We start from the raw sequence: 115,343 nt of genomic DNA, 5'->3' as shown, positions 1-115,343 counted from the left end.
GGAGATTTACCAAAGAGCTTAAAAGCTCTCTGGGAAGATTAATTAATAGAAGGAGGATTACTCTCCTCCTTCCTTACTTTCCTGATTTTTCAACTCTTCAACTGGATTTTTCGGAGTATACTTCTTGGCTCTTTCATCTTCCTGCTGATGTTTCTTAACGAACTTAAATACATAGATAAGTATAATTATAGCTATAGTCCATCCTATAAAATGTACTATCCCTTGCATTGCCGAGTAGTTATGTAAAAAGTTTAAAGACCCTGTGTACGGCTCCATATCATCTCCTTTCAAATTTAAGACTTAAAAATCTTTAATAATGACTGCTATCATAGTATAATAATGAAAAATCCTTATTCTATTATAACAAAATTAAGGAGGTTAAGATGGCATTACAAGGAGTAATTGATGCATTAAAAAGAACAACACTACAAGAAATAGGAGTAAGCTTTTCTATAGCTGACTTAATGAAGGATTTAAAGATAGATGGGAATAATGTTTACATCAAAGTTTTTTCTCCAAGTGAAAAATATCATGACTTTCTAAAAGAAAAGATAGAAAAAACGTTAAAGTCAATTGGAGCTGAAAAAGTAGAAGTTGAGTTTTCAAGTGAACCACCTTCCCAAAGACAGACACAGCCACCACCTCCTCCACCACAAGCTAATCCTTTTGAATCTAGAAGAAGAATTCCTAATGTAAAAAAGGTTATAGCTGTAGCTTCTGGTAAAGGTGGTGTAGGTAAATCAACTGTAGCTGTTAACCTTGCATCTGCTTTAAAAAAGTTAGGATATAACGTAGGGTATTTAGATGCTGATATGTATGGTCCAAGTGGTCCAACTATGTTTGGAGCAAAAGATAAAAAAGTTATGGCAAGACAGACACCAGAAGGGGATAAGATTATAGCTCCCGAAGCTCACGGCGTAAAAGTAATGTCAATAGGATTTTTATTACCATCTGAAGATACTCCGGTTATATGGAGAGGTCCTGTTTTATTCAAGGCTCTTACCCAGTTTTTATTTGATGTAGATTGGGGAGAAGAACCTTTAGACTTTTTAGTTATAGACTTACCACCTGGAACAGGAGACGTACAGATTACCCTTGGTCAAACAGCTGAAATAGATGGAGCTGTTATAGTTACAACACCTCAAGATGTTGCTCTTATAGACGTTAAAAAAGGAATACAGATGTTTAACGAAGTACAAATTCCAATCCTTGGAGTAGTTGAAAATATGAGTTACTTTGTATGTCCAGACAGTGGAAAAGTTTATGAAATATTTGGTAAAAGTAAAACAGAAGAAATTGCTAAAACCTATGAAGTAGAACTTTTAGGTAAAATACCTATAGAACCAAAAGTTGCAGAGTTTTCTGACCTTGGAATACCTATAGTATTTGCAAAAGAAGACTCTCAATCTGCAAAAGAGTTTATAAATATAGCAGAAAAAATTATTAGAAAACTCAGTTTAACGTAAGGAGGAGCTATTATGAGAAGAATATATGTAGACCATTTAGCTACAACACCTGTTTGTGATGAAGCCATAGAAGCCATGATGCCATACTTTAAAGAAAAGTTTGGTAATCCTACATCTCTACACGAGATGGGAATAGAGGCTAAAAAAGCAATAAACAAAGCTAGGGAGCAGGTAGCAGAGCTTTTAAATGTAAGTAATCCTGATGATATAGTTTTCACATCTGGAGCAATAGAAGCGAATAACCTTGCCATAAAAGGATTTGCAAAGGCACCAGGAAGAAGAGGAAAACATATAGTAGTATCAGCTATAGAGCATCACTCTATCTTACACTCTTGTAAAACCTTAGAAAAAGAAGGATTTGAAATAACAGAAGTTCAACCAGACGAGTACGGAATAATAGACCCACAAAAGTTAGCCGATGCTGTTAGAGAAGACACAATACTTGTATCAGTGGGATTTGCAAACAGAGAGATTGGTACAATTCAAGATATGCCAGCTTTAGTAGCAGCTGTTAAAGAAAAGAATCCAAGAGTAGTTTTCCACTCTGATATTGCAGCAGCAGTTGGACATATGCCAGTTGACGTAGAAGGCTGGGGACTTGATATGGCTTCATTTACAGGACATTACTTCTATGCACCAAAAGGAGTAGGTGGACTATACGTTAAAAAAGGTATAAGGTTAAAACCTCTTATAGAAGGTGGAATACAAGAAGGTGGTAGAAGAGCTGGAACAGAAAACGTACCTGGCATAGTAGGTATGGGAGCAGCAGCAGAACTTGCTATCAAAGAGATGGACGATAGGGTAAACAGGTTAAGATATCTAAGAGATAAACTAAAGAAAGGTATTGAGGAAAGAATACCTCACATAAAATTTACAGGACATCCAGAAAAAAGACTTCCAAACCATTTATCTTTAATTGTTATGTACATAGAAGGAGAAGCAATGCTTCTTATGTTAAACATCAAAAAAACTTATGCAGCTTCAGGTTCAGCTTGTGTTTCTTATGCACTAAAACAATCCCACGTTTTAGCTGCTATAGGAGTAGAAAAGGAAGCTTCTAACGGGTCAATAGTTTTCTCTCTTGGTAGAGATAATACAGAAGAAGATATAGATTACATCATTGAAGAGTATCCAAAAGTTATTGCAAGATTAAGGGAAATATCTCCATTCAACCCAGAAAACTGGGAAGACTTTACAAAGAAAGCTTCAAAATTCAAGTAAAAGTGATTTTTATCATTGGAAAGATGATAAAAAGGAAATATTATAACTTAAAATAAATCGGAGGTAAAGTAAGATGTTTGAATATACAGAAAAAGTGATGGATCACTTTATGAATCCAAGAAACTTGGGAGAAATACCAAATCCAGATGGATACGGTCAGTGTGGTAATCCATCTTGTGGTGATGCTATGTTGTTTACTATAAAGGTGGATAAAGACACAGATATAATTACAGACGTTAAGTTTAAAACGTTTGGTTGTGGATCTGCTATAGCTGTTTCTTCAGTTTTAACTGAAATGGTAAAAGGAAAGCCTATAGACTATGCACTAAACTTAACTTACAAAGAGATATTTGAAGAACTTGGTGGATTACCACCACAAAAAATACACTGTACAAACCTTGGACTTGAAACTCTCCATGTTGCTATAAAAGACTATCTCTTAAAACAAGGTAGAGTAGAAGAAGCAAGCAAAATACCAGACTGTATAGAAGAAGACCACGAAGAAGAAGCACCAGTATCTTTAGAACATATAGGATAATGAAAAGAAAAGCAGTAGCATTATACTCTGGTGGGCTTGATAGCACTCTCGCTATCAGGCTCATTCAAAATCAAGGTATAGATATATTAGCAGTTCACTTTTACACAGGTTTTTGTATAACAGAAACAAAAAGAAGAAGGGGAGAAAAGAAAGAAGATGGAACTCACTATATGAACCCTGCTTTAAAGTACGCTGCCAAGTATGGTTTTCCCCTTGAAATAGTAGATATTTCTGACGGATACATGGATGTTATCCTTAATCCTAAATATGGATACGGAGCAAACATAAACCCTTGTATAGACTGTAGAATATACATGTTTAAAAAAGCCAAACAGATAATGGAAGAAATCGGAGCTGATTTTATAATATCCGGAGAAGTTTTAGGACAAAGACCTAAAAGTCAAAAGTCCATACCTATGAAAATAATAGAGAGAGATTCTGGTTTAGAAGGATTGATACTTAGACCATTATCAGCTAAGAGACTGCCTCCAACAATCCCAGAGATAAAAGGTTGGGTAGATAGAGAAAAGTTAGAAGGTATAGTAGGAAGAAGTAGAAAAAGACAGTTGGAGCTTGCAAAAGAGTTAGGTATAGATGAGTTTGAATCTCCAGCGGGGGGTTGTTGCTATCTTACAGATGAAAATTATGCCCATAAATATAGAGAAACTATGGAAGTTGAAGGAAAGATAACCCAAGAAGATTTAATACTGTTTACAGTAGGAAGACACTTTAGATTAGATTCAGGGACTAAAGTAATAGTATCAAGGAATGAAGGAGAAAATAACTTTTTATCTGGATTTTTAAATAGATACCCTTACTTTGAACCAATTGGAAAAGGTCCAGTAGCAATAGCAAAACCCCTACATGATAACACCTTAGATGAAGATGATAAGCAGATAATAGCAAATATAATAGCTCGATACTCAAAAACTGTTGATGGAAAAATAGATGTTAAGTATAATAATGAAGAGATTTTAACTGGAATACCTTTTGACGATGAAACTTTAAACCAGTGGAGGATAAGTTTATGGAAATCAAACCAGACATAGTCCATGATGCAACTGGAACTTACTGTCCAATTCCTATAACAGAACTTGCGAAAGTTATGAAAAAAGCAGAAAAAGGACAGATTGTAGAACTTCTTGCAGACGATGAAGGAGCTATTCAAGATGTACCCGCTTGGTGTCAAACGACAGGTAATGAATACTTAGGCTATAAAGAAGAAGACGGCGTTTATCATTTTTACATTAGAAAGGTGTAAAAATGAAGTTAAACTTAGAAAGTAAAATTTCTGATATATTTAAACATTATCCCTATCTTGAAGAAAAGTTTAAGCCTTATTTAAGTTATTTTTATGAAGAAAAGTTAGATGGTATTTTATTTAGAAAATTAAGTTTGATGGGTGCTTTAAAGCTTTTAAACTTGCCCGAGGAAGATAGAGAAAAAATTATTCAAGAGTTTTATAAAACCGTTAATAAACATTGAGGTGGTATTATGGTTATTGAAGACAAAGAACAAGAAGTTAAAGAAGTTTTAGAAAAAATTAGACCAGCTCTTATGGCAGATGCAGGAAAGATAGATTTAGTAAAAATTGAAAACGACGAAGTGTTTTTAAAACTGTATGGAACTTGCCAAACTTGTCCTGTAGCAGATATGACTATGAAAGACCTTGTTGTTTACACTATAAAAGAGTCTCTACCTTGGGTTAAGGCTGTAAACATAGGTGAAGAGAAATACCAGATTATATGATTTTAGACGGACAGACAAAAGTTTACGGTATATTTGGTTATCCTGTTAAACATTCAAAATCTCCAACTTTTCAAACAGCTGCTTTTTTACATCTTGGAATAAACGCAGTTTATGTTCCCTTTGAAGTAAATCCCAACGATTTAGAAAAAGCTGTAGAATCTTTAAAAGTGTTAAAAATAGCTGGTGTAAATATCACAATTCCTCATAAAGAAAATGTAATTAATTACGTTAACGAACTTTCAGAAGAAGTCAAAATTATAAAAGCTGCAAACACAATAAAAAACATAGATGGCTATCTTATAGCTTACAACACTGATTGGATTGGATTTGTAGAAGGGTTAAAAGAGTTAGAACCCAATTTAGAAGATAAAAGAGTTTTAGTTATAGGTGCAGGTGGTTCATCAAGAGCTGTTGTTTATGGCTTATTGAGAGAAAATGTAGATAAAATTTACCTTGCAAACAGAACTCTCCCAAAGGTATACAACCTTATACAAGAGTATAAAAGCCATTTTAGGATAATTGATAAAATCATAACTCCTATATCTTTGCAAGATATTGAAGGTTTTTTAAACAATGTAGATATAATAGTTAATACAACCTCTGTAGGTTTAAACGATGAAGATTTTCCACTTTTTGATTACTCTTTATTAAAAGACTCCCATATAGTTGTTGATATAATCTATAAAGAAACAAAACTTTTAAAGGTTGCAAAAGAAAAAGGCTGCAAGCATCAAAACGGTTTCCCTATGCTTATCTATCAAGGTGCAAAATCATTTGAAATCTGGACTGGTCAAAAAGCCCCTGTAGAGATAATGAAAAAATCCCTTAATTTAGAGTAAAAAAGGGAACTTATTGGCTCCCAAATAAATGATACAATATAACGGAGGTGTGTCATGAGAGAAATAAAGTTAGTAAATACTTACTAACTTACAAAAATATAATAAATTAAAAGCGAAACAATCAAAATGATTATAATCATAAACTGAAGGTTGCTTTTTTTTATTATTACTGTATAATGTATAGTAAGAAAAGAGGAAAATAATCCTCCATTAGATATAAAGGCTCAGGGGAGCAATCAACAAAGATCTAATGTAAGTCGGAGATTCTTTTCCTCTTTAAAAAACATTTTTTAAGGAGGCATTTTTATGTCAAACAAAACATTCAAAGATTTAGGTATTTCTCAAGAGACTTTAAAGTCTTTGGAAGATCTTGGTTATTCAAAACCAACAGAGATTCAAGAGAAGGCAATTCCAGCAGTTTTAAGCGGTAAAGACTTAGTGGCTCAAGCCCAAACAGGAACAGGTAAAACAGCAGCTTTTGGTATTCCAATAGTTGAAAGTGTTAATACTAAACAGAAAAAAATCCAAGCTTTAGTTTTAGTTCCAACAAGAGAGCTGGCAATTCAAGTTGCAAAAGAGATTAAAGATTTAGGGAAAAACAAAAAAGTTTTTGTTTTATCAGTTTACGGTGGAAAATCTATGAAACATCAAATAGATTTCCTTAAAAAGGGTAATGATGTTGTAATAGTAGGAACACCAGGAAGAGTTAAAGATTTATTAGAAAGAGGATTTTTAAAGTTAGATAATGTAAAGATGTTTGTTTTAGATGAAGCAGATAGAATGCTTGAAATGGGGTTTATAGAGGATATAGAAGATATAATGTCTTACCTTCCAGAAGATAGACAAAATTTACTTTTCTCAGCGACTATGCCAAAAGAAATTTTAGAGTTGGCTCAAGAGTTTTTAAACGAAGATTATCAAACAATAAAAGTTAAACCAGATGAGATAACGGTAGAAAAGATAAAACAGATTATCTACAGAGTAGACCCTAAAAATAAGTTTAACAAACTTATAGAAGTTTTATCTCAAAACCAAGCAGAAAAAACTATAATATTTACTCAAACAAAGTTAGAAGCTGACCAGCTATCAGAAGACTTGTCCAAAGAAGGATTTAGCGTAAGCGCAATTCACGGAGATTTTTCTCAAAAGAAAAGAGAAACAGTCCTGCATAACTTTAGAACTGGAAAGTTAAAAATATTGGTTGCAACTGACGTTGCTGCAAGAGGGCTTGATATTAAAGGTGTTGAGCTAGTTATAAACTACGGTCTTCCAAAAAATGCAGAAAGTTATGTACATAGAATAGGTAGAACTGGAAGAGCCGGAAAAGAAGGAACAGCAATATCTATACCAACACCATCAGAAGATAAGTATTTACAACAAATATTACAGAAAACAAAAGCAAACATAGAAGTTATTAACGAAGCTTCTGAAAAAAAGTTTACAAAAAAAGAAACTAAAAAATCATCTTTCAACTCTAGAAGAATCTCATCAAGAAGATAATAAAACAAATCCCTTCCAAGTGGAAGGGATAAAATTTCCTTTAAAAACCTGCTAAAATATTACTCCTAAATCATCTAAGTGAGGTTTTTGTATGAATAAAACTATTAAAAATCTCAAAAACTATCCTATGGAAGAGCTTAACAGAATAAAAGCATCTTTAAAAGAAAAAGGTGTAAAGATATACGATTTTGGTACAGGAGACCCAAAAGAGCCAACACCAGACTTTATAAGAAAAGCCCTGATAGATGCCGTTCCAGAGGTAAGCCAGTACCCATCTGTACTTGGAAGAAAAGATTTAAGAGAAGCCATATCAAAATGGTTTGAAAAAAGATTTAACGTAAAGTTAAACCCAGATACTCAAATAATCCCTTCTGCAGGTTCAAAAGAAGCAATCTTTCATTTTCCTCTTGTTTTTATTGACCCAGAAGAAGATAAAAAGAGAGTTATATTTGGAACACCTGCTTACCCTGTTTACGAAAGAGGAACTCTTTACGCAGGAGGTATTCCTACTGCAGTTAAGTTAAAAAAAGAAGATGGATTTTTACTTAGATTAGATAAAGTTGAAAAATCTATTTTAGAGGAGACTAAGATAGTATGGATAAACTATCCACACAACCCTACTGGAGCTACAGCTCCTGCAAGTTATTTTAAGGAAACTATAGATATGTGTAGAGAGTATGGTATTATCCTTTGCTCTGATGAGTGTTATACTGAACTTTACTTTGAAGAAAAACCCCACTCTGCTTTAGAGTTTGGAATTGATAATGTGGTAGTTTTCCATTCTCTATCTAAAAGAAGTGGTATGACAGGTTATAGGTCAGGATTTGTTGCAGGTGATGAAAAAATAATCTCATTTTATAGAAAGGAAAGAGCTAATTTTGGAGTTGCAAGTCCTGATTTTATACAGCAAGCTGCAAAAGCTGCATGGGAAGATGAGAACCATGTTTTAGAAAGAAATAAAATTTTTAAACAAAAGAGAGATTTATTTATAGAGTTTTTAAATAAAGTTGGTCTTGAATACCTATATCCAAAAGCAACCTTTTATATCTGGATAAAAGCACCTTCTTGGATAGATGCAAAAGATTACGTTAAAGCATTACTGGAAAACGGTATAGTTGTATCGATAGGAGAAAACTTCTGTAGTAGTCTCGAAGTATCAGAAGAAAGTTGTGAAAGCCAATACTTTAGAGTAGCCCTTGTACCTACCTTAGAAGAGTGTAAGGAAGCTCTTACCCTTTGGGAGAGAGTTCATAACAGTTTACAGAGATGATTTGTAATTTTAACAGTTAAAACCATCTGAAATTAAAATCAATGATTTATCTCATATTAAATTTCCCTGTTTCGTACTATGTTAGTTAGTATTAACTAACATATCAGGAGGTTATGTGATGGACTTACTAACATTATCTCGGTTTCAATTTGGGATGACAGCATTTTACCACTTTTTATTTGTTCCTTTAACTCTTGGCCTTGCTCTCATTATTGCAATTTTAAAAACTATTTACCTTAAAACGAAGGACAAAAGGTATGATAACCTTGCTATGTTCCTAATGAAGCTTTTTGCTATTAACTTCGCTGTCGGTGTTGCAACAGGTCTTACAATGGAGTTTGAGTTTGGAACAAACTGGTTTAAATACTCTATACTAGTAGGAGATATATTTGGAGCTCCTTTGGCAATTGAAGGTTTAATGGCTTTCTTCCTTGAATCTACTTTTATAGGTCTTTTCTTATTTGGTAGAGATAGGGTGTCAGATGTAGTTCATACTTTTTCTGCATGGATGGTAGCTCTTGGAAGTACTTTATCAGCTCTATGGATACTGATAGCAAATTCATGGATGCAAACACCTGCAGGGTATAAAATAGTAGAATCACCTCACGGAGTAAAAGCAGTTTTAACTGCTTTCTTTGAAGCTGCTTTAAACCATTCTAGCATAATCAGATTTTTACATTGTGTAGATGCAGGATATATAGTTGGTGGTTTTTTTGTCATGGGTGTTATGGCATATTATCTACTTAAAGGAAAGCACGTTGAAATAGCTAAAGTTGGATTAAAATTTGCTCTTATATTTACAGCGGTTGTTTCAATATTTCAGATTATATTTGGAGATATTCACGGTTATCAAGTTTCTAATACACAACCTTTAAAAATGGCTATGATGGAAGGTAAGTGGGAAACAGAAAAAGGTGCTTCTCTTGACTTGTTAGGTGTGGTAGACCAAGAAAAGCAAGAAACAAGAGTTATTCTTAAAATACCTTATCTTTTAAGTATTTTATCTTACCATGACCCTAACGCAGAGTTTAAAGGTATAAAAGACCTTGTTAAAGAGTATCAGCAAAAAGCTCAAGAAGCATCTGCTAGAATACCTGTTTTAGAGCAAAAGTTAAAAGAGCTTGAAGCTACTAATGCTTCACAGGAAGAAATCCAAAAGGTAAAAGATGATCTTGCAATGGCTAAATCTCAAGCTAAAGCTTACAACATAACTTTTAACGACCTACCTTCTGTAGCTACAGTATTTACAACCTTTCACTTAATGGTATACCTTGGATTTTTCTTTGCATTTGTTGTTATATGGGGTCTTATACTCCTCAAGAAAGGAACACTCTATACAAACAAAGCATTTTTATGGACTGTTTTATTATCAATTCCATTGCCATTTATAGCAAGTAACTTAGGTTGGATATCTGCAGAAATTGGAAGACAGCCATGGCTTGTTCAAGGAGTCTTACTTACAAAAGATGGTGTATCTTTCCATCCTACAGTAAATGTTTTATTTTCAGTTATTTTCTTTATGGTTATTTACACTTTGATTTATATAGTGTTCTTCTATGCAATGGTTAAGGCAATAAAAAAGGGACCAGATACTTCTAAAAGTGAACCTATTCCACCTTATGAAAATCCAGCTACTGTAACAGCTTTCTCAAAAGTAAATAATATTTAAGGAGGTGTAAAGCTATGCCTATGGAAATGCTAACAACCTTAGAAGGTATATGGTTTTTACTTGCGGGGGTCTTTTTAGTTGGTTATGCCTTAACAGATGGTTTTGACCTTGGTACCGGAATATTAACTATCTTCACGAAGAAAGATGAAAATAGAAGAATACTTTACAATGCTATAGCCCCTGTTTGGGATGGTAATGAAGTATGGCTTATAGCTGGTGGTGGAATGCTCTTTGCAGCATTCCCCGTTGTTTATGCAGCCTCTTTTAGTGGCTTCTATTTAGCTATTTTACTTGTTTTATGGGCTTTAATTGGAAGAGCAGTGGCATTTGAATACAGAAATAAAAAAGAAACACCTTTATGGAGAAATACTTGGGACTGGATTTACTGGATTGGTAATTTTGTTCCTGCACTCCTTTTTGGTGTTGCAGTAGGAAATGCTGTAATAGGAGTTCCTATTGACCAAGAAGGTATTTACAGAGGAGATTTCTTTACCCTTTTAAGACCTATTCCACTTTTAATGGGTTTTGTAGCAGCGTTTATGTTCCTTATGCATGGGTCTGCTTACCTACTTAGAAAGACAGAAGGAGAGGTTTTTGAGCTTGCTAAAAAGGCAGCTTACATAGGATTCTTTGGATATGTAATTACTCTTGCAATAACAGATTTTTTAATGGTTATTGTAGCACCATTTCTTTATGATAATTACTTTAAATATCCTTTATTCTGGATAGCTCCTGCATTTATTATTATTGGTCTTATTCTTTACTTTAAAAACCTTGTTTCTAATAATTATGACAAAGTTATTTATGGCTCTACACTTACAACTGTTGGAACAGTTCTAACTATAGCCCTTGCTTCATACCCAGTTCTTATGAGGTCTTCATTAAATCCTGAATACAACTTAACAATATGGAATTCTGCTTCTTCTCATATTACCCTAACAGTTATGCTTGTAGTTACAATCTTAATAATGCCTATTGTTATCTTTTATACAACTTATGTATATAGAGTTTTCAAAGGAAAAGTTTCTTCAGAAGGCGGATATCACTAACATTTATCAAGGAAGGCAACTACTGCCTTCCTTTTAATTATATGACCTTTCTAAGTTTAGCTTTTTTATAAAGATTTTCTAAAGATAAGATTAATGCTGATTCTCTAAAGGGTAGACTTTTACTTTGGCTTATATTTTTAACCTTGTTGTATGCCTGTATTAACTTTTCTTTCATTATTTTATCTATTTCTTCATCTGTTAGATCTACTAAACCTAAACCTTTTAACCATTCGTAATAACTTACAAAAACTCCACCGGAATTAGATAATATATCTGGAATAATTAATTTTCCATTTTTATTTAAAATATCATCTGCTTCTGTAGTTATAGGCTTATTTGCACCTTCTATTATTATTTTTGCTTTAATTTTATCTGCATTATCCTTATTAATAACATCTTCTTTTGCAGCAAGTATAAGCACATCACAATCTATGTATAAAAATTCAGATGGATTTAATTTATCTACACTTTTGTTTAATTCAGCTAGTTCACAAACAGATCCATACTCTTTTTTTATTTCATTTATCTGATTAAAATCTAAGCCTTCTTTTGAATAAATACCACATTTTGAGTCTGATATAGCTACTACTTTATAACCCAACTCTTGAATCTTTTTGAATGTGTATTTTCCAACTTTTCCAAAACCTTGAATAGCTATTTTTACATTATCCTTGTTTAAAAAATCTTTTATAACTTTATCGGTTATATAAGCAACACCATATCCCGTAGAAAACTTCCTATATTCAATGCCTTTTAGTTCAGGAGATTTTCCAGTAACTATAGCATAAACTGGCTTTCCCTTTATTTTTGAATATTCATCAAAGAAAACGTTCATATCATACTCATCTGTGTTCATATCAGGAGCAGGAATATCAGTATACTCGTCAATATATTTACTTAACTTTCTTACATATTCTCTTATGATTAGTTCTTTTTCTTCCAATGTTAGAGATTTTGAACCAATTGAAATTCCGCCTTTTGAACCACCAAAAGGAATATCAAGTAAAGCATTTTTTAAAGTCATGAGCGTAGATAATTCTAAAAGTTCTTGGTAAGTTATATCTTGAGATATTCTTAATCCTCCTTTGTATGGTCCGTTCAAAGAGTTATGAAGTACTCTATAAGCCTTAATACTTTTTATTTGATTTTCTTTTTTTAAGTAGATTGAAAACTCAAAAGATATATCTGGATATTTAAGTATCTCAAGTAAAGAATTTTTTTCCTCAGTAGCAATTGAAAAATAATTAATAATACTTTTTATTTTTTCGAAAGTAGACGTTGTAAAATTCTCCATTTAACCCTCACATATACAAAATAATTTTAAATCTAAATATACTATCATTTTATTATTAAAATTTTTGATAAAAATCAATGATTAAGTTAAAACTTATCAATAAAATATAAATGTAAGTTCCACCACACCTCCTTTTACATTTGTTTTCTCCCATGGGAACCTCCTCCGGTTCCCAATTTTTTTATTCAATAAAAAAATGTCTTGATTTAAATCAATGACTTAAATTATATAACAAAAGTAATATAATTTCAGATATTTTTGTTTTAAATTTAGATATTGTTTTTAATTTTAATTACATTTATATTTAGTTAAAAACCCAACTATTAAATTAAACGGAGGTTAGTGAAATGGGTCTATCAAGAAGATGTATGAGTTCTATACATCGTGAACACCTTCACCTAAAAATTTTATCATACTCCATAAACAATGTCTGCTGGTCTTTTGTATCCTAAAGAATGATGTGGCCTTATAAAATTGTACTTCCTTACATACTTCCTTAACTTCTTATTCATCTCCTCTAATGTGTAATCTAATCCCTCTATCAACCATAACTCCTCTTCTATTGTCCTTATCAATCTTTCTACAACACCATTAGTCTTTGGACTCCTTGGATAGCTAAAGTAATGCTCCACTCCTATATCCGTTAAATACTTGTTAAACTCCCCTAAAAACTCACTCCCGTTATCTGTTTGTACCCTCTTTATCTCAAATTCAAAATACTCATTTAACTCAATATAAAATTCTTTTGTTTTCTTTGAATTTTTACTTTCATATACCCGTGCAAAACAAAATCTGCTATACTTATCTATAGCTGTGAATTGGTAATATGTTGCACCTGCGATGTTCAGGTGTTTTACGTCTATTTGTACTACATCCCCTGGGGCTTGTGCTTGCAAGCCTCTTTTTGTCCTTTTCTTCTTTATACTCTTTTTTCTTTTGTTTTGTATTTTAATTGATTTTGTTCTCTCTATTAATCCTTCTTCTTTTAATACTTTATACACTGTAGATGGTGATACTTTTATGTTTTTTTCTTCTTGTAGATATGCCGATATTTTTTCTTTGCTCCAAGTTGGGTTTTGTTTCCTGACTTTTATTATTTGTTCTCTGTACTGATTTCTTATAGTTGGTTTTCTTGTGTTTTTTGGTGTTTTAGGTCTATCAAGAAGTCCTTCAAGTCCGTCTTTTTTGTATCTTTCAAACCATTTATAGAAGGTAGTTCTTGATATTCCGAAGTATCTGCAGGTTTTGGATATATTTTTTGTATCTTGGTAGTGCTGTATCCATTTTAGTCTTTTTTTGGCTTCTTTTGTTAAAGGAATGTCTTTAATCTTGTTTGATAGTTTTTTAGGAAAGAGTGTTGTCATATACATAGGGGTTCCTATAATACCTTTCATATAACCTACCTCCTGTTTTTGTTGAAATTATTTTAAAGGGGTAGGTGTTCACTGTGTATTGAAACTTATACATGGGTTAAAGAAAGCTGTGATTATTGTCATACTGGCGGGAATACCAATAGTTTTAACAGTTGTTTTGCTAATAGGTCCTTGCATTATTTCAATTATAACTCTCTTACTAAAAAGCTTGATGTGAGGTTTGTATGGATATTGTTGGATTTATCTGGAAAATTTCATATATGGCTCATATGATAACAAATTCAGCCTTTTTTGGTTCTTCTGTTTTGATGCTTCTTGCTTGTGAATACACATGTGAAAGTAAAGTTTTGTCCATATATAAAAAATTCTCATCTATTTTTTTGATTGTTTCTTTTCTATCTGGAATAGGACTTCTATCTATACTCAGTATGGGGGGTATGGATGACCTAACAACAAACAATGTTGGAATAAGCATACTTTTTATGGTTGGCGGTTTTTCCATTCTGGTATTTATTTTTATATTTCTCCTTTTATATAAAGGAGATAGTTTAAAAACTAAAAAAATTCTAATACAGGTTATGGTTTTGATTTATTTTTTAGTTTATTTAAGTAGAGTTTATTTAGTTCATTAAAATTTTAATAGGAGGTTTTGTCATGGCTGAAGAAAGGTCTTACAAGAAGTGGTTTGTGACATTTCTGATAGGCCTGATTGTTGCTGTTTTACTTTTTACAGGCTTTACTGTCTATCAGATTAAAAATGTTCCACCTATTCCCAAGGAGGTGAAAGGAGCTACAGGAACACTTTACACTTATGACGATGTAGTTCAAGGGAAAGCTTACTTTCAAAAGTACGTTCTTATGGATCAAGGCTCTATCCTTGGTAATGGAGGATACATAGGACCTGATTACACTGCGATGATGTTGGACAAAAAAATAAGACATTTAGAAGAAATCTACTCGCAAAAAATGTTATCAAAAAATTTTGATTCTTTAAATCCAGCTGAAAAAGCTTATATCGACGCACTTGTTAAAAAAGATATGAGGGAAGTATCTGTACTAAAGCCAGATACAACCCAGATTACTCCTGAGCATGAACAAGCTTTTTTAAAAGCAAAACAAGAATTAGTTGAATTTCTAACAAAAGGAAACCCAAATTACTCCTTAATCGGAGGGATTATCAAACCAGAAGAGGCGGAAAAGATTGCTGCATTCGTTGACTGGTCTGCCTTGGTCGCTGCATCCCCCAGACCTGGTAGTAATTTAACTTATACAAACAACTGGCCGCCAGAACCAAGGATTGGATTAACTGCTTCTTTCTCATCATTAGCATGGTCATTGGTTGCAGTAATGGCCATATGGACATTAACAATAGTGGTTTTATGGGCATTTTATGATTACTTTATGAAATTTAATGGAGAAAAACCGGAACCTTCGTTGACTATAACATCTTTAACACCTATGCAACAAAAAGTTTTAAAGTTTGTTCCATTAGTTCCACTGTTCTTTTTCTTGCAGGTGGTTATGGGAGGATATTTAGCGCACCTATACGCAGATCCTGCCCATAGCTGGATAATTCCCCAATCATTATTACCATTTAACGCTGCAAGATCTTTCCATTTAAACTTAGCAGTTCTTTGGATTGCTATTGGTTGGTTGGCAGGTGGATTATTTATAGCACCGTTAGTTACAAAAGGAAAAGACTTTAAATTCCCAATAGCTGTAGATATACTTTGGATTGCACTTGTTATCGTCGGACTTGGAGGATTGGCAGGATTATGGTTAGGAGCTTTAGGAAAACTCCCTGATAATCTTTGGTTTTGGTTTGGTAATGAAGGAAGAGAGTACATTGAATTAGGTAGATTATGGGATATTGGAATAGTAGTTGGACTTGTCCTATGGTTTGCGATAGTATTCTTTACAATAAGAAAAGCTGAAAAGATCACTCCACCACTTCAGATGATTATATGGTCTTCTTTTGCAATAGCTGTTTTATATCTTGCTGGTATGGCACCCCTAACAAAAATAATGCCAAACTTTACTGTTGATGATTACTTTAGATGGTGGGTCGTTCATCTTTGGGTTGAAAATACTTTTGAACTTTTTGCAGCGGGAACTATGGCATTTTTAACTGTTGCTTTAGGTCTTGTCAGTGTTAGATTTGCAACAATAATGATGTTCTTTGAAGCATTCTTAATAGTTGCTACAGGTACGATTGGAACAGGACACCACTATTTCTGGATGGGAGAAAATGAGATGTGGATTGCTTGGGGTGGTGTACTTTCATCCCTTGAGCCTTTACCACTTGTTATACTGATGGTTGAAGCATACAAAGAGTATGCTCATGTATCTCATAAAGATTTTCCATTTAGAATGGCGTTTATCTGGCTTGCTGGTTCTGCATTCTTAAACTGGTTAGGAGCAGGATTTTATGGAATGATAGTAAATCTACCTATAGTTAACTATTACGAACACGGAACCTACTTTGGAATAGCTCATGGACACGTTGCACTACTTGGTGCATTTGGATATGTAGCAATAGCATTTCTTTACTTTATTGTCAGAGCAAATGCTTTAGCAAAAGGTCTTCACTGGGATGAAAAGCTTTCAAACCTTGCCTTTGGATTAACAACAGCGGGAATATTCTTATATGCAATTCCTACAATGGTTATTGGAACTAAACAATTTCAATGGGCATACGAAATAGGATATTGGGCTGCGAGAACAAGAGAAGTATTAGAAGGTTTAGGATTTTGGATGTGGATTAGAATAGTACCAGATGCGATGATATTAATAGGAAGTGCTTTAATTTTAGTGGATATTGTTTATAAGCTTTACCTTTCTCCAAAAGAATCTGTATCATATAAGACATCTCCATAATCAAAACTTCGAGGGAAGGTTTTACCTTCCCTCCTTATCATGAAGTTTAAAATTCAATAACTCTTATTGCAAATTTTTGATTTTTTATCAATATTTAATACTATGAAGGTTTTAATCTATGGTTCTACTGGATTTGTAGGAAGGTATGTTGTAAGGCAGCTGATTGGTAAAGTGGAGCTTTTTTTAGCTGCGAGAAATGAAAGTAAAGCAAAGAGCATTTTTGGAGATTCTGTAAAAGCTGTAAAATTCAATGATAAAATTGAGAATCCTATTTTTGAAGTTAATCCGGATGTTGTTATAAATCTTATAGGCATTTTAAAAGAGAGTGGAAATAACACTTTTGAGTATACTCACTATGAAATACCAAAAAGACTTATAGATGCTTCAAAAAATTTAAACGCTAAAAAGTTTATTCAGATGTCAGCCTTAGGAGCTGATATAAATTCAAAAAGTATGTATCAAAAAACCAAAGCAATGGCAGAGGAGTACTTAATATCCAGTGGTCTTAATTATGTAATATTTAGACCTTCAATAATACTTGGAAAAGAGCAGAAACTGTTTGAAGATTTTAAAAAGTACAGTAAAATAGCACCTTTTTTCTTAGCACCTTATGATGCAAAAGTCCAGCCTGTTAATGTTTACGATGTAGCAGAGTGTTTTGAAAAAGCAACTTTAACAGAAATAAAAAATGAGATTTTTGAGCTTTGCGGTAATAAAGTAATAAACTACAAAGAGTTATTTGAGTTTGCATTAAAATACTTAAACATAAAAAGACCTGTTATACCTGTTCCAAAGAAAGCATTTTTATTTATGATACCAGTATTTTCTTTAATGCCAGACCCTATAATGACTTTAGACCAGTATTATATGCTACAAGAGGATAACGTTTGTAGCGGAAAGTATAAAGGTGTAAAAGATTTACTTGGAAATGTAAGAGATGCCTTTGTTTTTTAGAGGGAGCATAAATCAGACAGTTCTATCTTTTCTGTTTTTACATCTCCTATTAGCATTTTTTTGAAATTATCAAATGCGTGGGACTCATCTGTAATAAATACTTTTCTAACTCCATTTCCGTTAAATGTTAAATTTAAATTTTTTATATGGTCAACTATCGCTATAGAAGAGTCAACTATATTAAGATGTGGATAGAGAGATTTAATAGTGTTTTTTAAAAGGGGATAGTGGGTACATCCAAGTATAAGGGTATCTATACCTTTCTCTATCAACTCTTGTAGATACTCTTTCACTGTTAACCTTGCTACTTCGTTATCAATCCAACCTTCTTCTACCAGTGGCACAAACAAAGGACAAGGCTTTTGATAGATTTCTAACGAGTTGTCTAAATTTTTCAGCTCATTTACATAGGATTGACTTTTAACAGTTGCAACTGTACCTATCACTCCAACTTTTTTGTTTTTTGTATACCTTATAGCAGCTTCAGCCCCGGGTTTTACAACGCCTATTATAGGAATAGGTAGGATTTTTTTTAATGTTTCTATTGCATAAGAAGAGGCTGTATTACAGGCTATTATTAAAAGGTCTACGTTAAAGTTGTGGTAAAGGTATGTAGCACATTCAATGGAGTATCTTATTATCGTTTCTTTGGATTTATTTCCGTAAGGGACTCTTGCAGTATCACCTAAGTAGTAGATATCTGCCTTTGGAAAGTTTTCTGCAACTTCTTTAAATACTGTTAAGCCACCTATTCCAGAATCAAATATTCCAATAGACATTAACTTTCCGCAGCTTTATAATCTAATTCAACCCTTGGGGCGTCTGACCACAACCATTCAAGTTTGTAGTAGTCTCTTATCTCTGGTAAAAATATATTTACCATAATATCTCCATAGTCTATAGCTATCCACCTTCCTTCGTTATAACCTTCTAAATGTTGTGGTATCACACCATACTCTTTTAATCCTGCTATAATGTTATCACATATAGCTCTGGTATGAACTGGAACACTTCCAGATAAAATAATCATATAATCTGCAATCGGAGATACTTTACCTATCTCTAAAGCAACTATATCTTCTCCTTTTTTCTCTTCTGCTTTTTCTACAATCTTTTTTAAAATTTCCAACGTTTCCATCTCACCTCTTAGAATTGAAGTTTTTTTAATAAATTTTGCAATTTGCTTTCATTTTCAAGATTTTTGACTTGTTGTTTGTAAGGAGATTCAGGGAATGCCTTATCAAATGATGCAATTAACTCCTTTGCTTTTTCTTTTGAGTTGTTTATTCTTTCTATAAGATTGTTAAGCTGTTCTTCTAAAAGCTTTTTTCTGTTTATTAAAACATTTTTAGCTTCTAAGTCTTTCTCTTGGTCTATCTTTTTTTCTAACTCTTTTATCTGCTTCTTATACTTTTCAATTTCTTGGGTGTACTGGTACTGAGAGTTTACTAAGTTGTAAGCAAGTTTGTATATTACGTAATCTTTCTGTATGTAATCTTTATACTTACTGTAAGCTTCCTCGTAGTATACGGCGGCTGAGTATGGTTTTCCGTACTTTTCATAAGTTTCTGCTATATAGAGTGTATGTTTTGCTTTTATTTCGTTTACTTTTTTGATTATCTCTTTTGCAGCTGCAACGTATTTACTGTCTGGATAATTATCTATTATCTCTTGAGCTTTTTCTTCTGCTTTGTTTACATAGGTTAAGTCTCTTTTGTAATCTGGAGAAACAAATAAGTAAGACATGGCTAGTTTGTAAAGAGCTTCTGGGATTTTAGGTGAAGTAGGGAAAAGGGCTATAAACTCTTCAAACTCAACGATAGCATCTACGTACTCTTCCCTGTTATAGTAAGAGTCTGCCAAAGCAAATCTTGCTTCCATAAGCTGTGCAGGTGTAAGACCTTCTGACTTAAATATTGCATTTTTTAACTCTTCTTTTGCTTTTTTGTAATCTCCTTTTTGGTATAGAGTTAAACCTTTTGATAACTTTTCTTGACCTACGTAAACTTCTGTTTTGCTACCGCAAGAAAACATAAAAGCCGATAAAATGCCTAAAAAAACAATTTTCTTCATAATACTTTTTCAACCTCAAATTTATCTATGTGCATTTTATTATTATACTCTATTTCTACAAACTCTTTAAGGTTTAAACTTTCTAAGAGTTGATTCACTCCACTTGATAACTTAGGGTTTATCATAAGTTTTAACTTTACAAATGGTTTGGCTTTAAGAAGTGTTTTTTCAAGTTCAAAAAGTAATATATCTTCAGATCTTATATAACCTTTTCCATAGCATGTTTGGCAGGATTGGGAGAGTTGTTTTACTATACTTTCTTCTAACTTTTTTCTTGATAGTTCTACTAAACCAAGTTGGGTTAATCCTTTTATTTTTACTGGTCTTTTGTCTTTTTTAAATTCTTCTTTTAACAATTCAAGTAGTTTTTCTTTGTGTTCTTTCTCTGTCATGTCTATAAAGTCTATTATTATTATTCCTGCCAAATCTCTCAGTCTTATCTGTCTTACTATCTCTTTTACAGCTTCTGTGTTTATTTTAAATGCTGTTTCTTCAAGGTTTTTTTGTTTATTACAGCTTCCGCTGTTTACGTCTATTACAACCAATGCTTCTGTCTCTTGTATAACAAGGTAAGACCCGCTTTTTAGGTATGCGTAAGGTGAAAGTATTTTATTTATCAACTTATCTATACCGTATGCAAAGTATAAAGACTCTTTTCTTTTTCTGTAGGGTGTGATTTTTATACTGTTGTTTGGGAAGTTGTTATTTAAAAACTCTTTTATCTGTTTTAAAAGTTTTATATCGTCAGATATTATCTCTGAGAAGTTTGCTGCGTAGTCTCTTATTATTGTAAAAGCTTTGAAGGGTTCTTCGTAAATAATGGCAGGAGCTTTCTTTTTTTCGGCTTCTTTTTGGATATTACTCCATAACTCCTTTAAAAATTTAAAATCTTCTATTATCTCTTGATCTGTGGCGTTTATTGCGGAAGTTCTTATTATTATTCCGTAGTTATCAGGGTTAATATCTTTTATAAGGTTAGTTATACGACTTTTTAAAGACTCTCTTACATCTTGGTCTTCGTATTTTGATGATATTGATACTTTCCCTTTATTTTGTGGGAGCAAAACTAAAAATTTTCCCGGTAAAGAGAGTTTACAGGACAGCTTTGCACCTTTGGTACTTACAGGAGACCTTTTTACTTGAACAAGTATTACAGAGCCTTTCTTTATGTTTTTACATTCTTCTTCACATATATCTTTACTGGGTAAAAAGGCTTCTTTATCCTCTCCTATATCTACAAAGTAAGCTTCCATTGCGGAGCTGTAGGACAAAACTTTTCCTTTGTATATGCTACCTGTTTGTTTTGATATTTCTATATCTTCAATTTTAAGTTCAACAGGAACGTTATCTTCTAATATAAGATAAAAAATTTTTTTTGTTCCTGTTGTAATGACTAACTTTCTATCCAAATGTTTTACTCCGTAAGCAATAATAACAAAAACGTTTATAATTTTAGCATAAACATACAAGATTTAGGTGATGTAGTTTTTATTAAACGGTGAGTTTACAGATAGACTCTCGATGATAGGAGTTTTTTAGTATAGTCTGATTTTGGGTTATCAAATATCTGGTAAACATCGCCCTCTTCCATAATCTCTCCTTTATACATTACAACAACTCTATCAGCTATCTGGGCAACCACTCCAAGGTCATGGGTTATAAACAGTATTCCGATATTGTAGGTTTGTTTTAAGTCTTGAAAAAGAGATAAAATTCCAGCTGCCGTTGTAACGTCCAGAGCCGTTGTTGGTTCATCTGCTAAAATATACTTAGGTTTGTTTACAACAGCTGCAGCTATTACAACCCTTTGTTTTAAACCACCTGATAACTCGTGGGGATACTGGTAGAATCTTCTTTCAGGGTCTGGAATTTTAACAGCTTCCATCGTTTCTAAAACTATATCTTTTGCTTCTTTGTAAGATACATCTTTATGGGCTAACACAGTTTCTAGTATCTGGTCTCCTACGGTTAGTAAAGGGTTTAAAACTGCCGATGGCTCTTGAAATACCATCGATACTGTACTACCTCTTAATCTTCTCATATCTTCCTTTGATAAATCTTTTATATTTTTCTCGTCTATAAATATATTTCCTTCTACTGTTGCATAAGAAGGCAGAAGACCCATTATAGCATTACAACTTACACTTTTTCCTGAGCCAGACTCTCCCACTATTGCTAAAATCTCACCTTGATTTAGATGAAAGGAGACTCCCTTTAGAGCCTCCACTGTTTGATTATCGAGAGAAAACTTTACTTTTAAATTTTCAACTTTTATCACTTTAAAATGTCTATAAGTTTGTTTAAAGTTTCGGCTGGTATTGCACCGGATACTGCGATACCTTTATTTGGGAAAACTATTGTAGGAGTTCCATTTATACTTACTGATTGAGCGTACTGAAGATTTTTATCTATTATTCCTCTACCAGCTGTACAAGGCTTATCTATAGAAGACAGTCCCGATTCATCTCCTTTTGCTACACTGTCAAAAGATTTGTTAAGTATGTTTTGTTTAGAGTTGTTGTCTTTTTGACACTCTATATTTTCTGATATACCTCTTGCATGTTTATGGAACGGTAGAGGGTACAGCACCATCTCAAATCTAACATCTTTTCTATCTTTTAGGATTTTTTCTATCTCTTTATGCAGCTTTGCACAGAAAGGACACTGTGGGTCTGTAAATACGTAGACTACAATATTACCATTACCGTAGGTAATGTTAGATTTAGGTAAATTTTTTGTGTCAACAAAGTTTATAAGGTCTATTAATCCTTCTTTTTTCAGCATTTCAACTTTGTCTTTACCTAAAAGCTTTGCTAATTTAACCTCTTTCTCAGAGTTGGCTTGAGATTGGAGCTGTTGGAATCTTTCTCTTGTAAGACTTACTTTTTTGTTTACATCTATAATTTCACCGTTTACTAAGTACTTTAAATTACAATCAACGTATATAGGTACTTTTTTATTTCCTGTTTCTATTATAACTTCGTAAAGTCCTGATATAGGCGAATCGGACACACTTACAACTTTTGCGTTTCCTAAAATTCCGGATAATGCTTTTTCTACTTGAGCAGCACTTACTTTACTACTTCCACCACCAAGACAACTTTCAGCTGCAAAAACAGTTGTTCCTGCAAACATCAATCCAGCTATAAACATTTTTAACTTCATTAATTTCTCTCCTTCTGGTTAAATTTTATCACTTTATATTATATATTTTCTTTTAATTTTTTTGTGTAAATATTTTGTAAATTTGTTAATTTTTTGACTTCAACTTTAAAAAAATAAGTCCGGTCATGATGGCATCGTTTAAGGCGTCGTGTTTTCCAAAAGATGGAATTTTTAGGCCTTTTAGGATAGAATCAAACCTTAAATCTACAAATCCCTGTGGTATTGTACCTATCTTGTAATCGTAGTACATTCCGGATACTTCTATTTTTTTGTTTGGAAGAGGTATTCCTATGATTTTTTTTGTATACTTGTTTATCATTGCTACATCAAAATCTATGTAATATCCAACAAGAGGTCTACTACCTATAAATCTTAAAAAGTCCTTTATAGCTTTTTCTATGGGAATGCCGTTTTCAAGGTCTTTTTTCCTAAGTCCGTGTATCTTTATCGTTTCTTCATTTATTTCTCTTTCTGGTTTTACTACTGTGTAAAATCTATCATTTAAAAGGATTCTGTTTTGTTTTATCTTTACAGCTCCGATGGAGAGAATGTCGTCTGTTTTTGGGTTTAAGCCTGTTGTTTCTGTGTCAAAGACTACGTACTCATCTTCTGGTGGGTCATCAAAAAGAAATAGGAACTCATTGTCTTTAAGTTTTTTCTTTAAAAATTCTTTTTTTAGGCGTTTTAATAAATTTATCATCTTAAGTAGTTTAGTTTATAGTGGTTTGTTATAAAATCTTTAAATTTGTTTACAACTTTAAAAGACTCTTTTAATAAATCTTTTTCATAGTTTGTTAGAGAGTTTACATTTATATAATCGTCGGGTTGTTTTTTCATCTCTATCTTTTTAAGTCTTTCTCTAAGTCTTAAAGTTAGCATAAATTCTAACGACTCTATTAATTCTCTGCCAAAATCTTTATTTATTACATTTAAATTAACCAGTTCTTTTATACGGTTAAATGTGTTTGTTTGAGTTATTCTATTCTCAACAGCTAAAGACCTAACACCATGAATGATAGGGAATATACCACCTTTTTTTATGTCTAACTCTCCTTTGTGTTCTCCTTTTTCTGTCTCAAATCCACCAAAAAAGTTTAAAGGTGTTTTAAAGTTTATAGTTGGTAATGCAAACCAAGATAGAAATGTTTTGTTGTCTGAGATGTTTTCAAAAATGTACTCTCTAAGTTTTTCTGCCAGTTCTATCTTTCCTTCAATAGGTCTTAAGTCTATGAGTATTGCAAGGTTTAGCATGTTTTCTGGGGTTATGTTGTTTATATACTCAAAAATAGATTCCTTAAACTCTTTTAAAGTTTTTCTCCATTGTGGATTTGTAAGCATTACGTTTCCTTTACACTCTGGATAACCTAACGTTTTGAGAGCTTCTATAAAGTTTTTTGAAAAGTTTTCTAAAACTTCTTTATCAAACTCAAAATTATCAGACAGAATTAAACCGTTATCTTGGTCTGTTTTGAGTATCTGCTCTTGTCTGCCTTCACTTCCCATAACTATTAAGCAAGTGTTTTCTCTTATACTCTCGTCTGCGAGAAGACTGAATAATTTTTTAAATATTTTTTCGTTTATCTCTGATACAAATTTCATTATATGACGGGTTCTTATTCCTTCTTTATGAAGAAGTTTTACTGTGTTTATCATTGAGTCTGATATGACTTTTAATTCTTCCACTGATTTTGCTCTTTCTACCTGTAGTGCTAAAAACTGAGGTTGGTTTGAGTACTGGGTTAGTATATCTACTTCGTTTAAAACTCCGATTATTTGGTTGTTTTCATCTTTAATTACAACTCTTTTTATGTTGTGTTTTATCATTGTTATTATTGCATCAAATAAGAAAGTATCTGGGTTTACACTTATAATGTTTTTGTTTGCTATATCTCCTATAGGGTCTTCTACATTTTTTTTGGAAAGAATAACTTTTTTTCTTAAGTCTGAGTCTGTTACTATGCCGTAGGTATCTGAGTATTTAACTATTATACTTAAAGCCTTTTCTTCGGTCATCTTTTTTACAGCTTCGTAGATAGAAGAGCTACTTTCAACTATCAAAGGTTTTTGATACTTTATATCTTTAACTTTTGAGAATAGATAAGGATTTTCTGAAGCTATGGAAGAAAGTTTCTCTTTTGTAGATTTTTTAAAGTACCTTGCAAAATCAGGATTTTCAGAGATTAGCTTTAGTAGTATGGTTGATGGAAATCTGTAGAGTATACACTCTTCTACAGTAATAAACTGGTTTTCGTTTTGACCTATTATTGATAGATAATCAAAACTGTCTTTCTCTCCAAAATAATTTAATTCATTTCCTGCTAAATCCTTTTCAACTACCGACCCTTTTAGAATGATATAGTAAAAATCCGGAAGGTTTAATACTGTTTGATTTGGCTTTAGATACACTATCTCTGTGTTATCTATAATCTCGTTTAGCTGTGAATCTGTCAGTAGCTCAAAAGGATAGCATGTTTTTAAAAAAAGCTTGATATCTGCTATACTCATCTCTAATCTCCTTGATTTTTAAAAAGGAGGCTTAAAAGCCCCCTTTACTTGGCATTAGTGATGGACAGCTCCTTCTGCACCTATTCCGGTTTGAGACCTGATATACTGAGGTTCAAAGCCTTCTCTGTCTTCTTTAGCTCTTTCGGAGTTGTCAAGTTTGGATATTAGTATTGTTAAAACAAATGTAGTGAGCATTGAGAATAATGCGGGGTTTTTAAGCTTTATTATTGGCTCTGGATTTTTAAATACATCAACCCATACAGTAGGAGATATAACGATTAATACTAAAGCAACAACTAATCCAGCTAAACCACCCCAGAATGCACCTCTTGTAGTAAGGTTTTTCCAGTATATAGATAAAAGAAGTATCGGGAAGTTTACTGATGCAGCAATAGCAAACGCCAGTCCAACCATAAACGCTACGTTTTGTTTTTCAAAGATTATACCTAAGATTATTGCTAGTATACCGATTACAAAAGTTGCTATTCTTGAAACTTTCATCTCTTTTTGTTCATCTTTTTCTTTTGCTATAACGTTTGCATACAGGTCGTGGGATAAAGTAGAAGCTCCAGCTAAAGTTAGTCCAGAAACAACTGCCAATATAGTAGCAAATGCAACTGCTGATATGAATCCCATGAATGCTGATCCACCTACAGCTTCTGCAAGATGGATAGCTGTCATGTTATCTCCACCGATTAACGCTTTTTTATCTCCTATCAAGTTTTTAGTTTCGTCTGTAGCACTAACTATTTTTGTTATTCCATCAACAACAATCTGTTTTGCGTTTTGGAAATACTCAGGATGGTTTACAAATAAAGCAATAGCTCCAAAACCTATGATGAAAGTAAGTATATAGAAGTAGCCTATAAATCCTGTTGCAAAGAATACTGACTTTCTTGCTTCTTTTGCGTTTGGTACTGTAAAGAATCTCATTAGTATGTGAGGTAGTCCTGCCGTTCCAAACATTAGAGCAAGTCCTAAAGATATAGCGTTTAACGGGTCTGATACGAGTCCACCCGGAGCCATAATAGCTTCACCTTTTGCATGAACCTTGGTAGCTGTTGAAAATAGTGATTCAAAACTAAATCCAAAGTGTAGAAGAACCATAAACGCCATAAAGGATGCACCACCAAGGAGTAAAACAGCTTTTACGATCTGAATCCAAGTAGTTGCAAGCATCCCACCAAACGCAACGTAAGTTATCATTAAAGCACCTACTACTATAACAGCTGTAGAGTAAGGTAGTCCAAATAAAAGCTGTATTAATTTACCTGCACCAACCATCTGAGCGATAAGGTAAAAAGTAACAACTGATAAAGAACCGATAGCAGCAAGGATTCTTATTCTTCTTTGTTCAAGTCTAAAGGAAGTGACATCGGCAAAAGTGTACTTTCCAAGGTTTCTAAGTGGCTCAGAAAGTAAGAACATAACTATAGGCCAGCCTACTAAGAAACCAATTGAGTATAAAAGTCCATCGTATCCTGACGTGTAAACAAGTCCTGCGATACCCAAGAAAGAAGCTGCTGACATGTAGTCTCCAGCTATTGCAAGACCATTTTGAAATCCAGTGATACCACCACCAGCTGTGTAAAAATCCTTTGCAGTTCTTGTTCTCTTAGCTGCCCAGTATGTAATACCTAAAGTAGCTACAACAAAAAGTATAAACATTGTAATGGCAGTCATATTAACAGCCTGTTTTTGAACGTTTCCATCAACACTACCAGCTGCAAATGCTATTGAAACTATAACAAAACTTAAAAACCAAAATAAAAGTCCCCTTTTTGTCATGTTAAACCTCCTTTAAGTATTTTTTCTTTATTTTTTCTGAGAGTTCATCGTAATCTTTGTTTGCAATGTAGACGTATACTCCAGTTAATAAGAAAGATAAGACGATAACACCAATACCAATAGGTATACCGATTGTTACAACACCTTCTCCAATTTTTTGAGCTAAAAATTCTTTGTTAAAGGCAACCAGTAGGATAAATCCAAAGTAGATTATCAGCTCTAACGCTGTAAGAATAACCATTACCCTGTTTCTTTCTGATACTAACTTTTGAAAGTCAGGGTCGTTTTTTATTTTTTCAATAAGACTTCTGTCCATAACGCTTACCTCCTATTAAAAGTTGTAGTTTGCTATTAATCTATACTCTGTAAAGTTTTGTCCTGGGACAAAGTTCCAAGTGTATATTCCCCTTGCTCTTACCTCTAAATTTTTGATTAATCTACACTTCCAAGTTAGATCCCAGTTTGTCTCGCTTGCATCGTGGGTTGTTAAAGCATATTTTGCCTTACTTCCAACATTAAAGTAAGAGTAAGCTAAGTGTAGGTTTAAGCCTTTTATTATGTCAAAGCTTGTCCCAACTTTCCAAGCAGTTGTGTCTGCTACGTATCCAAGTCTTGTAACTGTACCTTGTACAAATCCTGGTGTTCCACCCCAAGGAGTGATAAGTCCACCATTTAACACTTTATCTGTATCACTACCTGTTGTAGAGTATGCTGCATAAAGATTAAAGTTTTGAACTACAGAAGTTGGAATATTAAAGTTAATTTTTGCTCCAAAAAGGTTTGCTCCAACTTCTTTACCAAAAACTTTTTTAACATTATCTCCAACGTTTGTTTCGTTTATATACTGGGCTGATACTGTAGTTTTTATATTAGATAAATTTAAAGTGTAATCACCTTGGAGATATAAGATGTTCATCATATCCCAAGCGTAGTAGTCCCAAGCTTGAAGTTTTAAATTAGGTATTCCTTCGTAAATCGCAGCTAAGACTGTTACTCCAGCGTTAGACTTTCCTATAGCCTGTTTACCCATATTCATAAAGTTTCCTGTGTCGTATTTAGCTAATCCTTGATTTAGACTTGAGTATCCTCCGCAACCATAACCTGATTGTATTCCAAGGTAACTACATGCTGAATAGGCGTTTGCAAATGTTCCATAAGCCATATTCCAGAAGTGAGCACCTATTAAGGTTGTTTTAGGTAGGTCTTTATTTGTAATTACGATACCTTCAAAGAGGTTTGGAAGCATCCTTGCATCATCCATACCTGCCATAGGTGTGTTTATTTCCTGTCTTCCTATTTTTACATTGGTATTTTTGTAAGAGTAATTAAGATAAAGTTGACCTATGTAAGTAACACCTTTTCTATCTTTACCGAATAAAGATGGATCCATATGTAAGTTTGGAGTCCCGTTACCATTAGTTCTATTTGGGTTTATTGCGTTAGTTGTGTAAGCCATAATACCAAACTTTAAGCCGTTGACAGCTGCTGTCTCAAATCCAAACTTACCACCGATTGCAAAAGCTGAACGGTCATTTTTTGAGAACGCAGTGTTGTAATCCCTATCAATGTAGAAAGCTCTAAACTGACCCATAATCTTACTTTCTTTGAAAGCAGACTCAAGGTCGTTTGCTGCAAATACCTGAGTTGAGCCTACTGCCAAAATTGCCGACAGTGCCAAAATCTTTTTCATCGTTTAACCTCCTAATAAAGTAGTTTTATTAAAACATCGTTATATTCTTATATTTATAACACTGTTATATTTACTTTTTTCAAGCAATAAAAAAACCTCTCCAAAATGGAGAGGTTATCTATAAAAAAACTTACTCTTCTAAAGTAGAAGTGTCTCCAATTTCAAGGCCTAACTCTCTTGCTTTTAAAAGTCTTCTCATTATTTTTCCACTTCTTGTTTTTGGTAGTTTATCTACAAATTCTATCTCGTCCGGAACAGCTATAGGTCCAAGTACTTCTCTTACTGTGTCTTTTATTCTCTCTTTTAGCTCTTCTGATGGTTGGTATCCTTCTTTTAAGATTACGAACGCTTTTATAGATTCTCCTTTTATCTCGTTTGGTTTTCCTATTACAGCTGCTTCTGTAACGGCATGATTTTCAACTATTGCTGACTCTACTTCTGCAGTTCCTATTCTGTGTCCTGCAACGCTTAAAACGTCATCAGCTCTACCAACAACCATTATATAACCTTCTTCATCTATAGCTGCAAGGTCTCCAGCTGAGTAGTATCCTGGTATTTCATTCCAGTACTTTTCATATCTTTCGGGCTCTCCCCAGCAAGTTCTAAGCATAGAAGGCCAAGGATTTTTTATAACAAGGTGTCCTACTTGGTTTGGTGGCATAGGATTTCCTTGCTTATCAACAACTGCAACCTCTATTCCAAACATTGGCTTTCCTGCTTTTCCCGGTTTTGCTGGGTAAGATGGAACTGTTGTTATCATATGAGCTCCTGTCTCTGTTTGCCACCATGTATCAACTATTACAGCTTTTCCTCTTCCTATGTTTTTGTAGTACCAAAGCCAAGCTTCAGGGTTTATAGGCTCTCCTACAGACCCTAAAACTTTTAAAGATGATAAATCATACTTAGCAGGTATCTCGTCTCCAAATCTCATAAGCATTCTTATGGCTGTTGGAGCTGTGTAGAATACATTAACGCCGTACTTCTCAACGTACTCCCACCATATTCCAGGATGAGGGTATACAGGTACTCCTTCCATCATTATAGAAGTCACACCGTTTGCTAGTGGTCCGTACACTATGTAACTATGTCCTGTAATCCAGCCTACGTCTGCAGTACACCAGTAAATATCATTTTCTTTTAAGTCAAACACGTATTTAGAGGTCATATAAGTATTAACCATGTATCCACCAGTTGTGTGTAAAACACCTTTTGGTTTACCTGTTGTTCCTGATGTGTAAAGGATAAATAGGGGGTCTTCTGCGTCTTGGATTTCAGGAGGACAGTCTTTAGAAGAATTTTTAATTAATTTGTAAAAATCAACAACATTATGTTCCTCGTACTCTTCAGACAATTCGTTATCTCTATCCCAGAGTATTACTTTTTCAACAAAATCTAAATCTTTTATAGCTTCTTTTACAGTTGGGAATAAAGGTATTTTTTTACCTCTTCTTTTTGTGTAAGTTGCAGTTATAACAGCTTTTGCTTTTGCATCATCTATTCTTATCTTTAATGCTCCTTCACTAAATCCAGCAAAAACTACACTGTGTATAGCACCAATTCTTGCACATGCAAGCATGGCAATAGCAGCTTCTACAGTGTTTGGCATATATATAGAGACCCTATCACCTTTTTTAATACCTAAAGACTTTAAACCGTTGGCAAGTCTGCTTACTAAGTCTAAAAGTTCTCCATAGGTAACTTTTTTTTCGTTTCCTTCCTCATCTATAGATATAAAAGCTACCTTGTTTCTTTTTCCATTTTTTACATGTCTATCGATACAGTTGTAAGTGATGTTTGTTTTTCCATTTATAAACCATTTTGCGTAAGGGTAGTTCCACTCTAAAACTTTATCCCACTTTTGAAACCACTCTAACTCTTCTGCAATTTTACTGTAAAAACCTTCTCTATCCTCAATCGACTGTTTGTAGAGAGATTCGTAATCCTTAATCCAAGCTTGCTCCACTATTTCTTGTGGTGGATAGTACTTTTCATCTACCTTTAAAAGTAAATCAGCCTTTTCCATGTTAACCTCCTTTATAACGTGGTTTTATTATTAAAAATAAAACAGTATTTTACTGAAAATACTTTTAATGTCAAATTTTTAGTAAAAAATAAAACATTGTTTGATTAATAAAATTCTAATATTTTTATATTGGGTAGAATAGATGATGATAAATAAGCAATTTTTAATATAACATTGTTTTATTGCATATTTTTTATGCAGTATTTTTAGAATAGATTTAAATATGGAACTTTATTTTAATTATGTAAGTATATGAAAAATAATAATTTTTGTAAAAGGTTTGAAAAATACTTAGTTCTTGGATAAAATGTAAGTGATGGAAGAAATTCTAACATTTAAGGTAAATGAAGAGTATGCAGGTTTGAGATTAGACCAGTTCTTAGCAAAAGTCTACCCAGAGTACTCTCGCTCTTACTATCAAGACCTAATAGAAAAAGGCTTTATATTAAAAGAAGACAAACCAATTAAAAAGCCTTCTTTGAAAGTAAAGGTTGGAGAGAGTTATACAGTAATTATCCCTCCACCACAACCTTTAGAAGTAGTCCCAGAAAATATACCATTAAAAGTGTACTATGAAGATGAAGACCTTGCCGTTGTTTACAAACCACCGGGCATGGTAGTCCATCCTTCTGTGGGACATACAAGTGGAACTCTTGTAAATGCTCTGTTATACCATTTTAAAAATGTGTCTACATACCAAGGAAAAGAAAGGGCTGGAATAGTCCACAGACTTGATAAAGATACGGCAGGATTAATAATAGTTGCAAAATCAGAATTTACCCATAAAGAATTACAAAAAATGTTTCAAAATAGGGAGATAGATAAAAGGTATAAAGCAATAGTAGTAGGTATTGTAAAGAAAGACCACGGTATAATAGATTTACCTATTGGAAGGTCTATATACGATAGGCAAAAAATGGGAACAGTAGCAACAAATCTAAGAGATGCCCTAACGGAGTACTGGGTTGAAAAAAGATGGGAAAAACATAATCTTACAATGGTTGATATAAAACTTCATACAGGAAGAACGCACCAAATAAGAGTCCATTTCTCAGCCATAGGACATCCACTTTTAAACGACCAAGTTTACGGATTTAAAAAAAGTAAGTTAGGCTCAAGTTTAGCTGTAGAGTTATCAAACATTCTTAATTACCACGCACTGGTTGCTTACAGTTTAACCTTTAAACATCCACGAACCAATAAAGATTTACATATACAGTTAGAGAAACTTCCAGAACCAATTCCCTATATTATTGAGAAGTTAGATGGTTAAAAAATTAATTTTATCAATACTTTTTACGGTAGTTTTTGCTTTTGCAGACTACAACCAACTTTTAGACCTTTACAAATCAGATTTTGACAAAATAGACTTAAATAACGCATACTCAGTTATTACTGAGAACAAAAACTATGCTTTAAGTAGTTATGTAGCTGTAAAAATAGCTTCATTTTTGTATTACAGTGGAGATTTAGAAAAGGCAGAAAAGTTTATAGACCAAGTAAATAAAAGAGCTTTTTTAAAAGAGGACTATCCATTTTACCTTTACATCTACTCAAAATTAAAAAATGACAAACAAACTTTAAAAGAGCTTGCAACTGGTTTAACTCACACGTACTACGGCTACAAAGCATACTTAGAACTATACCCTTACCTTTCAGAAGAGGACAAAGAAAAAGCAGTGGAAACCTGTATAAAAAACAAACATTACGAAAAAGCCAAATACTTAGTTTATACTTTAGAAGACCAAAACGCAGTTAACTACTTTCTTTTAAGACTAACGAGAGATATATCCTACTTTTTAAACATAAGTCAAGATAGTCCTTACTTTGAAAAAGCCTTAAAGGTAGCTGCAAACTTAAGTAAAGAGTATGAAAATACTTACATAAACTACCTTCTTGAAAAAAAACAACTTGATAAATTAAGAGAGTTTTTAACTCAAAGGGCAAGTAAAGAATTTTACAGACAAAATTACAACTTGTTTTTGTTTTACGTAGAAACCTTAAAAACTTACTTTCAAACACTACCAGAAGACTTGATTTGGCTAATGTTTTTGTATCACTACACTCAAGGAGATTATACACAAGCAACCTATTACTTAAACCAGTATAAAAATTACTCAAAAGACCCTTACCAGATACTTTACTGGGAGTCTCTACTACAAGGGACTCAGTTAACTCCGCCTAAAGAGAAGCTGAAGGTAGAAGAGATTACACCTTACTTAGCACTTATTTACTACAAAAGTAAAATTAAACCAAATATTCTCAAAAACAGAAGATGCTCTTTAGAGCCAGACAGTACAGCTTTAATAATAAAACAATTAAAAGATAAAGATTATAAACTTGCCTACATTGAAGGAAATTACTATATTAAAACTAATCCCTGTGAAAAACTTTACAATGTAATGCCAGAGATTGCAGTAAAGTGTTTCGGTCAAAACTCTTTATGTAGTTATGTAAAACCTTTTTCAAGAATAGAAGATAAAAATATGGAGAATATAGTTTACGCTGTTATAAAACAGGAGAGTTTTTTTGACCCTTACGCTATATCTTGGTCTAACGCTGTTGGACTTACCCAGTTTATTCCAAAAACCGCTAAGTGGACTGCAGAAAATTTAAAGATTGAAAACTTTGATATTACAGACCTCTTTAATCCCGATTTAGGTGTAAAGTTTTCCATGTGGTATTTAAACAGGCTTATCAGTATGTTTGACGGAGAACTTGTTTACGTTTTTGCATCTTACAACTCTGGAGAAGGAGCTGTAAAAAGGTTTATAGAAAACAGAAGACCAAAAGACTTAGCAGAGTTTATAGAGCTGTACCCTTACGATGAGACAAGGGATTACGTTAAAAAAGTTTTAAGAAACTATGTTATATACGATGCTCTGGAGGAGTGAAAATGTTTACAGGATTGATTGAAGAAGTTGGAAAGGTAAAAAGTGTTATAAAAAATTCTGATGGTATGAGGTTGGTTGTAAGTTGCAGAAAAGTATTAGATGGGACTGTTTTAGGAGATAGTATATCAGTAAACGGCGTTTGTTTAACGGTTGTAGATATGGATAAAGAAAGTGCAAGTTTTGATGTGTCTCAAGAGACTATAAAAAGAAGTAATTTTTCCTTTTTAAAAACAGGAGACTATGTAAACCTTGAAAGGTCTTTAACTCCCCAGTCTAGACTGGGAGGACATATAGTCCAAGGACACGTTGATACAACTGGAAGTATAGTTTCTAAAACTTCCCTTGGAAGCCATACAAACTTTAAAATATCTTTTTCTCCTGAGTATAAAAATCTTGTAATAGAAAAAGGGTCTATTGCAATAGATGGGATAAGTTTGACTGTAAACTATATAAATGAAAATATCATAGACTTAAACATTATACCCCATACCCTTGAAAACACAAACCTTAAATACAGAAAAGTGGGAGATGTTGTAAACATAGAGTTTGATATTCTTGGAAAGTATGTTGCCAAAATGATAGGAAAGTGGTATGATAAAGATGAAAAGTTAAAAAATTTACTTGAAAATTGGTAAAAAGTTGAAAGATAAAAAAATCCCACACTACGGAAAAGTAAAGCCTATAAACTACAGGTACATCTACGAAGAGAAGTTTTACGATGTTTTAGGTCAGCTCAAACTTCCTTTAATGATAGTTATATTTGTGACTACAATCGGAACGTTGATGTTTATGATAGTGAACAATAAATCAGATGGGGAAAGTGTAGTAAACTTCTTTTTCCATACAGTAATATCAATCTCAACTATAGGGTATACTGAGCCTTACACTGAAAATGTTATACTAAACAGATTTTTATCTAGTATTTTTATAATGTTTGCCTTTCCTTTGGGTTATATGTACGGTCTGGTTAAAACAATTCAAGTTTTGACTACAAGCAATCTTGAAACTATATACAGATACTGGAGGATGTACAAGGAGATGGAAAAAATAAAAGACCACTTTATAATAACACCTTTTAATGAGATAACAAAAGAAATAATCAAAGACTTTAAAAAAAGAAAAATACCATTTATTTTGATTGAACCTGATAAGAGTAAAGAAGAGGAGATAAGAGCATACAATATTGACTATTTCGTTTTTGATGAGCCTCATAAAAGGGCTGTTTTACTTGGATGTTTTATAGAAAGGGCAAGGGGATTAATAACAGCTTTTGAAGAAAACACTCAAGATTTAGCAGTAATAGTGACAGCAAGACTTATAAAACCAGAAAAAGATAGTTTCTACATCTTTGCAACTGCAACAACAGAAGGGTCATCAGAAAAGATGAAGCTCCTTGGAGCCAACGAAGTCATTGTTCCACAACAAACAATAGGTAAAAGGATAGTATCGTTAGTACTACATCCACCTTCTCCTTTAGTTTCAAACTTTTTAAATAAAATAGCTTTTGGGGAGAGAACAGACATAGACATTACAGAAATTTATGTAGATGAAAACGCTTGGATAGTAGGAAAAGCTTTAAAAGATATACATTTGAGAAAAAATACTCAAACAACAGTTGTGGCAATAGTTAAACCGGATGGAACAATGGAGATAGCTCCAAGTGGAGATTCTGTTATCAAGGCAGGATATACTTTACTTTTACTTGGAAAACCTTCAAACGTAGAAAAAGCCAAGCAGTACATAAATAATCCACAGGAGGTTCAAAGTTGATAAATTGGGGTAAGGTTTGGTCAGATTTTTTTATATTTCTTGCACTAACTTCAAATGTTGGTTTTATCTTTAGTCATGACCCTTATCAGTTGGTTGTTGCTATTGGTGTAAATCTTATAGCAACCGTTTTAAAGTTTGGTGCCAAAAAAATCCTATCGGCAGAGTTACTTGCAACTGCTTTAGTTGCAGACCTTCATCTTATTCCTGCAGCAATTTTATACTTTTCAAACGTTCACGTAGATTTGGCAATAGGTCTTGCTATAGGAGCTGCTGTTGCAAACATAATCTCTATAATCTTGCTATTTATAGAGATGGTTATGGAGTATAGAAAACAAGAGGATAACTACTAAATTAAAACGAAGTCTTCTCCCAAGAAGACTTTTCTTACTTCTTCGTTTTCTACGATTTCTTGAGGTGTTCCTTCTGCTATTACTTTACCGTGGGCTATTATGTAAGCTCTGTCTGTTATTTTTAGTGTTTCTCTTACGTTGTGGTCTGTGATTATAACACCTATCTCTTTCTCCACCAAAGACTTTATAAGAGAGTTTATCTCCTTTACTGAAACAGGGTCAACTCCTGCAAACGGTTCATCTAAAAGTAAAAAAGAAGGGTTTGTTATGAGACTTCTGGCTATTTCTAACCTTCTTCTCTCTCCTCCGGAAAGAGTTGATGCCTTCTGGTCTTTTAGATGGAGGATATGAAACTCTTCTAAAAGGTCTTTTGCTTTTCTCTCCCTTTCAGATGGAGAGATATCTTGAAATTCTAAAAACATCATTAGATTTTCCCAAACAGTTAAATCTCTAAATATAGAAGACTCTTGAGGTAGAAAACTTATACCTTTTTTTGCCCTTTTATATACTGGTAGATTTGTTATATCTTCACCGTTTAATACTACATTTCCCCTGTCTGGTTTTAAGAAACCTAAAAGACACTTAAAGGTAGTAGTTTTTCCAGCTCCGTTTGGTCCAAGGAGTCCTACTATCTCTCCTTCCTCTGCGTAAAGAGATACTCCTGCTACTACAGTTCTACCTTTAAAACTTTTTTCAATGTTTTTAAGCTCAAGTTTTGATTTTTCCATAGTGATTATTTTACCAGATTTTTAACTACAAACTCTGTTAACTTCTCTATAGGGTCTTGAAAGAAAACTTTTTGCTGTATCTCTAATGTGTATAAACCTTTTATTAATTTTTCAAGGTCTTCTTCTTTTAATACTTTTAATATATTTAAAATGTTTGATTTCTGTATGGGAGCTGTTATCCCAACTGTTTTGAATGCTTCTTCTTGGTCTATACCTTTTTCAATCAAAGATTTAAAATAAAGAGTTTTTTCAAGTTGATATAAAATCAGACTTTGTATCTCAAAAGGGTGAGACCCATTTTCAATTAAGTTTAAAAGAGTTTTTAAAGCTGTTTTATCTTTCTTGAAAAATTGGGTTAAAAAGACAAACACGTTATCTTCAAACTTTGGTGTTATTACTGCATCTATATCTTCTTTTGTGATGGTGTCTTTGTCAGCTGTATATAGAAGTAGTTTTTCAATCTCGTTTTTGGCTAATGTAAGGTCATTGTTAAGTAGAGATACAAGATACTTTAAATCTTCTTCTGATATCTTTTTACTCTCTCTTGATAGTTTATTTTTTATAGATGTGTAAAATGCGGAAGGTGTAAGTTTAGTTGACACTAAAATATCGGCTAAAGTTGTTATAGTTTTGTAAGGTTCTGTAGAAGGTATTTTTTCAAAAGAGCATACCATTATAAATCTTGTAGGTAAGTTGACTTTTTTTAACGTTTCTAAAAATAGCTTTATCTCATCTTTCTTTAGATTACTTACAAACTCATCAAAATTTTTAACGATAATGGTCTTCTCTGTTTGGAATAATGACTTTGTTCCAAGTTCATTTAAAAGAGTTTTAAAGTCAAGACTGTCTCCCCAAAAGACTGTTGAGGCAGTTGTAGACTTAACTTTTTCTAAAAAAAGACTTTTTGTTAACTCTTCGTTGCCGTATATAAGTATTAGTGGTTTTAAGTTTGATAAGTTATACTCTTTTAAAAGTTGCTGTATCTTTATCTCGTTCATGGCTCTGACAGTATTGAAAGTACTCTTACTTTAATCAATTTTCCAAGTTCTTCAAATGCATACCTCTTTTCAAAGTCAGACCTTAACCCTGTTCCTACGTACTGGGTTTTTTCTCTAATAGTTTTATCTTTTAAGATGTTTCCTTTTAGGTCTTCTAACTTAACGTTTATATTCATCTCAACTGCGTAAACGTTAGCTCTTTGGGATGGTGAGTATCCTATAGTGTAAAATCTTACACTGTTTAACGTTATATAAAGGTTGTAGTTAGTTTTTTCTCCACATTCAAGTTTATTTCCTGATTGTAAAACTCCATCACTTATATTCTTATAGAGGATATCCTTTAATGTAGGTTCTGGAGTATTTACAACTAAGTCTTTAAAACAAATTACCTTTTTTTCTTTTGGTTTGTAAGTGTTGTAATCCTTAACTGTACAACCAGCTAAAACAAAGGTTAATAAAAGGGTTAAGAGTTTTTCCATAGTGTCTTTACCTTCTCTTCTAACATACTTTTTACAAAGGGAGTAACCATACTACTTATATCTCCACCATGTATTGCCACATCTTTTACTATCGAGGAACTTATGTGTATAAGTTCTTGTTGTGGCATCATAAAAAATGTCTCTACTTTGTCTAATTTGTAGTTTGTCATGGCTATCTGAAGTTCATACTCAAAATCTGTAAAAAGTCTCACACCTCTTATTATAATCTTTGTGTTGTATTTTCTTGCAAAGTCGACAAGTAAACCGGAGAATCCTTCTACTATAACTCTTCCTTTGTACTTACTTACGGCATCTTGGAACATCTTTATCCTTTCTTCAAGAGAAAAAAATGGCTCTTTCTTGGGGTTTTCTGCAATCGCTACCACAACCGTCTCAAATATGTTAAGTGCCCTGTCAACTATGTCAAGATGGCCAAAGTGAACAGGGTCAAATGTTCCTGGATATACACATACCTTTGTTGTCATTCCTTTCTCCAGAAAGATATTACAGTATCTCCGTACTTTCTACTTTCTAAAAAGTAATCAGGTAGAATACCACTTAAGTCGTTGTTTGACCTATGCTCTACTATCAAGATTCCACCTTCTTTTAAAGCTTCAAATGATAGCTGTATAAGTTTATCATAAAACTTGTAATCGTAAGGAGGATCAGCAAAGATTATATCAAAAGAGTTAGCTGTTTTTAAAAACTTTAAAGCATCTGAAACTACAAATTTGGCATTTTGGTAATTTTTTGCTTTTTTCTTTATATTCTCTACTCTTTTTCTCTCTATATCAACAAAAACAACAGACTTTCCACCTTTTTCCAGAGCCTTTAATCCTACCTGTCCTGTTCCAGCAAAAAGGTCTAAAAAATCCTTACCTTTAACAGAGTAAAGTATGTTAAAAATAGCCTGTAATACTAAGTTAGATGTTGGTCTTAAATCTCTCATATAAGATATGATAACATAAAAAAGGGGGCTTATAAGCTTTTCCAATTTGTGTTATCATATGAGTTATGAAAAAGTTTGTTGTCTGTATAACTGGAGCAAGTGGTTTTATATACGGTAAAAGGTTGGTGGAAGAGCTATCTAAAAATCACTTTGTCCACCTTGTTGTATCAAATGCAGCTTACATTGTAATGGAAAAAGAAGAAGGTATTACTAAATCTGATTTTTTAAAAAGTTTAAACCAAAATGTAGAAGTTATATCAAACCAAAACATAGGAGCTTCTGTATCAAGTGGGTCGTACTTAACTAAAACCCAAGGTGTGATAGTGGCTCCCTGCTCTATGGATACACTGGCAGCAGTAGCAAACGGAGTAAGTTCTAACCTTATCCAGAGAGTCTGTGATGTTGCACTAAAGGAAAGAAAAAAACTTTTACTTCTTGTTAGAGAGATGCCATTTTCTCTTATTCACATTGAGAATATGAGAAAAGTTATGCTCGCAGGTGGTATAGTAGCCTCTGCATCTCCGGGATTTTACAATAAACCAAAGACAGTAGATGATATGGTAAACTTTGTTATAGGAAAAGTTTTAGATATTTTTGAAGTAGAACATAACCTTTACAAAAGGTGGGAAGGTTAGAGATGAAGCTGTCTGAGTGCTGTGAGCTTTTTCTGTCTTACATAGCGGATAAATCTCCAAACACAATAAAAAATTACAGTGTAGACCTAAACCAGTTTATAAAAATAGTAGGAGATAAAGAAGTAGAACTTGTTTCAAAATCAGACATTGCAAAGTTTCGTATGGTTTTACAATCCCAAAAAAAGAAATCTTCTACAATAGCAAGGAAGTTAGCTACTTTAAACTCACTTTACCAATACCTTATAGACTTAGAGCTTGTAAAGGTATCACCTATCACAAAATCCCACAGACCTAAAATCTCCCAGCGGATACCCTCTTCTCTCTCAAACGAAGAGATTAAGACCCTTTTAAAAAACATAGATAACCTTCAGGACAAAGCTATCGTAGTACTTCTTTTAACAACAGGGCTTAGGTCTTCTGAACTTCTCAACATAAAAAAGTCAAACATTTTAATAGAAAGACAAAACCAGACATTTTCTGTTGATAAAGTTATAGAAGAAGGATTAAAAGAGGATGATATAGCCTACATAAGAGTTGTAGGAAAAGGAGATAAAGAGAGAGAAGTTCCAATTACAGGTAAGCCTTTACAAATACTTGTAGAATACCTAAAAGAAGTAAATCATTACATAGACAGTAAAACACCAATATTTCCTATCTCATACCACACACTTTGGAGAAAAATTAAAGATATTGGTAAAAAAATTGCCACATCCTTGCACCCACATAAACTACGACATACAGCTGCAACGGTAGCCTTGGCATCAGGTGCAGAATTGAGAGTAATACAGGAACTTTTAGGACATGCTTCACCTATTACAACGGCAAGGTACGCAAAAGTAGGTCAAAAACAACTTTTAAAAGCAACAAAAGCCTTATCTGAAAATATTGATTTATGAGGTGATAAAATGGATATTCTAAACCTTATTTTAAAGGTAGAAGAAAAAAATCCATTAGATATTTCAGACTTAAAACAGTGCGACCCTTACTCTTCATTTGGTGTTTTTTGCAATGCAAACTCATTTATTGAAGGTATCATTATCATAATAGGAGTAGCCTTGATGTTTGGAGCGAGTATGTGGTTTGTAAAGAAAAATCAAGAAAATGTCCAAAGAGGAAAGAAAAACGATGAAAGTAATGCACAGTAAAACAATTGAAGAAGCCTTAGAAGAACTTAAATCTTCAATAAACGGGATATCTACTCAAGAAGCAGAAAAAAGGTTAAAGATTTATGGTAAAAACAAAATAGAGTTAGAAGAAGAAAGTACATTAAAGATATTTATAAGACAGTTTACAAATCCTTTAATCCTCATACTTATACTTGCATCATTTATAGCTCTTTATCTGGGAGATTTAAAAGATTTTTACTTTATCGTAGGTATTGTTTTTGTCAATGGTCTTATAGGTTTCTATCAAGAGTACAAAGCAAAAACAAAAATAAAAGACCTTCTACAGTTATCAATACCCAAAGTAGAAGTTTTAAGAGATGGGAAGGTTGTTGAGCTGTCTTCTGAAGATATTACTGTAGGGGATATAATTATTCTTAGAGAAGGTGATGTTATCCCTGCAGATGTTAGATTTATAGAAACAAACAATCTTTTAGTAGATGAATCCCTTCTTACAGGAGAGTCTATACCAGTAGAAAAACATGCAGAAAAAGTTTTACCTGAAGATACACCTATATACGAGAGAGAAAATATAGGGTACGGTGGAACTTACGTTGTTAAAGGTGTAGCAAAGGCTGTTGTTTTTGCCGTTGGGCTAAACACAGAGATGGGTAGAATATACACCAAATTAAAGATTAAAGAGAGAGAAACGCCTCTAACAAGGTCAATAAGGTCATTCTCAAAAAGATTAATAATTACACTTGTACTTATTCTATCGTTTATCTTTGTTATAGGATTAATTCAAGGCAGAGAGTTAAAAACCCTTGTTATGCTTATAATAGCTCAACTTGTTTCTTCTGTCCCCGAAGGACTTCCTGTAGTGATTACTATAGCTTTAGTAGTTGGAGCTATAACACTCTATAAAAAGAAAACTCTTATTAGACAGCTTCCTGCAGTTGAATCCCTTGGAAGTGCAACCTTTATCTGTACCGATAAAACAGGGACGATAACAGAGAATAAGTTAAAAGTCGAAAAGGTATACTCCTTAGATAATGAGATTATTCCATTGGTTTTTGCTTTGTGTAATGATTCGGAGATAGAAAAGGGAGATCCTATAGAGACTGCAATGTTAAAGTGACTTAAAGATAACGGTTATGACTATGTAGATATAAGAGGAAAAAATCCAAGAGTTAAACTTTACCCATTTGACACAAAATTAAAACTTATGGCTTCTATTAACAAAGTTAGGAAATAAAAACATTTTATTTATAAAAGGAGCCTTTGAATCTTTAGAGAAGTTAGCAGCAAACAAAGAAGATTTAGAAAAACTAAGATTAGAGCATGACCAAATGGCAGAAAGTGGACTAAGGGTACTTGCCTTTGGTTATCAAATTGTAGATCAACCTATAGATGATATAACTAAAGTTAAGATTAAACTGGTAGGACTGGTAGGATTTTTAGACCCACCAAAGCAGACTGCAATAGATGCTGTAAAGGCAGCTAAAGGGGCCGGAATAAGGGTTATTATGATAACGGGAGACAACTTAAAGACAGCTGTAGCTGTTGCCAAAATGGTTGGTATACATGAAGAAGGGAAATTAGCCGTTGAAGGAAGAGAATTAGAAAAGTACACAGACGATGAGTTAAAGGATTTACTTTACAACATTTCTGTAGTTGCAAGGTCAACACCAGAGGATAAGTACAGAATAGTAAAAATACTACAATCAGCTGGTGAAGAGGTTGTAATGATGGGGGATGGAGTTAACGATATGCCGGCGGTAAAAGCTGCAGATTTAGGAATTGCTATGAATGAAGGGTCTCAAGCAACAAAATCTGTAGCGAAGATGATCCTTTTAGAGAGAGATTTATCGGTTATAGTAGATGCTATAAAAATAGGTAGAAGAATATCTCATAACCTTAGAAAAGTAATCAGCTATTTACTTTCAACAGGTATAAGTGAAATATTTCTTCTTTTCTTTGCTGTCGTTTTAGCACTTCCACAACCTCTTTATGCGACCTAGATTCTCTGGATAAACGTAGTAACAGATGGAATTCAGGATAAAACGTTAGTCTTTTCAAAAGAAGAAAGTTGGATATTTAAGTTAAAACCCAAGACTTTCTCAGTTTGGTTTATTGATAAAATCCAAATTTTTAGAATTTTATACTTTTCTATACTAATGGGATTGATGATAGTAGGAATGTTCTATCATCTCCTACAAACCACCTCTTTAGAAGTAGCTATAACGGTGACATTTTTGAGTACTATATTTGTTCAGTGGGCAAACGGTTGGCAGTCTGTAAGGGAATTTCCATTTTTCTACAATATTTTAGAAAACTTTAAAGCAAATCCTTACATATACATAGCTACGGCGTTTGTAGGACTACCTGTTCAAGTGGCTTTAATATACCTTTTACCTGACTTCCTCCACTGTGTTTCAATACCTGTTGAATACTGGTTGTATCCACTTTCAGCGTTTATGGCAGCTTTTATTATAATAGAGATTAGAAAATGGTTTGAGTTTTTCATCTTTAAAAGGTTGTATAATATTTAAAAAATTTTTTACAGGAGGTTTGGCTTGATTAAAGTTGCTTGGAGTACTACCCATCAAGAGTTTATCATTTCGGACCATTACTACTTTTCAAAACTTCAAAGGTACGCAAAGGAAAACGATATATCTGTAGAAGAAGTTGACGAGTTTGAAAAGTTTGCTAACTATGACGTTATTATCTTTAACTACCCAGAAATCCCATTTAAAAAAGAAGAAGTTGACTTTATAGAAGAATTAGTAAAGAAAGGAAAAAAAGTAGGAATCTTTGCATACTACAAAAACGAAGACAAAATAGCAGATACCTGTAATACAATGGCAGAAAGATTTGGAATAAAGTTTAATGGAGATATTATAACTGACGATGTTAACAACTACGACAATGACAACCTACTGATAACAACTACAAAAACAAGTCAAAAGATGAAAGAGAAAAACATAAATAAAGTAGTTCTTGCTTGTACAGACAGCCTTACAATTACAGGTAATAACGTGGAGCCTATCATTTATGCAGAAGACACTGCAAAATCTTTACTGGGAAAAGAAAAAATACTGTTTGCAAAGTATCAAGATCCTTCCGGAGGATGTTTTATAGCTGGTGGAACATGTGTATTTTGGGATAACTACTCAATAGACATTTACAACAACAAAGAGTTATCATTACAGCTTTTATCCCATAAAAAATGATAAAAGAAGGCGATACAGTCCATTTAAAAGGCAAAAAAGACTCGTTTTTTGTTATAGTAGAAAAAGATAAAGAGTTTTCTACCCATAAAGGAACTATAAAATTTAACGATATAATAGGTAAAAACTTTGGAGATACAGTCCTCACCCATAAAGGTGAGGAATTTTTTATACTAAAACCAACCCTTTATGAATTAATATTGTACGGAATAAAAAGGTACACTCAGATAATATACCCAAAAGATTCTGCCTATATTACCTTAAAACTTGGTCTTACCTCAGGAATGAAGGTTTTAGAATCTGGGATAGGAAGTGGAGCTCTTACAATAGTAATGGCTAACGCACTAAACCCAGATGGAAAAATATACGTTTATGAAAAAGAGGAAAAATTTTTAAAAAATGCACTAAATAACTTAAAGCTTGCAAAGTTAGACCACATAGTTATCCCCCATCTTCACGACTTATCCCAACCAATCCAAGAGAAAGATTTTGATGCTGCGTTTATAGATGTTAGGGAACCATGGTTGTATATTGAAAATGTTAAATCTGTGTTAAAAAAAGGAGCTGTGATAGGTTTTTTAGTTCCTACCACTAACCAAGTTATTGAGATTTTAAAAGAACTAAAAAGGTTAAACTTTCTGGATTTAGAAGTAGAAGAGATTCTACTTAGAAGTTATAAACCTGTACCTGATAGACTCCGTCCTGATGACAGAATGGTAGCTCATACAGGATACCTTATTTTTGCAAAAAATGGATAAACAAATGGAAAAAAATCAGCTCATAAAAAAAGCAAAAAGAATTGTCATCAAAATAGGTTCTCAAATACTTGAAAAAAACAACGATATAGATATAGATTTCATTACAGACATTGCAAACCAGATAAAAAAATACTCTGATAGAGAGTTTATTATAGTCTCTTCTGGAGCTGTTTTAGCTGGTGTAAAAAAGCTAAAATTACCAAGTAGACCTAAAACCATTACAGAAAAACAGGCTATAGCAAGTGTAGGACAGGCATACCTTATGCAAATTTACGACAAAGTATTTTCCGAAAAAGATTTAATTATAGGTCAGATGCTACTTACCATAGAAGGACTTCAAGAGAGGAAAAGATACCTATATGCAAAAGAAACGTTAAATAAATTACTTGAATATAAAGTTGTTCCTATCATAAATGAAAACGATGCAATAGCCGTAGAAGAGATAGTATTTGGAGATAATGACTACCTTTCTTCCCATGTTTCTGTATTGGCAGATGCAGACTTACTAATAATAATTTCAACAGCTGGAGGACTATACACAGACGACCCTTCAAATCCCGATGCACAGCTTATAAAAGAAGTAGTTGATGTAGATTCGGCACTAAACTATGCAAAATCTTCAAAGTCCACCTTTGGAACCGGTGGAATGAGAAGTAAGTTAGAAGCTGCAAAGATAGCAACATCTCACTCAATTCCTGTAATGATTGTACCTAAAAGTAGTGATATTATAGACAAAGTTTTAACAGGGCAAGAAGTAGGAACCTTTATCTACCCCTCTAAAAGAAAGAAGATGTCAGGTAAAAAAAGCTGGCTTGCCCTCTTATCTCACCCCAAAGGTAGGATAATAGTAGATAAAGGAGCTGAAAAAGCCTTAAAAGAAGGTAAAAGTTTACTTCCAAGTGGTATCAAAGAAGTAGAAGGAATTTTTAATCCAAAGGATACTGTAGCTATTGTAAGTCAAGATAATATCGTTATAGGGAAAGGAATAGTTAATTTAAGCTATAAAGATTTGAAAAAGATAAAAGGCTTAAATACAAAAGAAGCTTCTAAAATACTTGGAAAAGATGTTGAAGAAGTTGTTCATAGAGATAATTTAGTTATTTATTGATTTTGGAGGGACAAATTATGTTCAAGAAAGTTTTAATTGGTTTAGTAGCAATATTTATAGTATTTTACATTATATCTTCGCTAAAAGAAACATCAAAACCAAAAGTTGCCCTTATAAGGGTAAACGATACTATTATGGATCACATGGAAACTGTCTCTAATATAGCCCAAGCTGAAAAAGATGAATCTATTAAAGCTGTAGTTATAGCAGTTGACAGTCCTGGAGGAGCTGTAGGTGCTTCACAGGAAATATACAGAGCCATAGAAAAGTTAAGAGAGAAAAAACCTGTAGTTGTATCTATGGGAAATGTTGCAGCTTCTGGGGGATACTATATCTCAGCTCCTGCCAACGTTATATACGCAAACCCCGGAACTATAACCGGAAGTATAGGTGTTATTATACAGCAAGTAGATTTGAGTGAAGTTCTTAATAAGATAGGAGTAAAAGTAAACACTGTAAAAAGCGGAGAAAACAAAGATATCTTATATCCTACAAAACCTCTAACACCAGAACAAAAACAGATTTTAGAAAAAACTGTTATGGATGTGTACGACCAATTTTTAGATGCTATTGTAAAGTATAGACCAATAAAAAAAGAAGTTTTAAAAACTTATGCAGATGGTAGAGTATTCAGTGGAAGAGAAGCCCAAAAGATTGGCTTAATTGATAAACTTGGAAATATTCAAGATGCTGTAAAAGAAGCTAAGAAACTTGGAAAACTTCCAGAAGATGCTCCGGTTATTGAAATAAAACCTCCAAAACCACTTTTAGAAGAACTGCTAAAATCGAAATTTGGAATTTCTATAGAAAAACCTAAAACAGGTATATACTATTTAATGACTTTCTGATAGATATCATAACTAAATAGGATTAAATAGGATAACTTATTTGAAAATTTATTTAGGAGGTAAATAGTTATGCAAACACAAACAGTAAACTTTATCGTTACAGAAACTGCTGCTAAAGAAATCAAAAGAATAGCAGACGAAAACCAAATAGAAAACCCAATTTTAAGGGTTAGAGTTGTTCCTGGTGGATGTTCTGGTTTCCAATACGCTATGGGATTTGATGATGAAGTATCTGAAAACGACAGAGTAGTAGAAGCTGACCACGGCGTAAAAATAGTCATTGATGAGTTTAGTGCACCTTACATAAATGGAGCTGTGTTAGACTACGTAATGGACTTTATGGGTGGTGGATTTACTATTAAAAATCCTAACGCTGTAGGTTCTTGTGGTTGCGGAAACTCATTCTCTTGTGGTTAATATAAAAAATAGGGAGCTTTTAAGCTCCCTTTAAAATTTTACTCTGATTTTCAATGGTTAATATTACTTATTCGATTTACATTTTTTCCAAATCTTTAAGACATATTTTAGCATAGGATAACTATCTAACAAAGTTTTTTCTGATTACCATAGCATCAAATGAAATAAAAAAAACCCAGTGGCAGTTATGAGAAAAGTACCACTGGATCTACCTGTTAGTATTTATTCTTAGAACTTAACAGCTTTATTAAACCTTTCGTTTACTACTTCCCAGTTTAAATTCTTGAAAAATGCATCTATGTAAGGTGGTCTTTTATTCTTCTGGTCTACGTAGTAAGCATGTTCGTAAACATCAAGAACAATTAATGGAACAGAGTAAACAAAACCATACTGGTTATGAGCATCAAAACCATTAACAACTAAAATTTTGTTATACAAGTCATAAGATAAAGTAGCCCAACCTCTACAAGCTATTCCTGTTGCCTTTATCTCATTAATACAGTTATTTACAGAACCAAAATACTCTTCTATCATTTTTTTCAGCTCTGGAGAAGGTTCTCCCTTTCCACCTGCTACAAGGTTTTCAAAGTAAAGCTCATGGAGAACCACACCCATATAGTTAAAACTTTCTTCAACCTTTAAAGCTCTGTACTCCGAGTAATTTTGGTTAGCTTTAGACCTATCTGCAAAGTCCGAAGCAAGCTTTTCCTGGATTTCATTATACTTTGCAACGTATCCTTTATAGTGAGCTTCAAAGTGAACTTCAATTTGTTCATCTGAAATTCCAACAAGACCTTTTGGCTTTAAGTGATCCTTTGGCTGAAGTTTAACTACTTTCATCTTCTTACCTCCTGATTTAGATTTAATTTCTCTTTTTTCTTCTTTTTCTAAAATTTCCATAGCGAGTAAATTGTCTGTCAAAATTAATGAAGCTGATAAACCAGACAGCTTTAAAAATTCCCTTCTATCCATCTATTACCTCTCATTTTTAGTAAGTTTAGGTTATCAAAATATTTTTGCCTATGATAATGGTCATTATATCTAAGTGATTATAGTCATTACCTAAAATGTAGAGTATAAATTAAAATATATAGTCCTAAGAAAATACTTTAAACAGGAGGTGCATTAATGCCAAAGGTTAACAGTTATGTGGACATTTCAACAATCGACAAAGAAGCTAAGAGAGACTTTATTGACAGACACTCTCCATTTGTTTACGTAGAAGGAGAAGCGGTAAAAGGTCAAAAGCTCAAAGTTAAAGTAAGAGTTGGAAATGAGTACGTTCATCCAGATGACTTTGACCACTACATAGCTTACGTTCAGCTATGGGATGGAGATACTTTACTTGGACAAGCAACATTTACACCAGGTTCTCTTGGAAACAAGCCTAACCAAGCAGAAGTGGATTTTTACATCGTTCCAACTAAAGACAAATTAAAATTAAATGCTATGAGCTACTGTACAAAGCATGGTTTATGGCAAAGTGAAACTGTAGAAATAGAAGTTTTAGAAGGACAACCAGCTACTGCATAACCCATAGTTCCCCCTTTTATAAGGGGGATTTTCTCTTTTTTTCTCTATAAATTCATGTATAAGTTTCAATACACAGTGAACACCTACCCCTTTAAAATAATTTCAACAAAAACAGGAGGTAGGTTATATGAAAGGTATTATAGGAACCCCTATGTATATGACAACACTCTTTCCTAAAAAACTATCAAACAAGATTAAAGACATTCCTTTAACAAAAGAAGCCAAAAAAAGACTAAAATGGATACAGCACTACCAAGATACAAAAAATATATCCAAAACCTGCAGATACTTCGGAATATCAAGAACTACCTTCTATAAATGGTTTGAAAGATACAAAAAAGACGGACTTGAAGGACTTCTTGATAGACCTAAAACACCAAAAAACACAAGAAAACCAACTATAAGAAATCAGTACAGAGAACAAATAATAAAAGTCAGGAAACAAAACCCAACTTGGAGCAAAGAAAAAATATCGGCATATCTACAAGAAGAAAAAAACATAAAAGTATCACCATCTACAGTGTATAAAGTATTAAAAGAAGAAGGATTAATAGAGAGAACAAAATCAATTAAAATACAAAACAAAAGAAAAAAGAGTATAAAGAAGAAAAGGACAAAAAGAGGCTTGCAAGCACAAGCCCCAGGGGATGTAGTACAAATAGACGTAAAACACCTGAACATCGCAGGTGCAACATATTACCAATTCACAGCTATAGATAAGTATAGCAGATTTTGTTTTGCACGGGTATATGAAAGTAAAAATTCAAAGAAAACAAAAGAATTTTATATTGAGTTAAATGAGTATTTTGAATTTGAGATAAAGAGGGTACAAACAGATAACGGGAGTGAGTTTTTAGGGGAGTTTAACAAGTATTTAACGGATATAGGAGTGGAGCATTACTTTAGCTATCCAAGGAGTCCAAAGACTAATGGTGTTGTAGAAAGATTGATAAGGACAATAGAAGAGGAGTTATGGTTGATAGAGGGATTAGATTACACATTAGAGGAGATGAATAAGAAGTTAAGGAAGTATGTAAGGAAGTACAATTTTATAAGGCCACATCATTCTTTAGGATACAAAAGACCAGCAGACATTGTTTATGGAGTATGATAAAATTTTTAGGTGAAGGTGTTCACGATGTATAGAACTCATACAATTCATTGAAAATCTCTTCAAAAATCTTTATAATATCTCAAAAATTAATCTTAGAGGTGTAATCTATGAAAATAGAAGCTGTTTCAAAAAAGTTAGAGTCTGTAAAAACAGATGCTTTAGTATTTCCTTTGTTTGAAGAAGAAAAGAAGTTCTCTGGGAATCTTGAAAAGATTGATAACATTTTAGAGGGAGCTGTATCACATCTATTTAAATCTCAAAAGTTTAAAGCTAATGAAAATAGCTTTTTAGTAGTTCCAACCTTTGGAAAAATAAAAGCTGATTATGTTATTGTAGCAGGGATGGGTTCTAAAAAGAAGTTTGAGTTAGATGTTCTAAGAAGGTTATCTGCATACACAGTTAGAAGGTTAAAATCTATAAAAGCTTCCGATTGCGTTATTGATTTAGATATAGAGCTAGAGGACTTCGATATAAAAGAAGCAGTTCAAGCTCTTACTGAAGGTGCAATTTTAGGAGATTATAATTTTGATAAGTACTTTACTAAGAAGGAAGATTTTAAAGTAAACTCAATTCAGATAAATGTCTCTAAGAAAACGGATAAAGACTCATTGAAAAAATACATAGAGATAGGAAAAGTTTTAGCAGAAGCTCAAAACTTTACAAGAGACCTTGTAAACGAGCCAGCTAACGTTATAAACACAGTTCAGTTTGCGGAGATTGCAGAAAATCTAGCAAAACAGTATGGTTTTGAAATAAAGATATACGATGAAGAAGAGATAGAAAAGATGGGAATGGGTGCTTACCTTGCAGTTGCAAAAGGTAGTGATAATCCACCAAGATTTATACATTTGACGTATAAACCTAAAAAATCAGAAGGAGAAATTGCGATAGTTGGAAAAGGATTGATGTTTGACAGTGGTGGTCTTAATATAAAAACTGGAGACTTTATGAGATGGATGAAAACAGATAAATCTGGAGCTTGTGCAGTTCTTGGTATATTTAAAGCTATAGGAGAGTTAAAACCAAACATAACAGTCCACGGTATAGTTGCAGCTGCTGAGAACATGCCAAGTGGAAAAGCTTACAGACCTGATGATATCTTAAAAGCAAAAAACGGAGTTACAATAGAAGTAGGAAACACTGATGCTGAAGGAAGATTAACCCTTGCAGATGCTTTATCTTACGCATCAGAGTTAAAACCAGATGCGATTATCGATATGGCTACTTTAACAGGTGCATGTGTAGTAGCACTTGGAGAGTTTACAGCCGGAGTTATGGGAAACAACCAAAAACTTATAAATGAGCTTTTAAAAATAACTGAAAAAACTGGAGAATGGATGTGGCAGCTTCCTTTTAACGATAAACTTAGGGAACAGATAAAGGCACCCCACGCAGATGTATATAACGTAGGAACGACAAGGTATGGAGGAGCAATAACTGCAGGACTATTTTTGGAAAAATTTGTAGACCCTAAAATACCTTGGGTACATATAGACATAGCAGGTCCATCCCATCACACATCAGGATGGTACTACCATCCAAAGGGAGCTACAGGTATACCAGTAAGGACCATAACAACCTTGTTGCTAAAGAGAGCTAAGTACATATAATCTATAACAGGTTATTTTTGAGGTACTTATTATGAGCTTAACGTTAGATGAAAGAATTGAGCAAGAAATGAAAAAGTACGAGATTAAAACCTTTGCAGACATTGTTAAAGCATTAATAGAACATCCTGATTGGCTTGAAGAGTTGAGAAAGATAATACTGACTTCTGAGCTTTTAGAACTTCCCAAAAAAATGGAGGAACTTTTACAACACCTTAAAACTTTAGAAGAAAAACATGATAGACTAGAGAAGAAGGTTGACAAAATAGAAGCTGATGTAGAAGTCTTAAAACAAGATGTAGCAATACTGAAACAAGATGTAGCAGTATTAAAACAAGACGTAGCAGTATTAAAGCAGGATGTAGAAGGTCTTAAAAAGGATGTGGCAGTACTCAAAAAAGATGTAAACTACTTAAAAGGTGAGTTTGGAAAGTTTAAAGGTAGTGATTTTGAAAGAAAAGTTAGGGATAAGTTTGCTGCATATTTTGGTAGAATCTTAAAAAAGTCTAAGCTTGTAGACTTAAACCGTCTTATAGATGAGATAGATGAAGCAGAGGAAAAAGGTATAATAACCCAAAGCGAGAGATATTCTCTATTTGACTTAGATTTAGTGGTTAGTGGAGAGTTAAGAGAAAACAGAAAACCTGTGTACTTAGCTGTAGAAGTTAGCTACTCTCTATACAAAGATGACTTAGAAAGATCTTTAGATAGAGCAAACGCACTTTATAAGGTTTTAAAACAAGAGGTTATACCTACCGTTGTATACGTAGAAGGTAGTGATGATATAGAGGATATTGCAAAAGAAAAAGGAGTTTTATTAATAAAAGTTAACTATTAAATTTTAAAGGAAGGCAAAAGCCTTCCTAATTTTTTTATTGTTTATCTTTAGGTACATCGTGAACAACAACGTTTTTACCAGCCCATAAAGCTTGGATATTACAAGCTACTTGAACACCACTTCCGGCTGCACAAGCGTACATAGTACTAACTCCTGCTATCAATCCAGCTGCATAAAGACCCTCTCTTATTTTATTATCTTCATCAACTTTTAACTGAACTTTACCCGGTCTTGGAGACCTTTTATTTTCTATAACTTCTACACCTTCACACTCTATGTTAAACTCATGAAATCCTGTTGCAAATACTACTATATCACCTAAATACTCTTTATCTTCTTCAGTGATAACCTTAAAGTTTTTATACTCACCTTCTACTTTAACAACTCTTCCTTTAACAATTTCAACGTTTCCATAACTTTGTGCTTGTTTTCTTAGGTTTTCTAAAGCTTCTCTTCCAAGTATTCCTTGAGGAAGTCCTGGTACGTTATAAAGCTGTGCTTTCAGTAAGTCTGAAGAGTCATTATCAATTACTAAATACTTTCTGTTTTCTCCCCACTCAAAGTGTCCTTTAGCTGATGCTAACGTTAAAGCACAGGAAAGTCCAGCAGGTCCTCCACCTACTATTACCACATCATACCTTTCCATATTTTCACCTCCTGTCAAGATTTATTTTTAAAGCTTAAATACAACAAAGCGAGAGATATTCTCTATTTGACTTAGATTTAGTGGTTAGTGGAGAGTTAAGAGAAAACAGAAAACCTGTGTACTTAGCTGTAGAAGTTAGCTACTCTCTATACAAAGATGACTTAGAAAGATCTTTAGATAGAGCAAACGCACTTTATAAGGTTTTAAAACAAGAGGTTATACCTACCGTTGTATACGTAGAAGGTAGTGATGATATAGAGGATATTGCAAAAGAAAAAGGAGTTTTATTAATAAAAGTTAACTATTAAATTTTAAAGGAAGGCAAAAGCCTTCCTAATTTTTTTATTGTTTATCTTTAGGTACATCGTGAACAACAACGTTTTTACCAGCCCATAAAGCTTGGATATTACAAGCTACTTGAACACCACTTCCGGCTGCACAAGCGTACATAGTACTAACTCCTGCTATCAATCCAGCTGCATAAAGACCCTCTCTTATTTTATTATCTTCATCAACTTTTAACTGAACTTTACCCGGTCTTGGAGACCTTTTATTTTCTATAACTTCTACACCTTCACACTCTATGTTAAACTCATGAAATCCTGTTGCAAATACTACTATATCACCTAAATACTCTTTATCTTCTTCAGTGATAACCTTAAAGTTTTTATACTCACCTTCTACTTTAACAACTCTTCCTTTAACAATTTCAACGTTTCCATAACTTTGTGCTTGTTTTCTTAGGTTTTCTAAAGCTTCTCTTCCAAGTATTCCTTGAGGAAGTCCTGGTACGTTATAAAGCTGTGCTTTCAGTAAGTCTGAAGAGTCATTATCAATTACTAAATACTTTCTGTTTTCTCCCCACTCAAAGTGTCCTTTAGCTGATGCTAACGTTAAAGCACAGGAAAGTCCAGCAGGTCCTCCACCTACTATTACCACATCATACCTTTCCATATTTTCACCTCCTGTCAAGATTTATTTTTAAAGCTTAAATACAAGTTGTAAGCTGAAACGTAAACTATTACAGTCCCGGCTATCACAGGGAATAAAGAAACTAAAATCTTTCCCAACGCTAACATAGGGTCAGAAAAATCTACTTTAAAGATATAGGGTAAGTTATTGAAAATAGCATATAAACCTATAACTATGCCAAGAAGATAAAGAATCCTAACTATCATTTCCTATTTCCTGAAATTTCGGTAATTTTAGAACTTTTACTATACTGTCAGCTTCAAAGTTAAATTTATTTTCTCCAGTAGATGTTCTTTTTCCTATTGGTATTATAGATGGGTCTACTTTGATTTTTAATAGCTTTCCATGTTTTGTTTGAACTAAAACATCTTCACCTATATCTACAGGAATCATAGAGACCACATAATCATCTTTATTAAGTTTTACAGCCATTAGTCCTTTTTGTCCTCTTTTCTTTATAGGAAACTCAGACTTTTCAACTAACTTCATATAACCTTTTGAAGTAGCAATTAAAATATAGTTATGGCCATCTATTAAGAACGATCCTGCAACTTCATCGTTTGGATCTAAATCTATTCCTTCTACTCCTTTAGCTTTATCACCTGTTACTCTAACTTCGTTTCTTTCAAAAAGTAATAAATCTGCATTTTTTGTGTATATTCCTATATAAGATGGATTTTGGTCTGCTATAGCAACTGCTAACTCATCTCCTTCATTTAAAGGCATTACAGTATGTTTATGAGATTTGTAGAAGATGTCTTCATCAAACATTCTTTTTATAATACCTTTCTTAGTTATTAAAAATACTCTATTTTCCTCTCCTTCTCCTTGGTAAATTGTTCCTACAATCTCTGAATCTATCTTTAACTTACCTTCTCCTTTTGGAAGGTCTATAACAAGACTCCAGTCTGCCTTTCCTTCTTTTGTGAAGAATGCAACAGGTTTAGAGCTCTCTACTTCCTGAATAGATACTATCTTTTTACCTTCCACAGAGTTTAAAGATATATCGTTTATAATTTTCTGTAAAATCTCACTTTTATCTGTATTTTCATCTACTTTGTGATTGTATACTTTTCCTGAAGACATTATCGCAAACATAAAGTACTCTTTAAATGTAAGTTCTTTTTCTACTGCTATAGTTGTCTTTCTCTCGTCTGAATATTTTGAAAGCATCTCATCCATTTCTTGAATAAACACTTTTATCTTTTCTTCTTCAGTTGAGAGAATTTTTTTGTAGTTTTCTATCTGAGCTTCAAGTTCCTTTTTCTCTTCTTTTAATTTAGTTGTTTCTAATGCTGTAAACCTTGCAAGTCTCATATCAAGGATTGCATTTGCTTGTGTTTCTGTTAGATTGTACCTTGTTGTTAAAAGTTCTCTTGCTTGTGATGTGTCTTTTGATGACCTTACTATGTCTATCACTTTGTCTGCGTTCTCAAGGGCTACTATTAAACCTTCTACTATGTGAAGTCTGTTTTCTGCTTTTTCAAGGTCAAATAACGTTCTTCTTGTTATAACTTCTAATCTATGTTTTATAAATTCTTGGAGTATCTCTTTTAGACTTAAAACTTTTGGTTGTTTGTCTACTAAGACCGTAAAGTTAACAGGGAAGCTTTTTTCAAGGGGAGTGCTTTTGTAGAGTTTTTTTAAAACTTTTTCTGGGTCTGCGTCTCTTTTAAGCTCTATAACTATTCTTATTCCTGTTCTGTCTGATTCGTCTCTTAAGTCTGATATACCTTTTTCTTTTCCTGTTCTAACTAATTCTGCTATTCTTTTTATAAGCTCAACTTTATTTACTTGGTATGGTATCTCATATATAACTACTCTTTGTCTGTTTCCGGGTAGTTTTTCAATTCTAGCTTTACCTTTTATAGTTATAGAGCCTCTGGCTGTTTTGTATATATCTATTATCTCTTCGTGAGAGTTTGTTATTATTCCACCTGTTGGGAAATCAGGACCTTTTATAAACTGACATAGTTCTTCAACTGTTGCATCAGGAAATTGAGCAAGGTATTTGAGAGCCTCTGCGACTTCTGTAAAGTTGTGGGGAGGAATACTTGTAGCAAGCCCTACAGCTATTCCTGACGTTCCATTACATATAAGGTTTGGAAATTTTGAAGGCAAAACCGTTGGTTCTTCTAAAGATGAATCAAAGTTTGGTACCATATCAACGGTGTTTTTATCTATATCTTCAAGCATCTCTACTGCAAGTTTTGTAAGTCTTGCCTCTGTATAACGCATTGCAGCTTGAGGGTCTCCATCTATAGAACCAAAGTTTCCTTGGCCATCTATAAGAGGATATCTCATCGTAAAATCTTGAGCCATTCTAACAAGTGCATCGTAAACAGAAGTATCTCCGTGAGGATGGAATTTACCTAAAGTCTCACCTACAACTCTTGCAGATTTTTTGTAAGGTTTGTTAGGTAGCAATCCCAACTCATACATTGCAAATAAGATTCTTCTTTGAACTGGTTTTAAACCATCCCTAACATCTGGGATAGCCCTTCCGGCTATAACAGACATTGCGTAATCTATGTACGCACTTTTTATCTCTTCTTCTATAGGAACTTTCTTAATGTCTTCCATAGAAACTCCTTGTTAATTTGATGATTAATTATTATAGCATTTTCAAGATGATTTTTAGATATTTCAAAATGAAATAACTTTATTTCAATCTTTAATAAAAAAAATTTTGCTAATTTGTAATTAGTTAGTATATATTAACTTTTTAAGTTTTTATAAAATCAATAATATTAAAATTTCTTAACAATTGGCATTAAAATTGCTTATTAATCTGGTAATGGAATATGTTTTATAACCTTGTTTTAAATTAGGTTAGTGTTTGACAACTTGAAAATATTAGGTCATATTAATATTCAAATCTTTTTATAGGAGGTTTTAGATGAAAAAAGTTTTAACACTTGCAGCAGCAGGACTTTTAACAGTAGCAGCATCTTCAAAGGCTGCAGATTTACTAATCTCTGTAGACCAAGCAAAAGACTTACTTGGAAAGGCAGTGTTTGTATGTGGTGATGACCCAAAAGTATTTCAAGCAGGACACATTCCAAATGCTCAAAATGCATACGCTCACGACCTTCACTACCTCTCTGACATTAAAAAGTGTGGCGGACTTCCTATGTGTGAAAACAATGCACAAAAGTTAATATCTGGGCTTGGTATCAGCAACAACTCTCACGTAATAGCTTACGACGATGGTAAAGGACCTAACGCATCTGGTGTATGGTTTTTCCTTTACTTATACGGTGTTGACAACGTTCAAATGTTAGATGGTGGTTTTGCTACTTGGAAAGCAAAAGGATTACCTGTAGAAACAGGTCCTGCTAAAAAACCAGCTCCTGGTAAATTTACTGTAAAAGTAAGAAAAGATATCTTAGCTACAAAAGATGAAGTACTAAAAGCTTCAAAAGATCCTAACTATGTGATACTTGATGCAAGAAGATTTGAAGAATACACAGGTAAAACTCTATTGGAAGCATTGGAAGCTCCTGGAAAACACAAGCAAGTTGAAAGGGGTGGACACATTCCTGGAGCTAAATTCTTTGAATGGAAAAAACTGGCTGGTAACCCTAACGGTGAGCCTGATAAACCTCTATTTAAACCTGTAGATCAAATCAAAAAACAACTTGAAAGAGCTGGAATTACTCCTGATAAAACAGTTATCTCCTATTGTCACGTAGGACTTGGAAGAGGATCTTTTGTATTTGCAGCTTTAAAACTTGCAGGATATCCTAAAGCAAAAGTTTATGTAGGTTCTTGGGACGAATGGGGTAACGACGCATCTTTACCTATAGAGCAGTAATCAATCAAGGCCGGCTAAAAGCCGGCTTTCTTATTTTTAATATCAGGAGGTTAGTATCATGGAACACACAAATCATCTTATAATGGGTCTTATAACAGGTGCTCTATTTGGTTTTGTTCTCTTTAAGGTTGGAGCTGTAAGGTATTCCCGTGTTGAAGGTATGCTCCTTTTAAGGGACTTAAAAATTATGAAGTTTGCGTTTACTGGGATAGCTACAGCTTCAATAATCTATGGACTTGCTGATATTCTTGGATTTTCAGAATCTACAAACCTTATTCCAAGAATAATGCCTTATCTGGGAGTAGCTCACCTTATAGGTGGTGTAATGTTTGGAATTGCTATGGCTTCTGCAGGTTTTTGTCCGGGAACGTGTGTTGCAAGAGTAGGAGCAGGAAAGTTTATATCAGCTGCAGGTGTTGTTGGTTTAGTTTTGGGTGTGATTATTTATAACGCTATTCAACCCTCTTTAGTAGAGGCTGGTATTTTAGGTAATAAACAAGATTTAACCCTTTATGGTGTCTTAGGAGTTCCTTATGGTCCATTAGCTGTTGCATGGGGAGTTTTATTTTTAGTATTTGCTTTAATTGCTGATTGGTTAGACCCTGCTAAGAAACTTTATCAAGAGAAAACAAGTTTTAATCTTATAAAAGATGAGTGGCATTGGGCTATAGGTGGTGTAGCTGCTGGTTCTATAATCGCATGGGCTACAGCTCAGGGAGAATACTTGGGCTTTTCAGGAGCTCTACTTGCATTAGTAGGTTGGATTTCTCACTTAATAGGTTATCCTATATCAAACGTTGTTCCTCAAGTTAATGAAACCATACTATGGCATTCTGGATTAATATTAGGTGTTTTACCTGGTGCTTTCTTGGCTGCTATAATATCAGGTAGATTTAAGTTTGATCCTGTTCCTCCTGCGTTTGCAAGAGTTACACCAATCCCTTACGTAAGAATGGTTTTAGTTTTCTTCGCAGGAATATTTTTGGCTTTAGGAGCTTTAATAGGTGGTGGTTGCACAACTGGAGCATTCTTAGCTGCCTATCCTACACTTTCTATAGGTAGTATGGCAATGTCCGGAACTTACTTTATAGTAGGTGTACTAACTGCAAACTTAATATACTTTGGTAGATGGTCAAGATTTTTAGAAGCTAAAAAAGAATCTGAAGAAGTTTACGACTAAAGAGGTGGGTAAAATGAGTATGACAGAAAGATTACTATTTTGGATAGCTATAGTGGTTTTACTTGTTTCAGTGTTTAATGTATGAAAAAGACAGAATCCTCTATCCAATGAAGAGAGTAGGAGAAAGAGGAGAAGGTAAATGGAAGAGAATATCTTGGGATGAGGCTATTACAGAAGTGGCTACTAGAATATACGAAACTATGTTAACTGTTGGTCCTCAAGGAAACTACATACATGTTGGTGCAGGTATGCTTACAGAAGCAAGGGCAGCCTCTGGTAAAAGACTTGGAACGTTACTTGGTGCTGTAAGACCTTACATAGCTTCTTACGTTGGTGATATGTTCCCTGGTGTGTCTTTAGTTTACGGTGAAGGTAATATAGGATTCTCTTACGACTTTGTTTACACTGCAAACGTTCAAATTTGGTGGGGACAAGACCCTAATAAAACAAGAATTCCTGATGCTCACTGGGTTTGGGAAGGTAAATATAACGGTGGAAAAGTTATAGTTATCACTCCTGACTACAACGCAACAGCAAAGGGAGCTGACCTATGGGTGCCTGTAAGAGCTGGATATGACGGATTTTTAGCAATGTCTATAATAAATGAGATAATCCAGCAAAAACTCTACAAACCTAACTTTATTAAAGTATTTACAGACCTACCTTTCTTGGTTAGACTTGATAATAAGAAGCTATTAAGACTATCAGACATAGATAAAAATGATCCTATGTTTGATAAAGAGATATTCCACAATATGGAAGAAAAAGCCCACGGAAAAGAGTTTGAAGAGCATGAAGTATTTTTATCCTACAACCTTAAAAACGGTAAATTCACAATAATGCCTGGTTCTGAAGGAAACCCAGTTAAAACGTTGAGATTAAAAGACCTTGGATGGGACATAGACCCAGCTTTAGAAGGTGTTTATGAGGTTAGATTAAAAGATGGTTCAAAAGTTAAAGTTACACCTGTGTTTGAGCTGTTAAAAGCAGAAGCTGCAAAATTCCCAGCAGAAAAGACATTTAAACTAACAAATGTTCATCCAAAGATAGTCCAACAACTTGCAAGGGATATAGCCCTTCCAAAAGTTGCGTTTATATCTATGGGATTTACAATAGGTAAGTACTTTAACGGAATGTTAGCTCAAAGGGCTATAGCGTCTATTACGCCACTTTGTGGAAGACTTGGACCTTACGGTGGATTTAACACTGAGAATGAGTGGTCAATATCAGGGCTGGCAAAAATATCTGGATTTGCTGGTAAATATAAAGAAAGATTTGCATCTGGATTTGTAAGTGAGTTTGTCCTTGGTAATATGATGCAAGATTTTGATAAGCTCTATGAAGAAGAAACATTTAAACAAGTGATGGGAATGTCAAAAGAAGAGTATAAAAAGAAAGTGGAAGAGATGCTTTCAAAATCTGAAGGTGATAAAGGAATAGGGCATGGAAAGTCTTACTGGAAAGATGTTCAAACATTCTTACTCTTTGCAGATGCAAGATTTAGAAGAAATAAAGGATCTTCTTACAAAAAAGCATTCTTAGAGAAAGCTAAATTTATAGCCTATGTGGACTTTAGAATGTCAGATTTTGCAAATTATGCAGATATACTTCTACCAGCAAAATCTCACTACGAAGTTTGGGACCTAAGAACGAACCCAGGGTACCACAGGTTTGCAAACTTAGCACATCCACCTGCAAATCTAAAACCAGTTGGAGAAGCTAAATCTGAGTGGGAAATCTGTACAATGATCGTTGAAAAAATTCAAGAAATTGCAATGAAAAAGTACAAAGAAACAGGAGATAAAAAATACATTAAAATACCAGACCCGCAACTTTCAAAAACCGGGTACAGAGACCTTGATACATTAGTTGACGAGTACACGATAAACGGACAACTCAGAACTGACAAAGATGCGGTAGAGCTTGCTCTTGAAAACACAGACCAGTTTAAACCAAACACAATAGAATCTATGTTTAAAAGAGGTGGTTACTTAGTACTAAACGAAAAAGCTGGAAAATCCTCACCTCTATATCCAGATAAACCATATAATGTATTTGAAAATAATCTTTTCCTATATGAAAGATTTGAAACTCTATCAGGAAGAATAACTTACTATGTAGATGATGACTTATGGATACAGGAAGGTGCAAACGTACCAACTGCAAAAGAACCTATCAGACCAAGAAAATTCCCATTTGTACTTATGACACCACACGCAAGATGGTCTATCCACTCTACTTATAAGACATCAACACTTCTCCTTAGACTCCAAAGAGGAAAACCTTACGTAATGATAAACCCTGAGATTGCAAGGAAAAAAGGTATTAAAGATGGAGATGAAGTAAGAGTTTACAATACTTTAGGTGAGTTTTACGCAATGGCTAAGGTATACCCTTCTTGTCCTAAAGATGCAATACTTCTTGAACATGGTTGGGAACCATTCTTCTACAAAGGAAGAAAAGGACATAACGAAGTTGTTGCTTCACCTTTAAACCTGTTAGAGCTTTCCGACGGTTGGGGACATCTCAAGTTTGGTGGAAACTGGGATGGTAACCAACATGCTTACGAAACTTCCGTTGATATAGAAAAAGTTTAAGGAGGTATGTAAATGTCAAAAAGACAACTTGCAATGGTAATGGATTTAAATAAATGTATAGGTTGCCAAACTTGTACAGTTGCTTGTAAAACACAGTGGACGAACAGAAACGGAAGAGAATACATGTACTGGAACAATGTTGAGACACATCCTGGAGCTGGATACCCAAGAAACTGGATGGAAGCTGGTGGAGGATTTGATCAAGATGGTAATCTAAAGGACGGTATAATTCCAGACTTAGCATTAGACTATGGAGTACCATGGGATTACAACCACGATGAACTTTTCAATGGTTCACTTTTACAAACTAAGTCTGATTTACAGTGGGGACCAAACTGGGACGAAGATGTAGGAGGAGGAGAGTATCCAAACTCTTACTTCTTCTACATCCCAAGAATATGTAACCACTGTTCTAACCCAGGTTGTCTTGCAGCATGTCCAAGGGAAGCTATATTTAAAAGAGAGCAAGACGGTATAGTATTAGTTGACCTTGAAAGATGTCAAGGTTATAGATACTGTATAGCAGGTTGCCCTTACAAAAAGATATACTTTAACCCTAAAATATCTAAGTCTGAAAAGTGTATATTCTGCTTCCCAAGGGTAGAAAGAGGACTACCACCAGCTTGTGCTCACCAGTGTGTAGGTAGAATAAGATTTGTAGGATTTTTAGATGACGAAGAAGGACAAGTTTACAAATTAGTTCATAAATATAAAGTAGCTTTACCACTTAGACCTGACTTTGGAACTCAACCAAACGTTTACTATGTACCACCGTTGTTTGAACCACCAAAATTCGATGACAATATGGCTCCAATAGAAGGTTCAAGAAGAACTCCTATTGAATACTTAGAGCTTCTATTTGGAAAAGAAGTTCATCAAGCACTTGAAACTTTAAGAAAAGAAATGGAAAAAAGAGCAAGAGGAGAAGAATCAGAGTTAATGGATATTCTTATTGCATACTCCCACAGAGATATGTTCAGACTTGATAACAACTATTACCAACAAGAAGCTGCTAAAAAAGGACTTAAAGGTTCAGAGTTCTTCAGGATTGTAGATCAAAGATACTTACACGGTGCAAACACTCAAAGAGTAGAGATAAAAGACTACACATTCCACGAAAAGGTTTTACCACTTCCACAGAAAGAAAAACATGGTGGTCATTAAAAAATTAGGGCAGGGATTTTCCCTGCCATTTATTTGAATAATCAAGACAAGGAGGTAAATAATGAAAAAAGCTTTATCTTTACTTGCTTTATCAACTTTAGTAATATCTTCCAATGCTGGCGTAGATAAGTTTGAAGATGATGTTATAGAAGCTAAACAAATAGCAAATATATCTGAAGAAGGTCTTTCGTCTTTACCTACAAAAAAAATAACTTTATATCAGCAATATACAGTTGCATTAAATGATGCAAATGCTAAAAAATTAGTAGAGGAACAAAAGCCTGTAGAAGCAGAAGTTACCGTTGGTTATAATCAAAAAGAGATAGGAATTTTAATAAAATGGAAAGATGAAACAAAATCTGTTCAGCCAGCTATGACAACTAACAAGTATGGAGATGGAGTATCAGTTCAATTTCCAGTTAAATACGGTAAAGGGACAACTCTTGCTTACATAGGAATGGGAGACTCAAAACATCCTGTTATGACTTATCTAAAAAAGGCTGTAGAAGGAAAGGATTACCAAAAGGCATTTATAGCTGAAGGCTTTGGAAGTTTAACTGAGATTCAAGAAAAAGGTTATACATTTACAATGAAATACGATGATGCAAATAAGCAATGGATAGCTTTTATTAAAAAACCTATAAAAACACCTGATTTAAACCTTGCTTCTGGAATGGTTCCGGTATCTTTTGCAATATGGGATGGAAACTCTCTAAACAGAGATGGTAATAAAGTTATATCTAACTGGAAGTTTATAAAAATGGGTAATGCAAAAGTAGATCCTAACTACTTAAAATATATCTCATGGGGATACGGTGAAATAGGTAATCCAGCAAGAGGTAAAGAGTTAATGATTCAAAATGGATGTAACGGTTGCCACAGATTTGCAGACCAAACTGCAGCTCCAGAAGGACTGGCTCCAAATCTTTCAAAAATCGGAGGATACTCTAACCCTATATACCTAAAAGAGTCAATAGTAAATCCAAACGATGTTGTAATTAGAAACCTTAACATAAACAGACACTATAACAAAGCTGCAGGACCAGATAAAAATGGTGCTTATCCAAATAACGATATGTATACATGGTACATAAAAGACGACAAAGGTAATATAACTTCTAAAATGCCACCGTATGCTCATTTATCTGAACAGGATTTAAAAGATATAGTTGCGTATTTAAAAACTTTAAAATGATTTGGTTAATGTTTGACAACTTTATTTTAGAAGGTTAGTATTTTATCGAAGATTTAATAAGGAGGTTAATATAATGAGAAAAGTTATGTTAAGTGTTATATTGTCTCTTGGTTTAATAATACCTTCTTTTGCTGCAGAGAATGTTGGAGAAGAAGTTGAGTTATCTAGTGCTGTTATAACAGCAAAATCTTGTGCAGAAAAGGCAAAAGCAACAGGGAGCTTTGAGCTTTTATCAAGTTGTCCACCTGTTGAAGCAGCTCAAACCGGCTATGTGATATACGACGTTACAGAAAATACTTTTTATGCAATAGCTCCAAAAAACATTTACTACTTTGAGCTTGATGAAGGGTTTGGTGGAAGTATAGATGCAAAAGGCAAAATAGTAAAAAAAGAAGGTGATTTACCTGTATTAGAAATTCAAGAGTATAAAATATCTCCAAAACCAAAAGCAGGATTTTTCAAAGGATGTCTATAAGTCTGTGATTATACAATGGAGGGTTAAACTATGAGACTTGGATTTTTAGTGGATTTAAGTAGATGTATGGGGTGTATGGCTTGTGCTGTATCTTGTAAGGCTGAAAACGATGTTCCTTTACATAGTTGGAGGTTGAGGGTTAAGTACATAGACCAAGGGGAGTTTCCAGAAGTAAAGAGACACTTTGTACCTTTAAGATGTAATCACTGTGAAAATGCCCCTTGTGAAAGAATATGTCCTGTAAGTGCATTACATTACCTTCCTAACGGTATAGTAAACGTTGACCACAACAGATGTATAGGATGTGCGTCCTGTATGATGGCTTGTCCATACAATGCGATTTATATAGACCCTATTACAAACTCTGCAGACAAGTGTACTTACTGTGCCCATAGAATAGAAGTAGGAATGATGCCTGCGTGTGTAGTTGCATGCCCAACCCATGCAAACATATTTGGTGATTTAGATGACCCTGAAAGTGAAATCTCTAAATACTTAAAAGAACATAAAGATGTAATGGTTAGAAAACCAGAGTTAAACACAAAACCAAAACATTTTTATGTAAGAGGTTCTACAGTTGCTCTTGACCCATTAGCTTCAGAAAGACCTGAAGGTTATACTTTATTTACAGAAGTTAAGTTTTTAGACCATATAGGAGGGCATTAATCATGTTGGGAGCTGAAGTAACTTTTGATGTAGCGTTACCAAAAGTTGTATGGGGATGGCTTGTTTCAACAAATATGTGGGCTAAAAGTATTGCAACAGGAAGTTTTCTTCTTGGTTTGTATTTTATAAAAAAGTATCCAGAAAAAGATGCATTTTTTAGAAAGTGGGTTCCAATACTTGGATTAATATTTATAGGTATTACACTTTTAGTAACAGTTTTAGACCTTCACCATATGTTTAGATTTTGGAAGATATTCTTATTTGCACACTTTACTTCAGCAGTTACACTCGGAGCATGGGTTGTTTCTGGTTTTGTTATAGTCCTTTTAATATCTTTCTGGTCATGGGTAACTGGAAATAAAAAACTTTTTGATAAAGTGATGCTTCCAGGGTTTGTACTGGCATTCTTTTCAACTATCTACACTGCAGGTATAATGGGTGAATCAACAGCAAGAGAGTTATGGGTTTTCCCTGCTGAAATGATTCAAATGCTTTTATCTGCAACATTGGCAGGTTCTGCAGCTTACCTTTTACTTATGACAATTTATAAAGTTGAGATGGAAGAAGTAAAAAGAGAGCTTGGTTATATACTTATAGGTTCTGCATTTTTATCAGGAATGATGTACCTTGGAGAGATTTTATTTGCAAGAATGCACTCAGAATTTTCCCATAGAGCTGTGGAAATTTTAACATTTGGTAGTCTTGCACCTATGTTCTGGCTTGGAATATTTTTAACATTCATCATCCCAATAATCTTAGTAGGAATAGCAAACGAAAAGAAAAAGTACGAGTATGCTTTACTTGGCTCAATATCTGCTTTGGTTGGTCTTTGGCTTGTAAAACATTCATGGCTTTTAGCTCCTCAAATGTTACCACTTAGTTAATAAGGAGGGTGAATATGATAAAGACAACAAGAAGAAACTTTTTAAAAGGAGCTGCAGCTTCTATCGGTGCTGTTGCACTGACTAAAGGAGTTTTTGAAAAAGTAGAAGCAGATAATAAAGTAGCAAACAATCAAGAGTTAACATTTGAACCAAAACATTTAGACTACTATCCACCGTTTGAAAAGTGGAATGACTGGAAAGAACCTGCAGGGGATTACTGGAAAATACATGGTGGAGCTTTAAGGGATGGTGTAAAACTTATTAACTACATGATAGTTCCAACTGTTTGTAATAACTGTGAAGCTGCATGTGGTTTAACAGCTTGGATAGATAAAGACACTCTAACTGTTAGAAAGTTTATGGGTAATCCTTTCCACTCTGGGTCAAGAGGAAGAAACTGTGCAAAAGGATACGCAGCACTTTCTCAAATGTACGACCCTGATAGAATACCATTCCCTCTAAAGAGAGCTCCTGGAAGTAAAAGAGGTGAAAATAAGTGGGTTAGAACCACTTGGGAAGAAGCTTTAGAGACAATTGGTAAGAGAATGAGAGAAGTTCTCCTTAAAGGAGATGAAATATCTAAAAAACAAATCATATACCAAGTAGGAAGACCGAATGAAAACGGTTTTCATGTAAAAAGAGTTGTTTGGTCATGGGGAGTAGATGGTAGAAACTCTCACACAAACATATGTTCTTCAAACGGAAGATTTGGAAACATAGTCACTGTAGGAGATGATAGAACATCTCCGGACTTTGCAAACAGTAGATTAATACTTCTTGTATCTTCTCACGCTGCAGATGCAGGACACTACTACCAGCAACATGCAGGATACATAGCAGATGCAAGGGCAAAAGGTGCAAAACTTGTAGTTATAGACCCAAGGCTGTCAAACTCTGCAGGAATGGCAGACCTTTGGATACCTGCTTGGCCTGGAACAGAAGCTGCAATAAACCTTGCAATGATAAGCAGGATTGTAAAAGAAGAAAAGTTCAATAAGGAGTTTGTAAAAAGATGGTTTAACTGGAAACAGTTTATAGAAGACAAAGATTACTTAAACTTCTTAAAAGAAAAAGGATTCCTAACTGAAGTACCTTCCGGAAACTCTTTTGAAGACTTTGTTGCAGTTTTAAAAGACCTCTACAAAGATTACACCTTCGAATGGGCTGCACAAGAAGCAAAAATTCCAGTATCTATGTTAGAAAAACTTTACGAATTGATACTTTGGGCCGGAGATAGAATAACTCAGTACCACTGGAGAGCAGTTGCAGCTGGAAACAGGGGCGGATGGATGGGAGCTGGTAGAACAGGAACAATACTTATGGCTTTCATGGGTGCTATAGGTAACGTAGGTGGAGTAGGATGGTACAAATGGCATACAATATCTATTGGTGATAAAGGTGGTAGTGCATGTATGGCTGATACTCCTGAACCAGTTAAAGCATGGAATGAACTTGAGTGGCCTCCAGAGTGGCCTTTATCAGCTTACGAACTTAGTTATCTCTTACCTCACTTAGTGATGGATGATGAGTGGAGAAACAAATGGAAAGAAAAAGGTCTTAAAATACCTGATAAAGTAGAAGTGTGGTTTTCAAGAATTTACAACCCAGTATGGATTAACCCTGATGGTTTTAGATGGGTAGAAGCTCTAAAAGATGAAAATAGGTTTGGTTTAACTGTATACTTGTCTCCTATATGGTCTGAAACTGCATTTTACTGTGATTACATTTTACCTATGGGACTTGCTGGAGAGAGACACGACCAACACTCAGAACCTACTAAACCGGAAAAGTGGACAGGATTTAGACAACCTGTTTTAAGAGTTGCACTACAAAAGATGGGTTGGAAACCAAACGACCCAGCTAAAGCTACGTTAGAAGCTCATAAAAAAGTAGGTTTAGGGGAAATATGGGAAGAAGATGAGTTTTTTGTAAACTTGGCATTTGCAATTGACCCAGATGGATCTTTAGGTATAAGAAAATACTGGGAATCAAAACAAAACCCAGGTAAACCTGTTACCATGGAAGAATACTACAACGCTGCATTTTCAACACTACCAAAACTCAGTGAAGTATGCCAGCAGCTTGGTATAACTCCTTACGAATATATGAGAGACAGAGGAGCTTGGACAGAGGCAACGGATGTTTACAACGTTCACGAAAAACCATTACCTTACGATCCTGAGAAAAAAGCTTATCAATACGATGGAAAATGGATACCAGAAAATGAGGTAAAAATAGAAAATGATATAGCTTACCACGTAGAAGAAGGTGGAAAAAAACACAAGATAGGAATAGTCAAAGATGGAAAAATAGTAAACGGATTTAAAACCCCTTCTGGACTTATAGAGTTTTACTCTCCAACTTTAAAAGAGTGGAAATGGCCTGAGTATGCAATACCTATATATCCAAGAAACGCTGAAGAAAGAAAACAGATGATTCACATTGTATCCCAAGTACACCATGATTATATAAAAGAAGAAAATGCGTTTGTTTTAAACCCGATTTACAGACTTCCTTATCTAATACACACAAGGTCAATAAACTCAAAATGGCTTATGGAAATAGGACAAAACCACAACCCACTATGGATATACGAAAAAGATGCTAAAAGGTTAGGTATCAAAAGAGGAGATGCTGTAAAAGTTAGAGTTGTAGATACTTTAACAGGTATAGAAACAGGATACTTTGTTGCAATGGCTATGCCTACACAGGCCACAAGACCCGGAGTGGTAGCATGCTCTCACCATAACGGTAGATGGAGATTGGTAAACGAAGTAAAAGTAGATGGATTTAAACACGAACTTGGTGTAATGAGAATGGGTTCTGTATTGGTAGATATTCAACAAAAAGGTAACCAGTTTTTTATGAGAACTAAGGAAGGTGTAAAACCATTTAAATCTTGGCAGTTCCCTGAGTTTAACAAAGACACAGAGCAAATATGGTGGAAAGGAACAACGGGAGTATTCCAAAACGCAGTTTTCCCAGCAAACCCAGACCCACTATCAGGTATGCAATGCTGGCACAAGAAAGTTTTAATAGAGAAAGCAGGTCCTGAAGATAAGATAGGAGATGTATTTGTAGATATAAACAAAACTTGGGAAGTTTACAAAGCGTGGAGAGACCAGCTTACAAGACCAAACTACCAGCCAGGTGGTTTAAGAAGACCTAAGTGGATGCCAAGACCTTGGTTCCCAATTGATGACGAATATTGGAAATTCCCATCAGCGTAAATCTATTAAGCGGGTTGAAAAACCCGCTTTTTTATTAGGAGAAATCAATGGATGAAAAAATAACAGAAAACCAAGCAAGAATAAACATGTACGCTTTTTTATCAAGGCTTTTAGTTGAGGAAGTAGACGAAGAATTGTTAGATAAAATAAAGTATACCCCAGAGTTGTTAGACCTTTTCCCAAACACAAAGGACTGGGAAGTTTTTAAAACAAAAACAACTAAACAACTTATAGATGAAGACCTGAACGTAGATTATACCACCGTTTTTATACTTAATGCATACCCTTATCAGTCCGTTTTTATGAATGATGAAGGACATATAAACCCAACCCCTACAAATCCTACATTACAATTTTACTTAGAAAACGGATATGAGATAGACCTAAACAAAACAAGAGTCCTATCTCCAGACCACATAGCCATAGAACTTGAATTTATGATAACACTTATAAAAGAACAACTTACAGCTTACTCAATAAACAACGAAGAAGAAGAAAAAAAGTACTTGCAGCTTCAAAAAAGGTTTATGGAAGAACATCTATTACAGTGGGCTCCTATATACTTACTAGCAGCAAGAGATATGGCAGAAACACCTTTTTACTACGATGTCTGTCAAACAACCCTTGAGTTTATAATGTCAGATTACGAGTACATACTTCAGCAGTTAGAGGAATTAGAAAATGTCAGTTAGATTATCCTTTGATGTATACTCTTGTGTAAGGGTTTACTATAGGTATGCAGACTGTAGAAGGTGTGTTGATGTTTGTCCCGTAGAAAACACTATAACGTTAGAAAACGATAAAATAAAAGTAAACTATGAAAACTGTATAAACTGTGGTGCTTGCGTAGGAAACTGTCCTACAGAAAGCTATAAAATCCAAGGCTTTGATTTACCCGAATTCTACTTTAAATTTATAGAGGACGATAATAACTTAATAAGCTGTAAGTTAAACGTTCCATGCCTTTCAGCCTTAGATGAAAATTATCTATCAGCTCTCTGTATAGAAAAAGAAAGAGATATTATTTTAGATATAAAACACTGTCAAAACTGTAGTATAGGAAAACAGATAGATTTAATAAACAAAAACGTAGAAAAAGCAAACTACATCCTTGATGCTGCCGGTGTAGACTACAGAGTTAAAACTCAAGAGGTAGGCTACGAAAAACCTGAAATTAAAGAGAATAAAAGAAGGTCTTTCTTAAAAATGTTTGTAAAACAAACAGCTTCTTTAGCTTTTTGGGCTGTAGCTGATAAACTTCCACCTATAGATGAATCTCAAACAGGAGACAGGGAATTTAAAAATATAGTCAGTGAAAAAGTTTATCCTGTTAAAAGAGATATTTTAATTAACGCTTTATCTAAAGTAGACACAGAAGATAAATACTTCGAAGTTGATAAGATAGAGTTTTCATCGGATAAATGGATAGACAGCAGCTGTACTAACTGCTCTGTATGTTATAACGTCTGTCCTACGGGAGCTCTAACATCAAGTGATAGTAAATTAAAAGTTTTATTTAGCCCATCTCTATGTATAAAGTGTAGAATATGTCACGATGTATGCCCTGAAAAATGTATCCATTTAGAAGAAAAGCTCTACATTTCGGACTTTGTATCTAAAAAGTATAAAGTTTTAGCAGAACATGTAATGATACCTTGTAGTGAATGTTTAGTGCCTTTCTCTTACAAAGGAGATACAACAGTCTGTCCAAGGTGTAGACAACTTGAAGATGAGTTAAGAGAACTTCTTAAGATTGGAGATTAACAGCTTTTATAAAAACCACGTTAAAGTTTAAAGTTAAAGGTTTTTTATAACTTGAAAACTTTTTGTAAATCTTTCTCTTTTCTCCTACTGTACTTCCAACTTTTCCTACAGAGGAGCCTGTAAGGTGAAGATGTAGAAGTAAATCCAATCCCGATTTAAACTCTAAGTTGTACTCTTTTGTTTCTAAATACTGTATGTCAAAGTTATAGGATAACATTTTAAGTAAGGTTTCTACAGAGACAAAATCAAAGTTTTTCTCTCCTAAAATCTCTTCAACCACTTTAAAACTGTTTTCTATAGGCATACAAAATAAAAATTTTCCTTCTTTTTTTAAAACTCTGCTTATCTCTTTAAAACTTTTTTCTAAATTAGTCCAGTGTAGAGCAAAATTTGAGACCGCAAAATCAAAAGTGTTTGCTTTAAAAGGTATATTTTCTATGTCTCCTACTACAACTTTTAGATTTTTATCCTTATAACTTTTTGCCATACTGAAGGATATATCTAAACCTATAACATTCTTATCTAAAAGAGTGCTAAGTATTCCTGTTCCACAGCCTAAATCTATACCAAAACCTTCCAAATCTTTAGAAAGCTCAGAGAGTTTAACAGCAGTCTGTTTTTGGACATAAATATGATTTTCATAACTTTTAATAGCTTTTGTAAAAGATGTTTTTACTCTGCTTTTACTGATAGACAATTTCTAACACATCCCTATCTAAAAATGGTGCATGGTGAGAGTCAAACAGGTAAAGTTGACTGTTTTTTATTTTTTGGTTAGTAAAAAATGCAGCTTCTTTATTTACTATCTTATCATTTATACCGTGTAATATGTGGGTCTCACATTCTACACTTTCTAAAGCCTCTCTTAGGTCTAAACTTATAAAGTCGTTAAGTAGTGCAATACTACCTTCTTTTTCAGGAACAGGACATAAAGGGTCTTTTTCTACCGCTGATACTCTAAAGTTTCTAACTGTTTTTTCAAAATCTTTTTTAAGGTTTAACATAAATGCTTTTATACTTGCCTTTGGACTTCCAAGTTTCTCATCTTCAAACTTAGGACTAAAACCAATTAGTATTAACTTTTTTACATTCTTATTTTTTAAAGCAGTTAAAACACTGACAGAAGCTCCAAGAGACCACCCTATCAAAGTTGTAGGTTGATTTATACTTTTAGATAAATAGTCTGCAAAAGACTCTATAGATGTATATTCTCTGCTTCCACCGTGAAAAGGAAGGCTTAAAAATTCTGCGTCATCTAAGTAAAAGTAATTACTCCATATATTTTTAGAAAATCCCCATCCGTGAATGAAAATCTTTCTCACTGTAAATCCCCTAACTGTTTTATCAAAAATGCTTCACTTTCTAAGTATTGGTAAATATCTTCTATATTTGCTGTATCTTTTACAAAGTATATTCTACCACCTTTTTCATTTGAGAGTTGTTTTAAGGGATTTATACGGTAGTATGTAGTTTTGGTTGCAACGTAGCCTGTTGTATAGCTTGGGTCGTCTGATATACAGTATTCTGCTACTATGTCTGGATGATTCAAAGTTTTTGTTGCCAAAGCAAGGGCATCTACTGTTCTTTCTGTGTAGCCTTTTTCTTTTAAAAGTTCTGTGATAGCTTTTCTATCTTCAAAATCTATATTAACAGTTCTTATTCCTCTGGTTTTATCTTTTTCTACTCTTTCTCCTGATAGATTTACTATCATTGCACCTCTCATATTTTCTCCGTTTACAGCTCCCTGATGGATAAGATTTATATACTTTTCTGCTATTTTTTTATCTACTCCTTGATTTTGTAAGATTTCAACTGCTACTTTATTTCCTTCTATCCAGTCTTTTACGTTAATTGTTTTTACGTTTAAGCTTTTTTCTATGTAATTTAAATCATTTATCTTCTCTACTTTTATATTTAAAGAGTCATACTCTTTTGGTCTTTGGGAAAGTTGGCTTATAACTGTAGGTAAATCTTCTTTTAAGACTATCCTCTCAGCTCCTGAAACGTGTCTTCCTTGTAAGCTTGCTCTCATTTTTACAGAGAAGTACTCTTTCATTCCAGTACATGCTTATCTAAAATATAACATTTAAACATTCCTTCAAAAAACTGTCCATTAGTGTCTTCAATGTATCCTACTACTTTTACCATAACTTTTTTTCCTTCTTGAGACAGGACTTGACTTTGGAAGATTGCATTTTGACCTAACTTTAGTGGTTTTAAAAACTTTACCTCTGAGCTACCTAAAACTACGTTAGGATGGTTAACAGTAATCATAGCACAGTAATCTGCAGCTGAGAAGATAAATCCTCCGTGTATAAGTCCTTTTTCATCGGCTACCATTCTTTGGTCTGTAATGAGTTTTACGGTGGCAGTTTTGCCTTCTTCTATGGATAGAGGGTATCCACTTAGAGAGTTGTCTATCTTTAGATGGGTTTTTATTTGCATTTCACAACCTCTTACTTCCTTCTCTAATTACTTTTATTTTACCGTTTTCTACTTTTACTATAGTTGAGGGAACGTTTTTTTCAACCTTTCCACTGTCAATGTAAAGGTCTATACTGTCTTTAAAGTATTCTATGGCTTTCTCTATATCTTCGGCAGGTTGTAGGTCTGATGGGTTTGCACTGGGTGCAACAACGGGTCTTCCTAACTCTTTTAAGAAAGATAGGAAAACAGGGTCATCTGGAATCCTAAAGGCTAACGAGTTTTTGCCTCTGTGTAAATAGTAAAACTCTCCTGTAGGGTCTTCTATATCAAATATTACTGTAATGCCTTTTATATTTAGTATTTTTTCTCCTTGTGGGTCTGGTTTTACGTTAAACTTTTTTAAATCATGTGAAGAAGGTATTAGGATTATAAAGGGTTTGTCTTCTGGTCTTCCTTTGATTTTGTATATTTTTTCAACAGCTTCTTTGTTTAATGCATCTGCAAGTATGCCGTAGATAGTGTCTGTTTTTGCCACAACTAACTTACCTTCTTTTATGTAAGGTATAGCGTCAAAGAGGTTTTTTGATATTTTAATATGAATATTCTTCTGTTGGGAATTTTCCATCTTTTACCTCTTGATTGTAAGAAGATAAAGCTTGCTTTATTAACTTACCTGCTTCAAGGTATCTTTTTACGAATTTAGGTGTTTTTTCAAATACTCCTATTAAGTCGTGGAAAACCAGTATCTGTCCGTCTGTGTCTTTTCCGGCTCCTATTCCTATTGTGGGTATTTTTAAACTGTCTGTAATTGTTTTGGCTAAATCTGAAGGGACAGCTTCTAAAACTATGGAAAATACTCCTGCTTCTTCTAAAGCTTTTGCATCTTCCAATATTCTTTTTCTACTGTCTATGGTTTTTCCTTGAACTTTATAACCTCCAAACAGGTTTATAAATTGGGGTGTCAATCCTAAATGTCCCATTACTGGTATTCCTATGGACACTAATTTTTTTGTTATTTCTAAAACTATGCCAGCTCCTTCTAACTTAACTGCGTTTGCTCCTGTCTCTTTTATAACTCTGCCTGCATTTTTAACAGCTTCTTCTACTGATGTATGATAACTCATAAATGGCATATCTACGACTATAAAGGTGTTTGGTGCTCCTTTTCTAACTGCTTTGGTGTGGTAAATCATCTCCTCTAATGAGACAGGTAGGGTTGAGTTGTTTCCTTGAATAACCATTCCAAGGGAATCTCCAACAAGTATGGCATCTATTCCGGCTTCTTCACAAAGTTTGGCAGACCAGTAGTCGTAGGTAGATACCATCGTTATTTTTTGTCCTGTCTCTTTGGCTTTAAGAAACTGTGTAATATCTTTCAAGCTGTTTTTACTCCGGAATTTGGATTTGAAAATATTATATATGCTAATAATGAGTTTTTCCAGATTGTTAATCAGGGAAAAATTTAGAGAGATTTTGGGGAGTAAAAGATATAAAAAATTCCCTCATAGTCGGGAGAAAAACAATTTTTATATTTATAGGAGGTAGTATCATGTATGAAGCTTCAATTCCCTCATAGTCGGGAGAAAAACGGAACTGGAGGACCCCAACCACCCAATTCGAGTATACTTCAATTCCCTCATAGTCGGGAGAAAAACTGTTCGTTCTCGCGAATAACAACATTGTTTTCGTCACTTCAATTCCCTCATAGTCGGGAGAAAAACGAATTTATCTACCCATCTATTTCCAAATGGGAAATACTTCAATTCCCTCATAGTCGGGAGAAAAACAAGGGCTTGGCCTTGACAGCGTTCATGCCAGCATTTGCCTTCAATTCCCTCATAGTCGGGAGAAAAACCCCTAAGTACAAATTGTGATTCTAAAAATACAATAGTGCTTCAATTCCCTCATAGTCGGGAGAAAAACAGAAGAAGCAATAATCGGGGGAGTGTATATAGGAAAGTCTTCAATTCCCTCATAGTCGGGAGAAAAACTAACCAGCAGTAGAAATTATTTAATAAAGGAGGTGATCTTCAATTCCCTCATAGTCGGGAGAAAAACCCGTTGAGTATGTAACTCATTGCGATCCAAAAAACGCTTCAATTCCCTCATAGTCGGGAGAAAAACAATTAAAAAAACATGGTTCCTATCAAGCAATCTTTTCTTCAATTCCCTCATAGTCGGGAGAAAAACCCACAAGATAGTGACGGAATTGATGTATGCAACTGCCTTCAATTCCCTCATAGTCGGGAGAAAAACTTTGTACTCTCTATAGTGCCGTTTACTGGAGTCAAACTTCAATTCCCTCATAGTCGGGAGAAAAACGAGAAGTTGTTAGCAATCTATCTGACAAAACAAACAACTTCAATTCCCTCATAGTCGGGAGAAAAACATATACTGGCTCCTTCATTATAACAAAATCAGAAAAACTTCAATTCCCTCATAGTCGGGAGAAAAACTTTGACTTCAAACTGAAGTATATATATTCAAAAGAACTTCAATTCCCTCATAGTCGGGAGAAAAACGTAGGGACAGAAAATATTTTTCTGTCTTACGATTATGGCTTCAATTCCCTCATAGTCGGGAGAAAAACAGATATAAAAACAATATCTTTTTATGAAAAAGGTTACTTCAATTCCCTCATAGTCGGGAGAAAAACGGCGTGTTTATAGTTACTAAAGATGAAAAAATAAAAGCTTCAATTCCCTCATAGTCGGGAGAAAAACCATGATAAAGGATACAACAGAATCCACTCAGGATGTCTTCAATTCCCTCATAGTCGGGAGAAAAACGATGAAATCTATGGAATCAAACCGTTTAAAAAGGAAGCTTCAATTCCCTCATAGTCGGGAGAAAAACGACAGGTTTGAATTTTTACCTTAAAGATGAAGAAACTTCAATTCCCTCATAGTCGGGAGAAAAACCCTTCTTTTAGCCTATTCGGTTGTCAAGGTTCAAATCGTTTATTATCAACTGTTAGATATTATAATACACTTTTCTAAAAAATGCAACCGGAATGTATTTTTTCCTGTCGACCTTTGATCCTGCAAAAATCACTGGAGATCGACAGTGGTTATTTTTCAATCACTTAGTTTAATTAATCTCAATTAACCTATTCTAATTGAGACTCAAAAACTGCCATTTTGGATAGGACGACGACGGCAATTCGATGGTTAGAAAAAAATAAAAACACATATACTTACTAAAAACTTTCAACAATTTTATCAACAGAATTGAGAATAGAATATTTTTTTATCTCTTGATGTAGTTTTAATAAGTTTTTGTTTAAAGATTGATTTATTTTTTCTTTTAGTATTTCTTCTGTTAAATCTTTTTCCTCAACTATCTCACACAACCCTAAATCATAAAGCCATTTAACATTGTAAAACTGATGGTTAGAAGCTGCGTAAGGGTAAGGTACAAATATTGCATACTTTCCAAAAGCCAAAATCTCGTTTACCGTTCCAGATCCACTTCTTGATACAACTATATCAGCTTGTTTATACAACTTCTCCATATTTTCGTAGTAGTCGTAAACAGTTAGATTGTTAAGGCTTGGTATATCAACCTCCCACTTACCCTTTATTAGTATAAACTCAATCTCAGGTAAAGTTTTGGCAAGGTTTACTGTTATTTGAGACAGTTTTTTAGCTCCTTGACTTCCACCTACTACTAAAACAGTTTTTTTATCTTTTGGTGTGTAAATGTACTTTTTGGCTTCTTCTACTATGGCTTTTCTCAGTGGCATTCCTGTTAAAAAAGTTTTAGTAGGGTTGAAAAATTTTTTTGTATACTCAAAAGTTATAAAAATTTTTTTTGCAAATAAAGATAGTAAACGGTTTGTGTAAGAAGGGATTGAGTTTTGCTCGTGTATGTATAAAGGCGTTTTTGTCAAAAATGACCCAACTCCAAGTGGAAAAGATGTGTATCCTCCAAAACACACAGAAAAGATAGGATTTTCTTTTTCTATCACTTTTTTTACTTTAAAAGTTGTTTTTAAAAGAGAGTAAACTCCTTTAACTTTTCCTAAAAGTCCTCTTCCTCTTACAGCTTCCATCTCAAACAGTATAACTTCATCTGCGTAAGGAAAACCCTTTTTTGCTTCTATTCCTTTATCTGTCCCTATGTAGACTACTTTATAACCTTTTTCTTTTAAAGCTTGTGCAACGGCTAAAGCAGGATAGTAATGTCCCCCTGTTCCACCACCAGATATAAAAACAGTCTTCATTTAGCCCTCTTTACAAAGTTTACTTTCACAGGTTCTTTAGATATTCTCAGTAGAATACCGATATAGATAAAAGACATTATAAGAGAAGACCCTCCATAACTTATAAAAGGTAGTGTAAACCCGGTAGAAGGGAAGATGTTGAGGTTTACAAACATGTGAAACACTGAGTTTAAAGTGATAATGTAAATAACCCCCAAACCTAATACCTGTGTAAATAGGTCTTCTTTTTCCAACGAGATTTTAACACCTCTGTACAAAATAACAAAAAACAAAAACATAACCAAAGAAGACCCTATTAATCCTGTTTCTTCTCCTATAAGAGAGAATATATAGTCTGTATGAATCTCTGGAAGGTAGTTTAGCTTTTGGGTTCCCATTCCAATCCCTTCTCCAAAGGGGCCACCTTTTGCAAAGGATAACATAGCCTGATAAGGTTGATAACCTTCCTTTGAAGATGGGTCAGGATTAAGCCAACCCTTCAATCTACTAAAAGCATAATTACTCTTTAGTATAAAAAACACCATAAAAAAAGGAAGAATGAAAAATACAGGTGTTAAAACGTATCTAACCTTTAAGGGAGATGAAAAAAGTAGCAGTCCTGTAAGTATAAATAGAAAAAGTGCAGCTCCCTTGTGTGGTTCAACTGCTACAAGTAAGCCTACCAACCCAACGATAGTGTATATAACAACAACAGGCTCAAAACTCTCTAACCTATCCTCTTTCCTTGATAGATACTTAGCTATAAATAAAACAGTTGCAAATTTGACAAACTCTGATGGTTGAAATTTAAACAATCCTAAGTTAATCCATCTTTTTGTCCCCGTTCCATCAGATGGTAAGATTAAAACAACCAGTAAAAGAATAACAGAAATTATAAATATAAAGTAGGCGTTTTTTTTCCAAAAGTCTATAGGAATAGAAAAAGCAACAATCAGACCAACTGTAGCAATTATTAAAGCAAAAATATGTCTTTTAAGGTAGTAAAATGGGTCAGAGGTAGCTGTGTAGGTAGCACTGTATACGGCAACTAAACCTATTATAACAAGTAAAGCAAAAGAGATAAATAACGGCCAATCTATGTAAAAACTTCTAACCATTTTGATTTTCCAAATTTTTTACAATGTTTATAAACTGGTTTCCTCTGTCAGCATAACTTTTAAACATATCAAAACTTGCACACCCCGGAGACAGTATTACAGTGTCTCCCTTTTCGGCAGTATTGTAGCTTTTTATTACAGCTTCCTCTAAACTGTCTGCAAGCTCAACTTGCGTGTACTCTTCTATCATACTTTTTATCTGGTTTTTGTCTCTTCCTATTATTATGGCTTTTTTAACTTTTTGTTTTAATTTATCTTTTAAAACAGAAAAGTCTCCTCCTTTATTTATTCCTCCTAATATGAGTACTACGTTTTTATCAAAACTATCTATAGCCTTTTCAACTGCTTGAACAGTTGTTGCTTTTGAGTCATTGTAAAATGAAACACCGTTTATACTGCTTACAAACTCTATTCTATGGGATAGGGGTTTAAACTCTTGAATTACTTTTAAAACCTTATCTAAATCCAGTCCATAAAGGTAAGACACAACTAAAGATGCCATTATATTTTGAAGGTTATGTAGTCCTACTAACGAAGTTTTTACTTTGATATCTATCTTTTCTTTGTCTTGAAGTGTTAATATATACTCTCCCGATTTTTCAATATTTTTAAGGTATATTCCTTTTTTATCCTGTGGAAGCTGATTTAATGAAAAGTAGTAAATCTGGCTTTTTGCTTTGATTTGTTTTAAACAGTTATCATCGTAGTTTAAAATAAGGTAGTCTTCTTCAGTTTGATTTTTAAAGATTTTAAATTTTGAAAGAATGTAATGTTTCATCTTTTTATGCCAGTCAAGGTGGTCTTTTGATATGTTTAATATAACGGCAATTTTTGGCTTAAATGTTTTTGTAGAGTAAAGTTGAAAAGAAGACAACTCCAAAATTGCAACATCATTTTTGCCGGCTGTTTCTATAAAAGGCACTCCATAGTTTCCACCTACAAACACACTCTTACCTGATACATTTTTAAAAATCTCATACACGAGTGTAGTGGTAGTGGTTTTACCATCTGTTCCTGTTATTCCAATAACATCTCCTTTAAAAAATCTATACCCATACTCTACATCTGATATGATTGGGATTTTATTTTTCTTTGCAAACTTATATATCCTGTGATAAAAAGGAATGCCGGGAGATACTATTATCAGCTGGGGATTTATATCTGGTAATCTGTCTTCATCATCTATTATTAGATTTTTTATACCTTTTTTATCTAAAAAATTTTTAACAGCTGTTCCAGTTTTCCCTTTTCCGTAGATTAGTATCATCTTGATTCTAAAAATCCTTTAAAGATTGAATTAAAATAGCCTTTTTTCTCATTTCCTTTAAAGCTTCTATATCATCAGTAGAGTTTATTTTAGCCTTTATCTCTTCTGGCAATTCTCCAAACTTTAACTCAAGTATCTCAATAATAGAATCTTTTAATCCTTTTTGTATTCCTTGTTGTATTCCTTGTTGTATTCCTTGCTTTAAACCCTCTTGAATACCTTTCTCTATTCCCTCTTTTATAAATTTCTCTTTCCCTATCTTTAAAGCTTCACCTATTATTGGATAGCTCTCTAACTCTTCCCATGTCCATTCTATGGTGATTGGCATCTCAAAGTCCTCCTGTGTTATATAACTTCTTATCTCTTCCTCTATATTATTCCTTATTTTACTTATTTCAAGAAACAGTGTAAATAGTTCTTTTCTGTCTTTTGGATTTGCGTTCTTTATCTCTTTTATCACATTTTCTACATAAAACTTAGGGTCCTCTATCTTACATAGACCTGCAAGTAGTTTGTCTGTGATATTTGGACTTGCTACTAACTCTTTACACGGTATATCTTTAATATCTATCAGTCTATACCTGTAGGTCCAGTCTGAAAACTGTATCTTGTCTGACATTTTTAAAGGCTCTTTTCCTATGTATATACATACTTGAATTAAGTCTTTTGGCTTGTATTTATCAGTGATAAGGTAAAAATACTCAAACATTCTGTATGGCATAGAAGGGTCGTTGGTGCTTTGTATTTCAATATGTAGAATGGTATTATCTTCCAATTTAACAACCAAGTCAGCTTCTCTGGTTTTAACTATTTTAAGGTCTGTGTCTTGAAGGAGCTGCCAGTTTACTTTTTTGCCGAGTATTATCTCTATAAGTTTTGTAGCAGGGTTTTTAAACAGATGTTTTAGTAGTAAGTCGGTTTTTATTTTTACTTCCAACTTTTTTACTCTTAAAGGGTTTTTAATATAATAACATTTTTTGCGTATGTGTGATGTATCAATAAAAGGTTTTAAAAATTTATTCATTTATTTTCAATAAACTTGACAATAATACACTAAACCTTATATTATAGTTATATAATAAAGTTTTAGCAAGAGGTATTGACAAAGATGGCAGAGAAGAAAGATTACTATGAAATACTAGGTGTTAGTAGGAATGCAACTCAAGATGAGATTAAAAAGGCCTATAGAAAACTTGCAAGACAGTACCATCCAGATTTAAACCCTAACAACAAAAAAGAAGCTGAGGAAAAATTTAAAGAGATAACAGAAGCTTACCAAGTCCTATCAGACCCTGAAAAAAGGAAAATTTACGACCAGTTTGGACATGCTGGATTAAGTGGAAGTTATCAAGATTTTTCAAAACAGTACCGTTATCAAGATATAGGTGGAATAAATATAGATGATTTATTAGAAGATTTTGATGATATATTTGGTTTTGGGTTTGGAAAAAGAAGAAGTTCAAGACAAAGAAGACAGACTTACTATCAGCCTGAAAATGGTAAAGATATATACCAAACTGTTACAATATCCCTTGAAGATGCTTACCATGGTACAACCTTAGAGTTAGAAGTCCCAAGGTATGTAGTATGTGAAGCTTGTGGTGGAACAGGAGAAAAAGCAGGTTCAGAAGCAAGAATATGTCCAACCTGTGGTGGAAGTGGAGAAGTATATCAAAATTTAGGTGGATTTTTAAGACTATCCCAAACCTGTCCTACTTGTGGTGGTAAAGGTGTTCTTCAAGAGCATTGTGAGGTTTGCAACGGTAGAGGTCTTGTTATAAAGAAAGAGATAGTAAAGGTTAGAGTTCCACCCGGTGTTGATAACGGGTCTAAACTAAGAGTGCCGGGAAAAGGACACAGTGGAAGGTTTGGAGGTTTACCAGGAGATTTATGGATTGTAATAAACGTAAAACCTCATTATCTCTTTGAAAGAAAAGGAGATAACCTCTATTTAAAAGCAAATATATCTGTAGCAGAGGCTATAGAAGGTACAACCTTAGAAGTACCTTTAATAGATGGAAAAACAGAGAAAGTTGAAATAAGACCCGGAACACAACCGGGAGACAAAATAAGATTACATGGTAAAGGTATGCCAAGACTAAAACAGTCTGGATACGGAGATTTGGTTGTAGAGATAAATGTTGTAATTCCGTCGGTAAAAGATTTATCAAAAGACGCTAAAAAATGTGTAAGTAAACTTAAAGAAGAGCAAAAAATCACAAACAGATTCTACAAATCTCAGGTAGAGGTGTGAGGCTATGAAAGACAGAAGAAAAGAGCCTTTATATATGATAGGAACAGTTGCAAAAATGTATAATATCCATCCCCAGACTTTAAGACTTTATGAAAAGGAAGGACTTATCGTTCCTTCACGAACAAAAGGTAAAACAAGAATGTACTCAGAAGAAGATTTAGAGAGACTTGAGTTTATACTATTTTTAACAAGAGAGCTGGGAGTTAACTTGGCAGGAGTAGATGCAATCCTTAGAATGAAACAACAGATTGAAGAACTTCAAAACCAGATACAGCTTCTTCTAACAAAAATTCAAGAAGAAATTAGAGAAAAGTATATAAACGACCAAATCCAGCAACAAAACGCTTTAGTCCAACTTCCAAAAGTGGAAATAATGAAAATAGAAGAGTATATTTATACCAAGTACAATAAAAAGAAAAAAGGTGATAAATGAAAAAATACATCTGTGAGATACCTTCAAATTTATTTGAGATATTCTTAGTAGAGTTAAATGGTTATGGTGTTGAAATTTTGAATAAAGATGAAAACATTACAGTTTTTGCAATCTACGACTACGATAAAGATGCTATAAACAATATTTTTGAAGATTTGGGAAGTGGAAGGATTGTTTTAGAAGAAGATATAAAAGAAGAAGACTGGGAAGAAAAGTGGAAAGAAAATTTTAAACCTATAGAGATTCCACCTTTTATAGTAATTCCTGAGTGGGAAATCTACCAAGGAAACGATTTAATTCCTATAAAACTAAAGATAGCTATGGCCTTTGGAACAGGACTACACCCTTCTACCCAAATTATTTTGTCTTTAATTCCAAAATATATATCCCAAGGAGATAAAGTTATTGACATTGGATGTGGAACAGGGATTTTATCTATAGCATCAGCAAAACTTGGAGCTAATGTAGATGCAATAGATATAGAAAAGCAGGCGGTAGAAGAATGTAAAGTAAACAGCTGGGAAAATCAGGTAAAGGTCAACTGTTATCAAGCAAGTATAGAAGATATTAAAGATAGTTATAATATTGTCTTATCAAATCTTCAGATGGAGATTTTTGATAAGTACTTTGATAGACTAAAGGATATATTTAAAAAGTACTGGTTAATCTCTGGAATATTTAAAGACGAAAAAGATAAAATACTGAAGATGGCTGAAAACAGTGGTTTGGAAGTTGTTGAGATGAAATCAAAACCAGAAGAAGGAAAGCCTGATGACCTATGGTACGGATTTGTTATCAAACATAAATAGGTACATAGACCATTCAGTATTAAAACCATACACAACCTACCAAGAAGTTGAAAATCAATGTGTTAAAGCCTTAGAGTATCAATTTGCATCAATCTGTGTAAACCCTTTTCACGTTAAAATTTGTAGTCAAATACTAAAAAACTCTACGGTAGCTGTCTGTAGTGTTGTAGGTTTTCCACTCGGGTTAAACACAAAGGATATAAAAATCAAAGAAGCTCTACAGTCTGTAAAAGAAGGTTCACAAGAACTTGATATTGTTTGGAATATATCAGCTTTTAAAAGTAAAGATTATAGGTATGTGGAAGAGGAATTAAAAGAGATAATAAAAATCACACCAAAAATTATTCATAAAGTTATAGTTGAAACAGCTTACTTAACTCAAGAAGAAAAGAAGATAGCGTTAGATATAGTAATAAACTCCGGAGCTGAGTATATTAAGACAAGCACAGGTTTTGCAGATAAAGGAGCCGATTTACAGGATATTTTAATGTGGAGGGAGCTATCTCAAGGAAAGATTAAGATAAAAGCATCAGGAGGAATAAAAGATTTAAAAACAGCAGTAGAGTTTATAAAAGCAGGATGCGATAGAATAGGCACAAGTAGCGGTATAGAAATAATTCAGGAGGTAAAGGATGTACTCAGAGGAAACCCAAAGGAAACTTATTGAAAAAACAAGGGAGTTTTTAAATCTTGATATAAAATCAATTGATAGAAAAAAAGCAGAAAGTATAATAGAAGACTTAAGAGAAGTTATTAGATTTCATGACTGGAGATACTACGTTTTAGCTCAACCTGTAATATCTGATTATGAGTATGATAAACTTTTTAAACTATTAAAAGATATAGAAAGTAAATATCCAGATTTAATAACTCCAGACTCACCAACCCAAAGAGTTCCTTCTGAGATAACAAAAGTATTTCCACAAGTAAAACATCTTACTCCAATGTTATCTTTAGATAACTCTTACAATGAAGCTGACTTAAGAGATTTTGATAGAAGAGTAAGAGAGCTTACAGGACTTGAAAAGATTGAGTATGCAGTTGAACCTAAGTTTGACGGAGCTGGCATATCTCTTATTTACGAGAAAGACCTCTTTAAAAGAGGAGCTACAAGAGGAGATGGAGAAGTAGGAGAGGATATAACAAACAACCTAAAAGTAATTAAATCAATTCCTTTGTCTGCAAAATTTTCAAGCTACGGTATAGACAAAGTTGAAATCAGAGGAGAAGTGTTAATAAGAAAAGATATATTTAAAAGGATAAATGAACAAAGACTTGAAGAAGGTTTACCTCTTTTTGCAAACCCAAGAAATGCAGCTGCTGGTTCAATAAGGCTCCAAGACCCAAAAGAAGTTGCAAAGAGAGGACTTGAGGCTTTTGTTTATCAAATTACATACGCAGAAAAAGACGGTAAAAATTTACTTGGAACTGTCCTAAAAAAACATTCTGACAACATTAAAATGCTACATCTACTTGGATTTAAAACACCTTACGAAGTTTTAAAAGTGTGTAATGGTATAGACGAAGTAATTGATTACTGTAGAGAATGGGAAAGAAAAAGAGATAACTACCCTTATGAAATAGATGGAATGGTTATTAAAGTAAACGATATATCTCTTTATGAAAAGTTAGGTTTTACTTCTCACCATCCAAGATGGGCAATAGCTTATAAATTTAAAGCAAGACAAGCAACTACAAAGATAATAGATGTGGTTTTTCAAGTAGGAAGGACAGGAGCAATAACACCTGTTGCAAAACTGCAACCTGTAGAGATAGGAGGAGTAATTGTTTCATCTGTATCACTTTTTAACGAAGATTTTATTAGAGAAAAAGATATAAGAATAGGAGATACAGTTTTAGTAGAAAGAGCTGGTGATGTTATACCTTATGTAGTTATGGTTATAAAAGAAGCGCGAACAGGAAATGAAAAACCTATAGAGTTTCCAAAAAACTGTCCTTCTTGCGGCTCACCACTTGTAAAACCATTAGGAGAAGCTGTTTACAGATGTATCAACATTAACTGTCCAGCTCAAGTAATTGAAAGAATAATTCATTTTGCTTCAAAAGATGCAATGGATATAAAAGGACTATCAGAAGCAACAGTTAAAAAGTTTTATAAACTTGGACTTTTAAAAAGTATCCCAGATATTTACAGGCTTGATTTTAGAATTATAAAAAACATTCAAGGCTTTGGAGAAAAATCAGTAAACAACTTAAAACAAGCTATAGAAGAATCAAAAAATAGACCCTTATACAGACTTATTTATGGACTTGGTATAAGGTACGTAGGAGAAGTTACAGCAAAAACCTTAGCATCAGCTGTAAACTGCTTAGAAGACCTTAAGAATTTTACAATAACTGATCTAATGAAACTTCCTGATATTGGCGACAAAGTTGCGACAGAAATTTATAACTTTTTCCACAACGAACAAAACTTGAAAATGATACAGCAGTTAAAAGAGTTAGGCGTTAACGTATGTAATCCTAAAGAAGAGAAAAGAGGTAAGTTGGCAGGTTTAAACTTTGTATTTACAGGAGCATTAAAATGTTGTAGTAGAGAAAAGGCAAAAGAAATTGTGGAAAGTTTAGGAGGGAATGTCCTTGACACAGTCTCTAAAAAAGTCCATTACTTAGTAGTAGGAGAAGAACCGGGAAGTAAACTCCAAAAAGCACAAAAAATACCAACAATAAAAATAATAAATGAAGAAGAGTTTTTAAAGATGATAGGTCAACAATGAGAATATTTAAAGATAGAGAAGAAGCAGGAAAGCTTTTAGGAGAGTTTTTAAAAAGTTTTAACTTTGATAAAGAAAACAGTATAATTTTAGCTATCCCAAGAGGTGGAATTCCAGTTGCTTACCAAGTATCAAAAGCTTTAAATATACCATTCTCTTTAGTAATAGTAAAAAAGTTGGCACCTTTATCTGAACCTGAAGCTGCATTTGGAGCTATAGCACCTGACGGTACAATCTACATAGACGAACATTTAATGAGATACATGGGAGTATCAGAAGAAGAGTTAGAAATTGTCAAAGAAAAAGCCCTGTCAGAAATAAAAAGGAGAATTAAAGATTTTTTAAAAAACAAGGAACCTGATGTAAATGGTAAGGATGTTATCATCGTAGATGATGGTATAGCAACTGGCTATACAGCAATGGTCGCTGCAATGTATGTAAAGAAAAAAGGTGCAAATAATGTATACTTAGCTGTTCCAGTATGCCCTGCAGACAGTATAAGTAAAGTTAAAAAAGTTTTTGATGATGTGTTTTGTTTACATCCCGTAGAAACTCCATTTTTTGCAGTAGGCTCTTACTATCAAGATTTTCATCAATTGACAGATGAAGAGATGTATAAATTTGAATTTTGAATTTTAAAAAAGAAACTGACTTGCTTATGAGCTTAAAGATTGAAAACTACTTTAATATAGAATAATAACAAAAAAGTTTATTCAGTAAAACTGGAAAGTTTGATGAAGAGTTTTTAAAGATGATAGATTAATAATCTTGTATGATACAATAATTTTATCACAATGGTTGAGGGATGTTTTGATTATGCAACAAAAAGGAGCTAAAAAATCCATAGAGAAAGCATTGGACTTATTAGAAGCTTTAAAAGAAAAAGATAACTTAGGAGTTACAGAGCTTAGTAATATACTTGGATTAAACAAAAACAATGTATTTAGAATACTTGCTACTTTAGAGGTAAAAGGACTTATAGAACAAGATGAAGAAACAGGCAACTACAGATTAGGTGTAAAGACATTATATTTAGAGTACTCTTTTATTAAAAATCTAACAATTTTAAATCATTCAAAGCAGTTTATAAAAAACCTTAGGAACAAAACAAACGAGACTGTTTACCTTTCTATGCTTCATCAAAATGACGTTATATACTTTTACAGTAAAGAAAGTAAGTCCTCTGTTTTAGCAAAGTCAAGATTGGGAAAAAGATATCCAGCTCTTACCACTGCAGCAGGTAAAGCTATCTTAAGGGCAAAAAAAGAACCTTCTGAGATATTTGAAGTTGATTTTGAGGAGACAGAAAAAGAAGTTGTAGAAATAGCAACTGTAATAAGAGATGAGTCAGACCATCCTGTTGCCGGAATTTCTATAGTAGCTCCTGTATCAAGGTTGAATAAAAATAACTATGATGGATTATTTAAACATTATTTACTTGAAACAGCGAAAGAGATAACAAACATCAATAAAATCGTTCTCCCGTGATAAAGGATAACTTAAAAAATATTTTTATTGGTGGTTTATCTGGTTTCCTTTTGGCTTTATCTTTACCAAACTTTTTTATACCATTTTCTTTTTTAGTAGGTTTTTCTCTACTTTTTTACTTGATTGAAAGGCACTCTACAAAAGATATTTTAATCTACTCTTTTGTTGCTGGAATTGTATTTTCAATATTTTCTTTTTACTGGATTGTCTTTGCTCTTAGTTATTACGGTGGTATTAATTTAATTGTATCATCTGTTTTATTTTTGATATTCTCTTTTGCCTATTCTTTATACACTTTCGTCCTTTTTTCTTTTATTGGTAAAAAGGTTTATCAAAAATACTCTTTTTATGGATTTTTCCTTCTGCCGTTTATATGGGTTTTTTTAGAGTTTTTTAGGGAGTTTTTTCCTTTTAACGGCTTTAGCTGGAATCTTTTTGGTTATATGCTGTCTTACATAAATCCTGTCGCTCAGATTACTTACTACACAAGTGTATATGGACTTTCTTTTTTAGTTTTGTTTTTTTCTGTTAGTTTTTATCTTATGGTCTTTAAAAGAGATTACAGGTTTGTTGTTTTAAATGTTTTAAATATAATTATTTTTACCCTACTTTTAATATGGGGAAACCATAGGATAAACAGCTATACAGATACTGGAAAGTATTATAAAGTAGCAGTTTTACAAGGAAACGTAGATGAGTCTATGAAGTTAAAACCTACAAAAGAGATTAACATAAAGATAATAGATAAGTATATTCAACTTTTAAAACAGGCAAAAGAAAAAGGTGCAGATATAGCAGTCCTTCCTGAGTCAGCTCTGCCTTTTTTTCCCTATATAGACTCTTCTTTAAAGGACTACTTTTTTCAAAGATTTTCAGATATAAAAATTCCTATTCTTTCAGGATTTGATAATGTTTTACTTAAAGAAGATGGTGATATAGACAGAGTTTACAACTCACTGTTTTTAATAGATAAGGATGGTTTTTATGTAGATTACTACTCAAAGATTAAACTAGTTCCTTTTGGAGAGTACACACCTTTTAGAAACAGTTTTTTAGAGAGTATATTTACTTACCTTCAAGGAATAGATTTTAGTAAAGGAGAAGGTCAAAAACTACTGATTTACAAGGATATGAAAATAGCATCTTTAATCTGTTTTGAGTCTATTTTTCCTGATTTTGTCTCAAACTTTGTAAACAAAGGAGTAAACGTAATTGTTAACATTACAAACGATGGGTGGTTTGGCAAAACATCAGCTCCTTATCAACACTTTGAGATGGCAAGAATAAGGGCAATAGAGAACAACGTATATCTAATCAGAGCTGCAAACACAGGGATATCAGCAGTTATAAACCCAGTTGGATCTGTAAAATCTTTTATTCCTCTTTATAAAGAAGGGGTTTTAGTAGAAAAGGTTTACCTATCTTCTGGAAAAAGTTTTTACAATAGTTATAAAATGTATATCTATGTCGGATTTGTTTTTATTTTTGTTTTTTCTTTGTTTTTAGTTTACAGATTAAATCCCAAATAAAAGTACTAAAAAAAATTTTTATTTTCTCCGAATATAATATTAAGAAAATAAATCCTTTGAGGTTAATATGGGTATAAAGTTAGACTTTTTAAAGAAAACTTTGAAGGAAAATAGTGAGGTTAAACAAGACAGCATCCAAGGTAATTTAAGCGATAAAAAAGATTACTTTTTAGAGAAAGAAATGGAAACATTGAAAAAAAGGTGGGATATTCTAAAATATATAGAAAACTCTGGATTTAACATAGATTTTAAAAGTAGAGATATATCCCTTCTTCCTTCAATAGAAGATTTATCAATATCAAATATTAACGTTCAAGAAAAAGGGGAAACATATAAAAAGATATCAGATGTAAACCTTTTAAAATCTATTTTATTTAAGAAATAAAAATGTTAAAGAAACTTAAGTTCGAGTTAAATGAGGAAAATATATTAAAGTATATCTTATTTATATTACTTTTATTTTTAGGATTGATAATAATTTCTCCTTCTACACATGAAGCTCAAATTACTTTAGCAACAACTTTATTTTTTATAACATTATTTTTACTACATAAAAAAACAGAACTAGTAAAACTAGTTATAATATTTTTCGGAATTATAATATCTTTAAGGTACTTTTGGTGGAGAACCTTTAACACCCTTAACTTAGATGAAGGATTACTAAACGCTACTTTTTCTATTCTTTTGTATCTTGCAGAACTGTATTCAATAACCATACTTCTTCTAGGTAGTTTTATATCCCTTAGACTACTGGAGAGAGAACCTATCCCTGTAGAAAAGAGAGAAGATTATCCTACAGTTGATGTATTTATACCTACTTATAACGAGCCACCTGAAATTGTTATAACTACAGCCTTAGCAGCAGCATCTATGGACTATCCACAAGAAAAGTTTAAAGTATATATATTGGATGATGGAGGAACAGCTCAGAAATTAAACGACCCGGACCCAGACAGAAGAAGAGAAAACTACGAAAGAGCTATGCAACTGAAAAAGTTTGTTGAAGATTATAACGGAAATATCTACTATTTAACGAGAGAGAGAAATTTACACGCAAAAGCTGGAAATATAAACGAAGCTCTGAAAAAAACAAATGGAGATTTAGTACTTATTTTAGACTGTGATCACGTTCCAGCAGAAGATTTTCTAAAAAGGACTGTCGGATTTTTTAACAGATATCCAAAATTATTTTTAGTACAGACACCACACTCTTTCTATAATCCAGATCCTATAGAAAAAAACTTAGGGATATTTAAAATTGTACCGTCAGAAGCTGATATGTTTTATAAGCACATACAAAAAGGATTAGATTTCTGGAGTGCATCCTTTTTCTGTGGTTCTGCTGCAATTTTAAGAAGAAAATATTTAAATGAAGTAGGTGGAATTCAGGGTACAACTATTACAGAAGATGCAGAAACTGCCTTAGAATTGCACTCAAGAGGTTATGACAGTGCTTACTATGCTAGACCTATGATATACGGTCTTCAACCTGAAACCTTCTCTGCATTTATAGTTCAAAGGACAAGATGGGCTCAAGGGATGATTCAGATTTTTTTACTTAAAAACCCTCTACTAAAAAAGGGTTTAAGATGGTATCAAAAGCTTTCTTACTTAAATGCTAATATTTTTTGGTTTTTTGGATTTGCAAGGTTTATTTTTTTAATAGCACCTGTGCTTTATCCAATATTAGGAGCAAAAATTTACAATGCCTCGTTAGAGGATGCTATGGTATATGCTATACCACACTTTATTTTTTCTGTTATGGTGTCTTACTATCTATATTCTAAAGTAAGATGGAATTTCTTCTCCGAAATATATGAAGCTATACAATCTATATTTATTCTACCTGCCATAGTTAGTGTTATTTTATCACCTAGAAAACCTACTTTTAAGGTTACTCCAAAAGGGGAAAATTTGGAAGAAGAGTTTTTAACACCATTTTATAAACCTGTTTACATACTATTTCACATAATCGTTATATCTTTCTTTTTTAGCGTATATAGATGGATTAACTTTCCTGACGAAAGAGGTACAGTTTTAGTTGTTTTATCCTGGCAGATTTTTAACTTTTTCATACTTGGATTAGGTATCAGTATACTACTTGAAAAACCTCAAAGAAGAAAAGCCTTTAGGATACCTTCAAATGATGAAGCTTTTGTTTTTACTGAAAACCACACTTTTTCTGGAAGGGTTAGAGACATATCTTTAACTGGTATATGGATAGAGACAGACCAAGATATTACAGAGTATTTAAAGTTAATTAGGGATAATCATATAAAAGTTATGATTAAAGATTTGGATAATATAGCCTTTTACTTAGATGCAAAGGTTGTAAATGCAAACAGTAAAAATATAAGAGCTCAGTTTTTAAAGACGAATGAGTTAGTAAATATTGCTAAGTTAGTTAAAGTAGTGTACGCAGACAGCTCAAGGTGGGAAATATTTAGAGAAGAGTTAACAATGGGGCCAATAAGAACTTCTATTTTCTTAACAAAACTTTTCTTTAAGACATTTTCCAAATCTTATACCGTTGCGACAAAAGAATTTCTAAAAGAAATGAAACAGATAGATTATAAAAGTTTATTGTATAATATGGTAAATTTACCATTTAAGTATATAAAAACTTTATTTAGCCAATTTTATTTTAAATACTTAAAAGAAATTAAAGTTAAAAATAACTGAACCTTAAGGAGATTGTTATGGATTTACTCAAAAAGAAAAAAGATGTTACAACATCAAAACCTAATTTAATAACGGACCAAAAAAGTGTTATATCTTATCCTGAAAACTTGAATGTAGAAGACTTGAAATATAACTCTTTGTTTTCAGTACTTGTTTACACACTTCAATCAGTTGTAGAGGAAAAAGATTATAACGAGTTTATGTCTATGTATTTTGAAAATTTTTATGAAAGGAATAAAGAATTTTTAGAAAATCTTAAAAATTTAGGTGAAGGAGATTTAGAAAAAATTTGGATTTTAGTAAATAAATTTTTAAGCTTACACAGTCTTGGTTTTTCTAAAATTGTTGTAGATTTAAGTTCTAAAAAAATAGAAATTTATCACTGGAATTCTCCTTTTGTTAAGTTAAATAACTCAACTGAAATAAGAAAAACCTGCAAATTTTTAGCTGAGTTTTACTCTAAGGTTCTATCCTTAATATTTGATGAAGAAATAAACTTAGAAGAGAGGATATGTGCTAATGAAGAAAAAGGTGACTATTGTATATTTAGTATGGCTTAGTTTTTTTACTTTTCTTATTAACAGTGCTTACGGTAAAGAAATAGTAGTTCCTCTTAAAGATATTGCTTTTCAAAATCCCATGTTAAGAAGTATAGAAGCTGAGTATACAGTGAAAATTCCCATATCTTCAAGGTATTTGGTTAAAAATTTATTTCTACACTTAGAAGTTGAAAAATCTAGAGCGTTAGTTAAAGAAAGAAGTAGTATAGCATTGTTTTTTAACAATAAGCTTGTTTTACAAAAACCTTTTGATCCACTACTAGATATAATGATAATAGAAACTAATCTACCTACCGTAAATTTAGAACCGTTTAATGATTTAAAAATATCTGCTATTCATCATTATTGCTTAAACTGTTGTGAGTTTGAAGGAAGTCCGGAACTTTGGTCTAAATTAGATTTAGAAAATAGCTACATAAAAATTACTTACGATGAAAAACCTATCTTGGAGGACACATTACTAATAAGAGACTACGTACTTGACCAAAAACTTTTTAACCCTATAAATGTAGGTATAATTACGGAGAATAAAGAAGACTCTTATCTATCATTAGCAGCAAGACTTGCTGGATACATAGGTAGCTACTTAAGGTATAGGAGAGTAAAGATAGATTATTTAAATAAAATTCCTGAAGATAAAGATGTTTTTATAATAGGATCTAAAAGCTTTGTGAAACAGATTTTAAATCTTCAAGATGAAAGAAGAATACCAGATATAGCTGTATACCCAAATCCTTTTGATATTACAAAAGCTGTTGTCGTAATAACAGGAAACAGTTATGATCGAATTTTAAAGAGTTTAAACAGTTTTATGAGTGTTAAGGAAAATGTATACACAGGAAAAGATTATAACATTCTAAATATAAAACAAGCAGATTTATCAATTTACAACACCGCTATGTTTATACCTCTTGGCAAAAAAGTTTACTTAAGTGAATTAGGTTATGATGATTTTAAATTTAAAGGTATATATCCACCACCTGCAGTAGTAGAGTTTAGAATACCTCAAGGACTATATATTCAGAAAAATAAAAAGATAAAGTTTCATTTTGCATACAACTATGGAGCTGGTGCCAGAGAGGATTCAGTTATAAATATATACTTAAACGATAAGTATATAACCTCATTAAAGATTGAAAAGAAGTATGGAACAGTGATGGAAGAAAAAGATATAGATATACCTGCTTACCTTTTACAACAAGGCTTAAATAAATTAAAAATAGAATATGCTATAATGGCACCTGGAGGAGGTTTCTGTATATCACCTAACATAGAAGCTCTTAGAGGTACTTTCTTTACTTCTAAATCTTACATTGAGATTCCTAAAATGCCATATTGGTTTGAGATGCCTTATCTTGAATATTTTGTAGATTCAGGCTTCCCCTATTCTATGCAAGCTGATTTAAGTGATACTGTGTTTTTAATAAATGAAAAAAATGATACTATTATATCTTCTTTGTTGACTTTATCTTCCTATCTTGGGTCCAGGTCTTTAAGCCCTTATGTTAACCTCAGAGTTTATAGTTATATAAACGAGGATGTAAAATCAAAACACATAATATACGTAGGAAGAAGTATACCTTTGGAGCTTCAATCTAAATCGCCTATAAAGATAACAGAAAACATAGATTTATCTGTACCTATATTTAAAAGTATCTTTAATGGTAGTTTTTTAAAAAAATTAAAAAAGGATAAATCTAATATAGCTAACCTTAACTATCTTAACACCCTTACTAATCAAGTATTTTTCATAATGTTCCAATCACCTTACGATAGTCAAAAAGTTGTTACGGTACTTTACTCTCCAAATTTAAATGGTATAGAGAAAGCTTCTTATATGTTATATATACCAAAATTTGCTGGGCAGGTAAAAGGGGATATTGCTATATGGGACTTTTATGTCAACCAGTTCTTCAGTGATAATATTAGTGAAAAATTTTATATAGGGAACTTACCATTTTTTGAAAGGCTTATATTTGAATTAGGATTTTCACCTATGAAGTTAGCCTTGGCGGCAGTAATTTTAACAATAATTCTTTCTTTGGTAGTTAAGAAAATTTTAGATTATAGAGAAAAGAGAAGATTAGACGGTGAAATATGATGAAAAGGTTGTTAATAATTTTTTCAGTGCTTGGTTTTTTAGGCTTTTCAAATGGACAGGAGATTCTAACATGGCAGAACTACAAAAACAAGTATATACCTAATGGAAGTTATGTAATAGATCCTTACAATGAAAACCGGGTTACATCTGAATCTCAAGGTTACGGTATGATACTCGCCATTTTAAACGATGATAAAACAACTTTTGATAACCTTTGGCAGTGGACTAGGAAAAACCTTCAAAGAGAAGATTATCTTTTCTCATGGCTTTGGAATGATGAAGTAAAAGATAAAAATAACGCTACAGATGGAGACTTCTTAATTGCTTATGCATTGTTGAAGGCATACGAAAAGTGGGGAGATAAGGCATATAAAGATGAAGGAGAGAAAATTTTCAATTCTTTGAAGAATTTGATAGTTATTGTAAAAGATAATAAGTTGAAAGATAACTACTTACTTTTACCTGCTACTTACGGTTTTTCTAACGAAAAGTATGATATAGTTATATTTCCTTCTTATTATATAACTTTTATACTTAAAGAATTGTCTTACAAAGATAACCTTTGGAAGGGAGTGTATAACTATACTAAAAACATTTTGTTTAAAACCATACTATCCACAAACTTGAAATTCAACTTAATAGAGAAAAAACTTATTCCTATAAGTCCTGTTAATCTTGATGTTTACAGAGTTATACCTTATACATACATGGCTAAGGAGAGTCTGGAAGACTTAAAAACATCTTTCTCTGAAGTAGATTCTTTTTTTAAAGCAAAAGGTTATATTCCTTTTAACTATAACTTGGGAAGTTTACAGCAAGAAGTAAGTGAATCACCATTTTGTGTTTATAGATTTTTTTATTTACTGTACAATGATGAAAAATATTTAGAAAGGTATAAAGTTTTAAAGAATAACGATAAAAATAATTATTTTTGTGATACTTTTGAACTTTTTTTGGATTAAGGTGATGAAATGCGTAAAATAGGTACAATTTTAACTATTTTAACGTTTAGTTTACTCGCTTACAGCCAAGAGTATCAACTCATAGTTGTTGTAAAAGATAATAAAGATTTTCAAAGATTAAACGATTTAGGATTTAAAAAATGTCAAAAATTAAATACTTCAATGTATGTATGTGCAAAGTCTGACAATATAAATTATGTTCTACAGCTTAGAGATTTTCTTGAGAAAAATGGTTTTAGAGCTTCTGTTTCAAACTCTACCCAATCACCGGCTAAATCTCAAGAAAAATCCGAAAAAGTTGAGAATATAAATATTGGCACTTCCAAAGACACACCAGTTTTAAAAGATAAACAAAACCAAACTATTAAAAAAGTAGTACAGGAAGAAAAATCTGAAGGAAAAAAGTCTTTTAATCTTTCAAAAGAAGTTGAACCCATGTACGAGGAACTTAACGCAGGTAATTATAGTAAAGCATTAGAAATAGCAGAAAATTTAAAAGAAACTCCTTATAAAAATGATGCAAAGTTTGTTATAGGATTAATTAATCTAAAAAATGAGAACTTTGAAAAAGCTTGTAGTGTATTTAAGGAAATTCAAAATGTAAAACCAGAAGCAAAAAATTTGGTAAAAGATTCGTGTTATGTTTATCATATGAAATTAGGTTATGAATACCTAGAAAAAAATGATCTAAAAAGAGCTTATGAAAACTTTAAATTAAGCTTATCTTATAAAGATAATGTAGAGTCAAAAATAGGTATATTCTATACATATCTAAGGCAAAAAGATTTAAAAGAAGCTGAAAGGGAAATAAAAAGTCTTTATAACAAGTATCCAAACGATAAAAAAGTAATTCAAGCTTATATTGATTATCTAATAGAAACAAATCAAATTGATGAGCTTAGAAAATTTGAGAATTATTTAACTGAGGAACAAAGAATTACTTTAAAAAGTAAGTCGTTTTACAAAGATTTAGATAGCATTAAAAAGTATATAGATGCAGGTGAGTACGAGATTGCAGAAAGTAAGTTGAAAGAGTTATATTTACAAAATCCAAGCAATATTTACGTTCTTTTGAATTTAGGTTATCTGTACTTAAAAAAAGAAGATCTTGAAAAAGCTGAAAGTTACTATAGAAACGTTCTTTTTATAGACAGTAAAAACATAGATGCTTTAAAGGGTTTAAAAGCTGTTTATATAAAAACTCAAAGGTACGAGGAAGCTCTAGATTTAATAGAAAAACTAAAAGCTTTAGGAGTTTACGATCAAGACGAAAAGAAGATTAAAGAGTTAATACTAATATCAAAAGCTCAAGAAGAGTATAAAAGAAAGAATTTAGATTTAGCAGAAAAGTACGCATTAGAAGTTTTAGAGTTAAACAAGAATAATCCAGTTGCATATCCAATTTTAGCAAATGTTTATAAAGACAGAAAAGATGAAAAAAAGTTTTTCCAGTATATAACAAAAGCTTACCAATTAGATCCAAATAACACTGGTATAAAAATAGCATATCTCTATGGACTTACCAATCTAGGACTATTTGACCAAGTAAAGACTATACTATCTACGATCAATCCGAAGAATTTATCCCAAGAAGAAAAGGATCAATTAAAAGAGTTTTACCAAGTATTTTATGGAAAACTTGCTTCTTATTACTTAAACACCAAAAATTACTCAAAGGCAAAAAGAGTAGCATTAGAAGGACTGGAGATCTTCCCGAACGATAGTACACTACTGCAAGTTTTAGGTTGGTCTTGCTATAATCTCAAAGATTACAAATGTAGTGAAAAAATATTTAACCAACTACTTTTGTTTAATCCTGAAGATGAAAACGCAAAGTTAGGTTTAGCATACACTTACTTAAATCTAAAAAAAGTTAAAGATTTAGAAAACTTGCTTAGTAGTTTAGAAAAATCAACAGATAAGAATATTTTAAAAGAGTTAGCTACGATTTACTACTCAATGGGAAGATACAAAGATGCAGAAAGGATCATAAAAAAGTATGAAAGTACATATGATACTAAACCAGTTGAAGAAAATATAGAAAAACAACCTATCTATAAGAAGCCAGCACCTATAGAAAAAAGAGAAAGAGAAGTTCCTTTTATACTTGATGAAGATTCTAACTCTCACCTTCAAAATGAAAAAAAAGAATATATCACTACTGAGAATAACGATAAATTTGAAAAATTAAATCAAAGTGATCTTGACAAAAGAAAATATAACTCCGAGGTAGAAATAGTTGATAGAGATGAAAGATTTTTAACTCAAGATAACTCTGAGAAAAAAAAAGATAAGCTTGAAATAGAGGAGATTAAACAAAAAATTAAATTACAAGAACAAGATTATGTTAGTAATGTGGTTTTAGGAGTAAAGTTTAGAGATAAAAGTGGAGAGAGTGGCAAAAGTAAACTTACAGACACTTCACCTTTTTTAAAGCTAAACTACTACTTTAATGAAAACTTAATGGTTTATGTGGGAACTTATTTTACAAATTTAGATTCCGGAACTTTAAAGGATTACAACAATTTTGGAACCCCTCAAAATATAACTATTTTAAGATCTGTACCTTCATCTTACTCTGGTATAGAACCTTTTGCAGGGTTTAGTCTAAACAGTAACTATTTTGACTTAAATGGAAACGTTGGCTTAACACCAAAAGTTAACAACGGTATAAACTCTAAATTTATTTATGATATTGAAGGAAAGTTAAAAACTACAAATAACAAAATAAGCATAGGATTGTATCAAAGACCCATAAGAGATTCTATTCTATCCTATGTAGGAACAGCTGACCCATATTCATACAAAAACTGGGGAAGAGCTGTAGGAACAGGAGTAAAGGCTTCTTACGAACAATCTATTGATGAAAAAGGATCATTTGTTTATACTCAAGCTAGCATTGAGAAGATAAAAGGACAAGACATACAAGAAAATACAAACATAAACTTAATAGTTTTACCTAAAATCTTTGCTGGTAAACTTATTGGAGATAAAGACTATTTGGGGCTTTTCTTTTTGTATAGTAAATACTCTAAAGACCAAGATTGCTACTACTACGGTTGTGGAGGATACTTCTCACCAAAAAATATGTTTATAGTTGCACCTATGCTTGAAGGTTTTTACTTTATGAACGAAAGATTTGGCATTCACTATAAAGTATTTTTAGGTGGCTTATTATTAAAAAATAACGATAAATCAAGTACAGATTTGGCTTTCGATGGTTATTTAGGAGGAGTGTACATGCTTAGAGATAACATTTTTCTAAACTTGGCAGGAGAGTATAGAAAAACATCTAAATATTCTGAGATCTTTACATCTGCTTACTTACAATACTTCTTTGGTAAAAGATACAACATTACTGAAAACGATTTACTCAAATTAGAAAAGGAGATTTATAAGAGATGATTAATATAACAGTAGGATCTTTCAAAGGAGGTGTAGGAAAATCTACAGTAGCTTTAAACTTCGCTTACGAGCTATCTAAATATTATAAAGTCCTTCTTGTAGACACAGACCCTCAAAACAGTTTAGCATTTTTTTTATGTCAAGAATTTAAAAAAGGATTTTCTGAGATACTGTTTGAAGGAGAAAACTCAGAAGGATTGGTTAAAACTCCTTTTTTAAAAGAGAATCCTAATTTCTACTTTTTACCAACAGGAGTTTTTTGTATAAAGAATCCTATATTGTATGAAGATGGCTTTACTGTTGACTTAGTTGGAAAGTTTTTAACTAACATTAGCAAGTTTAACTTTGATTTTGTAGTTTATGACACTCCTCCTAGAATATCAAAACACATAGAAACCCTTTTAAACGTATCAGAAGACTTTTTAATGGTTTTAAACCCAGACCCTGCCACTTACTCTTCTTTGAAGATATTTCTACAATTTATTCAAAAAAGTGGAATCAAATCAGAAATATATACCATTATAAATAAAACAGAGCCCACATTAATAAGTGAAGATTTTACCCGCTTAATTGTAGCCGAACTAAACAAGAAAAATATTTTAGGTATATTACCAACAGATAAACAGGTTTCAGAGTCTCAAGGTAAATGTAAACCTATTATAATGTACAACCCTGAAGCACCGTTTTCTATTTTCTTAAAAAAGGCAGTCTTAAGTTATATAAATTCAAAGTGAAGAATCTAAAAAATAATTTATAATGTATTTACACTTTTCAGCAGGAGTAAAAGTTGATAGTTTTTGACAAGGAAAAAGTAGAAAGCACGTTAAGAAAGTATTTAGACTCTTCAGTTGACTTTATTTTACAAGTTGGTGGATACATACTTGACGGTGGTGGAAAAAGAGTTAGACCTTACCTTGTTTTAAAATTTGCAAGTATGATAAGAGGGTACAATAAAGAGGAAGACTACATATTAGCATCTGCTTTAGAGTACCTTCATACTGCATCACTTTTACACGACGATGTTGTTGATGAGTCTGAAAAGAGAAGGGGAAGACTTACAGCAAACAGAGTTTTTGGAAACGATACAACCGTCTTAGTTGGTGATTACATGTATGCAAACGCCCTTTACCTTTTTTCTATTTACGGTGATATAGATATGATTAAAAACGTTAGCGATAGTGTAAAAAAGATGGCAGAAGGACAACTGTTAGAACTAAAAAAAATAGCTAACTTTGACACTACCTTTGATGATTACTACAAAATTGTATTAGGAAAAACTGCAGTCTTGTTTGGGAGCTGCTGTTATGTAGGAACAGCACTTGCTAGTGAAGATAAAAATCTTAAAGAAAATGCTTACCAGTACGGTGTTAACTTAGGTGTTGCCTTTCAGATAGTAGATGATATTTTAGACTACGAAGGAGATGAAGAAAAAGTAGGTAAAAGTCTTATGAATGACCTTAAAGAAGGGAAGATAACCTATCCACTACTTGTAGTTAAAGACATTTTAAACAAAGAAGATAAGGATTTTATCAAATCTGTTGTCCTAGATAAAAATCCCTCTGTAGAGAGCCTTCTTAAGGCTAAAAAAATTGTTGAAGATTACGGTGGGATAGAAAAAGCAAAAGCAGACGCAGAAAGTTATGTGAGAAAAGCCATTGAAAATTTAAAAGATTTCCCTGATAATAAAGATAAACAAGACCTTATTAACCTTGCCCATTACATTGTTAAAAGAGAAAGTTAGGAGGTGTTTTTTATGTATAGAACTTTACTAAAATCAAAAGTACACAGAATAAAGATAACAGGAGCTGACCTTCATTACGAAGGAAGTTTAACGTTAGATGAAGCTATAATGGAAGCTGCAAACCTTATACCTTTTGAGAAGATAGAGGTTTATAACGTAAACAACGGTCAAAGATTTTCTACTTACGTTATACCGGGTGTTAGATACTCGGGGGAATGTATTTTAAATGGTGCAGCTGCAAGACTTGGGCATTACAATGACATTATTATAATAGCTTCTTACGCAGCAGTTAACGAAAAAGATTTAGAAAACTTCTATGTTGACCTTGTATATATTGATGAAAATTCAAACACAATAAAAGAACATAAAAGAGTCAAAGCGTTAAATAGTAAAGTTTTAACATCTGTTGACGAATAAGTATATAAAACCCTATTAACTTGGATAGATTGTGAAATTAAAAGTAGTAGTATACTTCTTATTAATAAGTTTTGTTTTAACATCCTGCTCAGTCCAAGTTAGAGATGTAAAGACAACTACTAAACCGCCTTCTAAAAAAACTTACTCTACAGTTAAACTCCCTGATACACCTAAAACAAAACAAAGCACTAATCCTATAAGGGAAGATAAAATTAATTATTTTGATTCAAAAGCAATAATAGAAGCTGTTAATTATGGACTAAGTGAAAGTGATAAAAATTATATAACTCAAGAAGCACAGATACTTGGTATAGAAGTTCCAAGAGATGAAGATGTAGAATACTTTATAAACTACTTTACTACTACTAAAAAATCCTTTACAGAGAATGCACTAAAAAGGGCAAACTACTTTTTACCTATGGTTAAAAGAATTTTCTTACAAGAAGGACTTCCACAAGAGATAGCTTACCTTGCTGTTGTAGAAAGTGGGTTTAATCCTTATGCTACCTCTCCTTCAAACGCAGCAGGTATATGGCAGTTTATCCCATCTACAGCAAGAAGGTTTGGACTTAGAATTGATGAGTTTGTAGACGAAAGAAGAGACCCTTACAAATCTACTGTAGCAGCTGCCAAATACCTTAAATCCCTCTACAGTATGTTTGGAAATTGGGAACTTGCCATTGCAGGTTATAACTGTGGAGAAAAATGTGTTGCAAAGAGATTAGAAGCTTACAACGGTATAACCTATAAAGATATAAAAGATTACCTTCCTTCTGAAACAAGGGAATACGTTCCAAGGTTTTTTGCCATTCTTCTTATAGCAAACAACCCAGAGAAGTACGGTTTAGATACAAGGTCTAACATTTACGATGTTATAAACTTTACAGCTGATAAAGAGATAAACCTTTTGGATTTAGCTAAAGAAAAAAATATAGATTACGATATACTAAAGTTTTACAACGCCCATCTTAAAACAGACGTTGCCTTTGAAGGAATAAACATAAATTTACCTAAGATAGACACCGCAAGCTTTGACAGAAGATTTATAACATCTCCACCACCTAAAATGTATGCTAACAATAGAAAACCAAGAGAAAGTCCTAAAACCATACCAGAGCCTAAACAAGAAAACATTGTTGTTAGTCTTATAGAATCTGATAAAGACAAACCTGAGATTATAAAAGCTAGTTATAAAGTTAAAAAATACATAGTTAAACCCGGAGACACACTTTACAGTATAGCAAAAAGATATGGAACTGATGTTGAAACAATCAAAAGATTGAATAACTTAGAAGATAACACAATTTCTGTAGGAATGGAGTTGACAGTACCTTGATTAAAAGAAGAAAGACAAGACCTGTTTTTGTAGGAAACGTTAAAATAGGAGATGGAGCTCCTATAGTTGTCCAGTCCATGACAGACACTAAAACCCACGATATAGAGGCCACTTTAAACCAGATAAACAGACTTGCAAAAGCAGGTTGTGAGATAATAAGGGTTGCAGTCCCCAGAGAAGAAGACGCTTTAGCCCTACCTGAGATAGTTAAAAACTCACCTATTCCTGTAATAGGAGATATACATTTTTCTCCTAGAATTGCAATGCTGTCTTTAGAAAGTGGTATACACGGAATAAGACTTAACCCCGGAAATATAAACGACGAAGGAAAGATAAAAGAGATTTTACAAGAGTGTAAAAAAAGAAACATTGCTGTAAGACTTGGAGTTAACTCAGGTTCACTAGAAAAAAGACTTTTAGATAAGTATGGTTATCCGTCAGCCCAGGCTCTGGCAGAAAGTGCACTGTACTGGTCAGAGTTTTTTGAAAAGGTTGGGTTTACAAACTTTAAAGTCTCTATAAAAGGCTCTGATGTTCTTCAAAATGTAGAAGCAAACAAAATTTTTGCAGAAAAAACAGATATACCACTCCACGTTGGTATCACAGAAGCAGGACCAAAGGATAGAGGATCTATCAAGTCAGCTGTAGGTCTTGGAATTCTATTTTACTTAGGTATAGGAGATACTGTTAGGGTATCATTAACAGCAGACCCTGAAGAAGAGGTTAAAGTTGCATACCAGATACTTCAATCTCTTGGACTTAGAAGGAAAGGAGTAGAGATAGTCTCCTGTCCTACCTGTGGAAGAATAGAAGTTAACCTTCCTGAGGTAGTAAAACAAGTTGAAGAAAAACTCTCAGGAATAGATAAACCCTTAAAAGTTGCTATAATGGGATGTGTTGTAAATGCTATAGGAGAAGCAAAAGAAGCTGATATAGGGCTTGCCTGTGGTTATAAGTCTGCTATACTGTTTAAAAATGGTCAGCCAATCAGAAAAGTATCAGAAGAAGAGATGGTAGATGAACTTTTAAAAGAAATATCCCAGATGGATATAAAGTAAATGGAGGAAAAACAGGCTCTACTCTTTTACACAGCAGGCTTGTTTGACAGTGGAGGAAAAATCTCTTTTAGAAAAGACCAAAGGTCAAAAACATCAATTTATCTTCATATAACATTAAAGGCAAAATCTCAAGATGCACTAAAACCTATAAAGGAAACTTTTGGAGGGAGTTTAAGAAAAAACAGAAAAAAAGTTTACCTTACACTTACCCATAAAAAAGCAAGAGATTTTTTAAAAACTATAAAAGATTATACCGTCTCAAGTAGAGAAGAGATTGAAAATGCTTTAAAATTGTTTGAAGTAAAATTTTCAAACCAGTTTGAAAAAGAGAGAAGAAAGAAAGTCTTGAAAGATGTAGTAAAGGAGTTTAAAAACACTAAAGTAAAACATGGCAGGAGCTCTGTAAGAAAATTTGTAGAGGGTTAGGAAAATGAATTGGATAGAGAAAGAGTTTAATCTAAAAGGTATAGCAACAGACGTTAACACTTTTGAATGGGAAGAAGAAGACTGGGTCAACAAAGCTCCCGTTGTCCTAACAAAAGTAGCCAAAAGACCGGGAGGATTTACTCTCTATATGAAGTCAATAACCCAAGAACTTGAGTGGTACTTTTCAAAAGGTCTTACAAACATCTTTTTTAAAGATGATGGGAAAACTTTAAGAATAGAACATGAAGATGGAACGTACTATGTTGACTTACAACCAAGTCAAGAACTTTACGAATTTTTAAAAGAGTTTATTTAGGAGGAAGAGAATGTTTGATTTAGTTTTGAAAAACGGCTACATTTTAACGATGGATGAAAACTTTACAGAGTACAAAAACGGCTATGTAGCCATAAAAGATGGAAAGATTGTAGAAGTAGGAGAAGGAAAGTCAGAGTTTGAAGCTAAAGAAGTGATAGACCTAAATTCAAACGTAGTAATACCTGGATTAATCAACACCCATACCCACGCAGCTATGACACTACTTAGAGGGTATGGAAGTGATAACCCCTTAAAGGTTTGGCTTGAACAGTACATATGGCCAGTAGAAGGAAAGTACGTAAGTTACGAGTTTGTAAAAGATGGCACTGATTTAGCCTGCTATGAGATGATAAGAAATGGTATAACATGTTTTGTAGATATGTACTTTTACGAAGATGCAGTTGCCCAGTCTGTAAAAGAAGCAGGAATGAAAGCAGTTTTAACAACAGGTATACTTGACTTTCCAACACCAGCAGCAAAAACCCCTGAAGAAGGAATACAAAAAACTAAAGATTTTATATTAACCTACAGACAAGATAAAAATATATTTCCAGCAATTGGTCCCCATGCACCCTACACCTGTAGTCCAAACACTTTAGTAAAAGCCATGGAAGTCGCTATAGAGTACAACGTTTTATACCATATTCACGTCTCAGAAACACAGCATGAAGTACAAGAGATTAAAAACAGGTACGGAAACACACCAGTCAAACATTTAGACAGTATAGGCGTTTTAAATGAGAGAGTTTTAGCTGCACACATGGTTCATCCTACAGAAGAAGAGATAGAGCTTCTATCAGAGAAAAATGTAAAGATAGCCCACTGTCCAGAAAGTAATCTAAAACTTGCATCAGGAATAGCACCCATTCCTAAGATGTTAGAAAAGGGAGTAGTTGTATCCCTTGGAACAGATGGGACAGCTTCCAACGACGACTTAGACCTTATAGGAGAAGCTTCTACAGCTGCAAAGCTACATAAAGGATACAACTTAAACCCTACAGTTTTACCTGCCAGACAAGTTTTAGCTATGATTACAAGACAAGGTGCAAAAGCAGTAATGATGGAAGACAAAATAGGAAGTATAGAAGTTGGGAAAGATGCAGACATAGTTGTCATAGATGTAAATCAGCCACACCTACAGCCACTTTTTGACCCTTACACCCAAATTGTTTACTCAGCAAAAGGTTTAGACGTTGACACTGTAATAATAAATGGGAAGGTTGTGATGAAAAATAAAGTAGTTCAAACAGTAGAAAAAGATAAGGTACTATACATAGCTAAAAAATGGAGAGAAAAAATACTAAATGGTTAAAAAAGTAGTAATCCTTGGCATTGTATTAGCTTTAATACTTTTAGGTTTGTTTTTTTACAAAAAAAATAACAGTTATCAAACATACAAAGTAGAAAAAAGACAGGTAGTAAAATCTGTTTACGCATCAGGATACATAGATACATCAGATTTAGTAGTAGTAAAGTCAGAAGTATCTGGATACGTTGAAAAAATGTACATAAAAGAAGGAGATACAGTAAAAAAAGGTCAGCCAATAGCCAAAATATCAAACCAAACTATCTATGAAAACATAAAAGACATAGATTACCAGATTGCATCTATAAGAGAGAAACTCTTAGAAAACTCACCTTTCCAAAGAGAAAACCAAGCCCAGATAGAGATAAAAAGGCAAGTCTATGAAAATGCAAAAAAAATATACGAAAGAAGAAAAGCCCTTTTTGAAAAAGGTCTTATATCTAAAGAACAGTTTGATGAAGTTGCAAAAAACTTAGAAGTTGCAGAGAAAGATTACAAAAAACAGCTTGAGCTTTACAAAGACACACTCCAAGACCTTAACTTTCAACTAAAAAGCCTATCTGCAAAGAAAAATTCACTGGAAAAAGAACTTGACAAGTACATAGTAAAATCTCCTACAGACGGTAAAGTTTTAAGAAAATTTTTAAACGAAGGAGATTACGTAAACTCAATGACCCAGTTTAACCAGATAGTCTCTATAGGAAATCCAAACAAAATAGAAACAGTCTTACTTGTTGATGAAGAGTACATTCCAAAGATAAAAGAAGGTATGGAAGTTTTAATAAAGTTGGACTCCTACCCTGATAAAGTTTTTACAGGAAAGATAAAAACTATAGAACTCCAATCAGACAGAAACTCAAGAACCGTCAAGGTTAAAGCAGATGTTAACTATGACCTACCAGTTGTTGTAAACATGACAGTAGAAGGAAATATAATTCTATCAAAGGAAGAAGGTATATTTATCCCAAAAGAGTTTATCTCAGAAGGTAGAGTAAAAATCCTTCAAGGAAACCAAGTAAAAGAGATAAATATACAGACTGAAAGTGAAGATTACAACGGCTATGTAAAAGTTTTAAAAGGCTTGAAAGAAGGCGATACACTGGTTATCGGAAAGTAAGATGTACCATGTAATTTTTCTATCTTTAAAACTTATGTTTGAAAGAAAAAGACAAACCTTTGTATCGATAATTGGAGTATCTATTGGAGTTGCTGCATTTATCGTTATGGCGTCCTTGATGAACGGCTTTCAAAAGTACTTTATAGAACAAGCCATAGACCTAAACGCCCACATTACCTTAAAAGTAAAACCAGACAACAACCCACAAGAGATAGTAAAACTGTTTTTTGGTAGAGATACTATCGCAAAAGTTTACGGATACAAACCAAAAGAAGAAAAAGACAAAATAACAAACTACAAGTACATAATAGAAAAGTATAGCCCCAGTAGTGATATACTTGGCATAGCTCCCCACCTTACAAGTCAAGTTATAGTAAGGTACGGTACTGTAGAAAAAGCAGGAAATTTAATAGGAATAGACCCTGTATTAGAGAGAAGAGCTTCTGTCATAGATAAATTTATTACTAACAAAAGGTTAAATGACCTTCTCTCCGATAGAAACGGTGTGATACTGGGTAGATTACTTGCAAAGGATTTAGGAATAGATGAGATTGGTAAAAAAGTGATAATTACAACACCTAACGGTAATCAACAGATATTTAAGGTTATTGATTTTTTTGAATCAGGTATAACAAACTTAGATCAAACGAGAGTTTATGTAAACTTAAGAACTGCCCAGTCCATCTTAGAAAGACCCAATGAAGTTAATGAGCTAATATTTAAGATAAAAGATGTAAATATGGCAGAAAGGTTAGCAAAAAAAATACACAATGAGACAGGATACTACACAGAAAGCTGGCAGTACGCTTACAAAAACTTCTTACAAATTTTTAAAATCCAAAACTACATAACATATATGATTGTTTTTGCTATACTGGTAGTTTCTGCATTTGGAATATTTAACATAATAATGATGACCGTAATGGAAAAGAAAAAAGATATAGCAATTTTAAAAGCTGTAGGATACGAAGAGGGAGATATTATAAAAATTTTTGTTTATCAAGGCTTTGTTGTTGGTTTTTTTGGCTACTTAATCGGTAGTGTTTTAGGTTATAGTATTCAAGAGTGGTTATCTTCTGTTAAGATAGATGTAGAAGGACTGGTAAGGTCAAAAGGTTTTATTTTAGATAGAAGTGTTGTTTACTATATTTACGGTTTTTTCTTTTCTATAATTTTTTCTGTTTTAGCGTCTTTTTATCCTTCTTACAAAGCATCAAAACTAAACCCCGTTGATATATTCCGGAGTGGTTGATGGAGATTCTGTCAGTTAAAAACATAGAAAAAATAATAGGTCAAGAGAAGATACTAAAAAATGTAAATCTTTCGGTAAAAAAAGGAGAGTTTTTAAGTATAATAGGGCCTTCAGGGTCAGGTAAAAGTACGTTGCTTTACATACTTGGACTTTTAGACAGTCCTACTTCTGGAGAAGTTATTGTAGAAGGTAGTTCAGTCTCATTCAAAGATAAAAATAAACTTGCAACTTTTAGGAATAAAAAGTTTGGTTTTGTTTTTCAGTTTCACTACCTTGTAAACGAGCTTACTTTAGAAGAAAATGTTATGGTTCCTATGTTGAAGGCGAAAGTAGATAAAAAAGTTGCAAAAGAAAAGGCTAACGTTTTACTTGAGAAGTTAGGTTTAAAAGGAAAAGAAAATAGAAAACCTTACCAGATATCAGGTGGTGAACAACAAAGAGTCTCTATTGCAAGGGCACTATCAAACGACCCAGATATACTAATTGCAGATGAGCCTACAGGTAATCTTGACTCAAAAAATACCGAAAAGGTAATGGAAATTTTTAAGCAGATAAACCAAGAAGGAAAAACAATAATAATGGTGACCCACGAAACTGATTTAGCAGAAAGAACAGACAGGATAGTCAAGATGAGGGACGGTCAAATCGTAGAAGAAGTTTTATTAAAATCTGATATAATAAAATAAAAAAAACGGAGATAAACCGTGGATATAACAACAATTGGTGGTATAATTGCAGCGTTAGTGTTATTTGCTATCGGAGACATACTAGAAGGGGGAAACCCAGCTGGGCTTATACATATATCATCTATCATAATTGTTGTACCTACGACACTATCAGCTGCTGCAGTTGCAACAAAGCAAAAATACGTTGTAGCTGCTTATAAAGAACTTAAAATTGTCTTTGGTAATCCTCAGCTTAATCCAGAAGAAACGTTAGACCAGATAATAAAAATAGCAGAAAAAGCCAGAAAAGAAGGGATACTATCCATAGAAGCGGAGATAGGAAACATAGATGACCCATTTTTTAGAAGAGGACTTCAGATGTTAGTTGATGGATTAGAGCCAGAAGTAATCAGAGAAAGGATGGAACTTGAAATTGCAGAGATAGAAGAGTATTACGAAGGAGCTGCAAAGTACTGGATAACGGCAGGAGAAACTACACCTGTTTTTGGTCTTGTTGGAGCTGTTATGGGTTTGATACTTGCCTTAAAGAGACTTGAAAACCCTGTAGAAATGGCAGAAGGTATTGCGGGAGCTTTTACAGCAACTGTTACAGGTATTGTATCTTCTTACCTTTTATTTGGACCATTTGGACACAAGATGAAGGCTAAAGCGAAAGATATAATAAAAACCAGAGAAATGATATTAGAGGGAATAATAGGTATAGCTTTAGCTAAAAACCCTAAAATGCTAAGAGAACAACTCTTAATATACACAGGAAAATCTGAAGAACAAGGTAAGTAATGGCTAAAAAGAAAAAACATGAAGAACACGGAGCTGGAGAGAGATGGGCTGTTCCCTATGCGGACTTTTTAAGTTTACTTCTTGCTTTATTCATAGCACTCTTTGCAATTTCAACTATAGATAAAAAGAAACTAGCTTCTTTTGTGGAAGCAATATCGGCAGCATTTAGTTTTAAACCTATATCAACTTCCGCGCCACCTTCTATTATAGAAGGTGTGGGTGTAAAACAAAAAAGAGAAGATACGAAAAAAAAGATAAAAGAAAGAGTTGAACAGATAGTAAAAAAGCTAAATCTTGAAGGAAAAGTCCAAGTAGAAGTAATACCTATGGGAGTACGAATAAGAATATTAGATTATATACTTTTTAATCCTTGTAGTGTTGAGATAAAAAAAGAATACCAAGAACTTTTATCTTCAGTTGCTGAAGTTATAAAAGAAGCAAACTTACCTGTTGAAGTTGAAGGACATACAGATAACATACCCCCTTCTGGCAACTGTATTTACCCGTCTAACTGGGAACTGTCAGCTGCAAGGGCAGCTTCTGTTGTAAGGTTTTTAATACAGTCTAAAAACCTCCCACCTGCAATGTTTACGGCTGTAGGATACGCAGACACCAGACCAATAGCACCAAACACCTCTGAAATAGGAAGGTCAATGAACAGGAGGATAGAGATAAATCTAATAACAGGAACGGACAAGGAAGAGGAGTATAAAGAAAAAGTAAAAACAGAAAAGGTAGAGACTAATGAAGAAGTTAGACCGAATCTTGAAGGTACTGGAAAATCAAATAAACAATGATACTTATAGACTGCTGGAAGTTAGGAAAAAAATACTTGAGAAAAATATGTATAAAGATGGTTTAGTTAATCAGTTAAAAATAGAAAATAACTTTAAAGTTGAAAACATTTACGACTTACAAATTAAAAGTGAGTATATAAATTTTTTAAATAAAAAAATAGAAGAAGTTGAAAAGCAGCTGAAAGACTTACACCAAGAAGAAAGTAAAATCATAGAGAGTATAAAAGAAAAAAATGCTTACAAAAAAGCCTTAGAGAAGTATACCATTAAGAAACAACTGCAAATGGAGGTAAAAGCTCAATTTGAAGAAAGTATCAAAAATTCAGATATTTACAATAGGAATTTTAACAGCTATAACAGTTAGCTATCCTCAAGAGAAAGAAATAAAGGCAGAATTAGAAAAACTTATAAAAGCAAGAAATGAAATAAAAGAGACATACCAAAAAAATCAAGCATTATTAGAACAGATAAAGAAAGAGAAAGAAGAGTTAGAAAAATTAAAAAAACAGATTGAAGAATCTCAAAAAAAGATTTCTGAAGAAAGATACAAAAAGTTAGCAAAGATATTTGAGAAAATGGATCCAGAGCTTGCAGGAGAGAAGTTTTCTAAGATGGAATCAGCTGAAGATGCAGCTTACATACTCTATAACATGAATGAAAAGAAAGCAGCTGCAATTTTAAACAATACAGATCCTGTTATGGTAAATAAAATTGTAAAAATACTTTCAGGTTTAAAAAAGCAAAACCCTTAAAATTACTTAACTTCTACTTCTACTTCCTTCTTTTGTTTTTTCTTCAGATTTACTTTAGAAAACTCTTTTTCATTTATTTTCTTTTCAACCGGAACAACAATTTCCTGTTTTTTGACTTTCTTTTCTTTTCCATATGAAGTAAAAAATAAAACAGAAATAGCTAAAAGACCTGTTAAAAGCTTACTTTTCTTCAATTTCAACCTCTACAGAGTTTTTAGGTAAAAGCTGATACTTTACATTGTACTGTTTAGTGTCTACTAATACATCTATTTTTACATTATGGTCAGGTTCTTCAAAGAATACTATTTTACCTACAGTTTTGTTATTAATAGTTATCTCTTTTTCATATTTTTTAATCTCATAGTCTAAGTCTCTCTTTGAAAAGATTACTTTTAATGAAACTCCCTTTTCAGTTGTAGATAACTCTACTAATCTACCTATAGTACCTACTTCTGATGGGAATTTTAATTTTATAGATGTTTTCTCTTTACTTTTTGGAGTTTCTTTAACTTCCTGCTTTTTTTCTTGTTTTATTTCCTTTTGAGGTTTTTCAGCTTCAACTGGTTTTGACGACCCTTCTATCTCAGGGTATATAGATATAGTTTCACTTTTTGTGTATATAACATCTACTTCAGCAACCCCATCAGAAAAAGCTTCTTTTGGGACTTTGTTAGGTATTAAATCTCCACTTCCAGAAGTTTTAAGTATCACATCTCTTCCTATTTTATCGTAGACCTTTATCAGTTTTCCTTTTGTGTCATAGGCTTTTAATTTTATTTTGAAAGGTTTTCCTACTTCTATATCTAAAGGCATCTCTATATCAATCTTACCTATCTCTTGTTTTTCTGGTTGTACAACTTTAGAAGCTACTTTTTTGTTTGTAGATTTATCTATAACTTCTATACTAAACTCTTTTGTTAAGTAAGGTATTATTTGGTATTCGTAAGTTTCGCCTATAAAATCGTTAATGTTAACCTCTTTTGAATTCCCATTGGCAGTTATAACAAATGATTGATTTAGATGGTATTTTGTTATTATAGGATTACCTTCTTTATCGTAGAAAGAGGCTTTTACTGTGTAAGGATATCCTGGTAAAAACGTGTCAGGGGAAGTTATAATAACAAAATCCGCTCTATTGTTTATCACTTTAAATCTTAAAGTTGGAGTTAAAGCATTTGTAGGTTGTACTTTTATTATAATAGGTTTTTCGTTTAACAAGAATTGGATAGAGTAGTCTCCTACTTTTCTACCATTTACTTTTAATGTAAATACACCGTTTTTTATCTCTGTTGGATATATCTCCAGCTTATCAAGAATTAAGCCGTTTGATACCACTTTTATTTTGTCTGATAAACCTAAGTTGTTAGAGGAGTTTCCAAATGCATCTGTAGCTTTAAACTCTATATTTTGAGGCTCTCCAGCAATTATGGTATCACTATACTTTACTTCTAAATAAGTTATCTCACCCGGTTTTACTAACACTTGTGCTTTTGAAAAGCTTATTATAAATAAAGCCACTATAAAAATAGTCCTTAGAAAAACCATTTTACCCTCCAACTTAAGTTGTTATAATTATATCATTTTAGCTTTTTGCTTGTAAATAACTGCAAGAATTTTTGCAACAGCTTCGTAAAAATCTTCTGGTATGTAATCTCCTACTTCACATGAAGAGTATAAAGATCTGGCTAAAGGTGGGTCTTCTACGATTTTTACATTATGCTCTTTAGCAACCTCTTTTATCTTTAAAGCTATTAAATCTTGTCCTTTGGCAATTACTTGTGGTGCTTTCATTTTTCCTTTTTCATACTTTAAAGCTACGGCGTAGTGGTCTGGGTTTGTTATTACAACATCAGCTTTTGGGACTTCTGCAATCATTCTCTTTAATGCCAGTTGTCTCATTCTTTTCCTTATTTCTTTTTTAACAATAGGGTTTCCTTCGTAAGACTTTCTTTCTTCTTTTACTTCATCTTTTGTCATCTTTAGATTCTCTTCGTATTCGTATCTACGGTAGAAAAAGTCAGCTATGGCTATTGGTATGGATAAAAAGGTAAATGCCATTATTAGTATAATTATTGTTTTTGCAAGGATGTAGATTTGAGAGTTTATATTTGCAGTCATATAGACCAAAAAACCATCAAGTAAATAACTAACAAGAAAGTATGAAACAAACAATGCTAAAGATAGCTTTAAGATACTCTTTACAAGTTCAAATAAAGTAGAAAGAGAAAAAAGTCTTTGTAATCCTGATATAGGGTTTATTTTGCTGAGTTTAGGGGTTAGCGGTTTTAATGTAAATAAAAATCCAAACTGTGCTACGTTAGCTACTATTCCTACGATAAAAAGTATAGAAACAAAGGGTAGTATTAAAATAGCTAAGACTTTAAAAGTAAACCATATAAAATTTTTACCGCTTTCTTCTGGAATTAAATAAAAGGGGTTTGAAAAGGTGTACTTAAAATAACCAAGAAGATACTTGTATAAAAAAGGTATATAAAATATCATCACTAAAAAAACTACAAATAACGATAAAGCAACTGCAACGTCTGTACTTTTTAAAACCTGTCCTTCTTCTCTGGCTTTCTGTCTTCGTTTAGGAGTTGCTTTTTCTGTTTTACGAGGATCTTTTGCCATAGATTACCTGCTCAGTATTTTTAATCCCGTTAGATAATATTCTACCATTTTATCAATAAAATTAAGTCCTACTTTAACAAGTAAAATGCTTGAAAACATAAGGACTATAAACCCTATCCATATCTGAGCAGGAAGACCTATAAAGAATACGTTTATCTGGGGGATGAGCCTGTTTATAAGTGCTAACACTACGTTAAAAACAAGTAAAACGAGTATAAAAGGAAAAGCCATTTGAAATGACAGTAAAAAAATATCTCCAGACTTTTCTATTAAGTAGGGAAATATGCCTTGATTTATGGAAGCTTCTGTTAGTGGTAAAATCTCGAAACTTTTAAATAAAGATCCTATAAGTATCTGGTAAGATCCAGAGACGAAAAATAATAGATAAAATAAAAAAACAAAAAATCCTGATAAAACGGAAGTCTGACCAAAAGCAGGGTTATACATATTCATAACAGTTAAACCCATTAAAAAACCAACTATTTCTCCTGCATAGGAAAATGCAGAAATCAGTATGTTAACTATAAGTCCTAAAGACAAACCGATAAAAATTTCTTTAACAATTAAAATTAAAAAGGTAATAAGCTCTATCTGATTTACTTTAACTTGGATATCAAAGTTAAGCATAGTAAAAAATGCAAAAGATACAACCAGTAAAACTTTAACGTTGTGGGGAATTACAGTTGAGGATATTAATGGAAAAGTAGAAAAGAAAGCTATTATTCTTGAAAATACAAGTGCAAGCGCAATAGCCTGATCAGGAGTTATTAAAACCATCTATTTTATTATCTGGATTATTGTTTCTAACATCTGACGGGTATAATCTACAAGTTCTGTAGTCATCCAAGAACCAAAAATTATAAGTCCTATCACAGCTGCAACAATTTTTGGAACAAATGTAATAGTCATCTCGTTTATCTGTGTAGCAGCCTCAAATATACTGATTATCAATCCTACTATAAATATAAGAAGAATTACAGGTGTACTTACAAGTAAAGCAATCTTAAACATCTCCGTTACTAAGTTTACTGCTAAGTCTACACTCATATCAATCCTTTAAAATTTATAACTTTGTATTAAAGCCTTTGTTAACAGTTCCCAACCATCAGCAAGAACAAAAAGCATAAGCTTAAAAGGAAGTGAGATAAACATTGGTGGCACCATCATCATACCCATAGACATAAGGATACTTGCAACTACAAAGTCTATAACTATAAACGGCAAGTATATGATAAAAACTATCTCAAAAGCTGTTTTTATCTCACTTATCATAAATGCAGGAATAAGTGTAGTCATACTTACATCTTCCAGTTTTTGTGGTTTTTCTTTTGATATATCTATAAAAAGTTTTAAATCTTCTTTCCTTGTATTTTTTAGCATAAACTCTTTTAGAGGTTGTTTTGCATTTTCTATAGCTTGAACATCTGAAATTTGTTTTTTAAGGTAAGGTGTAAGGCTTACTTCGTTTATCTTATCAAAAACAGGTTTCATTATAAAAAAAGTTAAAAATAATGCAAGACCTACAATAACTTGATTTGGAGGAGCTGTAGGAATACCAAGGGCGTGCCTTAGTAAAGATAGGACTATAACTATCCTCACAAAGGATGTCATACTTATAAGAATAGCAGGAGCTATACTAAGTACTGTTATAAGAAGGAGAATTTTTAAAGAAGTATCTAACCTATTAAAATTTTGCAAAGTCTCTGTGAGTAAATCAGCTTGGCTAAAATCAAAGAATACAAATAAAGAAAGTAAAATAAAT

General features: G+C 33.0%; 118 protein-coding genes and 1 CRISPR repeat array (2 of these 119 only partly in view). Of the genes, 77 read left to right on the top strand and 41 right to left on the bottom strand.

The features are described from left to right. On the top strand, positions 1–42 hold the final stretch of the coding sequence (locus SULAZ_RS07190; protein ID WP_012673897.1) for a DUF2267 domain-containing protein. 393 nt of this gene lie to the left of the window's left edge; only the last 42 of its 435 coding nucleotides appear in the window; its start codon lies beyond the left edge, outside the window; the stop codon is at positions 40–42. 15 nt (positions 43–57) lie between these two features. Here the strand turns inward: SULAZ_RS07190 and SULAZ_RS07185 are convergent, their stop codons facing one another. Then, positions 58–276, bottom strand: coding sequence for a hypothetical protein (locus SULAZ_RS07185; RefSeq protein ID WP_012673494.1), 219 nt, complete (start codon positions 274–276; stop codon positions 58–60). A 107-nt stretch (positions 277–383) separates the two neighbouring features. Here SULAZ_RS07185 and SULAZ_RS07180 point away from each other — a divergent pair, with 107 nt between their 5' ends. From SULAZ_RS07180 to cydB, 12 genes are all read left to right on the top strand, one after another. After that, complete coding sequence (locus SULAZ_RS07180) at positions 384–1,466, top strand: Mrp/NBP35 family ATP-binding protein (RefSeq protein WP_012674422.1); 1,083 nt, start codon at positions 384–386, stop codon at positions 1,464–1,466. A gap of 12 nt (positions 1,467–1,478) precedes the next feature. Then, a complete protein-coding gene (locus tag SULAZ_RS07175) occupies positions 1,479–2,687 on the top strand; it encodes a cysteine desulfurase family protein (RefSeq protein ID WP_012675055.1) in 1,209 nt (402 codons plus the stop codon). A 73-nt stretch (positions 2,688–2,760) separates the two neighbouring features. Continuing rightward, complete coding sequence (locus SULAZ_RS07170) at positions 2,761–3,225, top strand: iron-sulfur cluster assembly scaffold protein (RefSeq protein ID WP_012673433.1); 465 nt, start codon at positions 2,761–2,763, stop codon at positions 3,223–3,225. Continuing rightward, complete coding sequence (locus SULAZ_RS07165) at positions 3,225–4,274, top strand: tRNA methyltransferase (RefSeq protein ID WP_012674609.1); 1,050 nt, start codon at positions 3,225–3,227, stop codon at positions 4,272–4,274. Before SULAZ_RS07170 ends, SULAZ_RS07165 begins: the two co-directional genes overlap by 1 nt. Then, entirely contained in the window at positions 4,253–4,486 is a 234-nt protein-coding gene (locus SULAZ_RS07160) for a sulfurtransferase TusA family protein (protein ID WP_012673833.1), read from the top strand. Before SULAZ_RS07165 ends, SULAZ_RS07160 begins: the two co-directional genes overlap by 22 nt. Before the next feature lie 2 nt (positions 4,487–4,488). Then, entirely contained in the window at positions 4,489–4,710 is a 222-nt protein-coding gene (locus SULAZ_RS07155; RefSeq protein WP_012674804.1) for a hypothetical protein, read from the top strand. Positions 4,711–4,719: 9 nt separating this feature from the next. After that, the gene (locus tag SULAZ_RS07150) at positions 4,720–4,974 is read left to right on the top strand and encodes a NifU family protein (RefSeq protein WP_012674257.1); all 255 of its coding nucleotides are present in this window, start codon (positions 4,720–4,722) and stop codon (positions 4,972–4,974) included. Next, positions 4,971–5,813 carry a shikimate dehydrogenase gene (gene aroE / locus SULAZ_RS07145; RefSeq protein WP_012673490.1) on the top strand — a complete coding sequence of 281 codons (843 nt, stop codon included), beginning with the start codon at positions 4,971–4,973 and terminating at the stop codon, positions 5,811–5,813. The genes SULAZ_RS07150 and aroE overlap by 4 nt, the downstream gene beginning before the upstream one ends. A 306-nt stretch (positions 5,814–6,119) precedes the next feature. Next, on the top strand, positions 6,120–7,313 hold the full coding sequence (locus tag SULAZ_RS07140) for a DEAD/DEAH box helicase (RefSeq protein WP_012674434.1): 1,194 nt from the start codon (positions 6,120–6,122) through the stop codon (positions 7,311–7,313). A gap of 91 nt (positions 7,314–7,404) precedes the next feature. Continuing rightward, positions 7,405–8,583 (top strand): succinyldiaminopimelate transaminase, encoded by a 1,179-nt coding sequence (gene dapC / locus SULAZ_RS07135; protein ID WP_012674402.1) that lies wholly within the window; start codon positions 7,405–7,407, stop codon positions 8,581–8,583. 118 nt (positions 8,584–8,701) lie between these two features. Beyond that, entirely contained in the window at positions 8,702–10,252 is a 1,551-nt protein-coding gene (locus tag SULAZ_RS07130; protein WP_012674109.1) for a cytochrome ubiquinol oxidase subunit I, read from the top strand. Positions 10,253–10,266: 14 nt separating this feature from the next. After that, on the top strand, positions 10,267–11,301 hold the full coding sequence (cydB, locus tag SULAZ_RS07125; protein ID WP_012674499.1) for a cytochrome d ubiquinol oxidase subunit II: 1,035 nt from the start codon (positions 10,267–10,269) through the stop codon (positions 11,299–11,301). 37 nt (positions 11,302–11,338) lie between these two features. Here cydB and SULAZ_RS07120 read toward each other — a convergent pair whose 3' ends face one another. Next, a complete protein-coding gene (locus SULAZ_RS07120; RefSeq protein ID WP_012673557.1) occupies positions 11,339–12,595 on the bottom strand; it encodes a Glu/Leu/Phe/Val family dehydrogenase in 1,257 nt (418 codons plus the stop codon). A gap of 410 nt (positions 12,596–13,005) precedes the next feature. Further along, positions 13,006–13,989 carry an IS481 family transposase gene (locus tag SULAZ_RS07115; RefSeq protein WP_012673450.1) on the bottom strand — a complete coding sequence of 328 codons (984 nt, stop codon included), beginning with the start codon at positions 13,987–13,989 and terminating at the stop codon, positions 13,006–13,008. A gap of 203 nt (positions 13,990–14,192) precedes the next feature. Here SULAZ_RS07115 and SULAZ_RS07110 point away from each other — a divergent pair, with 203 nt between their 5' ends. From SULAZ_RS07110 to SULAZ_RS07100, 3 genes are all read left to right on the top strand, one after another. After that, positions 14,193–14,600, top strand: a complete 408-nt coding sequence (locus SULAZ_RS07110; protein ID WP_012674343.1) for a hypothetical protein — start codon at positions 14,193–14,195, stop codon at positions 14,598–14,600. A 22-nt stretch (positions 14,601–14,622) separates the two neighbouring features. Then, positions 14,623–16,845, top strand: coding sequence for a nitric-oxide reductase large subunit (locus SULAZ_RS07105; RefSeq protein ID WP_012675082.1), 2,223 nt, complete (start codon positions 14,623–14,625; stop codon positions 16,843–16,845). Between the two features lie 102 nt (positions 16,846–16,947). After that, positions 16,948–17,799 carry a complex I NDUFA9 subunit family protein gene (locus tag SULAZ_RS07100; RefSeq protein ID WP_012673669.1) on the top strand — a complete coding sequence of 284 codons (852 nt, stop codon included), beginning with the start codon at positions 16,948–16,950 and terminating at the stop codon, positions 17,797–17,799. On the opposite strand, the gene murI is transcribed toward SULAZ_RS07100, so the two are convergent. From murI to acs, 12 genes are all read right to left on the bottom strand, one after another. Next, positions 17,796–18,578, bottom strand: a complete 783-nt coding sequence (gene murI / locus SULAZ_RS07095; protein ID WP_012674388.1) for a glutamate racemase — start codon at positions 18,576–18,578, stop codon at positions 17,796–17,798. The two genes, SULAZ_RS07100 and murI, sit on opposite strands and share 4 nt — an antisense overlap. Then, a complete protein-coding gene (rsfS, locus tag SULAZ_RS07090; protein WP_012673676.1) occupies positions 18,578–18,937 on the bottom strand; it encodes a ribosome silencing factor in 360 nt (119 codons plus the stop codon). The genes murI and rsfS overlap by 1 nt, the downstream gene beginning before the upstream one ends. Positions 18,938–18,945: 8 nt before the next feature. Next, complete coding sequence (locus tag SULAZ_RS07085) at positions 18,946–19,872, bottom strand: outer membrane protein assembly factor BamD (RefSeq protein ID WP_012674692.1); 927 nt, start codon at positions 19,870–19,872, stop codon at positions 18,946–18,948. Next, the gene (locus tag SULAZ_RS07080; protein WP_012674303.1) at positions 19,869–21,281 is read right to left on the bottom strand and encodes an Rne/Rng family ribonuclease; all 1,413 of its coding nucleotides are present in this window, start codon (positions 21,279–21,281) and stop codon (positions 19,869–19,871) included. Before SULAZ_RS07080 ends, SULAZ_RS07085 begins: the two co-directional genes overlap by 4 nt. Before the next feature lie 95 nt (positions 21,282–21,376). Then, on the bottom strand, positions 21,377–22,150 hold the full coding sequence (locus SULAZ_RS07075) for an ABC transporter ATP-binding protein (RefSeq protein ID WP_012675071.1): 774 nt from the start codon (positions 22,148–22,150) through the stop codon (positions 21,377–21,379). Next, positions 22,147–23,037: a DsbC family protein gene (locus tag SULAZ_RS07070; RefSeq protein ID WP_012674506.1), complete on the bottom strand. Its 891-nt coding sequence runs from the start codon at positions 23,035–23,037 to the stop codon at positions 22,147–22,149. The genes SULAZ_RS07075 and SULAZ_RS07070 overlap by 4 nt, the downstream gene beginning before the upstream one ends. Positions 23,038–23,122: 85 nt before the next feature. Beyond that, positions 23,123–23,737 (bottom strand): 3'-5' exonuclease, encoded by a 615-nt coding sequence (locus SULAZ_RS07065; RefSeq protein ID WP_012673565.1) that lies wholly within the window; start codon positions 23,735–23,737, stop codon positions 23,123–23,125. After that, positions 23,734–25,542 (bottom strand): putative nucleotidyltransferase substrate binding domain-containing protein, encoded by a 1,809-nt coding sequence (locus tag SULAZ_RS07060; protein WP_012674949.1) that lies wholly within the window; start codon positions 25,540–25,542, stop codon positions 23,734–23,736. The genes SULAZ_RS07065 and SULAZ_RS07060 overlap by 4 nt, the downstream gene beginning before the upstream one ends. A 54-nt stretch (positions 25,543–25,596) precedes the next feature. After that, on the bottom strand, positions 25,597–27,330 hold the full coding sequence (locus SULAZ_RS07055) for a cation acetate symporter (RefSeq protein ID WP_012674211.1): 1,734 nt from the start codon (positions 27,328–27,330) through the stop codon (positions 25,597–25,599). Position 27,331: 1 nt separating this feature from the next. After that, a complete protein-coding gene (locus SULAZ_RS07050; RefSeq protein WP_012674806.1) occupies positions 27,332–27,646 on the bottom strand; it encodes a DUF485 domain-containing protein in 315 nt (104 codons plus the stop codon). Between the two features lie 15 nt (positions 27,647–27,661). Further along, positions 27,662–29,020 carry an OprD family outer membrane porin gene (locus tag SULAZ_RS07045; protein ID WP_012673972.1) on the bottom strand — a complete coding sequence of 453 codons (1,359 nt, stop codon included), beginning with the start codon at positions 29,018–29,020 and terminating at the stop codon, positions 27,662–27,664. Between the two features lie 130 nt (positions 29,021–29,150). After that, the gene (acs, locus tag SULAZ_RS07040; RefSeq protein WP_012673534.1) at positions 29,151–31,043 is read right to left on the bottom strand and encodes an acetate--CoA ligase; all 1,893 of its coding nucleotides are present in this window, start codon (positions 31,041–31,043) and stop codon (positions 29,151–29,153) included. A gap of 316 nt (positions 31,044–31,359) precedes the next feature. Here acs and SULAZ_RS07035 point away from each other — a divergent pair, with 316 nt between their 5' ends. Genes SULAZ_RS07035 through SULAZ_RS07015 form a run of 5 tightly spaced genes read left to right on the top strand, consistent with a single transcriptional unit; the run spans position 31,360 to position 36,057 of the window. Further along, complete coding sequence (locus SULAZ_RS07035; protein ID WP_012674519.1) at positions 31,360–32,316, top strand: RluA family pseudouridine synthase; 957 nt, start codon at positions 31,360–31,362, stop codon at positions 32,314–32,316. Continuing rightward, a complete protein-coding gene (locus SULAZ_RS07030; protein ID WP_012674984.1) occupies positions 32,309–33,937 on the top strand; it encodes a lytic transglycosylase domain-containing protein in 1,629 nt (542 codons plus the stop codon). The genes SULAZ_RS07035 and SULAZ_RS07030 overlap by 8 nt, the downstream gene beginning before the upstream one ends. A 2-nt stretch (positions 33,938–33,939) precedes the next feature. Then, positions 33,940–34,572, top strand: coding sequence for a riboflavin synthase (locus SULAZ_RS07025; protein ID WP_012674053.1), 633 nt, complete (start codon positions 33,940–33,942; stop codon positions 34,570–34,572). 4 nt (positions 34,573–34,576) lie between these two features. Further along, on the top strand, positions 34,577–35,707 hold the full coding sequence (locus SULAZ_RS07020) for a potassium channel family protein (protein WP_228357444.1): 1,131 nt from the start codon (positions 34,577–34,579) through the stop codon (positions 35,705–35,707). Continuing rightward, positions 35,704–36,057 carry a DUF6394 family protein gene (locus SULAZ_RS07015; protein WP_012674328.1) on the top strand — a complete coding sequence of 118 codons (354 nt, stop codon included), beginning with the start codon at positions 35,704–35,706 and terminating at the stop codon, positions 36,055–36,057. The genes SULAZ_RS07020 and SULAZ_RS07015 overlap by 4 nt, the downstream gene beginning before the upstream one ends. Here SULAZ_RS07015 and lptB read toward each other — a convergent pair. Genes lptB through SULAZ_RS06990 form a run of 5 tightly spaced genes read right to left on the bottom strand, consistent with a single transcriptional unit; the run spans position 36,054 to position 39,211 of the window. Beyond that, the gene (gene lptB, locus SULAZ_RS07010) at positions 36,054–36,785 is read right to left on the bottom strand and encodes an LPS export ABC transporter ATP-binding protein (RefSeq protein ID WP_012673853.1); all 732 of its coding nucleotides are present in this window, start codon (positions 36,783–36,785) and stop codon (positions 36,054–36,056) included. The genes SULAZ_RS07015 and lptB overlap by 4 nt on opposite strands. Positions 36,786–36,790: 5 nt before the next feature. Beyond that, positions 36,791–37,783, bottom strand: a complete 993-nt coding sequence (gene holA, locus SULAZ_RS07005) for a DNA polymerase III subunit delta (protein ID WP_012673628.1) — start codon at positions 37,781–37,783, stop codon at positions 36,791–36,793. Next, positions 37,780–38,262 (bottom strand): hypothetical protein, encoded by a 483-nt coding sequence (locus SULAZ_RS07000; protein WP_012674104.1) that lies wholly within the window; start codon positions 38,260–38,262, stop codon positions 37,780–37,782. Before SULAZ_RS07000 ends, holA begins: the two co-directional genes overlap by 4 nt. After that, positions 38,247–38,747 (bottom strand): pantetheine-phosphate adenylyltransferase, encoded by a 501-nt coding sequence (coaD, locus tag SULAZ_RS06995; RefSeq protein WP_012675091.1) that lies wholly within the window; start codon positions 38,745–38,747, stop codon positions 38,247–38,249. Before coaD ends, SULAZ_RS07000 begins: the two co-directional genes overlap by 16 nt. After that, entirely contained in the window at positions 38,744–39,211 is a 468-nt protein-coding gene (locus SULAZ_RS06990; RefSeq protein WP_041676149.1) for an RsmD family RNA methyltransferase, read from the bottom strand. The genes coaD and SULAZ_RS06990 overlap by 4 nt, the downstream gene beginning before the upstream one ends. A 65-nt stretch (positions 39,212–39,276) precedes the next feature. Here SULAZ_RS06990 and SULAZ_RS06985 point away from each other — a divergent pair, with 65 nt between their 5' ends. The 11 genes from SULAZ_RS06985 to SULAZ_RS06945 all read left to right on the top strand — a co-directional run bounded on the left by SULAZ_RS06985 (position 39,277) and on the right by SULAZ_RS06945 (position 47,310). After that, a complete protein-coding gene (locus SULAZ_RS06985; RefSeq protein ID WP_012675124.1) occupies positions 39,277–39,846 on the top strand; it encodes a UbiX family flavin prenyltransferase in 570 nt (189 codons plus the stop codon). A 2-nt stretch (positions 39,847–39,848) separates the two neighbouring features. Next, on the top strand, positions 39,849–40,742 hold the full coding sequence (locus SULAZ_RS06980; RefSeq protein WP_012675126.1) for a tyrosine-type recombinase/integrase: 894 nt from the start codon (positions 39,849–39,851) through the stop codon (positions 40,740–40,742). 9 nt (positions 40,743–40,751) lie between these two features. Beyond that, positions 40,752–40,991 carry a hypothetical protein gene (locus SULAZ_RS06975; RefSeq protein WP_012674365.1) on the top strand — a complete coding sequence of 80 codons (240 nt, stop codon included), beginning with the start codon at positions 40,752–40,754 and terminating at the stop codon, positions 40,989–40,991. Further along, complete coding sequence (locus SULAZ_RS09145) at positions 40,972–42,087, top strand: HAD-IC family P-type ATPase (protein ID WP_012674964.1); 1,116 nt, start codon at positions 40,972–40,974, stop codon at positions 42,085–42,087. Before SULAZ_RS06975 ends, SULAZ_RS09145 begins: the two co-directional genes overlap by 20 nt. 121 nt (positions 42,088–42,208) lie before the next feature. Continuing rightward, positions 42,209–42,970 carry an HAD-IC family P-type ATPase gene (locus tag SULAZ_RS09140; protein ID WP_484600289.1) on the top strand — a complete coding sequence of 254 codons (762 nt, stop codon included), beginning with the start codon at positions 42,209–42,211 and terminating at the stop codon, positions 42,968–42,970. Next, positions 42,971–43,501, top strand: coding sequence for a cation transporting ATPase C-terminal domain-containing protein (locus SULAZ_RS09135; protein WP_228357502.1), 531 nt, complete (start codon positions 42,971–42,973; stop codon positions 43,499–43,501). It abuts the gene before it with no gap. 24 nt (positions 43,502–43,525) lie between these two features. Continuing rightward, the gene (locus SULAZ_RS06965; RefSeq protein ID WP_012673806.1) at positions 43,526–44,182 is read left to right on the top strand and encodes a hypothetical protein; all 657 of its coding nucleotides are present in this window, start codon (positions 43,526–43,528) and stop codon (positions 44,180–44,182) included. After that, positions 44,179–44,937: a tRNA (adenine-N1)-methyltransferase gene (locus SULAZ_RS06960; RefSeq protein WP_012674336.1), complete on the top strand. Its 759-nt coding sequence runs from the start codon at positions 44,179–44,181 to the stop codon at positions 44,935–44,937. Before SULAZ_RS06965 ends, SULAZ_RS06960 begins: the two co-directional genes overlap by 4 nt. Then, positions 44,930–46,045, top strand: coding sequence for a glutamate 5-kinase (gene proB / locus SULAZ_RS06955; RefSeq protein ID WP_228357443.1), 1,116 nt, complete (start codon positions 44,930–44,932; stop codon positions 46,043–46,045). The genes SULAZ_RS06960 and proB overlap by 8 nt, the downstream gene beginning before the upstream one ends. Positions 46,046–46,062: 17 nt before the next feature. Next, entirely contained in the window at positions 46,063–46,893 is an 831-nt protein-coding gene (gene sppA / locus SULAZ_RS06950; protein WP_012674141.1) for a signal peptide peptidase SppA, read from the top strand. A gap of 69 nt (positions 46,894–46,962) precedes the next feature. Continuing rightward, the gene (locus tag SULAZ_RS06945; protein WP_012674759.1) at positions 46,963–47,310 is read left to right on the top strand and encodes a HesB/IscA family protein; all 348 of its coding nucleotides are present in this window, start codon (positions 46,963–46,965) and stop codon (positions 47,308–47,310) included. Between the two features lie 228 nt (positions 47,311–47,538). On the opposite strand, the gene SULAZ_RS06940 is transcribed toward SULAZ_RS06945, so the two are convergent. Further along, positions 47,539–48,150: a superoxide dismutase gene (locus SULAZ_RS06940; protein WP_041676147.1), complete on the bottom strand. Its 612-nt coding sequence runs from the start codon at positions 48,148–48,150 to the stop codon at positions 47,539–47,541. 288 nt (positions 48,151–48,438) lie between these two features. On the opposite strand from SULAZ_RS06940, the gene SULAZ_RS06935 reads away from it, so the two are divergent. From SULAZ_RS06935 to SULAZ_RS06920, 4 genes are all read left to right on the top strand, one after another. Beyond that, positions 48,439–48,843, top strand: a complete 405-nt coding sequence (locus SULAZ_RS06935) for a desulfoferrodoxin family protein (protein ID WP_012674581.1) — start codon at positions 48,439–48,441, stop codon at positions 48,841–48,843. A gap of 127 nt (positions 48,844–48,970) precedes the next feature. Next, the gene (locus SULAZ_RS06930; RefSeq protein ID WP_012673450.1) at positions 48,971–49,954 is read left to right on the top strand and encodes an IS481 family transposase; all 984 of its coding nucleotides are present in this window, start codon (positions 48,971–48,973) and stop codon (positions 49,952–49,954) included. Between the two features lie 110 nt (positions 49,955–50,064). Continuing rightward, positions 50,065–51,567, top strand: a complete 1,503-nt coding sequence (locus SULAZ_RS06925) for a leucyl aminopeptidase (RefSeq protein ID WP_012674620.1) — start codon at positions 50,065–50,067, stop codon at positions 51,565–51,567. 31 nt (positions 51,568–51,598) lie between these two features. Then, complete coding sequence (locus tag SULAZ_RS06920) at positions 51,599–52,402, top strand: hypothetical protein (protein ID WP_012674275.1); 804 nt, start codon at positions 51,599–51,601, stop codon at positions 52,400–52,402. A gap of 34 nt (positions 52,403–52,436) precedes the next feature. Here the strand turns inward: SULAZ_RS06920 and SULAZ_RS06915 are convergent, their stop codons facing one another. Beyond that, positions 52,437–53,048, bottom strand: coding sequence for an NAD(P)/FAD-dependent oxidoreductase (locus tag SULAZ_RS06915; RefSeq protein WP_012674735.1), 612 nt, complete (start codon positions 53,046–53,048; stop codon positions 52,437–52,439). 80 nt (positions 53,049–53,128) lie between these two features. On the opposite strand from SULAZ_RS06915, the gene SULAZ_RS06910 reads away from it, so the two are divergent. Then, entirely contained in the window at positions 53,129–53,356 is a 228-nt protein-coding gene (locus tag SULAZ_RS06910) for a hypothetical protein (protein ID WP_012673977.1), read from the top strand. Between the two features lie 34 nt (positions 53,357–53,390). Here the strand turns inward: SULAZ_RS06910 and SULAZ_RS06905 are convergent, their stop codons facing one another. The 3 genes from SULAZ_RS06905 to SULAZ_RS06895 are packed head-to-tail and all read right to left on the bottom strand — an operon-like array spanning position 53,391 to position 56,603. Continuing rightward, positions 53,391–54,002 carry an NAD(P)/FAD-dependent oxidoreductase gene (locus tag SULAZ_RS06905; protein ID WP_012674735.1) on the bottom strand — a complete coding sequence of 204 codons (612 nt, stop codon included), beginning with the start codon at positions 54,000–54,002 and terminating at the stop codon, positions 53,391–53,393. Positions 54,003–54,016: 14 nt separating this feature from the next. Further along, complete coding sequence (locus SULAZ_RS06900) at positions 54,017–54,226, bottom strand: hypothetical protein (RefSeq protein WP_012674635.1); 210 nt, start codon at positions 54,224–54,226, stop codon at positions 54,017–54,019. Next, complete coding sequence (locus tag SULAZ_RS06895) at positions 54,216–56,603, bottom strand: DNA gyrase/topoisomerase IV subunit A (protein WP_012673633.1); 2,388 nt, start codon at positions 56,601–56,603, stop codon at positions 54,216–54,218. Before SULAZ_RS06895 ends, SULAZ_RS06900 begins: the two co-directional genes overlap by 11 nt. Before the next feature lie 316 nt (positions 56,604–56,919). Between SULAZ_RS06895 and SULAZ_RS06890 the strand changes: the two genes are divergently transcribed. From SULAZ_RS06890 to SULAZ_RS06840, 11 genes are all read left to right on the top strand, one after another. Next, positions 56,920–57,837 (top strand): sulfurtransferase, encoded by a 918-nt coding sequence (locus SULAZ_RS06890; RefSeq protein ID WP_012674928.1) that lies wholly within the window; start codon positions 56,920–56,922, stop codon positions 57,835–57,837. 58 nt (positions 57,838–57,895) lie between these two features. Beyond that, on the top strand, positions 57,896–59,017 hold the full coding sequence (locus tag SULAZ_RS06885; protein ID WP_012674234.1) for a YeeE/YedE thiosulfate transporter family protein: 1,122 nt from the start codon (positions 57,896–57,898) through the stop codon (positions 59,015–59,017). Positions 59,018–59,124: 107 nt separating this feature from the next. Continuing rightward, positions 59,125–61,614 (top strand): molybdopterin-dependent oxidoreductase, encoded by a 2,490-nt coding sequence (locus tag SULAZ_RS06880; protein WP_266105187.1) that lies wholly within the window; start codon positions 59,125–59,127, stop codon positions 61,612–61,614. Positions 61,615–61,626: 12 nt separating this feature from the next. Further along, positions 61,627–62,778: a 4Fe-4S dicluster domain-containing protein gene (locus tag SULAZ_RS06875; protein WP_012674022.1), complete on the top strand. Its 1,152-nt coding sequence runs from the start codon at positions 61,627–61,629 to the stop codon at positions 62,776–62,778. Between the two features lie 61 nt (positions 62,779–62,839). Continuing rightward, a complete protein-coding gene (locus tag SULAZ_RS06870) occupies positions 62,840–63,973 on the top strand; it encodes a c-type cytochrome (RefSeq protein WP_012673699.1) in 1,134 nt (377 codons plus the stop codon). Positions 63,974–64,046: 73 nt separating this feature from the next. Beyond that, positions 64,047–64,448 (top strand): hypothetical protein, encoded by a 402-nt coding sequence (locus SULAZ_RS06865; RefSeq protein WP_012674357.1) that lies wholly within the window; start codon positions 64,047–64,049, stop codon positions 64,446–64,448. 30 nt (positions 64,449–64,478) lie between these two features. Then, complete coding sequence (locus tag SULAZ_RS06860; protein WP_012673645.1) at positions 64,479–65,114, top strand: 4Fe-4S dicluster domain-containing protein; 636 nt, start codon at positions 64,479–64,481, stop codon at positions 65,112–65,114. Positions 65,115–65,116: 2 nt separating this feature from the next. Continuing rightward, positions 65,117–65,998, top strand: coding sequence for an NrfD/PsrC family molybdoenzyme membrane anchor subunit (gene nrfD, locus SULAZ_RS06855; protein WP_012675026.1), 882 nt, complete (start codon positions 65,117–65,119; stop codon positions 65,996–65,998). Positions 65,999–66,012: 14 nt separating this feature from the next. Beyond that, positions 66,013–69,228 carry a molybdopterin-dependent oxidoreductase gene (locus SULAZ_RS06850; protein ID WP_012673997.1) on the top strand — a complete coding sequence of 1,072 codons (3,216 nt, stop codon included), beginning with the start codon at positions 66,013–66,015 and terminating at the stop codon, positions 69,226–69,228. A gap of 47 nt (positions 69,229–69,275) precedes the next feature. Then, complete coding sequence (locus SULAZ_RS06845) at positions 69,276–69,920, top strand: TorD/DmsD family molecular chaperone (RefSeq protein WP_012674891.1); 645 nt, start codon at positions 69,276–69,278, stop codon at positions 69,918–69,920. Beyond that, positions 69,910–70,992: a 4Fe-4S binding protein gene (locus tag SULAZ_RS06840; RefSeq protein ID WP_012673850.1), complete on the top strand. Its 1,083-nt coding sequence runs from the start codon at positions 69,910–69,912 to the stop codon at positions 70,990–70,992. Before SULAZ_RS06845 ends, SULAZ_RS06840 begins: the two co-directional genes overlap by 11 nt. Here the strand turns inward: SULAZ_RS06840 and SULAZ_RS06835 are convergent. From SULAZ_RS06835 to SULAZ_RS06790, 10 genes are all read right to left on the bottom strand, one after another. Then, positions 70,976–71,689: a methyltransferase domain-containing protein gene (locus tag SULAZ_RS06835; RefSeq protein ID WP_012674507.1), complete on the bottom strand. Its 714-nt coding sequence runs from the start codon at positions 71,687–71,689 to the stop codon at positions 70,976–70,978. The two genes, SULAZ_RS06840 and SULAZ_RS06835, sit on opposite strands and share 17 nt — an antisense overlap. Further along, positions 71,676–72,314, bottom strand: coding sequence for an alpha/beta fold hydrolase (locus tag SULAZ_RS06830; protein WP_012674364.1), 639 nt, complete (start codon positions 72,312–72,314; stop codon positions 71,676–71,678). The genes SULAZ_RS06835 and SULAZ_RS06830 overlap by 14 nt, the downstream gene beginning before the upstream one ends. After that, entirely contained in the window at positions 72,311–73,048 is a 738-nt protein-coding gene (locus SULAZ_RS06825) for a 6-carboxyhexanoate--CoA ligase (protein ID WP_012673634.1), read from the bottom strand. The genes SULAZ_RS06830 and SULAZ_RS06825 overlap by 4 nt, the downstream gene beginning before the upstream one ends. Beyond that, a complete protein-coding gene (locus tag SULAZ_RS06820) occupies positions 73,045–73,437 on the bottom strand; it encodes a PaaI family thioesterase (RefSeq protein ID WP_012674846.1) in 393 nt (130 codons plus the stop codon). Before SULAZ_RS06820 ends, SULAZ_RS06825 begins: the two co-directional genes overlap by 4 nt. Position 73,438: 1 nt before the next feature. Continuing rightward, positions 73,439–74,044 (bottom strand): L-threonylcarbamoyladenylate synthase, encoded by a 606-nt coding sequence (locus SULAZ_RS06815; RefSeq protein WP_012674115.1) that lies wholly within the window; start codon positions 74,042–74,044, stop codon positions 73,439–73,441. After that, complete coding sequence (gene panB, locus SULAZ_RS06810; RefSeq protein WP_012674461.1) at positions 74,010–74,798, bottom strand: 3-methyl-2-oxobutanoate hydroxymethyltransferase; 789 nt, start codon at positions 74,796–74,798, stop codon at positions 74,010–74,012. Before panB ends, SULAZ_RS06815 begins: the two co-directional genes overlap by 35 nt. A 112-nt stretch (positions 74,799–74,910) precedes the next feature. After that, a CRISPR array of direct repeats spans positions 74,911–76,340; the repeat unit is 30 nt; unit sequence CTTCAATTCCCTCATAGTCGGGAGAAAAAC. 278 nt (positions 76,341–76,618) lie between these two features. Beyond that, positions 76,619–77,644, bottom strand: coding sequence for an undecaprenyldiphospho-muramoylpentapeptide beta-N-acetylglucosaminyltransferase (gene murG / locus SULAZ_RS06805; protein WP_012673724.1), 1,026 nt, complete (start codon positions 77,642–77,644; stop codon positions 76,619–76,621). Continuing rightward, the gene (ftsW, locus tag SULAZ_RS06800; RefSeq protein ID WP_012674535.1) at positions 77,641–78,741 is read right to left on the bottom strand and encodes a putative lipid II flippase FtsW; all 1,101 of its coding nucleotides are present in this window, start codon (positions 78,739–78,741) and stop codon (positions 77,641–77,643) included. The genes murG and ftsW overlap by 4 nt, the downstream gene beginning before the upstream one ends. Continuing rightward, positions 78,734–80,008, bottom strand: a complete 1,275-nt coding sequence (gene murD, locus SULAZ_RS06795; protein WP_012673570.1) for a UDP-N-acetylmuramoyl-L-alanine--D-glutamate ligase — start codon at positions 80,006–80,008, stop codon at positions 78,734–78,736. Before murD ends, ftsW begins: the two co-directional genes overlap by 8 nt. A gap of 7 nt (positions 80,009–80,015) precedes the next feature. Beyond that, positions 80,016–80,945, bottom strand: coding sequence for an RpnC/YadD family protein (locus SULAZ_RS06790; RefSeq protein ID WP_012674122.1), 930 nt, complete (start codon positions 80,943–80,945; stop codon positions 80,016–80,018). A gap of 171 nt (positions 80,946–81,116) precedes the next feature. On the opposite strand from SULAZ_RS06790, the gene dnaJ reads away from it, so the two are divergent. From dnaJ to SULAZ_RS06645, 29 genes are all read left to right on the top strand, one after another. Continuing rightward, positions 81,117–82,262, top strand: coding sequence for a molecular chaperone DnaJ (dnaJ, locus tag SULAZ_RS06785; protein ID WP_012675099.1), 1,146 nt, complete (start codon positions 81,117–81,119; stop codon positions 82,260–82,262). A gap of 4 nt (positions 82,263–82,266) precedes the next feature. Next, positions 82,267–82,695 carry a heat shock protein transcriptional repressor HspR gene (locus SULAZ_RS06780; protein ID WP_012673866.1) on the top strand — a complete coding sequence of 143 codons (429 nt, stop codon included), beginning with the start codon at positions 82,267–82,269 and terminating at the stop codon, positions 82,693–82,695. Next, the gene (locus SULAZ_RS06775) at positions 82,692–83,504 is read left to right on the top strand and encodes a 50S ribosomal protein L11 methyltransferase (protein ID WP_012674980.1); all 813 of its coding nucleotides are present in this window, start codon (positions 82,692–82,694) and stop codon (positions 83,502–83,504) included. The genes SULAZ_RS06780 and SULAZ_RS06775 overlap by 4 nt, the downstream gene beginning before the upstream one ends. Further along, entirely contained in the window at positions 83,467–84,171 is a 705-nt protein-coding gene (gene deoC, locus SULAZ_RS06770) for a deoxyribose-phosphate aldolase (RefSeq protein WP_012673709.1), read from the top strand. The genes SULAZ_RS06775 and deoC overlap by 38 nt, the downstream gene beginning before the upstream one ends. After that, the gene (gene ligA, locus SULAZ_RS06765; protein ID WP_012674431.1) at positions 84,137–86,242 is read left to right on the top strand and encodes an NAD-dependent DNA ligase LigA; all 2,106 of its coding nucleotides are present in this window, start codon (positions 84,137–84,139) and stop codon (positions 86,240–86,242) included. The genes deoC and ligA overlap by 35 nt, the downstream gene beginning before the upstream one ends. After that, positions 86,239–86,871 (top strand): phosphoribosyltransferase, encoded by a 633-nt coding sequence (locus tag SULAZ_RS06760; protein WP_012673929.1) that lies wholly within the window; start codon positions 86,239–86,241, stop codon positions 86,869–86,871. The genes ligA and SULAZ_RS06760 overlap by 4 nt, the downstream gene beginning before the upstream one ends. Positions 86,872–87,055: 184 nt before the next feature. Then, positions 87,056–87,727: an IclR family transcriptional regulator gene (locus tag SULAZ_RS06755; RefSeq protein ID WP_012674770.1), complete on the top strand. Its 672-nt coding sequence runs from the start codon at positions 87,056–87,058 to the stop codon at positions 87,725–87,727. Next, positions 87,724–89,256 (top strand): apolipoprotein N-acyltransferase, encoded by a 1,533-nt coding sequence (gene lnt / locus SULAZ_RS06750; protein ID WP_012674738.1) that lies wholly within the window; start codon positions 87,724–87,726, stop codon positions 89,254–89,256. Before SULAZ_RS06755 ends, lnt begins: the two co-directional genes overlap by 4 nt. 67 nt (positions 89,257–89,323) lie before the next feature. Beyond that, the gene (locus SULAZ_RS06745) at positions 89,324–89,641 is read left to right on the top strand and encodes a hypothetical protein (protein ID WP_012674062.1); all 318 of its coding nucleotides are present in this window, start codon (positions 89,324–89,326) and stop codon (positions 89,639–89,641) included. Between the two features lie 2 nt (positions 89,642–89,643). Next, positions 89,644–91,938: a UDP-forming cellulose synthase catalytic subunit gene (gene bcsA / locus SULAZ_RS06740; protein ID WP_012674809.1), complete on the top strand. Its 2,295-nt coding sequence runs from the start codon at positions 89,644–89,646 to the stop codon at positions 91,936–91,938. Positions 91,939–91,955: 17 nt separating this feature from the next. Further along, positions 91,956–92,498, top strand: a complete 543-nt coding sequence (locus tag SULAZ_RS06735) for a hypothetical protein (RefSeq protein WP_012674069.1) — start codon at positions 91,956–91,958, stop codon at positions 92,496–92,498. Next, positions 92,458–94,599 (top strand): cellulose biosynthesis cyclic di-GMP-binding regulatory protein BcsB, encoded by a 2,142-nt coding sequence (bcsB, locus tag SULAZ_RS06730; protein ID WP_012673581.1) that lies wholly within the window; start codon positions 92,458–92,460, stop codon positions 94,597–94,599. The genes SULAZ_RS06735 and bcsB overlap by 41 nt, the downstream gene beginning before the upstream one ends. Positions 94,600–94,625: 26 nt before the next feature. Beyond that, the gene (locus tag SULAZ_RS08760; protein ID WP_187145712.1) at positions 94,626–95,561 is read left to right on the top strand and encodes a glycosyl hydrolase family 8; all 936 of its coding nucleotides are present in this window, start codon (positions 94,626–94,628) and stop codon (positions 95,559–95,561) included. 9 nt (positions 95,562–95,570) lie between these two features. Continuing rightward, positions 95,571–98,966: a cellulose synthase subunit BcsC-related outer membrane protein gene (locus SULAZ_RS06720; protein ID WP_012675121.1), complete on the top strand. Its 3,396-nt coding sequence runs from the start codon at positions 95,571–95,573 to the stop codon at positions 98,964–98,966. Continuing rightward, complete coding sequence (locus SULAZ_RS06715; RefSeq protein ID WP_012673936.1) at positions 98,963–99,700, top strand: ParA family protein; 738 nt, start codon at positions 98,963–98,965, stop codon at positions 99,698–99,700. The genes SULAZ_RS06720 and SULAZ_RS06715 overlap by 4 nt, the downstream gene beginning before the upstream one ends. A 53-nt stretch (positions 99,701–99,753) precedes the next feature. Beyond that, positions 99,754–100,707, top strand: a complete 954-nt coding sequence (locus SULAZ_RS06710) for a polyprenyl synthetase family protein (RefSeq protein WP_012674798.1) — start codon at positions 99,754–99,756, stop codon at positions 100,705–100,707. Between the two features lie 12 nt (positions 100,708–100,719). Further along, a complete protein-coding gene (panD, locus tag SULAZ_RS06705; RefSeq protein ID WP_012674206.1) occupies positions 100,720–101,124 on the top strand; it encodes an aspartate 1-decarboxylase in 405 nt (134 codons plus the stop codon). Between the two features lie 31 nt (positions 101,125–101,155). After that, positions 101,156–102,460, top strand: a complete 1,305-nt coding sequence (locus SULAZ_RS06700) for a lytic transglycosylase domain-containing protein (protein WP_012674981.1) — start codon at positions 101,156–101,158, stop codon at positions 102,458–102,460. Then, complete coding sequence (gene ispG, locus SULAZ_RS06695; RefSeq protein WP_012674455.1) at positions 102,457–103,518, top strand: flavodoxin-dependent (E)-4-hydroxy-3-methylbut-2-enyl-diphosphate synthase; 1,062 nt, start codon at positions 102,457–102,459, stop codon at positions 103,516–103,518. Before SULAZ_RS06700 ends, ispG begins: the two co-directional genes overlap by 4 nt. Further along, entirely contained in the window at positions 103,519–103,944 is a 426-nt protein-coding gene (locus tag SULAZ_RS06690; protein WP_012675064.1) for an LAGLIDADG family homing endonuclease, read from the top strand. A 4-nt stretch (positions 103,945–103,948) separates the two neighbouring features. Further along, a complete protein-coding gene (locus tag SULAZ_RS06685; RefSeq protein WP_012674045.1) occupies positions 103,949–104,260 on the top strand; it encodes a hypothetical protein in 312 nt (103 codons plus the stop codon). Between the two features lie 10 nt (positions 104,261–104,270). Continuing rightward, positions 104,271–105,572 carry an amidohydrolase gene (locus SULAZ_RS06680; RefSeq protein ID WP_012674788.1) on the top strand — a complete coding sequence of 434 codons (1,302 nt, stop codon included), beginning with the start codon at positions 104,271–104,273 and terminating at the stop codon, positions 105,570–105,572. Beyond that, on the top strand, positions 105,565–106,683 hold the full coding sequence (locus SULAZ_RS06675; protein ID WP_012674727.1) for an efflux RND transporter periplasmic adaptor subunit: 1,119 nt from the start codon (positions 105,565–105,567) through the stop codon (positions 106,681–106,683). Before SULAZ_RS06680 ends, SULAZ_RS06675 begins: the two co-directional genes overlap by 8 nt. A gap of 1 nt (position 106,684) precedes the next feature. Beyond that, positions 106,685–107,935: an ABC transporter permease gene (locus SULAZ_RS06670; protein WP_012674719.1), complete on the top strand. Its 1,251-nt coding sequence runs from the start codon at positions 106,685–106,687 to the stop codon at positions 107,933–107,935. Further along, positions 107,935–108,621, top strand: a complete 687-nt coding sequence (locus tag SULAZ_RS06665; RefSeq protein ID WP_012673808.1) for an ABC transporter ATP-binding protein — start codon at positions 107,935–107,937, stop codon at positions 108,619–108,621. The genes SULAZ_RS06670 and SULAZ_RS06665 overlap by 1 nt, the downstream gene beginning before the upstream one ends. A gap of 18 nt (positions 108,622–108,639) precedes the next feature. Next, entirely contained in the window at positions 108,640–109,401 is a 762-nt protein-coding gene (gene motA / locus SULAZ_RS06660; protein WP_012675092.1) for a flagellar motor stator protein MotA, read from the top strand. Further along, positions 109,401–110,198 (top strand): OmpA/MotB family protein, encoded by a 798-nt coding sequence (locus SULAZ_RS06655; protein WP_012673578.1) that lies wholly within the window; start codon positions 109,401–109,403, stop codon positions 110,196–110,198. The genes motA and SULAZ_RS06655 overlap by 1 nt, the downstream gene beginning before the upstream one ends. Further along, complete coding sequence (locus tag SULAZ_RS06650; protein ID WP_148205397.1) at positions 110,146–110,562, top strand: hypothetical protein; 417 nt, start codon at positions 110,146–110,148, stop codon at positions 110,560–110,562. The genes SULAZ_RS06655 and SULAZ_RS06650 overlap by 53 nt, the downstream gene beginning before the upstream one ends. Beyond that, positions 110,501–110,950, top strand: coding sequence for a MotE family protein (locus SULAZ_RS06645; RefSeq protein WP_012674707.1), 450 nt, complete (start codon positions 110,501–110,503; stop codon positions 110,948–110,950). Before SULAZ_RS06650 ends, SULAZ_RS06645 begins: the two co-directional genes overlap by 62 nt. A gap of 2 nt (positions 110,951–110,952) precedes the next feature. Here the strand turns inward: SULAZ_RS06645 and SULAZ_RS06640 are convergent, their stop codons facing one another. The 6 genes in view from SULAZ_RS06640 to fliP are tightly spaced (at most 27 nt apart) and all read right to left on the bottom strand, a layout consistent with a single transcriptional unit that may run on beyond the window. Further along, positions 110,953–111,144, bottom strand: a complete 192-nt coding sequence (locus tag SULAZ_RS06640; protein WP_012673814.1) for a hypothetical protein — start codon at positions 111,142–111,144, stop codon at positions 110,953–110,955. Further along, positions 111,131–112,495 carry a hypothetical protein gene (locus tag SULAZ_RS06635; RefSeq protein ID WP_012673454.1) on the bottom strand — a complete coding sequence of 455 codons (1,365 nt, stop codon included), beginning with the start codon at positions 112,493–112,495 and terminating at the stop codon, positions 111,131–111,133. Before SULAZ_RS06635 ends, SULAZ_RS06640 begins: the two co-directional genes overlap by 14 nt. Positions 112,496–112,522: 27 nt before the next feature. After that, a complete protein-coding gene (flhB, locus tag SULAZ_RS06630; RefSeq protein WP_012674627.1) occupies positions 112,523–113,581 on the bottom strand; it encodes a flagellar biosynthesis protein FlhB in 1,059 nt (352 codons plus the stop codon). Between the two features lie 3 nt (positions 113,582–113,584). Then, entirely contained in the window at positions 113,585–114,358 is a 774-nt protein-coding gene (gene fliR / locus SULAZ_RS06625; RefSeq protein ID WP_012674436.1) for a flagellar biosynthetic protein FliR, read from the bottom strand. Continuing rightward, positions 114,359–114,628, bottom strand: a complete 270-nt coding sequence (gene fliQ, locus SULAZ_RS06620; RefSeq protein WP_012673473.1) for a flagellar biosynthesis protein FliQ — start codon at positions 114,626–114,628, stop codon at positions 114,359–114,361. It lies immediately after the preceding gene. Positions 114,629–114,637: 9 nt separating this feature from the next. Then, positions 114,638–115,343: the 3' portion of a flagellar type III secretion system pore protein FliP gene (gene fliP / locus SULAZ_RS06615; RefSeq protein ID WP_012674659.1), read on the bottom strand. It continues 14 nt past the right edge of the window; only the last 706 of its 720 coding nucleotides appear in the window; its start codon lies off the right edge, out of view — the gene reads right to left on this strand; its stop codon occupies positions 114,638–114,640.

Origin of the sequence: Sulfurihydrogenibium azorense Az-Fu1 (assembly GCF_000021545.1) — a bacterium.
Classification (GTDB): Bacteria; Aquificota; Aquificia; order Aquificales; family Hydrogenothermaceae; genus Sulfurihydrogenibium; species Sulfurihydrogenibium azorense.
The sequence above is the reverse complement of the archived record's forward strand: the minus strand, read 5'-3'. Positions and strand labels throughout refer to the sequence as shown.

Bases quoted from the DNA above. Each gene is read 5' to 3' on its own strand.
- SULAZ_RS07185 (WP_012673494.1), bottom strand. From the start codon at position 276: ATGGAGCCGTACACAGGGTCTTTAAACTTTTTACATAACTACTCGGCA.
- SULAZ_RS07180 (WP_012674422.1), top strand. From the start codon at position 384: ATGGCATTACAAGGAGTAATTGATGCATTAAAAAGAACAACACTACAA.
- SULAZ_RS07175 (WP_012675055.1), top strand. From the start codon at position 1,479: ATGAGAAGAATATATGTAGACCATTTAGCTACAACACCTGTTTGTGAT.
- SULAZ_RS07170 (WP_012673433.1), top strand. From the start codon at position 2,761: ATGTTTGAATATACAGAAAAAGTGATGGATCACTTTATGAATCCAAGA.
- SULAZ_RS07165 (WP_012674609.1), top strand. From the start codon at position 3,225: ATGAAAAGAAAAGCAGTAGCATTATACTCTGGTGGGCTTGATAGCACT.
- SULAZ_RS07160 (WP_012673833.1), top strand. From the start codon at position 4,253: ATGGAAATCAAACCAGACATAGTCCATGATGCAACTGGAACTTACTGT.
- SULAZ_RS07155 (WP_012674804.1), top strand. From the start codon at position 4,489: ATGAAGTTAAACTTAGAAAGTAAAATTTCTGATATATTTAAACATTAT.
- SULAZ_RS07150 (WP_012674257.1), top strand. From the start codon at position 4,720: ATGGTTATTGAAGACAAAGAACAAGAAGTTAAAGAAGTTTTAGAAAAA.
- aroE (WP_012673490.1), top strand. From the start codon at position 4,971: ATGATTTTAGACGGACAGACAAAAGTTTACGGTATATTTGGTTATCCT.
- SULAZ_RS07140 (WP_012674434.1), top strand. From the start codon at position 6,120: ATGTCAAACAAAACATTCAAAGATTTAGGTATTTCTCAAGAGACTTTA.
- dapC (WP_012674402.1), top strand. From the start codon at position 7,405: ATGAATAAAACTATTAAAAATCTCAAAAACTATCCTATGGAAGAGCTT.
- SULAZ_RS07130 (WP_012674109.1), top strand. From the start codon at position 8,702: ATGGACTTACTAACATTATCTCGGTTTCAATTTGGGATGACAGCATTT.
- cydB (WP_012674499.1), top strand. From the start codon at position 10,267: ATGCCTATGGAAATGCTAACAACCTTAGAAGGTATATGGTTTTTACTT.
- SULAZ_RS07120 (WP_012673557.1), bottom strand. From the start codon at position 12,595: ATGGAGAATTTTACAACGTCTACTTTCGAAAAAATAAAAAGTATTATT.
- SULAZ_RS07115 (WP_012673450.1), bottom strand. From the start codon at position 13,989: ATGAAAGGTATTATAGGAACCCCTATGTATATGACAACACTCTTTCCT.
- SULAZ_RS07110 (WP_012674343.1), top strand. From the start codon at position 14,193: ATGGATATTGTTGGATTTATCTGGAAAATTTCATATATGGCTCATATG.
- SULAZ_RS07105 (WP_012675082.1), top strand. From the start codon at position 14,623: ATGGCTGAAGAAAGGTCTTACAAGAAGTGGTTTGTGACATTTCTGATA.
- SULAZ_RS07100 (WP_012673669.1), top strand. From the start codon at position 16,948: ATGAAGGTTTTAATCTATGGTTCTACTGGATTTGTAGGAAGGTATGTT.
- murI (WP_012674388.1), bottom strand. From the start codon at position 18,578: ATGTCTATTGGAATATTTGATTCTGGAATAGGTGGCTTAACAGTATTT.
- rsfS (WP_012673676.1), bottom strand. From the start codon at position 18,937: ATGGAAACGTTGGAAATTTTAAAAAAGATTGTAGAAAAAGCAGAAGAG.
- SULAZ_RS07085 (WP_012674692.1), bottom strand. From the start codon at position 19,872: ATGAAGAAAATTGTTTTTTTAGGCATTTTATCGGCTTTTATGTTTTCT.
- SULAZ_RS07070 (WP_012674506.1), bottom strand. From the start codon at position 23,037: ATGAAGTTAAAAATGTTTATAGCTGGATTGATGTTTGCAGGAACAACT.
- SULAZ_RS07065 (WP_012673565.1), bottom strand. From the start codon at position 23,737: ATGATAAATTTATTAAAACGCCTAAAAAAAGAATTTTTAAAGAAAAAA.
- SULAZ_RS07060 (WP_012674949.1), bottom strand. From the start codon at position 25,542: ATGAGTATAGCAGATATCAAGCTTTTTTTAAAAACATGCTATCCTTTT.
- SULAZ_RS07055 (WP_012674211.1), bottom strand. From the start codon at position 27,330: ATGACAAAAAGGGGACTTTTATTTTGGTTTTTAAGTTTTGTTATAGTT.
- SULAZ_RS07050 (WP_012674806.1), bottom strand. From the start codon at position 27,646: ATGGACAGAAGTCTTATTGAAAAAATAAAAAACGACCCTGACTTTCAA.
- SULAZ_RS07045 (WP_012673972.1), bottom strand. From the start codon at position 29,020: ATGAAAAAGATTTTGGCACTGTCGGCAATTTTGGCAGTAGGCTCAACT.
- acs (WP_012673534.1), bottom strand. From the start codon at position 31,043: ATGGAAAAGGCTGATTTACTTTTAAAGGTAGATGAAAAGTACTATCCA.
- SULAZ_RS07035 (WP_012674519.1), top strand. From the start codon at position 31,360: ATGGAAGAAATTCTAACATTTAAGGTAAATGAAGAGTATGCAGGTTTG.
- SULAZ_RS07030 (WP_012674984.1), top strand. From the start codon at position 32,309: ATGGTTAAAAAATTAATTTTATCAATACTTTTTACGGTAGTTTTTGCT.
- SULAZ_RS07025 (WP_012674053.1), top strand. From the start codon at position 33,940: ATGTTTACAGGATTGATTGAAGAAGTTGGAAAGGTAAAAAGTGTTATA.
- lptB (WP_012673853.1), bottom strand. From the start codon at position 36,785: ATGGAAAAATCAAAACTTGAGCTTAAAAACATTGAAAAAAGTTTTAAA.
- holA (WP_012673628.1), bottom strand. From the start codon at position 37,783: ATGAACGAGATAAAGATACAGCAACTTTTAAAAGAGTATAACTTATCA.
- SULAZ_RS07000 (WP_012674104.1), bottom strand. From the start codon at position 38,262: ATGGAAAAACTCTTAACCCTTTTATTAACCTTTGTTTTAGCTGGTTGT.
- coaD (WP_012675091.1), bottom strand. From the start codon at position 38,747: ATGACAACAAAGGTATGTGTATATCCAGGAACATTTGACCCTGTTCAC.
- SULAZ_RS06990 (WP_041676149.1), bottom strand. From the start codon at position 39,211: ATGAGAGATTTAAGACCAACATCTAACTTAGTATTACAGGCTATTTTT.
- SULAZ_RS06985 (WP_012675124.1), top strand. From the start codon at position 39,277: ATGAAAAAGTTTGTTGTCTGTATAACTGGAGCAAGTGGTTTTATATAC.
- SULAZ_RS06980 (WP_012675126.1), top strand. From the start codon at position 39,849: ATGAAGCTGTCTGAGTGCTGTGAGCTTTTTCTGTCTTACATAGCGGAT.
- SULAZ_RS06975 (WP_012674365.1), top strand. From the start codon at position 40,752: ATGGATATTCTAAACCTTATTTTAAAGGTAGAAGAAAAAAATCCATTA.
- SULAZ_RS09145 (WP_012674964.1), top strand. From the start codon at position 40,972: ATGAAAGTAATGCACAGTAAAACAATTGAAGAAGCCTTAGAAGAACTT.
- SULAZ_RS06960 (WP_012674336.1), top strand. From the start codon at position 44,179: ATGATAAAAGAAGGCGATACAGTCCATTTAAAAGGCAAAAAAGACTCG.
- proB (WP_228357443.1), top strand. From the start codon at position 44,930: ATGGATAAACAAATGGAAAAAAATCAGCTCATAAAAAAAGCAAAAAGA.
- sppA (WP_012674141.1), top strand. From the start codon at position 46,063: ATGTTCAAGAAAGTTTTAATTGGTTTAGTAGCAATATTTATAGTATTT.
- SULAZ_RS06945 (WP_012674759.1), top strand. From the start codon at position 46,963: ATGCAAACACAAACAGTAAACTTTATCGTTACAGAAACTGCTGCTAAA.
- SULAZ_RS06940 (WP_041676147.1), bottom strand. From the start codon at position 48,150: ATGAAAGTAGTTAAACTTCAGCCAAAGGATCACTTAAAGCCAAAAGGT.
- SULAZ_RS06935 (WP_012674581.1), top strand. From the start codon at position 48,439: ATGCCAAAGGTTAACAGTTATGTGGACATTTCAACAATCGACAAAGAA.
- SULAZ_RS06930 (WP_012673450.1), top strand. From the start codon at position 48,971: ATGAAAGGTATTATAGGAACCCCTATGTATATGACAACACTCTTTCCT.
- SULAZ_RS06925 (WP_012674620.1), top strand. From the start codon at position 50,065: ATGAAAATAGAAGCTGTTTCAAAAAAGTTAGAGTCTGTAAAAACAGAT.
- SULAZ_RS06920 (WP_012674275.1), top strand. From the start codon at position 51,599: ATGAGCTTAACGTTAGATGAAAGAATTGAGCAAGAAATGAAAAAGTAC.
- SULAZ_RS06915 (WP_012674735.1), bottom strand. From the start codon at position 53,048: ATGGAAAGGTATGATGTGGTAATAGTAGGTGGAGGACCTGCTGGACTT.
- SULAZ_RS06905 (WP_012674735.1), bottom strand. From the start codon at position 54,002: ATGGAAAGGTATGATGTGGTAATAGTAGGTGGAGGACCTGCTGGACTT.
- SULAZ_RS06900 (WP_012674635.1), bottom strand. From the start codon at position 54,226: ATGATAGTTAGGATTCTTTATCTTCTTGGCATAGTTATAGGTTTATAT.
- SULAZ_RS06895 (WP_012673633.1), bottom strand. From the start codon at position 56,603: ATGGAAGACATTAAGAAAGTTCCTATAGAAGAAGAGATAAAAAGTGCG.
- SULAZ_RS06890 (WP_012674928.1), top strand. From the start codon at position 56,920: ATGAAAAAAGTTTTAACACTTGCAGCAGCAGGACTTTTAACAGTAGCA.
- SULAZ_RS06885 (WP_012674234.1), top strand. From the start codon at position 57,896: ATGGAACACACAAATCATCTTATAATGGGTCTTATAACAGGTGCTCTA.
- SULAZ_RS06880 (WP_266105187.1), top strand. From the start codon at position 59,125: ATGAAGAGAGTAGGAGAAAGAGGAGAAGGTAAATGGAAGAGAATATCT.
- SULAZ_RS06875 (WP_012674022.1), top strand. From the start codon at position 61,627: ATGTCAAAAAGACAACTTGCAATGGTAATGGATTTAAATAAATGTATA.
- SULAZ_RS06870 (WP_012673699.1), top strand. From the start codon at position 62,840: ATGAAAAAAGCTTTATCTTTACTTGCTTTATCAACTTTAGTAATATCT.
- SULAZ_RS06865 (WP_012674357.1), top strand. From the start codon at position 64,047: ATGAGAAAAGTTATGTTAAGTGTTATATTGTCTCTTGGTTTAATAATA.
- SULAZ_RS06860 (WP_012673645.1), top strand. From the start codon at position 64,479: ATGAGACTTGGATTTTTAGTGGATTTAAGTAGATGTATGGGGTGTATG.
- nrfD (WP_012675026.1), top strand. From the start codon at position 65,117: ATGTTGGGAGCTGAAGTAACTTTTGATGTAGCGTTACCAAAAGTTGTA.
- SULAZ_RS06850 (WP_012673997.1), top strand. From the start codon at position 66,013: ATGATAAAGACAACAAGAAGAAACTTTTTAAAAGGAGCTGCAGCTTCT.
- SULAZ_RS06845 (WP_012674891.1), top strand. From the start codon at position 69,276: ATGGATGAAAAAATAACAGAAAACCAAGCAAGAATAAACATGTACGCT.
- SULAZ_RS06840 (WP_012673850.1), top strand. From the start codon at position 69,910: ATGTCAGTTAGATTATCCTTTGATGTATACTCTTGTGTAAGGGTTTAC.
- SULAZ_RS06825 (WP_012673634.1), bottom strand. From the start codon at position 73,048: ATGAAAGAGTACTTCTCTGTAAAAATGAGAGCAAGCTTACAAGGAAGA.
- SULAZ_RS06820 (WP_012674846.1), bottom strand. From the start codon at position 73,437: ATGCAAATAAAAACCCATCTAAAGATAGACAACTCTCTAAGTGGATAC.
- SULAZ_RS06815 (WP_012674115.1), bottom strand. From the start codon at position 74,044: ATGGAAAATTCCCAACAGAAGAATATTCATATTAAAATATCAAAAAAC.
- murG (WP_012673724.1), bottom strand. From the start codon at position 77,644: ATGAAGACTGTTTTTATATCTGGTGGTGGAACAGGGGGACATTACTAT.
- ftsW (WP_012674535.1), bottom strand. From the start codon at position 78,741: ATGGTTAGAAGTTTTTACATAGATTGGCCGTTATTTATCTCTTTTGCT.
- murD (WP_012673570.1), bottom strand. From the start codon at position 80,008: ATGATACTAATCTACGGAAAAGGGAAAACTGGAACAGCTGTTAAAAAT.
- dnaJ (WP_012675099.1), top strand. From the start codon at position 81,117: ATGGCAGAGAAGAAAGATTACTATGAAATACTAGGTGTTAGTAGGAAT.
- SULAZ_RS06780 (WP_012673866.1), top strand. From the start codon at position 82,267: ATGAAAGACAGAAGAAAAGAGCCTTTATATATGATAGGAACAGTTGCA.
- SULAZ_RS06775 (WP_012674980.1), top strand. From the start codon at position 82,692: ATGAAAAAATACATCTGTGAGATACCTTCAAATTTATTTGAGATATTC.
- deoC (WP_012673709.1), top strand. From the start codon at position 83,467: ATGACCTATGGTACGGATTTGTTATCAAACATAAATAGGTACATAGAC.
- ligA (WP_012674431.1), top strand. From the start codon at position 84,137: ATGTACTCAGAGGAAACCCAAAGGAAACTTATTGAAAAAACAAGGGAG.
- SULAZ_RS06760 (WP_012673929.1), top strand. From the start codon at position 86,239: ATGAGAATATTTAAAGATAGAGAAGAAGCAGGAAAGCTTTTAGGAGAG.
- SULAZ_RS06755 (WP_012674770.1), top strand. From the start codon at position 87,056: ATGCAACAAAAAGGAGCTAAAAAATCCATAGAGAAAGCATTGGACTTA.
- SULAZ_RS06745 (WP_012674062.1), top strand. From the start codon at position 89,324: ATGGGTATAAAGTTAGACTTTTTAAAGAAAACTTTGAAGGAAAATAGT.
- bcsA (WP_012674809.1), top strand. From the start codon at position 89,644: ATGTTAAAGAAACTTAAGTTCGAGTTAAATGAGGAAAATATATTAAAG.
- SULAZ_RS06735 (WP_012674069.1), top strand. From the start codon at position 91,956: ATGGATTTACTCAAAAAGAAAAAAGATGTTACAACATCAAAACCTAAT.
- bcsB (WP_012673581.1), top strand. From the start codon at position 92,458: ATGAAGAAAAAGGTGACTATTGTATATTTAGTATGGCTTAGTTTTTTT.
- SULAZ_RS06720 (WP_012675121.1), top strand. From the start codon at position 95,571: ATGCGTAAAATAGGTACAATTTTAACTATTTTAACGTTTAGTTTACTC.
- SULAZ_RS06715 (WP_012673936.1), top strand. From the start codon at position 98,963: ATGATTAATATAACAGTAGGATCTTTCAAAGGAGGTGTAGGAAAATCT.
- panD (WP_012674206.1), top strand. From the start codon at position 100,720: ATGTATAGAACTTTACTAAAATCAAAAGTACACAGAATAAAGATAACA.
- SULAZ_RS06690 (WP_012675064.1), top strand. From the start codon at position 103,519: ATGGAGGAAAAACAGGCTCTACTCTTTTACACAGCAGGCTTGTTTGAC.
- SULAZ_RS06685 (WP_012674045.1), top strand. From the start codon at position 103,949: ATGAATTGGATAGAGAAAGAGTTTAATCTAAAAGGTATAGCAACAGAC.
- SULAZ_RS06680 (WP_012674788.1), top strand. From the start codon at position 104,271: ATGTTTGATTTAGTTTTGAAAAACGGCTACATTTTAACGATGGATGAA.
- SULAZ_RS06675 (WP_012674727.1), top strand. From the start codon at position 105,565: ATGGTTAAAAAAGTAGTAATCCTTGGCATTGTATTAGCTTTAATACTT.
- SULAZ_RS06670 (WP_012674719.1), top strand. From the start codon at position 106,685: ATGTACCATGTAATTTTTCTATCTTTAAAACTTATGTTTGAAAGAAAA.
- SULAZ_RS06665 (WP_012673808.1), top strand. From the start codon at position 107,935: ATGGAGATTCTGTCAGTTAAAAACATAGAAAAAATAATAGGTCAAGAG.
- SULAZ_RS06655 (WP_012673578.1), top strand. From the start codon at position 109,401: ATGGCTAAAAAGAAAAAACATGAAGAACACGGAGCTGGAGAGAGATGG.
- SULAZ_RS06650 (WP_148205397.1), top strand. From the start codon at position 110,146: ATGAAGAAGTTAGACCGAATCTTGAAGGTACTGGAAAATCAAATAAAC.
- SULAZ_RS06635 (WP_012673454.1), bottom strand. From the start codon at position 112,495: ATGGTTTTTCTAAGGACTATTTTTATAGTGGCTTTATTTATAATAAGC.
- flhB (WP_012674627.1), bottom strand. From the start codon at position 113,581: ATGGCAAAAGATCCTCGTAAAACAGAAAAAGCAACTCCTAAACGAAGA.
- fliR (WP_012674436.1), bottom strand. From the start codon at position 114,358: ATGGTTTTAATAACTCCTGATCAGGCTATTGCGCTTGCACTTGTATTT.
- fliQ (WP_012673473.1), bottom strand. From the start codon at position 114,628: ATGAGTGTAGACTTAGCAGTAAACTTAGTAACGGAGATGTTTAAGATT.